The sequence below is a fragment of the Flavobacterium longum genome (assembly GCF_965137575.1).
Classification (GTDB): Bacteria; Bacteroidota; Bacteroidia; order Flavobacteriales; family Flavobacteriaceae; genus Flavobacterium; species Flavobacterium longum.
In genome coordinates, this window is the sequence record NZ_CBCRZJ010000001.1 from 363,109 (window position 1) to 478,451 (window position 115,343).

The following is a 115,343-nucleotide window of genomic DNA, read 5'->3' on the forward strand; positions in this document are numbered from 1 at the left end:
GCAAGGCAGCAATCACCGGCGCAACCGTATCCTGAACATTGATGGTCTGTGAAGCCGTAGAAGCATTTCCACAAGCGTCGGTAGCGGTCCAAGTCCTTGTTACAGAATAAGAACCGGCGCAAGCACCATTCGTCGTTACATCGTTGAAAGTCAAAGTGAATGCACTTCCACACGCATCGGTAGCCGTAGCCTGNGCGAACTGCGGCGTAGCAGGACAAGAAATCGTCGATGTGGCTGGCAAGGCAGCAATCACCGGCGCAACCGTATCCTGAACATTGATGGTCTGTGAAGCCGTAGAAGCATTTCCACAAGCGTCGGTAGCGGTCCAAGTCCTTGTTACAGAATAAGAACCGGCGCATGCACCATTCGTCGTTACATCGTTAAAAGTCAAAGTGAATGCACTTCCACACGCATCAGTAGCCGTAGCCTGGGCGAATTGCGGTGTGGCAGGACAAGAAATCGTCGATGTGGCTGGCAAGGCAGCAATCACCGGAGCCGTTGTGTCTTGAACCGTGATCGTCTGTGCAGCCGTTGCCGCATTGCCGCAGATGTCGGTAGCTGTCCATGTGCGTACGACTGTATAAGAACCGGCACATTGGCCTGGTGTTGTTACGTCGTTAGAAACCAAAGTTACGTTCCCGCCGCAAGCATCGTTAGCCGTTGGGGTAACCCATGGCAAAGCACCAGCCGCACAACTCACGGTTTGTGGTGCAGGCAAAGCTGAAATTACCGGTGGAACGTTATCGACTACATTGATGACTTGCGAAGCCGTAGATGAATTTCCACAACCGTCGGTAGCCGTCCAAGTCCTTGTAATAGTGTACGAGTTTGCACAAGCGCCCGGCGTAGTCACATCGTTAGATGACAATGTAAATTCGCTGCCGCAAGCGTCTGTAGCGGTAGCCTGAGCGAACACAGGTGTCGCAGGGCAAATTACAGTTGACGGCGCAGGCAATGCCGCGATTACCGGAGGTGTTGTGTCGTTCACGTTGATGGTCTGCGAAGCCGTTGAGGTGTTTCCACAAGCATCGGTAGCGGTCCATGTACGGGTGATTGAATATGAACCCAGACATTGCTTGGCCGTGTTTACGTCAACAAAAGTCAGGGTTACGGTGCCACCGCAGTTGTCGGTAGCGGTAGCCTGGGCGAACTGTGGCGTCGCAGGACAAGAAATCGCGGAAGTCGGAGGCAAAGCCGCAATGACCGGAGCCGTCGTATCCTGAATCGTAATGGTCTGGATAGCCGTCAGCGTACCGCAAGCAGATGCCAAAGAGAAAGTCCTGGTGACTACTTTAGGGCATGAACCCACTACGGCGCTATCTGTATAAGACAATGTGTATGTTCCGATACTGCCGCTGTTCGGGATAGAACCGCCGGCTGCCTGGAATTGACCCAATGTAATGGTTACCGGTGTAGTCGAGTAAGCCAATGTCGTGATGGCCGATGTGCTACAACCTTGTAGCGTAGCTGCACCCGGCGCGTTCAATACCGGCTGTGGATAAACCGTTACAACGATTGGCTTCTTAGGGCCGATACATTGTGCCGATTGTCCTTCGGCTACATAATAAGTAGTAGATCCGGCGACGGCAGTCGATGGTGTAATCGACAACTGCGGCGTTCCATTTATCGTCGCGAAATAGTATAATGTGAAGTTCGGGTTGCTAGGCGTTGCAGTCAATGGCGAAGCGGTAGCACCGACGCAGTACGATACGTCCGAAGCGGTTGGCTGAGACGAAATCGTCGTTACCGTAATGGTGAACGGGAAGAAACAATTCGCTACCGAGTTCGGCGGTACGGCATAATAAGTAGATGTACCGACCGTAGCAGGGAACGGATTGTTGATGGTATATTGTGTGGTTGAACCGGTTACCGGGAATTGGTTGTAAAACAAGGTGCCCGGAGGGAAACTTCCACTGATGGATGTGATCGGAATGTTTGCGCCTGGGCTGCAGAATACAAACGCACTTACCGGCGGTGTACCCTGACAGTTCTGGTTCACGTAATCGGTTGCATTGATGTTGATCAAGACAGGAGCCGAAATAGCTGTTCCTTGGCAAGAACCAGATTGCGTAAAGCCTTGGATCAGGTTTTTCTCACTGAAGTTGATTCCGGTGATGGCGCCCGAACCGCTCATGATACCGTCAACGGCCACGATGTTGCTGCAGCTCAGGTTTTTGAGGATGGTACAATCCGTGGTCGCCTTCAGCTTGAAAGTCAACTGGCCGATAATGGTTTCAGGATCGGCTGGCAACGGCAAAGTTCCATAGTTCCAGACGATAGAGCCGTTTGAACCCACTGAAGGTTCGAACGTAAGCGTGTTAGGAGTTGGCGGCGAAGGCAGGTTGTAGAACACTGTCCTTTGGGCGCTGCCGGCCACGTAGGTAGCATTGTAAGGAATCGGTACGGTAATCTTATAGTTATTTATGGCTTCCGTACCTTTATTCTTGATCAGGATTTTGTATTCCATTTCCTGGCCCGGCTGGATGGACTGCAACGGCGTTTGGGCCGGCTGTCCGTTCACGGTCACCGCTGAGAGCGTGGCCTCAACGTCAGGAATGTACGCATCCACAGACATCGCAACGGCAAAAATCACATAAGTGTCCTGCGTACTTCCGTATCTGAAACGTGTAGACGTCTGGTTGTTGGTAATGACTGAGTTGTTGTTATTGTTGATGGTAAAACTGCTGATGTCCAAGCCCGTGTTGTTGCTCAAGCTTGGGTTGCGCGAGCCGCCATCGGTAACAATGGAGGAATTGAAGAAGTTGTCCGTGGCGTTGCCCGAGTGCGAGAGCGTAACCCATGCCGTATTGGCGGCATTCCGGATTTGGAAGTAGTCACCCGAAATGCTTCGGTCACCTTCGCCGGCCATCAAGCCCAATTTCATGTTGACCTGACCCGCCTGTACGGTATTGAATCCGGAAACCGGAATTTCGTAGCTGGCAGTCGTGCTTCCCGCCACATAAGCGTGTCCATCGAAAATGGTCACGTCGCGGTACTTCATTTTTGAGTTTTCGTAAACCACGATCAAACTCCAGCCACCGTAGTAGCCCGTGCTGCCACCGTCGCCTTCACGAAGTGCAATATCAGCTACGGTATAGGCACCGATGCCATGTTGTTTTACGTAGTCGGTCACTTCGGCATAAGCGGAGTACATGTATCCGTCCGAATTCGTCGGATAGTAAATGTCCGTGTTGGTGGCCGTAATCGCATTGTAAGACGATGCGCCGGGACCTTTCAAGGACACGACGTGCTTATCGAAATTCTTGGTGACATTGTTCTTTGTCACGGTGAACGTGTTCGGGCTGGAACTGCCGTCGTGGGCACGTCCGGTCCAGTACAAACCAGCGAATACTACATTGGAACACGCCGGTTGCGCGCCGTTCTCACTCGAAAACTGCAAGGTTGCCGACGATGAGTTCAATGTGTTGTTGTCTCCATCGACATCAACGTAAATCATCTGGTTGTTACTGTTGGTGCCGTTGTTTGAATAATCCTGCAACGTCATGTTCGTGTTGCCGATCATTACAAAGTCACCTTTCACGTTGTAGATTTTCTTGGTTGGCGTGTATTGCGATGTACGCTGCGTAAAGTTTACGCGGACCTGCGCACTGGCAATCGAACTGCCCAACAGCATCACCGTCAGGAGCACGAGGAAACCAAGATGGCTTTTAGATTTGAAGTACAAATTTTTCATAATCGTGAATTTTTGTTTTGGGGCGCTATTATTCATATTTCAGGTTCTCGTAGAAAATCTGATAATTAGGATTGTCATTCACCAACGCATTGCTGATCATCGCCGGAGTGACTTCCACGTCTGACGCGATGTAGATGAAGCGAAGGTTCGGGAAGCCTGAAAATGCCGAAAGGTCAATGCCGCCATTCAACTGCGAGGCATTGGCCACCTTAAGCCTGACGATTTCTACAACGTCTGGCGCAAGTCCTGACACGCCATTCTGGATGGCAGGCAACGCCGCGATGTTGGTGTACAGTCGCACGGGTTGTCCTTCCTCTGGGAGTTTCAGGGTTCCGGATTGATAATAGGCTGTGGGTTGCGCATCCCGGACAAGGCTCGCAATTCTGGCCGCCTGGGAATTAGCGCTCCGCGCAGTGGTGTTCGCGCGCACTGAGGAGATGAAGTCATCTACCTGCAGGATAGGTCGTTGGGCCGCGGTTTGCGCCCAGCTATTTGTTGCGAAAGCGCAGACAAACAGTAGCATTAGAAGTAATTTTTTTGTCATCGGTTGAAAAGCTTTTTCAAACAATAAAAAATTGCCTGGTGGGTTAAATAATTGGTTTGGGATCATTTGTTTCGGGTTTAAAATTTTCATTTTAATCCAAAGAACGTGGTGAATTCTCGCTAAGTGCTTCACTTTCATTTGCACACTTCTTCCAAATTCGATGGCTAAAATAGATACATGCATTTGTTTTGGTTCTTTTTTTCTGTCAACAACCCAAATTCTCGATAAAACGACATTTTTTTGAAATCGGCGCTCGAAAATTTCCCGTCAGGACAGTTTCTTGTTGTTTTTTTTGTTGTTGAAAATGTGTAAAAAACATCGGCAAACGGCATTTTTTTTTAACATTTACGATTCGAAAGTAGAAGTATTCATTCAAACCACCAAAAAAAATATCGACAAAATGCACTTTTTTATAGATAAAGTGCACTATTTAAGATATTCTGTAATCTAAATATTACAAAATAATATTTTTGTCGGACGGTTGATAAGTTTCTTCAAAATGTTAAAAACGTAATAAAATAATCCTTAAATAGTGTCGGGCCAATTATTTATGGAGAAATTTGACAAACCCCTTTAAACGCCATTCACGATGAAGAAACTTATCCTGATGCGCCACGCGAAATCAGATTGGAACCAGCCCGCGGGAGATCATGAACGCCCACTGTTGCCTTCGGGCGTTTACGACGCCGGCATGATTGGCGTAGCGTTGTCCGGGCAATTGCCGGATCACTTTGTGGTTTGGAGCAGCACCGCACGCCGCGCCAAGGAAACCGCTGAAATCGTTGCCGGAAAGATTGGCTGTCCGCCCGAAAATATCATCCTCAAGCCAGACCTTTATACTTTTGACATGCGCGGATTGGAACGCGCCATCAGGACTTGCGACAACCTTTATGATTGCTTGCTCGTGTTCTGCCACAATGAAGCCATCACTGATTTTGTCAATAAATTTGGTGATATTTTTATAGACAATGTGCCTACCGCTGGCTGCGTAACCCTTAATTTTGGTACCAATGACTGGGATGCTTTTGGCATCGGCACTACCGGGAACGTCATTTTCCCACGAGATCTAAGACCATGACCGACAAGAATTACAGATATATAGACCGCGAGAAAAGCTGGCTCGCCTTCAATGCCCGTGTGTTGCAGGAAGCGGCAGACGAGGCTGTTCCGCTCCTGGACCGGCTGCGTTTCTTAGGGATTTTCTCCAATAACATGGACGAGTTTTTCCGAGTACGTTATGCTGCCATCAGGCGGCTGAGCTTGTCGGGCGAAACCGGCGAGAAAGTCCTTGGCGGTGTTTCGGCGCAACAACTCCTGAAGGAAATCACCGAAATCGTTATCCAACAGCAATCGGAGAGTTTGCGCATCCTTAATATTATAGAGAGCCAACTCAAGAAGGAAAACATCTTTATTATAGACGAAAGCGAAATCACGCCCGAGCAGGAAAACTTCATTAAGGACTTTTTTATCCAGAGAGTCAGCCCTGAACTGGTGACGATCATCTTGAACGGTCTGGCCGAATTCCCGCAATTGAAAGACACTTCGGGCTACCTGGCGGTGAAGCTCGTCATGAATCCGGTGCGCATTGCGGATGATTTTGGCGTGGCCGTCAACAACCGTGAAGTGCGCTATGCCGTGATCGAACTCCCGAAAAACCTAAACCGTTTTGTCGTGTTGCCAGCCGTTGGCGATCGGCAATACATCATGTTGATAGACGATGTCATCCGACGCAACTTGAGCCAGATTTTCAACATTTTCGACTACGAAAGCGTGTCTGCGCACATGATCAAGATTACCCGCGATGCGCAGCTTGATATCGATTCAGACATGAGCAAATCCATGCTCCAGAAGATTGCCACCAGTGTTAAGGAACGCCAGTTGGGCGAACCGGTGCGGTTTGTTTACGACCAGGAAATCGGTGCAGACACGTTGCAGTTTTTCCTCGAGAACATGAACATCCGAACCCAAGACAGCATCATTCCCGGCGGGCGTTACCACAACCGTCGCGATTACATGAACTTCCCGAACCTGGGCCGTTTTGATTTGTTGTACAAAGCCAAGCCGCCTTTGCCGGTGAATGGTTTGAGTCTGGAAGGCAGCATTTTGCAACGTATTGCGCAGAAGGATTATCTGGTCAATGCGCCGTACCAGTCGTTTTCATACCTGATTAAATTCCTGCGCGAAGCCGCGCTCGACCCGAGTGTCATTGCCATAAAAATTACCTTGTATAGGTTGGCGAAGAACTCGCAGATCATCAGCTCGCTTATCAATGCCGCCAAGAACGGCAAGCGCGTCGTGGTGCAAATTGAATTGCAGGCGCGGTTTGACGAAGCCAGCAATATTTCCTACGCCGAACAGATGCAGGCCGAAGGCATCGAGCTCATCTTCGGGATCAAAGGCCTGAAAGTGCACAGCAAGATCTGCATGATCGAGCGGTTGGAAGACGGCGGAAAACTCAAGCGTTACGGGTTTATATCGACAGGGAATTTCAACGAATCGACCGCGAAAGTCTATACGGATTTCACTTTGTTCACCAGCCATCAGGGTATTTTGAAAGACGTCAACAAGGTATTCGAGTTCTTTGACGTGAACTACCGTTTGCACCGCTACAAGCATTTGATCGTATCGCCGCATTACACCAGAAGCCGGATGTACAAGTTGATTGACCGTGAAATCATCAACGCCAAATTGGGCCGCAAGGCGTACATGAAGCTCAAGATGAACAGCTTGTCGGACTTTCCGATGATCGATAAATTATACGACGCGAGCAACGCCGGGGTAAAAATCCAGTTGATCGTGCGCGGGATTTGTTCCCTGATTCCGGGCGTGCCGGGCATGAGCGAAAACATACAGGCCATTAGTTGCGTGGACAATTTCCTGGAACACACGCGCGTCTATATTTTCTGCAACAACGAAGATCCGGAAGTCTTTATTTCGTCGGCCGATTTCATGACGCGGAACCTTGACGGCAGGGTAGAAGTGACCTGCCCGATTTATGCGCCCGATATCAAACAACAGTTGGTGGACACGTTCGCCATCAGTTGGCAAGGCAATGTAAAGTCGCGGTTCCATTCTGAAAACCTGGACAACCAGTACCGTTTGCGCGGTAAAGACCCGATTTTCAGGGCGCAGTTCGAAACGTATGATTATTACCGCGACCGTCTGGAAATAAGCGACTTTGAAGAAATACAGCCCAAGGGAAAAACCGCCGGCGCCGGATAGCAACACACCGCGTTAGGGATGGCAGTGTAAATCCTTTTGCGCCGTGGGATTAACTTGACTATTGGCAATTTCCCGCAAAAGATTGCAACGAACAGCCCGGCCCGTAAGGGAAACGCCCAGAAGAAAGTCAAAAGAAGAAAGAGGAAAGAGGAAAGAGGAAAGAAGAATTTCCAAAATTGAACACCAATTAATAAAATACCAGCCACCAGCCACCAATTACCAACCACCAGCGACCAAATGATCAACATCAAGAAATACGCAGCCATCGACATCGGATCCAACGCGATGCGATTGCTCGTGGCCAACATCATTGAAGAATCGGGAAAAGAAACGCAATTCACCAAGAGTTCGTTGGTGCGCGTCCCGATCCGGTTGGGGCAGGACGCGTTTACGGTGGGCGAGATTTCCCAGGAAAACATCGAACGTATGGTGGACGCGATGAAGGCGTACAAGTTGTTGATGAAAGTCCATAAAGTGGAGAAATACAAAGGCTGTGCGACCTCGGCCATGCGCGAAGCCTACAACGGAAAGGAAGTCGTCGAGATTATTGCACGAGAAGCCGAGATTGACATTGACATCATCGATGGCAAGACAGAGGCCGCCATCATTGCCTCGACCGATCTGCATTTCCTGCTCAAGACCGAACAGACCTATTTATATGTAGACGTAGGCGGCGGCAGCACGGAATTCTCGATGTTCTCCAACGGGAAGATGATTGCGTCGCGGTCGTTCAAGATCGGGACGGTGCGCATGATCAACGAAATGGTGAGCCAAGTGGTTTGGGCCGAAATCGAAAAATGGATCAAACAGATCACCGAAGATTACGAGCACATTTCGCTCATCGGGTCGGGCGGAAACATCAACCGACTCTTTAAGATGTCTGGGCAATTGCAGGACAAGCCGCTCTCCAACATGTATTTGAACAGCCAATACGCGCTGCTGAGTTCGATGTCTTACGAGCAACGCATCTCGGAACTCGGGCTCAACCCAGACCGCGCCGACGTGATCATCCCGGCCATGCAGGTGTATCTGAACGCGATGAAATGGAGCGGCGCGCGGGCCATCTATGTCCCGAAAATCGGATTGTCGGACGGCATCATCAAGGCATTATACTACGGCAAGATATGAACAAGACCAGACTTGAGGCGTTCTCGGACGGCGTGCTCGCCATTGTCATCACGATCATGGTGTTGGAAATCAAGGTGCCGCACCACGCCGCCGAATTCAGTGGCTTGCTGAAACTCCTGCCGGTGTTTGCGAGCTACGTCATGAGTTTCATCTACATCGGGATTTACTGGAACAACCACCACCACATGATGCACTCCATGACGCGCGTCAATGGAAAAATCCTCTGGGCGAACCTGCATTTACTGTTCTGGCTGTCGCTGGTGCCGTTTGCTACGGGCTGGATGGGCGAGAACAATTTCGCCAAACCGACGATGACGCTTTACGGCATGTTACTGCTCATGGCGGCCGTCGCCTATTTTATGTTACAGTCTTCCATTATCGCCAGCCAGGGCGAAGATTCGGTGCTTAAAAAAGCCGTGGGGAAAGACTGGAAAGGAAAGGTGTCGCCGGTCCTATATATTATAGGTATCGGTTTCTCATTTTTCAACGAGTGGTTATCGGGCGCCATGTATGTGTTGGTCGCGTTGATTTGGCTCGTTCCTGATAAACGCATCGAACGGACGATTGCCCATACAAAAGACTGATGACAAGGTTCGCGGCGTTTTTCCTGATGTATTTCTTGTTTCAATTATGCCCGGCAACGGCGCAAAAAAACCCGGATTGCTGCGGGCGTAGCGTACAAGTCTTTCCCAACAACGTCAACATACCGGCCAATGGCGCTTTCCTGATTGATTTTTGCGAAGAGAAGTACCAACTGCAGCATGAGTTTGAAGATTTGATTTTTAGGGCGGTCACTTCTTCCGGCAAACGCTACCGGCTGAAAGTGATCGAGGCCAATTTTTCGGGATCGATGGGGCAGTTGCTCCTGAAACCGCGTCGCAACATCAAGATTGACGACACGGTGTCGATACACATTTCAATGAAACGCCGCGACGGCCTTACACCGAAAATCAAGGAATTTGACCGATCCATCAACTATAGGAAATGGGTGTCGCGGTTCAGGCCAGACCATATTTTGCCGTACTGGACGCGCCAGCCGGAAACATTGCTTTCCAATTACACCAAAGAAATCGTGCGCGGCTACAACGTGGGCATCAACCATACGGTCACGGATAATTCACGATCTGAAGCCTACACGCTGGGCGATTACGACTGGTTGCCGGTGTATCTGTGCGTGGAATTCGAAGGCCAGCGGTTCATCTGTTCCGGGGATCATACCACGCCAACCATCGGTAGGAGCGATGTATGCGGCGGCAATTTTGAGTTTGCTTACAACCGGCCTTATGTGGCCAAAATCTGGGTCGTGGATGTGTGTGGCAATTTTTCTGAAGAGGCCAAATTCCTGCCGTTCGTGGCGAAAGTGACCGAATAATTAGTCGTCAAAAATCCAGGTCGAACGTCTTGCGCAACAATTCCAGACCCGGATTGATTTCATTCAAACGGTTGTAGCGGTCTTGTGGCGTAAAGGCTTTTCGGCTGTCAATGCTTTCGTTGACGACTACGCGGATGTCGATGTCGTGGTTGTGTAGCTTGCCACGCAAATAACCCACAAGTTCGTGTTTGCCAGATTCAAAGTCAATCTTGGCACTTTCGTTCGGGAGTTCGTGGACGATGGTCGTGCCCTGCAGTTTCGGGTCGCTGATGAGCAGGAGCGATTCCATGATTTTCTGCCCTTTGTCCGACAGTCGCTGGGCGTATTTCGTCCATTGCAACAACATATCGGTTTCGTTGAAGGCTTCGGTGGGCAAATGCGTTTCTTCCTTGGTGTTGGCCTTGGTGCGTTGCTCCAACTCTTTTTTCGCACGGATGCTTTTGAGGGACAGCGCCGACACTTTTGTTTCGCTTGCCAGTAAGGGTTGCGGTGACGAAGTAATCTCGTCTGTAGTCCGGGTGGCAGTTACCGAGAAGTTTTCCCCTGAAGTTTCATCAGCCAGATCAACATTCGTTTCTTCCTGTGACACAATGATTTCTATTGACTGGTCCTGACTGTCTGGCAAGGGGCGGTCATTCGACATTTGACGTTCGACATTCGACCCAACTTCAATTATTTCGGGAGATTTGACCGGCATATCGAACACGCGGCCGTAGAAGACGTTGGCTGGGATTATAAACCCGTCAACTTTTTTTTTTCTCCATCGAAGGTGATGGAGGCCAACTGCATGAGGCATAATTCAACGAGCAAGCGCTGATTGTGGCTGGCTTTGTAGCGCAAATCACATTCGTTGGCCAGGTCGATGCCTTGCAGCAGGAAATCCTGCGAAGCCTTTTGCGATTGGATGCCGTACATTTTCTGCGCGGCTTCGCCCGCTTCAAGCAAAGTCAATGTGGATGGTGTTTTCGCAACCAGCAAATCACGGAAGTGCGACGCCAGACCGGAGATGAAATGGTGGCCATCGAACCCACGCGACAAGATGTCGTTGTAGGCCATGAGCAGTTCCGGGATTTTGTTCTCCAGGATCAAATCCGTTATCTGGATGTACGTTTCGTAATCGAGGACATTTAGGTTCTCGGTCACGGCCTGCCGCGTCAGGTTATTGCCGCAGTAAGACACCACGCGGTCAAAGATCGACAACGCATCGCGCATGGCTCCGTCTGCCTTTTGGGCAATGATGTGCAGCGCGTCGTCCTCGAATTGTACGCCCTGGCTTTGCGCCACTTCAGCCAAATGTTCTTTCGCATCCTTTACGGTAATCCGTTTGAAGTCGAAAATCTGGCAACGCGAAAGGATTGTCGGGATGATTTTGTGCTTTTCGGTGGTCGCCAAAATAAAGATGGCGTGTTTGGGCGGTTCTTCCAGTGTTTTCAGGAATGCGTTGAACGCCGATGCCGAAAGCATGTGCACCTCATCGATGATGTACACTTTGTATTGCCCGGTCTGTGGCGGGATGCGGACTTGGTCGATCAGGTTTCGGATATCGTCCACGGAGTTGTTCGACGCCGCATCCAATTCAAAAACGTTGAAGGCGAAATCTTCGTTCGGATCATCGTAACCGGGCTGGTTGATCTTGCGCGCCAAAATCCTCGCACAAGTGGTTTTGCCCACGCCGCGCGGCCCGGTAAACAATAACGCCTGCGCCAAGTGATTGGTTTCGATGGCATTGAGCAACGTATTGGTAATGGCCTGTTGCCCGACGACATCCTTGAATGTCTGCGGACGATATTTACGCGCCGATACTACGAATTGCTCCATCAGCGCAAAGATAAATTTAAAATTGACAATGGAAAATGGACCATGGACAATTCAGGCGTTTTGTGGATAAATTCTGGATTCAAACCATTGTACTATCATCATCAATTGTCAATTGCTTCGTCAAGTAAGGCCACAAGCGCTTTCTCATTGCCGTTAAGCGATACGGAATCGTCGCAGGTTTGACAGGCATAACGCCCGATATTCCTGTTTTCGTAACTCGCGATGACCGCAGGATGGACGTAATATTTCTTGCAGACGCTGCGCGTGTTGCCCAATTTTTCCGCGACAAAATCCACGACCGCGACGATTTTCTTTTTACATTCTGTGTCACTTTTGAACGCGCCGATATCCTGAAAGGCACACAAGGCTTGAACACTTCCAGACCAACAACGGAAATCTTTCGCACTGAAGTCCTCGCCGGAAATCTCCTTTATATAGGCGTTCACATCGCCGGAACCGATACACCGGTGCGTTCCATCGTCGTCATAATACTGGAATAAATCCTGTCCGGGAATGTCTTTGCACCGTTGCACCAACTTGGCCAATCGCGCACTTTGCAGGGCAATTTTGTGTTTCACGCCCTTCTTTCCGGTGAATTCGAACCAAACCGTAGCACGGTCAAACTTGACATGCCGGTCGCGCAACGTCGTCAGACCAAATGAGCCATACAATTTTTTATAGGCATCATTCCCGATTCGGATGTTGGTCGTCTCGATCAGTTTCACCACGAGCGCCAATACTTTTTCATAGGGTAATCCGGGCAGCGCCAAGTCTTTTTCAACGCGGCTCCTGATTTTTGGAAGCGCATCCGCAAAACGACGCAACCTGAAGAATTTCGATTGGTTCCGTATGTCATTCCACTCCGGATGGTACCGGTATTGTTTGCGGCCTTTGGTATCGGTTCCCGTCACTTGCAGGTGGCCGTGTTCGACGGGTGAAATCCATACATTTTCCCACGCCGGCGGAATGACCAATTTTGCGAAACGTTGAAGTAGTTGCTTATCGCGGACGATTTTGCCTTCGGGGTCGCGGTACTTGAAACCGTCGCCAGCGCGATACCTCGTAAAGCCTTTGGCGCGGTCTGACAGGTACCGAAGCCCGACGGTCTTGGCCGTGGCTTTTGGATCGTTGCCGATTTTAAGGAGTTTTGCGTGGAGCCGATTCATCTATTAATTCCGGTTGTCTCGCCCTTTGATGCTGAGTTCGTACAAAGTCCGGGACGCACTTTTTTCATCGAACGACAAATCGCCGGCCACAAATACGCTTTTCTCACCTTTGTCTGACTTGATGCCGTAAACGGTCGCTTCGTCGCCTGGGTCGGTTTGCCCTTCGTAACGGTAGATGTGTACGATTTCAAAACAGTCGCCGCAATCCACGATGCGGTTTTCCTGTAGGTTGAAATCGACGGTAAATCCTTTTTCCTTGAGTTCCTGCAAGGCTTTGGATACTGTAGCGTAGTGATACATGTTAGTGTCCATGACAATTGGTTTTATGTTTTAAATAAAGTTACGCCAACCAGAAACCCTTTGCTGGTAAGGAAAAGTTAAACCTGCTTACATGATTTTCATGTTTGAGTCCGATGTCAAATGTCAAATGTCGAACGGATTGCAAGTCATTTGACGTTTGACGTTCGACTTAATGATGTAACTTTGCGCCGCAGGCCGCCTTATCGCTTCAGTAATGAAGAGGAAAGTCCGGACACCATAGGGCAGCATAGCGGGTAACGCCCGCCGTCCGCGAAAGCGGATAGGACAAGTGCAACAGAAAGGATGTACAGGTTAAGCTGTAGTGAAATCAGGTAAACTCTATGCGGTGAAATTCCAAGTATACCGGCATTCAAGGACGGCCCGTCCGTTGCCGGAGGGTAGGAAGATGGAGCCAGTGGGCAACTGCTGGCCTAGATAAATGATAAGGCTTCTGAATCTTTCGGAAGACAGAATCCGGCTTACAGGCCTGCTTTTTTTATAGTGGCTAGTGAATAGTGGCTAGTTGCTGGAGAAAATTAGATTAAAGATTTAAGGCCATGTTGAGTCTATGGCAGTCATCTAGCGACGAGTTACTAATCCCTAATCACTTTGAACACCAAGCTATCCATCAGGCCAATCCTCACCAACCTGACTTTTTGGGTTCTGGTCGCCATCGTTTCCGGGATTGCACTCGGACATTTCGCGCCGAACACCGCCGTGAAGATGGAAATCGCAGGCAAGGGTTTCATAGAAATCATCAAAATCTTCATCGCACCCATTATTTTCCTGACGATCGTGCTCGGGATTTCCGGCATGGGCAACCTAAAGAAAGTTGGGCGCATCGGGGCGAAAGCACTGCTTTATTTCGAAATCGTCTCGACCTTGGCGTTGGCTATTGGGGTTGTCGTGGCGTATATATTCCGACCAGGGAAAATAGACAAGTCCGGTTTGGCCATCGGCGATGCTGCGAAATACACCGGCGCTTCTGCTGATTTCAGTTGGTGGGCTTTTTTCCTATCGAACGTGACGTTGCAAGTGTTGACCGCGGCCATACTCGTTGGGATTTTGCTCAATTACATCCGGCATCGGGAAGCTGTTGTCCGCATCTTGGAACGCGCGTCCGTTTTTGTCTTTGGCGCGCTGAAGTACGTGATGTATCTCGCCCCAATCGGTGCGTTCGGCGGTATGGCGTTCACCATAGGTAAGTTCGGATTGGCTACGCTGATTCCGCTCGGAAAACTGATGCTTTGCGTGTATGCGACGATGGCCGTGTTCATTTTCTTCGTGCTTGGTGCCATACTTCGATACTACCGCATCAGCATCTGGCAACTACTCCTATATATTAAGGAAGAATTGCTCATTGTACTCGGTACGTCGTCGTCGGAAGCCGCGTTGCCGTCCATCATGCGGAAACTGGAGAAAATGGGTTGCAGCAAACCGGTGGTCGGGCTGGTTGTCCCGACAGGTTATTCGTTCAATCTTGACGGCACATCCATATACCTGTCTATGGCGGTCATTTTCCTGGCGCAGTTGTACAATGTTCATCTGAACTTTCTCGAAATCCTGTCCATCATCGGCATCCTGATGGTTACCTCAAAGGGTGCGGCGGGCGTCACCGGAAGTGGCTTCATCGTTTTGGCCTCTACGCTGACGGCCATCCACAAAATTCCGGTGGAAGGTTTGGCGTTCCTGCTTGGCGTGGACAAATTCATGAGCGAAGCACGCGCCATCACCAACCTGATCGGTAACAGCGTCGCTACCATCGTTGTGTCGCTCAGCGAGAAGGACTTCACGGAACCGGATTTTGGGCAAGAAAGCCGCGAATTCGCGAATTAAGATTTTTCATTCGTGAATTCGCGGTTGGTTTTAGCGCTGATTTTTTCAGCCCCGACCACAATGGCAATCCCTATGACATAAGTCAGCATGTCGATCCAGGAAAAAGATGTCCCGATGACCGTGCGTGCGAGTTTGGATTGTTGCAGGTTCAGCCGTTCTACTAGATTCAAATACTGCGCGAATTCTACGGCAAAGGCAAAAAGCAACACGCCCAAAGCGGCAGGCCACGGTCTAACGTTCAGGAACGACTTGAGGAAGCAATAGATCAGGATCACGACCAGCACATCGCCCAGATAAGGCCGCACGAAATCGTCGTGCACATACAAGGCGATGAGCACTTCGGTGCAGAACACCAATAGGAAAATGAGGAAATATTTTTTGTTGAAGAGCATCGCCATTATCTTACTTTGAATTCAAGCCCGATGTTGCGGATGCTCTCAATGGCGATGCGCGGGTCGGCCCCGAAGTATTTCCGCAACCGGCTGATGAATACGTCCATGCTGCGGCCTGAGAAAAAGTCGGTGTTGCCCCAAACTGCTTGCAGGATTTCGTCGCGTTTGAGCAGGCCATTCCGGTTTTCATAGAGAAATGCGAGCAATCGCGCTTCCTTTTCGGTGAGGCGTTGCACGGTGCCGCCGCGTGTGAGTTCCAGCCGTGCTGCATCGAAAACATAGTCCCCAATGGGCACCATTCCCATTTCCGTGGGCTGCTTTTTCTCGACACGCTTGAGGATGTTCTGGATGCGCAACACGAGTTCGTCGGCTTCGAACGGCTTGGTGATGTAATCGTCTGCGCCCAATTGCAAACCTTTGATTTTGTCTTCCTTCAGTTGCCGTGCGGTCAAAAATACAAATGGCACTTCGGGGTTGATGGCGATGATTTGCTCGGCCAATGAAAAACCGTCCAGATTGGGCATCATGACATCCAGCACACACAAATCAAAAGTAACGGTTTGAAACGACGCCAAAGCGGCTTGGCCGTCTGTTGCATGGAACACTTCGAAGCCGTGCAAACCCAGATACTGCTTGAGCACATTCGCAAAATCGGCATCGTCCTCGGCCAGCAAAATCTTTTTCATCAGCCCGGAATGTTGATCGTAAAGGTAGCGCCTTTGCCCAAATCGCTCGCTACGCCAATCGTTCCGCGGTGCGCCTTGACGATTTGCTCCACATAATACAGCCCGAGTCCGAGTCCTTTTGCATTGTGCAGGTTGCCTTGTCGTGCGCGGAAAAATTTATCGAACAATAACGGCTGGTTGGCTTTGGAAATCCCGATGCCGTCGTCCCGGATCGCGATGTTCAAACCCTCTGGCGCCGGCGACGTGGTCACGGAAATGTTCCGGCAACCGTATTTCACGGAATTTTCCAACACGTTGTTGAGGGCTGTGGTCACATGGAATTTGTCGATGGTGATTTGCGCATCGGCGTGAAAGACCGTTTGTATCGGGACGTTTGGATGCGCGAGCGAAAAATCGGCGACGATGGTTTCCAGGAATTCGCGCGCCGACACTTTTTCCTTGGTGAGTGCGATGGCCTCGAACCCGAGTGCGCCGGTCATGACCTGATCGATCAAATGGTGCAGCCGGGTGTGTTGCCGCCCAATGGTGTCCACGACGTCGTTGTACACCGCTTCATTCTCTCGGATGCCGTCGCGCTGCAGGATTTTGGTTGAAACCGACAAGGTTGTCAGCGGTGTCTTGAATTCATGTGTGATGTTGTTGATGAAATCTGTCTTGACATCTGCGATTTTCTTTTGTTTGATCAGTGCCCGGATCGCGACCACAAAAAGCGTAACCAATACGAGAATCGATACGATGGCGAAAACAAGGATGAGCATCATGCGCTTGAACACGATCATTTCCCAGTTGTGTACCGAAATGTACAACGTGTCTTCGGTCAGGATTTTATGCCCGGCCGCGGTATCGCTGATGGTTCCAACGTAATTCCTCACCAGGAAAGCATCGTCAAGCGACTGCAGATTGCCATACAACGTGTTGGCGATTTTTGGTTTTTCGGCGAAAATCGTGTCGGTTGCGCTGCGGTTGTCATACAGGACGAACTTGTCGAGCACGACCGCAAAATCAACGGTAAGATCGGGCATCTGGCGGGCGAATCGCGACTCGAGTTTCCGGGTGATTTCATCCCGGTAACGGCTTTGTAACAAGGCTTGCTTGACGGCATCGGCGCGTTTGCCTTGGCGGTAGTCCTGCGCCAATTCTCTATACAAGGCGTCTTTTTCGCCCACAAGCGCCGAATCGATGTCACCGAAATCATTCGTCGTGGATGCAATCGTGGCCTTGATTTCATTGCGGAATTCGGCGACCTTGTAATCGTAAGCCGTCTTCACCAGATAGTATTGCATCGCAGACAGCGCCACGAAAACCACGGCGGCAAATCCAATCAGGAGATTTATCTTTTGTTTCATCGCAAAGAATTGTCTCAAAAATAGTGGTTTTGCCCGAATCGTTTCCACATTAACCTTGCATTAACCGCCCATTAACCTACCGGACCAAAGTTCTCACGCAAATTTGTGGGATGAAAACCAAACTTTCCGATTATGCTATTGGTATCTAAAGTCTATGCGCGATCGCGGAAACAGCCAGAGGATTTCGGCTATTTGCACATCGCCATGAAGTTCCAGAACGACCCTGTCGATGTGATCATCATCTCCAAGGAAAACAAACGCCGCAGCCGCAAACCGCTGTTGTTTTTCTGTCAGGACAACCTGCCGCAGCCGCTCATTCGGTACGATGCGAACGGTTTGCATCCGGTTTTGCCGTTTGACGAACAGCCTTTCCTGGACGCGTTCCACATTGCCATTGCCGCGGCACCGTTCATTCCGGTCATTGCGGACGCCACAACTTTGGCTGAAAATGCTACTTATTATAAGGACGAAAAAACCAAGTTACCGCCGCGTCAATATTCAGAGCGGAATTTTCTGGATTACCATGTGGCGCGAAACAATTTCATTGTCAAGCAACTGGCGCGTGAACGCTGGGCCGACAGCAGGAACATTGTCGTGGCCGGGCATGCCGATGGGGCAACGGTGGCCGCGAAAATGGCCGTGAACAACCACAAGATTTCCCATTTGATCTATTCCGGCGGCAATCCGTACGGAAAAATCCTGAGCCAGCTGGCCGAGAACCCGGAAGAACGCCAAAACGTACTGGCGCAATGGCGCAACGCGGCCAACCGTGACCATGCGCATGCGACGCATCCGAAACCTGTTTATGATTTTTCACAGCCGCAGGGGCAACTGCTGCTTGGCCTGGGCATTCCGGTGCTGGTATGCTATGATTTGTGGACGCACGCCGCGCCATACCACGATTTACTTCAAGTGGAAGCCATCAGGTTACAGAAAGAAAATTTTAGGTTCATCACTTATACGTCAATGCACGATTTTGCCGGGGTTGTCGGGCATGGGAGCGATGATTACGACCAATATCGCTGGGAGAAACGCGCGTCGGACTGGCGCCATTGGCTGTCGCACGCATGAAGAAAATACTATTGATTTTACTGGTTCCGGCGATCGGGTTTGGCCAAAAAACCGAGAAAGATTCTACGGCGCAAAAGCTCGATGAAATCGTATTGTCGGCCTCGCCCAAAACGTTTACCAACAAGAATGGAAACCTCAAGGTTGACGTGGCCAATTCCATTTACAAATCGGTGCCGAGCGTACTGGATCTGCTGGCCAAACTCCCGAAAGTGCAAGTCAGCGCCAACCGCGAAGCCGTTTCCATCGTCGGGAAAGGAGAACCGCTTATTTACATCGACAACGCCGCTGCCAGCATAAAAACCTTAAATGCCATGTCTGTGGACGATATCAAAAGCGTCGAAATCATCAACAATCCGTCGGCGAAATACGAAGCAGACGGAAAGGCCGTCATCCTGATTACGCGCAAACGCAGCCGCCGCGAAGGTTTCCAGACGTTGGTCTCGCAAAATGCATCGTTCAAGAAAGGCAGCAATTGGTACCAAAATCTGGGCGCCAGCCTGAAACACGGCGCCACCGAATTCAGGGCAAACGGTAGTTTCAACAACCTGCATCCTTGGGAAAGCAACGGGAATCGGTATACAATCCCCGGCGCGGACATCATATCTGAATATTTGGTTGAAGGATTTTCCAAGCGGCGACAATGGCTGTACGGCGGCAGCATTTTTACGCAGTTCAAGGGTGACGATTACCTGTCGCTGAGTGTCAACGGACGGCGTCAGGCCGATGATTTCCGCTTCCATACCTTGACCGAAAATAAGGAAGGCATGGCGCAAAACCAGATTGAAACCGTGGGCAACAATGATTCGCGCAAGGATTTTATGGTTGCCGTGCTGAACTATTCGAACAGGACTTCGTCCGGAAACGCGGGGATTTTTATAGGTGCACAATATTCGCGGTTGGCCACGCCGTCTGTCGTCCGGTCGTTCAACAACTACAACGATACGCAGTTTGCCCCTTTTGTCAAGACCGTCCAGGATTTCGGTATTGGGGCATTTTCGGCACGGATCGACTACGATTTAAAATACACCGACGACATAAAACTTGAAGCGGGCGGTCTGCTTTCTACGGCAAAATCAACGACCGATGTGGCCAATGTGAACTTCGAGGAAAATACGGATGTGCTATCGGTTTACGGGTTGGACGAAAAGATCGCCGCGGCCTATATACAGCTTTCCGGGCGCGTAAAAAAAGTCAATTGGTCTGCGGGCATCCGCGCCGAGAACACAAACGTCTTGGGCCAGAACCGCGGCGAAAGCCATCCGGCCGTAGCGAAGAACTACACGACGATTTTCCCGAAAGCGCAACTGGATTTTGCCATCGACAGCACCAAAACCGTCACGCTGAACTACGCCAAAAGTATTTCGCGACCTGATTTTTCGGCCATTAACCAAGGCATAACCTACATCAATCCGTACTTCGTCTTTACCGGAAACGTCAACCTGAACCCGGCTATTTCGGACGAACTTTCCGTTAATTTCCAATACAAGGACAAATCGTTGAAAATCGGTTATTACAAAACCAAGGACAATGTCAATTACAGTTTCCTGTACGATGCGGCGGCGAACCTGCTTACGCACCGGCCCGAGAATTTCGACCATGAAACCACGTACAGCATCGAGTTGACGGCGCCGTTTGCGTATAAGTTCTGGACCACGACCAACGTATGCAGCATCAACATCAGCGAAGTCGAACAAAAAGGTGCGGTAAAACTGGCCGTGAAACCGTATGTTTACGGCTATTCGAATCACCAGTTCGCGCTCTCGAAAGAATGGACATTTTCAGTTACCGGATGGGGTTTTACCAAGCGTTACCAAGGTATTCTGGAGAACAATGCGTTTTTCATCGCCGATCTGGCGCTATCCAAAACCTACAAGAGTTGGACGTTCAGTCTGGCCGCGAACGACCTGTTCAGGAACATGAATTTTCAGGAAAAATTCCGGACTGCGGCGGTTTCAACTACCGCGAATTATTACGTGGATGCGCGGGAATTCTCGGCTGGGATAAAATATGCGTTCGGGAAAGTGAAATCAAACTTCACCGAAAAAAGTGTCGATGAAAATGCGCGCCGGATCAGGTGATTATTCTGTTAAAAGCTCAAAGAAACTGAACACCGAACCGCCGTAATGCTTCTGGAAAGACAAGTGTGGCTGGCTGTCGAACTTGGTGTATTTGGAATGTTCGATGATGAGCATGCCGTCGTCCTCGAGCAGTCCTTTTTCGAATACGGTTGCGGCAATACGGTCAAACTTGCCTTGTTCCAGGTCGTACGGCGGATCGGCAAAGATGATGTCGTATTTTGCGTTGCTCTTTTCCACGAATTGGAACACGTTGGCCTTGATGGGCGTGATGTCGAAATCAAACTCGGCGGCGGTTTGCCGGATGAATTTGATGCAACCGAAATCGGCATCTACGGCAGTAATGTGCGCGGCACCGCGTGAAGCGAACTCATAGCTGATGTTGCCCGTGCCGGCAAATAAATCGAGTACGGTCAGGCCTGTAAAATTGAAATGGTTGTTCAGGATGTTGAACAATGATTCCTTGCTCATGTCGGTCGTGGGGCGAACCGGCAGGTTTTTCGGCGGATGGATGCGGCGGCCTTTGTATTTCCCGGAAATGATCCTCACGATTGCAGCAGGATGAAGTGCTTGAGCCGATCGGATTTGGACAGGCTGCTGTGGCCGGGGAAATCGTCGAGGTCAATCAAAGACACGTTCCGGACGTATTTGTACGCCATTTGGAAATATTCGCTGTCTTCGGAAATGTCGCCCAGCAATTGAAGCCGAAACGTCTCAGGATTGAGGTTCAATTGCTCTGCGGTGAACAACAAGTAATAAAGGAAATCTTCTTTGGTACGGTATTCAAACGAATTGAACAGCAGCAGTTTCTGGTTTTGCACCACGACAATCTCGAAACAGTGTTTGGTGAAATGCACGAAAACCCTTTTGGAATCAATATTCTTGGACATTTCCAACAGCCGCGACACCAAAATACTGTTGGTATTCTTGTACGTGAACGGCCCGAACTGGTCGATCAGGAAGTTGTTGATGTTCACATACGGGATGTACACGTTGTTCATGTCGGTATTCGGGATGTCGTCGTAGTCGAAGAAATCATTCTCGAAAACCTTGGCGTTGTATTGCAGGTAACTGCCCAGGAAATCTTCGTCGAATAATGCTTTGGGTACGAACGTGTTTAGGCTGTTGTTGTGGATCACGAGCACTTCGTCATACTCGCGGGTCAGATGGTAATCGTCCACAAATGCTTTCCAGTAATGGTCTTCGACTTTGTTTGCCCTTGGGAATGTCGTGAAATCGATGTGTTTCACCGCGCCGACTTTCTGGTTGAGCGTGTCATGTACGACATAGGAAAAGCCTTTCGTCCCGACGAGCAGTACGAGCTTGCGGTATTTCTTTTCGGTGATGTCGGGCGTGTGGGACATATTTTTCGATAGAGACGCAAACATACGATTTTAGCGGAAAATATTTGTCAGGCAGGCCACGAATTCGCGAATTGTTTTTGGTAGGCGGAATTTGGAAGGTTCGGGTAATTCATGGTCAAAAAGATAAAACAAAAGACAACTGTGTTTATCTTTGGAAACCAGAAACCAGACCTAGTGACCGATCACGATTTTTACCGCATCCTTTCTTCGCGATTCCCGTTTTCGCCCACGTATAAACAGGACATTTTCTTCCGCGAGATTGCGGGTTTCCTGACCGAAAAAGGCGACGATGCGATTTATGTCCTGAAAGGTTACGCGGGTACCGGAAAGACGACCGTGATTTCTACGCTGGTGAACAACCTGCAGGAAATAGGGCAGAAGTACGTACTCTTGGCGCCGACGGGGCGTGCGGCGAAAGTCATCGCGAACTATTCGCACAAGGCGGCCTTCACGATCCACAAGAAGATTTATTTTCCGAAGAAAAACGCAGGCGGCGGGGTAGGGTTTACGCTCCAACAAAACAAACACAAGAATACGGTATTCATCGTGGACGAAGCCTCGATGATTTCGGATGCGCCTACGGAATCGGCAATGTATGCGAACGGTTCATTGCTGGACGATTTGGTGTCTTACGTTTACAACGGCAACGGCTGCAAGATGATTTTGCTGGGCGATACGGCGCAATTGCCGCCGGTTAACCTCGAACTTTCGCCGGCGCTTGAAACCGATGCATTGGCATTGCACTACCAAAAAGAAGTCCGCTCGATTGAATTTGACGAAGTGATGCGGCAGGAAGAAAAGTCCGGGATTCTCTACAATGCCACCGAATTGCGCGAACTGCTCAAGGACGATTTCATCACTGATTTCCAATTCACGTTGCGCGGATTCAAGGATATCGTGCGGCTGCAGGACGGTTATGACATACAGGACGCGATCAATACGGCATACAGCAACTACAGTATTGAGGACACGGCGTTCATCGTGCGGTCGAACAAACGCGCGAACGCCTACAACCAGCAGATCCGCACCCGTATTCTTGACAAGGAAAGCGAATTGTCGGCGGGTGATTTTTTGATGGTCGTCAAGAACAATTATTTCTGGCTGACCGAACAAGACCAAGCGACATTTATTGCCAACGGCGACATCATTGAAGTCCTGGAGATTTTCGGAATGATGGAACTCTATGGCTTCCGGTTCGCCAAAGTAAAGATACGGATGGTAGATTACCCCGAACAGCGCGCGCTGGAAACCGTATTGTTGTTGGACACGTTGACTTCTGAATCGCCATCGTTGACTTACGAGGAATCAAACCGATTGTATCAGGAAGTCCTGCAGGATTATGAGGATGAACGGGCGATGTGGCGCAAACTGCAGAAAGTCAAGGAAAACGAGTATTTCAATGCGTTACAGGTAAAATTCTCCTATGCCATTACGTGCCACAAATCGCAGGGCGGCCAATGGAATACGGTGTTCATCGAGCAACCGTATTTGCCCGATGGCATCAACCGCGATTATGTACGCTGGTTGTACACGGCCATGACGCGCGCCAAGGAACGGTTGTATCTGATCGGGTTTAAGGATTACGACTTTGATAATTAATAATTGGGTTGCGTTAGGGATGGAAGCGGCAGCCCGGAGCGCCAGCGAGGACTACAGCGTACAGCCCGGCCGAAGGCAACGCCCAAAAAAACCACTACATTTCATGGAATACATTATTTTTACTTATTTTTCCAGCCACTAACCACTAACAACTATCAACTAGCAACTAGCAACTAGCAACTAGCAACTAGCAACTAGCAACTAGCAACTAGCAACTAGCAACTAGCAACTATAAACTAGCCACCAAAACATGATCTCCATCGCCGTCATCCCAGCCCGTTACGCCTCGACCCGGTTCCACGCCAAGCTCATGCAGGATTTGGGCGGGAAGACCGTAATCCGGCGGACGTATGAAGCCGCGGTGGCCACGGGCTTGTTCAACGATGTTTTCGTGGTCACGGATGCTGATTTGATCTACGATGAGATTGTCGGGAATGGCGGAAAAGCGATCATGAGCATCAAGGAACACGAGTCAGGCAGCGACCGCATTGCCGAGGCTGTGGCCGATATCGAGACGGACATCGTGGTAAACGTGCAGGGCGACGAACCGTTCATGCAGCGCGAACCGTTGGCCGAATTGCTCGAGGTGTTCAAGGCCGATACAGAAAAGAAAGTTGATTTGGCTTCGCTGATGCGCCGTATAACCGATCCGGCCGAAATCGGCAACCCGAATAATGTGAAAGTCGTGACCGACAAGCAAGGTTTTGCGCTGTATTTCTCACGGTCGGTGATTCCGCATTTGCGCGATGCGAACGCTGCGGCAGATTATTTCCAGCACATCGGGGTGTATGCATTCCGTAAGGAAGCCATTCTGGATTTCGCCCAATGGCCGATGGGAAAATTGGAAGCCGCGGAGAAACTGGAGCAATTGCGTTACCTGGAATTTGGCCGCCGCATTAAAATGGTGGAAACCGCGCACGTGAGCATCGGGATTGATACCGCGGAGGATTTGGAAAAAGCGAGGAAGTTAATTAATAATTAATAGTTAATAATTAATAATTGTTAACGTCCAGATCTACTTTCGGTACAGTTCGTAGTAGGCTTCCGTGTTGTCGAGGTACGCGCCGTCAAAGCCCGCGTTGAGGATTTTTTTCATGTAGGAATCGTCGTTGCCGAAGATAATTTTCTGCCAGACCGGGTTCCAGTATTCCACATAGATTTCATCTTCGTAACCTTCGTATGGTTTTTTCAGGAAAGCAGGCGTGCCCAGTTTCCAGCTTGGGTTCCAGTAATAACGCCAGTTTTCGGCTGCACCGATGTTGATGTAGCAAATCACCAATCGCTTCCCGCCACTGGCTTTCACCTTCAGCTTTTGCACATCTTCGGGCGTGAGCGGGTTGTATTTATCGAAGAACAGATCGACGGTGACCAAGTCGAAATCGGTCTTGGAAATCGCTTCAATATATTGCGCTTTCGTTTCGAAACTCTCGGGATTAATCAGATAAAGATAATTTTTGATCTGCTCGATGCTGGTGACATCGTCTGTATTGCCATCGACGATGCGGTCTGGGATGCGGCGGTAATGATAATTGCTTTCTGAGCGCACGAACGGAATGAAACCTTCTTTCTTGTTGCGCGCTTTCGCATCGGGCACGTCGGCGTCGTTGGTTACGAAGTCTGACACCAGGATCTTTTTGCTGTTGAGTTTTCGCAGGTTTTCAAGCCGGAGCGAATCGATGTTGAGCGTTTCATAATAGAACAATTCCTCCACAGCCAAACCATCAATGGCCGCCATGTATTTCTGGTCAATGCCTTCGCGGTGATTGGCTTTCTTGAACGCGAGTTCGATGCCGTTCTGCGGAATGATGATGAATCCTGGGTTGGCTTTCTTGGCGTATTCCGAAATGCCGATGACGAAACGTTGCATTTTCTCCGCCGCGCCCACATTGACTTCCTTGCGGTGCTGGCGGCGTTCCTTGTCTTGCGGTTTGCACTCCCAACTCATCAGGCAAAGGCAACAAACAAACGGGATGGCAAGTGCGATTTTCATGCGTCGGGAGATTGTAGGTGTGGTCACGGGTTGATTTAGAATTGCGGCTTAAAAATAGGACTTTTTTATTTCTGATTCAAACTGGTTTCCAGGCGCAAACGCCCGATTTAAGAAAAATTTATGCTGAAACAGTCCGAGGCATGAAAACCCTAACATGCATTTCGGCGTAAATGGCGGAATAACTTTAAAATTTAACCAGTCATGAAAAAGTTCATTTTATCAGCGCTCATTTTTACGATGGGCATCGCGACAACCACAGCTCAGGAAAAAACCGTCATGGTAGGCGGCGCGGCCATGTATCCGTCAAAGAACATTGTTGAAAATGCCGTGAATTCAAAAGACCACACCACGCTCGTGGCCGCCGTGAAAGCGGCCGGACTTGTAGAAACTTTGCAAGGGAAAGGCCCGTTTACGGTATTCGCACCAACGAATTCGGCTTTTGATAGGCTGCCCAAAGGCACTGTGGAAACTTTGGTGAAGCCGGAAAACAAGAAGACGCTCACCAATATCTTGACGTACCACGTCGTCGCCGGTAAGTTCAATGCGGCCGACATCGCCAAAATGATCAAGGAAGGAAACGGCAAAGCCAAGATCAAGACCGTGAATGGCGGCACATTGACCGCTTGGATGAAAGGGAAGGATTTGTACTTGACTGATGAAAAAGGTGGCATGTCCAAAGTCACGATCGCCGATGTCAACCAATCCAATGGCGTGATCCATGTCGTGGATACGGTGTTGATGCCGAAGTAATTCACCTGAATGACCAAAAAAAAGCCGCTCTCGTAGCGGCTTTTTGTTTTTTATGCCCTCAGGCTGGCACCCAATTCACTCTCGAATTGGTGCGTGAGTTTGCGCATGATCTTGTCGATCTGTTCGTCGGTCAAGGTCTTGGAATTGTCCTGGATCGTGAAGCTCACGGCGTAAGATTTTTTGCCTTCCGGCAAGTTCTTGCCCGAATATACGTCGAACAGGTTTACGTCTTTCAGCAATGATTTTTCCGACTGGCGGGCAATCTTGTAGATGGCATCGAACGACACGCTTTCATCTACCAGCAACGCCAGGTCGCGACGCACTTCCGGATAACGCGGAATATCAGTAAACCTGATTTTGTTGGTCAGGAGTTTCAATACAGCGCTCCAGTTGAAATCGGCGAACAAGACTTCCTGCTTGATGTCGAATTCCTTGAGCAGCGATTTTTTTACCGTGCCCAATTCCACCAAGACTTCGTTGCCGCTTACCAACGCGATGCCCTCCGAAAAAATATCGTTGTTGGCGGGTTGGTTCTGGATTTTCTCGATGCCCAGACGCGACAATACGGTATTCACATAGCCTTTGAACAGGAAGAAATCCGATGCTTGTTGCGGCCTGCCCCAGTTTTCCTGCAGGCGTTGGCCGGTAACAATCATCGACAAATGTTTGTTTTCGGTATAGCCGTCGGGCAATTTGTGGTAGGTTTTTCCGAATTCGAACAATTTCAAATCCTGATTCTTGCGGTTGATGTTGTACGACACGGCTTCGAGCGCCGAGAACAGCATCGATTGGCGCATCACGGCCAGATCGCTGCTCAGCGGGTTCAGCATCGATACGTTGTGTTCCTCTTTGAGCATCGATGACAACTTCACATAATCTGCCGTCGTCAACGAGTTCGCCATCATTTCGTGGAATCCCAACGAAGTGAGTTGCGCCCCGATGATGTTCTGGACTTTATAGTCTTCTGTACGCGCCGAATAGGAAACGGTCGCGTTGAATTTCTTGGTGAAATTAATGTTGTTGTAGCCGTACACGCGCAGGATTTCCTCGATGACGTCGATCTCGCGGTTCACATCCACGCGGTATGCCGGCACGACCAAACCCAATCCGGCATCTGAAATGCTGTTGACCTTAATGTCGAGCGACGCCAGGATTTTCTTGATGGTTTCCTTCGGCAATTCCTGCCCGATGAGTTTCGCGGCTTTCCCGAAGTTGAGCAACACCGGAAAATCTTCGATCTTCTTCGGATAGACATCGATCAGATCAGACGTGATTTCACCGCCGGCGACTTCCTGGATCAAAAGTGCGGCGCGTTTCAGGGCATAGTCGGTAATGGTCGGGTCGATGCCACGCTCGAAACGGAATGAAGCGTCGGTACTCAGGCCGTGTCTTTTCGCGGTTTTCCGAATGGTAACCGGGTTGAAGTATGCGCTTTCCAAGAATATATCTTTCGTGGTTTCCGTCACCCCTGAAAGCTTTCCACCGAAAACGCCAGCCATACACAGCGGGCCTTTTTCGTCGCAAATCATCAGGTCTTCCTGGTGCAGCGTGCGTTCCACGTCGTCCAGCGTGAGGAATTTGGTTCCGGCTTCCACGGTTTTTACGATGACTTTCCCGTTGATCTTGGCCGCGTCGAAGGCGTGCAATGGCTGCCCGAGTTCGTGCAGGACGTAATTCGTGACATCCACGATGTTATTTTTTGGCGTCAGGCCGATGGCTTTCAAACGGTTCTGCAGCCATTCCGGCGACGGTTTCACTTTCACGCCGGAGATTGTCACCCCGCAATAGCGCGGTGCCAACTTCGCATCCTTGACATCGACGTCGATCTTGAGCGTGCGTTTGTCCACCTTGAATTTCGTGACCGACGGTGTAATGAGCTCGGCGTGTACATTCCGTTGTAGCAGGCCGGCACGCAGGTCACGTGCCACGCCCATATGGCTCATCGCATCGGCGCGGTTCGGGGTAAGCCCGACTTCGAATATTTCATCGTCTTCGATGTTGAACACCTTGGCCGCCGGCGTTCCCGGTTTGAGGTTCGCATCCAAAACCATGATGCCGTCGTGGCTTTTACCCAGCCCAAGTTCATCTTCTGCGCAAATCATCCCGAAACTTTCCACGTCCCGGATTTTGCCTTTCCCGATCTTAAACGGCTGTCCATCCTTGTCGAACAATGTCGTCCCGATCGTTGCGACCGGCACTTTTTGCCCAGCGGCTACATTCGGCGCGCCGCAAACGATCTGCACCGGATTGCCGTCGCCGAGGTTAACCGTTGTTACTTTCAAACGGTCGGCATTCGGGTGTTTTTCGCACGTCAGGACATGGCCAACCACAACGCCGTCAAGGCCGCCTTTTACCGATTGGTATTTTTCAACGACTTCCACTTCGAGTCCGAGGTCGGTGAGCAGCGCCGCAGTATCGGCAGCATTCCAGTCTATCTTGATGAATTGTTTAAGCCAGTTATAGGAAATCTTCATTTAATGGGTGTTATGACAAGGCTGCAAATATAGGCATTCGCCTGCGGAGTTAAAAGCGTTTTCGGTGAAAAACAAATTCGGAATTTAAGGATTAAAATTTTGTCGAAAATTAAATTTGAAGTGTCGTTTTTTGCCGAATTGATACATTTTTTGCGGAAGTGAAACATTCGTGCTATGGGTTGGAAAAATTGTGCTACATACCGAAAACCCATGCGGCTACATTTGGCTAAACCAAAAACCGAAAATTATGGGAAACATAGCGCAAAGGCCAACATTCAAGGCCAAGTATGACAATTTCATCGGCGGAAAATTCGTGCCGTCGGTATCGGGAGAATATTTCGACAACATCTGCCCGATAGACGGCAAAGTATTCACGAAGGCAGCGCGTTCCAGAAAGGAAGACATCGAATTGGCGCTGGATGCCGCGCACGAAGCCTTTCGGACCTGGGGAAAAACCTCGGCGGCGCATCGATCGGGAATCCTAAACAAGATTGCTGACCGGATCGAAGAGAACCTGGAATACTTGGCGGTCGTGGAAGCGATAGACAACGGGAAAGCCGTCCGGGAAACCCGTGCCGCGGACCTGGCGTTGGTCGTGGATCATTTCCGATATTTTGCCGGCGTCATCCGGGCTGAGGAAGGCAGCATCGCCGAGCACGACGAAAACACGGTAAGCATCGTATTGCACGAACCACTGGGTGTCGTGGGACAAATTATCCCGTGGAATTTCCCACTGCTGATGGCCACTTGGAAAATCGCGCCCGCATTGGCAGCCGGGAATTGTACGGTTGTCAAACCTGCCGAACAAACCCCGACATCAATCATCGTGTTGATGGAATTGTTGCAGGATATCTTGCCGCCGGGCGTGGTGAATATCGTGACGGGATTCGGCCCTGAAGCGGGAAAACCGCTTGCGCAATCAGACCGCATCGCCAAGGTGTCGTTCACCGGCGAAACCACGACCGGACGGTTGATCATGCAATACGCATCCGAAAACCTTTTGCCTGTAACCATGGAGTTGGGCGGCAAATCCCCGAACATCTTCTTCTCATCGGTGGCCGATCACGACGACGCGTTCTTCGACAAAGCCGTTGAAGGTGCCGTGTTGTTTGCCTTGAACCAAGGCGAGGTTTGTACTTGTCCGTCGCGTATTCTCGTCCAAGAAGATATTTATGACAAATTTATGTCGCGTGTAGTGGAACGCACCAAAGCCATCAGGACCGGGCATCCGCTCGACGGCGATACCATGATGGGCGCGCAGGCTTCGAACGACCAATACGAAAAGATCCAATCGTACCTCAAGATCGGCAAGGAAGAAGGCGCGGAAGTGCTCACCGGTGGCGATGTGAACAAGCTCGATGGTGAATTGGCGGGCGGCTACTACATTCAACCCACAATCTTCAAAGGCCACAATAAAATGCGGATTTTCCAGGAAGAGATTTTCGGCCCCGTGACTTGCGTGACCACGTTCAAGACAGAGGAAGAAGCCATCGAAATCGCGAACGACACGATGTACGGCCTAGGTGCCGGCGTCTGGACGCGAGATGCGCACCAGTTGTATAAAGTGCCGCGTGCCATTAAGGCCGGCCGTGTTTGGGTGAACAGCTATCACGCTTATCCGTCGCATGCGCCGTTTGGCGGCTATAAAAAGTCCGGTTTCGGGCGCGAAACGCACAAGATGATGCTGGACCATTACCGGCAGACCAAGAATATGCTGGTGTCTTACGACAAGAACAAACTGGGCTTTTTCTAAACAATTTCGAAAAGTATTTTTTAGGAGATTTTGTGGGTTTCCCGTAATCGGAATTTTCAGGATTTTGTAACTTCCGTTTAATTGGGAAGGGGATAATTGGGTATTCCCAACGGATAAAAACGGACATCGGGTTACGGGTTTCCCGTAAAAAATCCTAAAATTAATCCTGACTTGATTGTTGTTTGAATTTGATTTTAAATTTTGGTTTGCCTGGCGGTTTCTACTGCCGGGTTTTACTTTATTAATGCACCATTTCCTATGACCAACCGCGTACAGACGACGCCCGAAGCCGAATTACTCATTGCCCGATTGCAGGCCGATTTCGGTGCGTTGATGTTTCACCAGAGCGGCGGCTGTTGCGATGGTTCGCAGCCCATGTGCTTTGAAAAAGGCGACTTCAAACTTGGGATGAGCGATGTATGTCTGGGCGAGATCGCCGGTTGCGAATTCTGGATGAGTCGCGACCAGTTCGAATATTGGAAACACACGCAGCTTACCATTGACGCCGTTGACGGACGAGGATCGAGTTTCTCGCTCGAAATTCCGTACGGGAAAAGGTTTATCGTGCACTCGCGTTTGTTTACGGAAGCTGAGGCAGAAAACCTGACGCCGTTACGTTTCTTAGCGGATTGATACAACCTGGGCTGCTGTGTAGTGCGACCCGCGTTAGGGATGGCAATGGCATCCTTTTGCGAGGCCACGAGCAAAAGATAGAATGGACAGCCCGGCCGCAGGCAACGCCCTTAATTTGCCTGATGGAGCAATTGGTATTGTTTGGGCGTGATGCCTTCGTATTTCTTGAACAGCCTGATGAAATAGTTACAATCGTCGAAACCCGCTTCAAAACACACTTCGTTGATTTGCAGGTGTCGGTTTTTCAACAGTTTTTTCGCGTAACGGATTTTTTCGTTCAGCACGTACTCGATCGGGCTCACACCCAATTCCCGCTTGAACAAACGGTAGAACGACGTGGTGCTCATGCAGGCTCGGTCTGCCAGACGTTTGAGGTTGATGTCTTCGTGCAGGTGTTGCCGGATGTATTCCACGATGGGCGTGATGGCGAGGTTGCGGTTCAGATTTGACACTTCTTCGGTGGCCTTGAGCGTTTGCGTCTGGATGATCCTGACGAGCAATTCCTGCAGTGTCAAATCAGTGAGCGCGTCTTTGGTGACCGACGTGCTCATGCATTCCTTGATCAGTTTGTTGATGGTGGTCGCCAGATCTACATTATTGTAAAAGAAATAATGTTGGTGGTTGAGTTGCCAGTAGCGGTCGGTGCCTTCTTTCGGGTAGCGCTCGTTGAGGAAATTGAGCGTGTCGTTGATCTTGCCGTGGTCAATGGCCAGTGCCAGGCATTGCGTGGGGTTGTGTTTGGACGCTTCCGGAAAATCGATCTTCATTTCCACGTTGGACGGCACCACAACCGTTTCGCCGGGCAGGTATTCAAATTCCGGGTCGTCGAACAAATGCATTACTTTCTTGCCGCGCAACATGCTGGTCACGACCAAATCATTGAATTTGAGCGGCACGAGTTGCGATTCCTGGTAGGTTTCGAAAAGGTTGAGTTCGCAATGTTCCAGGTTATAGACGGTGCGGTTTTCCACCAACGTCTTGAGTGATTTTTCATGCGACAATAACGGTGCGTGGAGTAGGGATTTCCGCTCGTTCATGGCTTTTGGAATAAAGCCGTAAGATAAGGAAAACAATTAATTGAACGTTCGTTATTGCAGGATTTCTTCAATGTGTTTGCGGATGTTCGACGCGATCTTGGCAGTCGGCAGGTCATTCTCGTCGCCACCGAACGGATCTTCGATTTCCTCGGCGATCAATTCCAAGCTCGCCAGTACATAGAAGATGAAAATCACGACCGGAACCACGTAATATCCTAGTGAAAACGCGTATCCGAAGGGCAATGTCATTACGTAGAAGAAGATAAATTTCTTGAGGAACGCGCTGTAGGAATACGGGATCGGCGTGTTCTTGATGCGTTCACAAGCGCCGCAGATGTCCGTGAAGGATTGCAATTCGGCATTGAGCACGATGAGCTGGTCACCGGTGATTTTTCCGGACTGATACAACTGGTTGACTTTGTCGAACATCACCTTCGCGACCTGATTCGGCTTGTGTTTGTGGTGGTCGATCTCAAGGTCCAGCCCGTCGAAAAGTTGTTGTGCGGTTTCGGCGTTGCTCAGGTGTTCGTGCAGGATTTGGGCATAATTCGGGATCATTTTCCTGAAAAAAGCTTTGTCTTCCGGCAACATCGCGCCCACTTTTATGGCGAGGTTCCGGCTGTTGTTGACCAGTGCGCCCCACATTTTGCGGCCTTCCCACCAGCGGTCGTAAGCCGTATTGGTGCGGAAGACGAGCAACATCGAAATCACGAAGCCCAGCAAACCATGCATGACGGTAATGTTCTTTACATAGGCCGAATCGGTCAGTTGGAAATATTCCACTTCAAGCCAGCCCACAGCGCCCGAATAAGCGCCGATGGCCAACATCAACGGCCAGAGCTTTGACACAGTATCAGACCTGTGGAAACGCACGATGAATGTAAACCAGTCTTTGGTGTTGTAGGAAATCATGAAGCTAATTAATAATTAATAATGGATAATTAATAATTNATAATGCCTCGCGAATTTAAAGATTAAATCAATTCGAGAGCGAAAGATTTCCGGCGAGTTGCTTGAGGTTGATTTCCGACAATTTGGCTTGGAACTGCGCGTTTGAATGACGGATTTTTGCGTTGAGATAATTCAACTGTGCCGTGCGGTATTCGAGTGTCGTGATCGTGCCGATGCGGTATTTTTCCATCGTGATGTCGAGGTTCTGGCGGGCGATTTCCTCGTTTTTATCTTCGATATCAATTAGTTGTATATTAGTAAGATACGTTTGATAAGCGGAAGTGAGTTGTGAGTTAATGGATTGGCGTTGTTGTTCGATGGCAACCGATGAATTTTCCACTTGCAACTTTGCGATCTTTTCATTGCGTTTCTGCAGAAAACCATTGAACACATTGATCGATGCCGAAAAACCGTAGTTCAGGCCTTTAGCGTAGGATTCGCTCGTAAAACCAAGGCTCGATTTGGATTCGCTCCAGTTGTAGCCGGTGCTCACGCCAATGGTCGGGTAGCGGTTCGCCCGGACTTGCTTCAGATTGAGCTCGGCCACGCGATTGTTGATGATTTGCACCAGTAGTGCAGGATTTTGTTTTTCGGCGAGCGCCGTCAAATCGGGCAGGAGCAGGCTTTCATCGACCGTCACGGAATTGACAACACGGAAATCGGTCTTGACGTCTCGGCCCAGCAATTCGTTCAGGCGTGTTTTCACGTTGGCCAGCAATTCCTGTTGCCGCAGCAAATTGGTCTGGTCGGTATTCAGATCAACCTGCGCGTTGAGCACTTCCAGCTTTGCTGCTTTCCCGATGGTGTAGCGGTTGTCGGAAAGTGTCACCCGTTGGCGTGACAATACCATCGTAGAATCCAGCGCGGCCAATTGTTGCTGTTGTTGCACGATGTCAAAATAGGTCGTCATGACTTCGCCCACGCGTTCCAAAACGGTCAGTTTCAGTTCGGCGTCGCCCAATTTTTCAAGTTCTTTCAGTTGGTCGTATCGCGCAAACATCCTAAAACCGTCGAACACCGTCCAGCCGAGATTCGCGCCATAAGTCAGGTTCTGGTTCTTGCCGCCGTCCATCGACAATTTGTTGCCGTCGGCGCGCGTCTGGGAAATGTCCTGGATGCTGTGGTTGTCTGTTATTTGTGCGTCGATGCGTGGTAACATTCCGGCGTTGGCGGCGCTCGCATTCTGTTGGTCGATCTTCAACTCGTTCGCCGCGATCTTGATGTCGTAATTGTTTTCGAGTGCGATTTTCACGGCGTCTTCCACGGTCAGGATTTCCTGCGCAGACATGCTCGCGAAACCCGCAATCAGCAAAAGGGATAAAATGGCATTACGGTTCATGTGTGGCTGGTTTGTGGTCAAGTGCTTCTCTTTCGTATTGGTCGGCCCTGTCAAGTTCCGGACGGCGTTTCTTTTCGCGCGACCACATCATGTAAATCGCCGGGATAACGAACAGCGTCAGGATGAGCGAGAAAATCGTTCCGCCTACGATCACGACGCCCATGCCGATACGGCTCGTGGATGCCGCGCCCAACGATAGGGCAATTGGTAACGCGCCCAGTGCGATGGCCAATGACGTCATCAAGATCGGACGCAAACGCGATTCGGCGGCCTCGACGATCGCATCGTATTTGGATTTGCCTTGTTCGCGCAATTGGTTGGCGAATTCCACGATCAAGATGCCGTTTTTGGTCACGAGCCCGATGAGCATAATGGTTCCGATCTGGCTGAAGATGTTCCACGTCTGGTCGAAAAGCCAGAGCGAAAACAATGCGCCGGCAACGGCCATCGGCACGGTCAGGATGATGATTAATGGGTCGATGAAACTCTCGAACTGTGCCGCCAAGATTAAGAAAATGAGCAGCAACGCCAGTCCGAAGGCGAAGGAAGTGTTCGATGAACTTTCCACGAAATCGCGCGATTCGCCGCCGAGATCGGTCGTAAAACTTTCGTCCAGCACTTTTTCCTTGATGCGTTCCATCGCCTCGATGCCATCGCCGATGCTTTTCCCCGGCGCCAATCCGGCAGAAACGGTGGCCGACATGTAACGGTTGTTGTGATAGAGTTGCGGCGGGCTGCTTTGTTCCTCAATCGTGACCACGTTGTCCAGCTGGATGAGTTGGCCTTTGTCGCTCTTGACGAACATCGAGGTCAAATCAATGGGCGCGTCACGGTCTTTCTTGTCGAATTGCCCCATGACTTGGTATTGGCGGCCGTTCATCATGTAGTAGCCGAATCGCTGCCCGGAGAGCGACAATTGCAGCGTCTGTGCGACATCGATCACAGAAACGCCAAGGCTTTGCGCTTTCTCGCGGTCTATGGTGACGTTGATTTCGGGTTTGTTGAATTTCAGGTTGACGTCCGATGTGGAGAACGTGTCATCTTTTCCGACTTCTTCCATGAATTGCGGGAGTTTCTCACGCAACTTCTCGAAATTCGGCGCCTGGATGATGTATTGTATCGGCAAGCCACCGCGCCGGTTGACGGCAATCGTCGGTTGTTCGGAAACATTGGTCTTCGCTTCTTGGTATTGTTTGGTCCACTTGGTCAGGTTTTCGGCAATCTGTTGCTGAGATCGTTCGCGCTCATCCGGTTCCACCAAGGCCAAACGGACGCGGCCCGAGTTGACGGCTCCGGTACCGAAACCCGGCGCGGTAATGATGAGTGCGATTTTCTTTTCGGGAATCGAGTCGGTGATGAGTTGATCGAGTTCCTGCATGAACCGGTCGGTGTATTCGTACGATGCGCCTTCCGGTGCGGTGATGCCCATGGTGAGCATGCTGCGGTCGTCGTACGGCGCGGTTTCTTTCTTGAGCGTACTGAAAAACAAAACGATTAAGCCTAAACAAACCACGAGAATCGGGAAGCTGAGCCATTTCCGGCCCATGAATTTCTTGAGCGATGCGGCATAGCCTTCGTTCATCTTTACGAAATACGGCTCAGTCATCTCGTAGAACTTCGAATGTTTCTGTTGCCCGCCCTTGATCAGGTAGGCGTTGAGCATCGGCGTCAAGGTGAGCGACACAAAGGCCGATATGAGGACCGCGGCGCCAATCACGACGCCGAATTCCCGGAACAATCGGCCCACGAAACCTTCCAGGAAAATCACCGGCAGGAACACGGCGGCGAGTGTGATCGAAATCGAGATGACGGCAAAGAAAATCTCGTTCGAACCCTTGATGGCGGCCTCGATCGGCGACATGCCTTCCTCGATTTTCTTGAAGATGTTTTCGGTAACCACGATGCCGTCGTCCACGACCAGACCCGTAGCCAGTACGATGGCGAGCAATGTCAATACGTTGATGGAAAAGCCCATCGCCCACATGATAAAGAACGTCGCGATGAGCGATACCGGAATGTCGATGAGCGGCCGGAACGCGATGGCCCAATTCCGGAAGAATAAATAAATGATCAGGATGACCAGCAAAATCGAGATGCCGAGTGTTTCCACGACTTCCGTGATCGCTTTCTTGATGAACAGCGTATTGTCTATGGAAATGTTGAGTTTGATGTCTTTGGGCAAATCCTGTTGCATCTGGTCGTACTGCTTGTAGAACGCATCGGCGATATCGAGATAGTTCGTGCCCGGCTGCGGAATGATGCCCAAACCCACCATGGTCTGGCCAGATTCGGCGAGTTTGGTTTCCAGGTTTTCGGCTTCCAACGACGCTTTCCCGACATCGCTCAAAAGCACGGTTTTTTCGCCCTCGGCCTTCAGGATAATGTTGTTGAATTGTTCTTCCGTGGCCAGATTCCCTAACGTTTTGACGACAAGTTCCGTGTTCGCGCCGGTGAGTTTCCCCGATGGCAGTTCCACGTTTTGGGCTTCGAGCGCATTGCGGACGTCGGACACCGTAACGCCGTAGGACGCCATTTTGACCGGATCGATCCAGAGCCGCATCGCGTATTTGCGTTGCCCCCAGATCTGGACGCTGGATACGCCGGGAATGGTCTGCAAACGTTCGGCGATGACGTTTTCGGCATAATCAGACAATTCCAGTACGTTCTTGGTCTGGCTTTGTACGGTCATGGCAATGATCGCGTCAGAATCGGCGTCGGCTTTGGAAACCACCGGCGGCGCGTCAATATCCTGCGGCAAACTGCGCTGCGCCTGTGACACCTTGTCGCGCACATCGTTGGCGGCTTCCTCGAGGTTTTTGTCGAGGTTGAATTCAATGGTGATCTGGCTCGAACCCTGCGCGCTCGTGGACGAGATGTTCCGCACGCCGTCTATGGAGTTGATGGCTTTCTCGAGCGGTTCGGTAATCTGCGACTCGATGATATCGGCGTTCGCGCCCGCATAATTCGTCCGGACGGAAACCTGGGCAGGATCAATCGACGGAAATTCGCGTACGCCCAAAAACATGTACCCGATCACGCCGAACAAAATCAGCAACAGGTTCAAGACGATCGTCAGTACCGGACGTTTGATGCTTAGGGTTGGTAAACTCACTTAGTCAATGAATAATTGATAATTAATAATTAATAATGGGAATTGTAGCATTTATTTCTGGAGCTGTTTCCCGCTTTCCGCTATATCTTTTGCGTCACTGCGCTTTGCAAAAGGATGCCGCTGCAATCGGGGCTAGGGGATCCATCCATCAATCGACTTTCACTTTAACCGGAGTGCCGTCTTTCAAAGACATCACGCCAGTCGTCAACACCGTGTCGCCGGGTTTCAGCCCGGAAGTGATTAAAATATCCTTGTCGGTACGGGCGCCGGTTTCCACGATGATTTCCTTGGCTTTGCCATTGCTGGCCACGAATATCTTCTTGCCGTTCTGGATCGGGATCAGCGCCTGTGTCGGGACAAACAACGCATCGTTGATTTTATCCAGCGGCAACATCACGTTCGCGAATGTTCCCGGCAATAACTTCCCGTCGCGGTTGTCGGCGAGCGCGCGTACACGCAAGGTTCGGGTATCTACGTCCACCTCCGGTTCGAGCGCATAAATTTTTGCCGAGAATTTCTCCTTCGCGCCGGCCACGGTAAACGACACCGTGCTGCCGCTCTTCAGCTGTGACGAATACTTCTCGGGCACCGAAAAAGTGATCTTCACCTGCGTGTTATTCACCAATTTGGCCACCACGGTTTCCGGCGTTACATACGTTCCTTTCGAAATAGATCGCAATCCGATTCTGCCCGAAAACGGTGCGCGTACGGTGGTTTTGGCGAGTTGCGCCCCGATGAGTTGCGTCTCTGATTGTGCAGAACGGAAATCGGCGGTAGCGATGTCAAACTCTTCGCGGCTGATGGCTTCCTTATCGAGCAATAGTTTGGCGCGTCGGGCGTTCTCTGACGCCAGCCCTTGCGCGGTCTTCGCTTTGGCCAGCTGGGCGCGGAGTTCCAGATCGTTCACCTTAAACAGGACTTGGCCTTTCGACACATTCGTGCCTTCGGTAAAATTGATGTTTTCCACAATACCCGAAACTTCGCTACGTACATCAATTTGTTCATTGGCTTCTATGGAGCCGGAGAGTGAGAGCTGGTCTGAAAATTCCCGCGGTTGCAATACAATCCCGGCGACTTTCGCGGCCATTTTGTTCTTGCCTTTTTCTTTTTCGTTTTTCTTTTCGCTGCTGTTTTCCAGGATCCGGTAGCCGATGAGTGCCACCAAGGCCACGGCCAATATGTAGAAAATGTACTTGAATTTCATAGGTTTTGCTGATAAACGCAACGCAAAGCTAAGGTTTTAACAGCGGTATATTTGGCGCGTTAGTGATAATTTAACAGCCGTTTTACGCCAAATTTTTCATGGTGCGGATGCTCGTTTAGGCATCAACTGATGTAGTTCCAGATGTTTTTCTTCCTTGACAATTCAATGAAAGTGTGGCGCATTGCAGCATGGTCTGCCCGTTCCATCGTCGGGTCTTCCTTGAGGATTTTGGTGGCGATGTTCCGGGCCACTTGCAGGATTTCCCGGTCTTGGACCAAGTCCGCAATTTGAAGATTCAACACACCGCTTTGTTGGGTGCCCATCAAGTCGCCGGGACCGCGCAGCTTTAAGTCAACTTCGGCAATCTCGAAGCCATCGTTGGTGCGTACCATCGTGTCGAGGCGCGTCCGGGTATCGTTGGAAAGTTTATGCCCAGTCATCAGGATGCAATAGCTTTGTTCGGCGCCACGGCCCACGCGCCCGCGCAGCTGGTGCAATTGCGAGAGGCCAAACCTTTCGGCGCTTTCAATCACCATGACACTCGCATTCGGGACGTTGACGCCAACCTCAATAACCGTCGTGGCCACCATGATATTGGTTTTCCCTTCGGCGAAGCGCTTCATCTCGGCTTCTTTTTCTGCGGGTTTCATCTTCCCGTGGACAATCGATACCGAATATTGCGGCAGCGGAAAATCGCGTGAGATGCTTTCGTAACCGTCAATCAAGTCTTTGTAGTCCATTTTCTCCGATTCCTGGATCAGCGGATAAACGATATAGACTTGCCGGCCTTTTGCGATTTCGTCCTTCAAGAATTTCCAGACTTTCAATCGGCTGCCGTCGGTGCGGTGCACGGTCTGGATCGGTTTTCGGCCTGGCGGCAATTCGTCAATCACCGAAATGTCCAGATCGCCGTATAAACTCATCGCCAACGTACGCGGGATCGGCGTGGCGGTCATCACCAATACGTGCGGCGGAATGTCGTTCTTCTTCCATAGTTTTGAGCGTTGTTCCACCCCGAACCTATGTTGTTCATCGATTACGGCCAGCCCCAGATTCTTGAATTGCACTTTGTCTTCCAAGAGTGCGTGCGTCCCGATCAAGATGTCGAGCGAGCCGTCTTCCAAGGCTTCATGGATGATTTTCCGATCGGGCGTTTTCGTGGAACCGGTGAGCAATTTAATATTGATGCCGAGCGGTTTGGCGAGTTCGGTAAGCCCGTTGAAATGTTGCGTGGCGAGGATTTCGGTAGGCGCCATCAGACACGACTGGAAACCGTTGTCCAGCGCAATCAGCATGCTCATCAGCGCGACGATGGTTTTTCCTGACCCAACATCGCCTTGCAGCAAACGGTTCATTTGCGCGGCCTGGCCGATGTCATGCCGGATTTCCTTAACGACACGCTTCTGGGCATCGGTCAAACCAAACGGCAAATGGTGCTGGAAAAAATCGTTGAAATGTTTCCCGACGGTGGTGAACGCATTGCCTTTGATCTTGTGTTTGCGAATGAGGTTTTTCGTGATGAGTTGCAATTGGATGAAAAACAGCTCCTCGAATTTGAGCCTGAATCGCGCCTTGGCCAGCAATTCCTGACTTTTCGGAAAATGGACGTTGAACAGCGCGGCGTTTTTGGGAATGAGTTTCAGCTCGTCGATGAGATAGGGCGGAAGGGTTTCAGCGAAATTGGCCTGTGTTTCGACAAACAATTGCTGCATCATCTTGCTGACCACGCGGTTGCTCACGCCCCGATTGCCAAGTGTTTCCGTGGACGGATAAACCGGCTGCATGGCCGTGCGGAGATTTTGCTTGTGTTCTTCAAGCGCTTCCATTTCCGGATGCGGCATGCTGAATACGCCGTTGAACCAATTGACCTTGCCGAAGATGACCATCGGCATATTGGGTTTCAGGCTTTCCTTGATCCATTTGTGGCCTTGAAACCAAACCAGTTCCATTTGGCCGGTATCGTCGATAAACGTGGCCACGAGCCTTTTTCCGCGCTGCTGCTCGACGGTTTTGATGTTCACTACTTTCCCTACAATCTGGACTTCGGCGGAATGGTTCGGGCGCAGTTCGTTGACCTTGTAGTATTTCGTACGGTCAATGTAGCGGTTCGGAAAAAAATGCAGCAAATCGCGGTATGTGCCGATGCCCAACTCGCGACGCAGCAAATCACCGCGGGCAGGGCCGACGCCTTTGAGGAATTCGATGGATGTGTCGAGCAGGTTGGACATTCGAGTACTTTGGATGTGGAAAAGCGAGGCTTTTGAAAACCAATTTTCCGACGCACACGAAGATAAAGTTAAATTTACAAATGTGAAATGCGGGAAAACCGTAATTTGTATATTTGGCTGGATTGTAAATTTGGGTGTAAACCCCAAAGGTTTTCAAAACCTTTGGGGTTTGGCCCGCAACCCGCAAACATGCAGCAAGATTCCAACAACCGCCGCCCCATCGCTTCCCGAGAAGCCAATTGGGCAAAGAGAACAGCCGCTTGGCTCGCGGCGCGCAATGTCAGCCCAAACGCCATTTCTTTGTTGAGTATCGTGTTCGCCGGGTTGTCCTTGCTGGCATTCAGGGCATATACCATGACATGGTATTCTTGCTTTGTGCCGCAGGAAGATTGGAAAAATGTCATTTGTATGGTGTTGGCGATTGTTTTCATCCAGTTGCGGTTGCTGATGAACATGCTCGATGGCATGGTGGCCGTGGAATTCAATCGGAAATCCATCTACGGCGGGTTGTACAACGAAATCCCTGATCGCGTCTCGGACACGCTTACTTTGATTGGTGTTGGTTTTACGGTTAGCTCATTCGAGTACGGCTGGACGCTCACATGGCTGGCCGTTTTCCTTTCTGTAATGACGGCTTACATCCGTACCTTGGGTGCCTCGCTGGGCACCGGGCATTTTTTCTCGGGCCCAATGGCCAAGCCGCACCGCATGGCCTTGTTGTGCGCGGGCTGCATCGTCGCCATTTTCTGGCCGCCGGTGTTTTACTATTTGTTGGCGGCCATGAACATCGGTTTGCTGATTACGTGTTACCGCCGCACGGCCAAAGTGGTCGCCACACTTAAAAACATGAACCGATGATGGACAAGATTTTTCGTTTTGATTTTATACAGAACAATGACCTTCTAATGGTTGTCGCGCTCATTTTCGGGATATTGGTTTTTGCGACGGTATTATTTTTCATCCTCGGAAAGTTAAAACCCCAGGCCAACTTGTCCGAACTGAAAGCGCGCACCAAATCCTGGTGGTTCATGGCGACACTTTTCATCGGCGCCACACTTATAAATGCGACCATTTCCTACATCGCCATCGGGTTGTTGTCGTTTTTTGCGTTCCGTGAAATGTACTCGGTGTTGGATTTCCGCGGCTCGGACAGACGTGCCATCTTTTGGGCTTTCCTGTCGATCCCGATCCAATACTATCTGGCGTACATTGGCTGGTACGGCGCGTACATCATTTTCATTCCGGTCGTGATGTTCTTGTTTCTGCCGATGCGGCTCGTCCTCAAAGGCGACACCGACAACATCATCCAATCGATGTCGAAACTGCATTGGGTGTTAATGCTTACCGTGTTCGGCATCAGCCACATGGCGTACCTTTTGTCGCTCAAGGAAATTCCCGGCTTTGATGCGGGCGGACGTGGATTGTTGCTGTTCCTAGTTTTCCTGACCGAGATCAACGACGTGATGCAGTTCACCTGGGGCAAGTTGCTCGGACGGCATAAAATCGTCCCGAAAGTCAGCCCGAACAAGACTTGGGAAGGATTCATCGGCGGGATTATTTCTACTACGATCATCGGCTATTTCCTGGCATTTCTCACACCGCTAACCCCGATGCAAGCCACTTTCGTGAGTTTTATGCTGGCCATTTCCGGATTCATTGGCGATATTGTGATGTCATCGGTTAAACGCGATATCGGCATAAAAGACATGGGCAATACCATTCCCGGACACGGCGGCGTGCTGGACCGGATCGATTCGTTGGCGTACACCGCGCCGGTATTTTTCCACTTGGTTTACTACATGGCGTACTGATGCAAAAAATCTGTCTTCAATTCACGTTCGGTTTCCTGCTGCGCCCGTTTTTGCGCTGGTTCGTAGGCGTGAGGTTTTGCGATACCGATTTCCTTTCGGCGGAAAAGCAGTTTATCATCGTGGCGAACCACAACAGCCATCTGGACACCATGACGATTATGGCTTCTTTGCCCCGAAACATCATCCACAAAGTAAAGCCCGTGGCCGCCGCAGACCATTTCGGCAAAACCAAACGCAAGGAAAAACTGAGCAACTTCTTCATCAATACGCTGCTTATCCAACGCCGGCGCGACAAGGAAAACCCGGAGAACGACCCGATCCACAAAATGATCAAGGCGCTCGACGACGGTTTTTCGCTCATCATTTTCCCCGAAGGTACGCGCGGCGAACCCGAAGTGCAACAGCCGCTCAAACCGGGCGTGGCGCTCGTGCTCTCGCAACGGCCTCACATCAAATACATTCCGGCCTACATGAAAGGCATGGGCAAGGCGATGCCCAAAGACGATGGCCTGATCGTGCCGCACAATGCATCGCTGGTGTTCGGCGACCCGACAACCGTTGCCACGACCGACGTGGACGGCATCCTGCAACAAATCGCGGCCGATTTCGACAGACTCAAAAACTTTTAACTGATGCGTTACCTCTTGATTTTATTGTTTCTGCTCCCAAAAGTTGGCTCCGGGCAGGCCGCGCGCAATGTCGATTTCAAGACCTGTGAGGCGACGATAGGCATTGACTTCGACTCCCGGACAGTATCTGGGCACGTGAGCTACACTTTTGAAGTACTTTCCAAGACGGACACCATCAAAATAGATGCGGTGAACATGCAGTTCCGGCAGGTTGAGATCAATGGCAAGCCGGTAAAGTACAAGGCCACAGCAAAAACACTTGATTTATTTACAGGCTTCAGGAAAGGCAAAAACATCGTGTATCTCAACTACACGGCTACCCCAAAGCAAACATTGTATTTCTTTGGAGAACGGCCTGATGAACAAATCTGGACACAAGGCCAGGGCAAATACACCAGCCATTGGTTGCCGAGTTTCGACGACGTCAACGAGAAAGTGGTTTTCAATCTTTCCGTAACCTACGACAAGGATTTTACGGTAATTTCAAATGGCGTGCTCAAAGGCAAAACGGAAACTGCCGCACAAACCCAATGGCAATATGAAATGCGGCAACCGATGTCGTCCTATCTGGTCATGCTCGCTATCGGGAAATTCGCCAAGCGCACGGAAACTGCGGCTTCGGGTATTGCACTTGAACAATATTATGGCGTCGGCGATGACGCTAGGGTAGAACCGACCTATCGGTATTCCAAACAGATTTTTGATTTCCTGGAAGGTGAAATCGGCGTGGCTTATCCGTGGCAGATATACAAACAAGTGCCGGTGCGCGACTTTCTATATGCCGGCATGGAAAATACTTCGGCCACGACTTTCTCACAGGATTTCGTCGTGGACAGCATCGGTTTTAACGACAAGAATTACGTCAATGTCAATGCACACGAATTGGCGCACCAATGGTTCGGCGATTTGGTAACGGCCAAGTCGGGCAAGCACCATTGGCTCCAGGAAGGTTTTGCGACCTACTACGCCTTGCTGGCCGAACGCGCGGTTTTCGGCGATGATTACTTCTACGAAGCTTTGTACGACATGGCGGAAGAACTCCAGCAGGCGAGCAAGTCAGACACGATTCCGGTGTTGAACGAAAAGGCGAGTGCGCTGACATTCTATAAGAAAGGCGCTTGGGCATTGCATGTTTTGCGGGAAAGTATCGGTGCCGACAATTTCCGTTTGGCGGTCAAAAATTACTTGGAGAAATACAGGTTCAGGAATGTGGACACCGATGAATTCCTGGCCGAAATTGCGAAGGTGTCCAACTACGATTTGTTGGATTTCCGCAAGCGTTGGCTAGAAAACCCAAAATTCGAAATTGGAGAAGCCGTGGCGTTGCTCCGAAAAAATGCGGCTATCGGAGAATTGCTCAACATGGGCCAGCCGCCGTATGAGCCAGCGCAATGGCCCGATGTCGTCGCTATGTACACAGACCGGATGATACGCCCCGGACATTCCCGGATCAAACAGGAATCGTTGTATGATTTCGCCGCCCAGCATGGCAACAAGCCGTTCGAAGACAAAATTTTGGTGTATCGTGCGGCGTTGGCCACCGGCGATCTGAAAGTTCGTCAGGTCGTGGCGCAGACCATCGGGAAATTCCCGGAATCGTTCTATCCCGAGTATGTGACATTGCTCGACGACAAGTCCTATATCACGCAGGAAATCGCTGCAGGCACGCTTTGGAAATTGTTTCCAGACAAACGAAAGGAACTCCTCGACAAAACCAAAGGCCGCGTCGGGTTCAACGACAAAAACCTGCGTATTCAATGGTTGACGATGGCGCTCGCCTTAAAAGAGTACGAGCCGTCGGAAAAAGTAACTTATTACGACGAGTTGTTCGGTTACACGACGCCACGGTTTGAAAGTTCCGTTCGGCAAAACGCGTTGCAAAACCTGATTTACCTATCGGCTGGCGATACGAACATGCTCAAGGCGTTGGTTAATCCGTTGGTACATCATAAGTGGCAGTTTCAGAAGTTCGCCCGTGAAAAAATCCGGGAATTCCTCAAACACGACCAGCCGCGGAAATTCTACGAAAAATTGCTTCCGGAGTTGCCGGAGAATGAAGGTGTCCAACTCCGGCGTTTACTCGATGAAAAGTAACTTTTAGTCAACAGCGCGTTGTTTTTGGCGGGAAAAATATATTTTTATGTAAAAATATTGCTGCTATGAAAAACAAGCTTTTATTCTGCTCTTTTTTGGCCTTAGTGCTTTTCTCCTGTAACCCAAGTGACGACAATGGTTCGTCCATTACAGATGAACAATTTGCTGAGAACTTCGGGCCTTCCGTATCACGCGATTTCATCGGACAGATCGTCGATAACGACAACCACGCCATCAGCGGCGCAACGGTATCCATTGGCAGTCAATCGGTGCAGACAGACGCCAACGGAATCTTCATCCTTAATGACGCCAGCGTTCACGAAAAATTCGCCTTCGTCAAGGTCACAAAAACGGGCTTCATCGACGGTTCGCGTGCAATGGTGCCAACTTCTGGAAAGAACAATGTCAAAATCATGCTGATTCCAATCACTCCGGTTGCTACGGTGAGTTCGGGTGAAACTACCGACGTCGATTTGCCCAATGGTACCAAAGTGACTTTTGACGGCGCGTTCCAGACCGAAGACGGCGCAAGCTACACAGGCGATGTCAACGTATCGATGTACCATCTGGAAACTTCGAATGAAAATCTGCAGTACTTGATGCCGGGCATGCTTTACGCAAAAGGCGAAGACAACCAGCCCAAGGTGCTCGAGACTTTCGGGATGCTCAACGTCGAGTTGCGCGGCAGTGCAGGGCAGAAGCTACAGATTAAATCCGGGCACAATGCCGGAATCTCGATGAAGATTGACGATTCGCAGATGGCGACCGCGCCGCAATCCATTCCGATTTGGCATTTTGATGAAACGGTAGGCTACTGGAAACAGGAAGGAACAGCGACCAAGCAAGGCAACGCTTATGTGGGCGAAGTGTCGCATTTTTCTTGGTGGAATTGCGATCAATTTGATACACCGGCATTTGTGAACATTACTTTGACAAACTCTGACGGTGTTGCATTGGCCAATGTTGGCGTCGGATTGGATGCGACGGGTTTGCAATCGGCGATGCAGATTACCGATCAAAACGGACAGGTCAATGGCGCCGTTCCTGCCGGACAGACTTTAATGATGAAAATATACGACACTTGCGGAAATATTACTTTTTCTCAGCAAATAGGTCCATTCTCCGGAAATGCCTCGCAAAATGTCGTAATTGATTCGTCGGAAGCATTATCGACTGTCGTCAGTGGAAAATTAGTGACGTGTGACGGAGGCGTGGTTGAAAATGGATACGTGTGTATGGAAAATGGCATGCGCACATCATTCGCTATCCTTTCGGAAGGAAACTTCACGTTTACGACTTTAGTATGCGGTCCAGACGAAAATTTTGACCTGATAGGATATGATGCCGACAATGTGCAAACGACTGGTCGCCTGAGTTATGCATTCAATGAAGGCAATACCAACGTAGGAAGTTTACCGGTTTGTTCCGCAATCGACGAATTTTTGGTTTATACGGTCGACAATATGCCGGCTAATTTTATCTACGGTAATATTCAAACGCAATTCGACAATAGTTTCGCCCTGAGTATTTTTGGCGATGTTGGAGAAGGCAAGCGGCTTATCATTGACGGCTATACAACGCAACCAGGCGTTTATACCGGGTCGGAGTTTAGGTTTAATTGCGATCAATATTATCCGGCGCTTGACTATGTTCACACAAGGAGTTTTTGGAACGAAAACAACTTGCCTGGGGTGGCCACGGTGCACTTGAATAAATTTGGCGCAGTTGGCGATTATATCGACGTCACATTTTCGATTACTGCAAATTCGTCGAGTGGTCCGATAACGCTAGAAGGTTATGCACATGTAAAACGAGATAACTGACACGAATGCTATAAGAAACTTTTCACTTCATTCTTGATGAATGCCAGTGCCGTAATGCTCGGCGCAGGGTTTTCGAAAGCATCGCGCAATACGGTTTCGCGGAGTTTGTTGGCGTCTGTTACTTCAGGGTTCAACGCGGTTTTGCGAAGGAGTTGGATGGTGGCATTTTTGGACGTCGTGATGATGCCCCAGCAATCGTCGCTCAGGTAAATCTGTTGGGTAAGGTTGTGCTCGTATTCCTGTTCAATCTGCGCCACGACGAAATTCACATAATCGTTCTTATCTTCTGAAATCGGGGCAATCCGGATCAGTAATTTCGCCGGGTCGATGCGTTCCATGAAGAGCGCCATCCGTTCGTACGCCTGCAGCCTGATGGGCAAGGCTTCTTTCTGGTTGCGACGTGCGAGTGCAAAATGTCTGCGTCTTTCTTCGTTTTTGGTGAACATGTGGAAGAAGTAGTAGGCCACCGCGCCGGTAATCAGCGCTGGAAGGCAGAAAAATAGAAGTTCAATGATTTTGTCGGTGCTCATGGTGTTTGATATTGTAGGTCGTTGTGTCGGTTTCTGTAAAATCAGCCACAAAAATAAACGTCTGGCGTAAAAAACAACACAAAATTCTGATAAGATTTCAGGATAGTAATGTCCCGATGGAATACACAGCGATAAACCATCGAATTACGGGAAAACCGTAACCCGTTTTCGGTAAGAAATCCTTACTTTTGGGGTTTTCAAAAAACGTATGCAACAACATATCGGCAAGCTCAACGAAGCCCAGCAACAGCCTGTCCTGCAGAAGGAAGGCCCGATGATCATCATTGCCGGCGCCGGATCGGGCAAGACGCGCGTACTGACCATCAGGATTGCGTGGCTCATGCACCAGGGCGTCGATCCGTTCAACATCTTGGCGCTCACGTTCACCAACAAGGCGGCGCGCGAAATGAAGAACCGCATCGCCGAGATCGTGGGTTCCAACGAAGCCAAGAATTTATGGATGGGCACATTCCACTCGGTTTTTGCGCGCATCCTCAGGGCCGAAGCCGACAAACTCGGATATCCGTCCAACTTCACCATATACGACACGCAGGATTCCGTCCGGCTCATTACGGCCATCATCAAGGAAATGCAACTCGACAAAGACGTGTACAAACCCAAGCAGGTGTATGGCCGGATTTCGTCTTACAAGAACAACCTCATCACGGTCAAGGCCTATTTCAACAACCCAGAATTGCTGGAAGCCGATGCCATGTCCAAAAAGCCGCGGCTGGGTGAAATCTATGCGAACTATGTGGAACGCTGCTTCAAGTCGGGAGCAATGGATTTCGATGATTTGCTCTTGAAGACCAACGAACTCCTCAATACGCATCCGGAGGTTTTGCAGAAATACCAGAACCGCTTCAAGTATATTTTGGTGGACGAGTATCAGGACACGAACCATTCGCAGTATTTGATTGTGCGCGCGTTGTCCGACCGTTTCCAGAACATCTGTGTCGTGGGCGACGATGCGCAATCGATTTACGCGTTCCGCGGCGCAAACATCAACAACATCCTGAATTTCCAGAAAGATTACCCGGACGCGAAACTCTATCGGTTGGAACAGAATTACCGTTCCACCAAGAATATCGTCGAGGCCGCCAATTCCATCATCGACAAGAACAAAGTCAAGCTCGACAAAGTGGTTTGGACGGCCAATGATTTCGGGCCGAAGATCAAAGTACACCGTTCGGTCACCGACGCCGAGGAAGGCCGTTTCGTGGCCGCGACCATCTGGGAAACCAAGATGAACCAGCAATTGAACAACGGCCATTTCGCGATTTTGTACCGTACCAACGCACAATCGCGTGCCATGGAAGACGCGCTGCGCAAACGCGATATCCCGTACCGGATTTACGGCGGATTGTCGTTTTACCAACGCAAGGAAATCAAGGACGTATTGTGTTATTTGCGACTGGTCATCAACCCGAAAGACGAGGAAGCACTCGTGCGCGTGATCAATTTCCCGGCGCGCGGCATCGGCGACACGACCGTCGAAAAACTGACGATCGCGGCCAACCATTACAAGCGCTCGATTTTCGAAGTCATGGAAAACATCGACAAGATCGATCTCAAACTGAATTCGGGCACGAAAAATAAATTGAAGGATTTCGTGACCATGATACGGAGTTTCCAGGTCATCGAGGAAAAACACGACGCCTTCTACATCGCCGATCATGTCACCAAGAAGACCGGTCTTGTACAAGAACTGAAGAAAGACGCGACGCCCGAAGGCATTGCCCGCATCGAGAACATCGAGGAATTGCTCAACGGTATCAAGGATTTTACAGAAGGACAAAAAGAAGTCGCCGATGCGCGTGGTTCGTTGTCTGAATTCCTGGAAGATGTGGCGCTCGCGACCGATCTGGACAAAGACACCGGCGATGACGACCGGGTGGCGCTAATGACGATCCACCTCGCGAAAGGACTTGAATTCCCGCACGTGTTCGTTGTGGGCATGGAAGAAGATTTGTTTCCGAGTGCCATGAGCATGAATACCCGCGCCGAACTGGAGGAAGAACGCAGGTTGTTTTATGTGGCTTTGACGCGCGCGGAACAGCAGGCTTATCTAACTTATGCGCAATCGCGTTACCGCTGGGGCAAACTCACCGACAGCGAACCGTCGCGCTTCATCGAGGAAATAGACGACCAATACCTGGAATATCTCACGCCGGAGGAAAGCAACTACCGTTTCCGGCCGATGCTCAACACGGATATTTTCGGCGATGTAGACAAATCCAAACTGCGGTTGTCGAAGCCCGTGAGTTCCGCGCCGCCGAAATGGGTAACGGAAAACCAACCGAAACCGCCGGCCGACATCAGGCGTTTGAAACCCGTAGGGACGAAAGCGCCGGGCGGTGGCAACCTATTCGACGACAAACTCACCGTGGGCAACATCGTCATGCACGAGCGCTTCGGCAAGGGCGAAATCACAGGGCTAGAAGGTGTGGGCGCAGACCGCAAGGCCGAAATCAAATTCGAGGTCGGCGGCATCAAGAAATTGCTGCTTCGTTTTGCGAGGCTTGAAATCATTCAATAAATTGATAACTGGTGATAATGTCGTATATTCAATACCAATTATTAATTACCAACTATCGACATGGCGCGATTCATTAAAATATACGAAGACAAGCCCTCAGAAAAGGAACTCCAGCGCGTGGTGGACGTGCTGCGGGACGGTGGCTTGGTGATTTACCCGACCGATACCGTCTATGGTTTGGGTTGCGACATCACCAATTCTCGGGCATTGGAAAAAATCGCGAAAATAAAAGGTGTAAAGCTGGAGAAGGCGAATTTTTCGTTTGTCTGTTACGATTTGAGCAACCTGTCCGATTATGTGAAGCAGATTGACACTTCAACGTTTAAACTGTTGAAACGTGCGCTGCCCGGCGCTTATACCTTCATCCTGCCGGGAAACAACAGCCTGCCTAAGGAATTCAAGAAAAAAACCACGGTCGGTATCCGCGTGCCAGACAACAACATCGCGCGATGCCTTGTGCAAATGCTCGGCAACCCCATCGTATCGACTTCTATCCACGACGAAGACGAAGTATTGGAATATTCCACCGATCCGGAACTGATCTTCGAAAAATGGCAAAACATTGTCGATGTAGTCATCGATGGCGGTTACGGAGACAACACACCGTCAACCATTGTAGATTTGTCTGGCCATGAACCCGTTGTGGTCCGCGAAGGAAAAGGCAGCCTGGATATTCTATAACGCCGCTTTGGCTTTCATTTCGTCATAGACGGCTTGTGAAGTTTCGGCCATGAAACGCTGTAACGATGGAAAATCCTTGCCGCGTGTCATGACCGTGAGCAGATAAGGCGCGCCTTGCAAGTAAACGATGGCGGACTCGTGGAGTTGTTTTTCGGAGTCGTTTCCGGTCTCGCCGAATTTGTGCGCCGCCTTGGTTCCGGTTGGAAGTCCTTTCAGCAGGCCATCCTTGAATTCGCATTGGCTGAGCAATTCTGCGGCATACTCGGAATTCTCCCTGTTCAAATAACCCGCATTGTAGATGGCACGCATGAACAACGAATAATCGTGCGCCGTAAAGTACAAGTGTTCGGCATCCATGTTTGGTGCTGCCAGCCCGATGTCGGTGAACATCCGGAGCAGGACTTTCCGGTCCATATTCATCTCCAGTAGGCACGTGGCTTCGTTGCTGGAGTATTTGATCATGTATTCGAGCAATTGCCGTACAGTGTAGCTTTTCCCGAATTCGATGTTCTTGGCCGCAAAATTCACCTGCCGCCCGATGATGAGTTTTTGGTTGTATGTGATTACCCGATCCAACATGCCGGGGCGTTGTTCGTTCATCTTGAGGATGGCCATCAGGATTGGCACTTTAAAGAGCGAACCCGGTTCATACTGTTCATTGTTGTTGATGGAAAGCCAATCGGTCTGACTGCGCAGGTAGATTGAAGCAGCGGTCAGGTTGCCGGATGCTTTCTCGCGATCGATCAACGCATTGATCTTGTATTTTACCGATGCAAGGTCTTCTGACTCGCACTCCGGATCCACAAACAACAACGGCTTGATGTATTGGTAACCATCCATGCGCTTGACCTTGAGGTTGCAAGTGTAATGTTCGGGTTGTTTGTCTTCTTGTTTTTTACTGTTGAAAAACAGCGTCGCCGACGAGGTGAGCACCGACGCAAGCAATGTAATGGCAGCGATGTGCCCTAAGGAAAATCTTCTCGTAGAAATGGACATAAGCAATTTTTATAACACGAAACGAAAGACTAATAGTATTATTGCACAACTTGTCTTACGTGAACGTAAGAGTGGCGACCACTCGTTTGGTTGCGTGGAAACGCAAATTTTTAACAAAAAAAAAGCACCCCAAAATTCGGAGTGCTTATATTCATTGGGAATGACGATTATCACTTCCCGGATAACGTTTTCATTTCTTTTTCGATCATGTCGTAGAACTGGTCGATTTTCGGCAAAATCACGATACGCGTCCTGCGGTTGGTCTGGCGGTTCTCTGCGGTGTTGTTTTCCACGAGCGGAATGTATTCGCCGCGACCGGCAGCAATCATCTGCTTAGACGGAATGCCCAATTCCTGCAATACGCGGATGATTGAGGTGGAGCGCTTCACGGACAAATCCCAGTTGTCGAGCAAAACGCCGTTCGATTTATATGGAACATTGTCAGTGTGGCCTTCCACCATGCATTCGAAATCAGGCTTGCTCTTGATGACCATTGCCACTTTGCCCAACACGGTCTTCGCGTTTTCGCTGACGATGTAGCTGCCGCTCTTGAAAAGCAATTTGTCTGAGATCGAGATGAACACGACGCCTTTCTCTACATTGACCTGAATGTCGGGATCGTTGATGCCGACTGCAGACTTCATGCTGGAAACCAACGCCAAAGTTACGCTGTCTTTGCGGGTGATGGCATCTTGCAACCTGGAGATCTTGAGGTCTTTCTCCTTCATGCTTTCGAGCGCTTTTTCCACATTCTCGGCACCTTTGGCGGTAAGCGTGGTCATGTTGCCCATGTTATTGATTAGGTCGGAATTATTTTTCTTCAGGAAGTCGATTTGGCTGTTCAACTGGTCTTTCTCGGCCAGGCAGGTGTTGAGTTTCACCGTTGCAGTATTGAGTAAATCCTGGATTTCCTTGTTCTTGGCTTCACATTCGGCCAACTTCTTCTTGGTGCCGCAGGACGCGGTGACCAGAGCGAGTGCGGAGAGTGCTAAAATGGCTTTTCTCATAAGTATTAGGATTAGTTTAGTTTACAAATTTAACAGTTTTACGCCGATGGCATCTGCGCCCTGAACATAAACTATTGTTAAAATAGTTCCTGAAATGTCTTCTTCTTTTGGACGAAATATGCCCAGACTACGCTCGATACTTTGTAATAGCGCGGTTGCTGAAACATGGCCCGCTTGTCATAATCGCGACCGAAATTGGCGTAGAAAGAAAAATGTGCCTTGATGACAGCCACGGTATGTTCGGGCTTACCTTTGAATAAGAATTGCACGCCCGCCAGACCGTCGAGGACGAGCCGCAACAAGACGATTGTAAGTAATTTACGCTGTGGTAGGTTTTTGGCCAGCATCCGCAGCGAATTGCGGAAATTCAGGAAAGTTTTCTGCGGGTTTTGGCCGTCGAGCGTGGCGCCGCCCACATGGTAAATGGCGGACGTGCCGCAGTATTTCACTTTATGTGAAAGGTTGATTGCGCGCCAGCACAAATCGATTTCTTCCTGGTGGGCAAAGAAATCGCCGTCAAAACCTTTCAATTCGCGGAACACTTCCTTACGAATAAAAAAACACGCGCCGGATGCCCAAAAAATGTCGGCCTCATCACTGTATTGGCCGTTGTCGGGTTCGAGCGTGTCGAACAGACGTCCGCGGCAGAACGGATAACCGAACCTGTCAATGAAACCGCCGCCTGCGCCCGCATATTCAAACAAGTGTTTGTTGCGGTAATCCAGGATTTTTGGCTGGACGATGGCTGTTTTTTCGTAGCGCTGGAAAAGCTCGATGACAGGAGCGAGCCAGTTCTCGGTGACTTCAACGTCTGAATTCACCAGCGCATAAATGTCTTCTTCCACAAAACGCAGCGCTTCGTTGTAGCCTTTCGCGAACCCGAAGTTGCCCGTATTTCGGATGACTTTTACCATAGGGAAATGAACCCGCAGGAATTCCACCGAATCGTCGCCAGAAAAATTGTCGGCCACGTAAATATTGGCCTCAGGAGAAAACCGCACGACCGACGGCAGGAATTGTTCGAGCAATTTCCGTCCGTTCCAGTTCAATATGACAACGGCTACTTTCTTCACGGTTCGCGGTTAAAGTATTGATCGCGTTCCTTTTCCATGGCATGCCAGATGTTCCCGTTTTCCCCGTTACTGTTTTTATGAACGAAAGCGGTGACCAACTTGGCAGATACCGATTTCGGATATTTTTTCACGAGCGCGTCGAACCCTTTCTTGAATTCCGGACGGATTTCGCCTTCGGCATCGGTCGAGCCTTCGTATTCCGTCCCGAACAGGAATTCCATCACGGTGATGCGGTAGAACTTCTTCGCGTCTTCATAGACAAATCCGCCGTCGCGGTAACGCACCAGGAAATCTTCCCAACCCATGAGTTGTTTGCCCATTTCAGCATGCATCTGTGACACGCTCATTTTGTTGAAATTTTCGTCTTCGCGAATGGCTTCCAACTTAAGGAAAGCTTTGTATTCTTCGGGCAGTTCGGCATCCTTGAACAAATCATAAAAGAAATATGGCGTAGGTGAGATGAAGGTGAATTCTTCGGCATCATAGACTTTCAGTCCTGCGTCTTCGATGGTCTTAATCGCTGCCGCCAGGGAATCCGATAAGTTGTAACGGTCTCTTTTTTCGTCGTAGGTGAGGGAACGTTTGTCAAAAAGATCCACGCTTTCTTGATTAAGTTGTTCGAGCAATTTGCCGTGTTCCTTCCGAAAAAACTCATACAAAACCACGCCATCGCCGGGATATCCATTTTCTATGCGCTCCTTTAAAAGTTGGGTCAATTCGTTGATCTTGCCCAATGTCGAGGCACTCTTATAATTTGTCACCAGCGTGTCGGGCAAGGTTTCGATGTCGCTGTCAACCACAACGGCTTCGTCGATCAAGACCGCGTCGTTGGTTTCCTTGTCGCGCGGACAGGACTCGGCAACGGCCAGCAAAAGAAGCAGTCCAAAAATGAGTTTGGTCATCGGTAATCGGGTAGACTTTTAAGGAAAATGTATTGTTTGGCCTCGAAATCCATTCTGCAAAAGTAATGATTCAAACCGTTGGTGACCATTAAAAATTCGGCGTTCATCGTTAGGTTATACCGTGCAATCTGGTCAAAAGTGGCCTGCGAAATGGCCACGTCGGGCGCTTTGCATTCCACGAGGATTTTAATGGAACCGTCCGGATTGAACACCACGACGTCGTACCGTTTGGACAAGCCGTTGACTTTCAGAACTTTTTCTACGTTGACCAATGATTTTGGATACCGCAGATCGTTGAGTAAATACTGGACAACGTGTTGACGCACCCATTCTTCGGGCGTCAGGACGATGAATTTCCTGCGGATGTTGTCGAACACGGACACCACGTCGGCGTCTTTCCTGAAGCGGAGTTCACAAGGCGGGAAATTCAGTCGTTGCATGCGCAAAGAAACGAAATTATCTTTTTTGGTCGGGCCGAAAACGCTACTTTTGGGAGGTCAACGCAAAACCATGGACGAAGCACTCAAAATAGTCAACGATATCAAAGCCGGCCAAATCAAGCCCGTGTATTTCCTGATGGGCGAAGAGCCGTATTACATCGATAAATTATCGGACTATATTGAGGAGAACGTACTGACGGACGATGAAAAAGGTTTCAACCAGACCGTTTTGTACGGCCGTGACGTGACCATGGAAGACGTGATTTCCACTTGCAAACGCTACCCGATGATGGCCGAACGGCAGGTCGTCATCGTCAAGGAAGCCCAGGATTTGTCGCGCAACATAGACAAGATGGAAAGCTACGCCGAGAATCCGACGCCAACAACCGTACTGGTGATGTGCTACAAATACAAAACCCTCGACAAACGCAAGAAGTGGACAAAAGCGCTAGACAAGGTCGGCGTGGTCTATGAAAGCAAAAAGTTATATGACAACCAGGTTGGCGACTGGATCAAGCGTGTGTTGCAGGGCAAGCAGTACGCCATCGAAACCAAAGCGGCCGCGATGCTCGTGGAATTCCTCGGGACCGATTTGAGCAAGATTAACAACGAACTCGAGAAGTTGCAGATCATCCTTCCGAAAGGCAGCACGATCACACCCAAGATCATCGAGGAAAACATCGGTTTCAGCAAAGATTACAATGTATTTGAATTGCGGAAAGCGCTGGGCGAACGCAACGAGAAAAAGGCGTACCAGATTGCGCATTATTTTGCCGAGAATCCGAAAGACAATCCGATCGTGCTCACGACAGGACAGGTGTTTGCCTTCTTCTCGAATGTGTTGCAATACCACGGCCTGAAAGACAAAAGCCAAAAGAATGTGGCCTCTGCGCTCAAGGTCAATCCTTATTTCGTGTCCGATTATGTTTCGGCCGCCAAGAATTATCCGATGAAAAAAGTAAGCGCCATCGTGGGTGCACTTCGCGACATCGATGTCAAGAGTAAAGGCGTGGGCGCGAACAACCTGCCGCATGCCGATTTGTTGAAGGAAATGTTGGTGAAAATTTTCAACTGACCTTTAAATCGTGTAAACATCCGGCGCTTTCGTGTAAGCAGATTTTTACTGTTTTGGACTAATTTTACTTCACTAAATCAAAGTTCCCAAAAAAGAAGAATAACATGCATGCATGATTTTTCATGATTGATTGGTTACTTAGTTAGTTAGAAAAGGTTGTCCGAAAGGATGGCCTTTTTTATTTGCTTTTCTCTCCCACGAATTGGTCAGATTGCAATTTAAACAATACATTAAACGTCGTCAAACTGCCGTAGATGCGCGTAATGTATTGCTGCAATTCCACTTTTTCGGAATTGTCGAGATTGCTGGCATTGATTTTCTGTTCCATGACACGCAAGCGGTCGCGCACCATGACAATCTTGTTGAAGAACGTATCAATCGGGACTTCCTTGCCTTGCACACCGGCTTGGCCCGGGTCGAGGATGAGTTTGCCGCCTTTCCACTTGTCGGCGATCGGTGCCGATGGCGTGATGTCTGACCAACGCTGGAGTAAATTCTTGAGGGTTTTCTCTACATCGTACAAGCTGATGGTATCCACTTCATTCTCAGATGCTTCAATAGTTTCGAAACTGTCGTCAAGCGGAATGGTTTCCAGTCCGCCCTCGATGAACGTAACCCAGTAATCTGTTGACGATACGTTGGTGATGACGCCTTTTCCGTGCTCCGGATGGTTGATGCGCGAGCCGATGCCGAGGATTTTCATGAGTTTTTGTTTGGTGCTGCAATATATCCAGAAAAAAATTAGCTACAAAACGCACCCCTTTCGTTGCAGCAAGAAAATCGATCCCAAGACAACAAAATGGGCATTTAAAAAAATCGAACTCAATTAATGTTAATTATTTAAAGAAGTTAAATTTTAACAAAAAAATAAATATATTTGGTACATTAACTAACAATTGTTAGAAAATTTAAACAAATTCAGTATGAAACATCTTAACAAATTATCGGCAATGAATTATCGGCTGAACGATAATTCTAGACGTGCCAAAGGAAAATTGGCCGGACAATTATCACAAAAGATGTTTGCAGAGGCGTCTTTTGCGAATGCTTCGTCAAAAGTAACCCTAAACTTACTGGATTATGAACACAAATTTTACTCGTCGGAATGGGCTGAAACTACTTAGGAAATCAGACGGTGTCCGCAGCATTGAAATTTCGATCTCAGCTGCGACCATTTCAGGTGAAGCACTCCATGACCTGAAAGAAATGTTGGCCAAGGACAGCGTAATGTCGAAATACCACATTACGGTGAAACCTTCGGCTCCTGTTCCTTATGCGATGGGCGATACGGGCGTTGTCCTCTACGCGAGTTGCGTAGCGGCGATAGAGGTACTGGCCCATCACTCACTGGAATTTGTCGGAAAAGTGGTGGCCGAAGCGCTCAAGGATGTCAGCATCAACATTCGTAAAAAGCATCCTGAAATCAAGAAACTTGAAATGCTTGGCTCAATCCACTCAGAGGAAAAGACGACGTCATTTGCCCTCGACGACAGTGAGATCAAGTATTACTCTGAGCGTTCCTATACGATAGACCCCAAAAAGACATTCGTGCTTTTGATAGGTTGCGCCGACTATGTAGACCCGACCATACCCTCAATTCCTCCGGTGCTCAACAACATCAACGAGTTGGTGGTATTGTTTGCCGATCCAGCCTATTTCGGCATTCCAAAGAACAACATCTTCGATTTTACGAATCTGTCAACGGCGGAAATCCGGACGCATATACTGAAGATTTCCAGGCGAAATGACTTGGAAACCTTTATTTTCTACTATGCCGGACATGGCCTTTGTACCAACTTTGACAGTTATTCGCTTGCCGGCACAGACAGCCTCCTTATCGATGGGACACTAAATACAGGGGTTGACAAACCGTTCTTGGTGGAGGCCGTTAACCGGTCTAAGGCCAAACACAATATCTTTTTTGTGGACGCCTGCTTCAGTGGTATGCTTACGCAAGGTCGCGGCCCGTCGAACCTCGCATCGGATGCCATTCGGGGCGGCTATATCCTGACGTCTTCCCATGCGAAACAACCGTCATTTTATGAGTCTGCACAGTCCCTGACCTATTTCACTGGCGCCTTGATTGATACGGTCAGACGCAATACCGGTAACCAATCGGCGTCCATCACGTTGGGAAATCTCTACCGCGGCGTCTCAAAAAGCCTCGAAGCGAAAGGTGTCCAGGCACCAACTTACCGCAACGGATTGAACATTGACCATTCAAACTTTATCATCGCCAAAAACCCTGCATTTTCCATCAAGAATGCCATCAGGACTATTGAAGCCATGAAAGGCGACGTGTTGCGGGCGCTGGAGGAATGCGAGGCGTTGCAGGCCCAGTTCCCCGCCAATAAAGACTTGAAAAAGCTCCGCGAGGATTTGGAAAAAACCTATCGCGTCAGGAAAATTGTATCGGAAGGCGATAACCATCTTGTCCGTCAGCAATACGCCAAGGCCAGCGAACTTTACGCCATGGCACTGGAACAACACGAAGACATGAATGTGCGCGAACGGATGCAGTTGTGCGAAACCTCTTCTCGCGCACAATCGCGGAAGAAAATCAAACATGTTATCATTGCGTTGGTGTCGATTTTTATAGCTGTGTTGGCTGCCAAGCTGTTGGTTTCCGGCAGGCCGCAGTCGGGTTACATCCCGAATGACGCCGATGCAGTCAAAAACGAATCGCCCCGAGGGCCAACATCCAGCTGAAATTCTGGGCCACGTGAATCGACAAGTTATAGCCCTGCGGTCTAACTGCTAGGAGTCAAAAAAAAACACTTACACTAACGCTAAACAAGCCGCTGCAGCGGCTTTTTCATTACCAGCCCGATCAATGGAACGGCGTTAATTAACAAATTAATGGCGGGCGAGTATTTTTCAATGGCTATCTTTAAGGAAACAATGAGCCATGAAAAACATCCTCGTTTTCATTTTTCTAGCGCTGTCGGTTTGTTCATGCGGACAAAAGACACCTAAGACCGTCGTGCAAAATTCCAGCACCATCGGCCAACCGGTAGAAACCGAAAATCCCAATACCGATTACAAACCGGCATTCTCAGGCCAAACCCGGGTTGCCGGTGTCAAGACAATTACGGCTATCGAAGCCAAAATCATCACCGACAAACTCAGTCGCCCTTGGGATATCGTCACCATGCCCGACGGGAGGTTCTTGATTACTGAGAAAGCAGCCGGAACGTTGCGTATCGTCAACAATGACGGCCAAATGAGCGATGCCATTACCGGAGTGCCGGAAGTGGATGCGCAAGGCCAAGGCGGATTGTTGGGCTTGGTGCTCGACCCCGATTTTAAGGATAACCGCATGGTATATTGGTCATTTTCGGAACCCAACAAAGGCGGCAACCTGACCGCGGTGGCCAAAGGAAAGTTGTCTGGAGATGAAAAGAAAATTGAAAATGCGAGGGTGATTTACCGCGCCGTTCCGGTGTACGACGGCGATAAGCATTACGGTTCCAGATTGGTGTTCGGGCGCGACGGGTATTTGTACGTCAGCACCGGTGAACGGTCAGACCGTGAAACCCGCCCGAAGGCCCAACATCTGGATGCGGCACTCGGTAAGATTTTGCGCATCGATAAGAATGGGAAAGCCGCGCCCGGCAACCCTTTCATAGGCCAATCCAACGCGCTGCCGGAAATCTATTCTCTCGGCCACCGCAATCCGCAAGGGCTTGCCATCCATCCGGTTACGGGCGACATCTGGAACAGCGAAATGGGGCCGATGGGCGGCGATGAAATCAACATCATCAAACCCGGAAAAAACTACGGCTGGCCCACGATTACTTATGGGCTTGAGTACAGCGGCAGCAAAATAGGTGAGGGCATCACCCAAAAAGAAGGCATGGAACAACCTGTTTATTATTGGGATCCGGTATTGTCGCCGAGCGGCACGACGTTCTATTCCGGAGACGCCATTCCGGAGTGGGAAAACAATTTTTTCATCGGCGGGTTGAGCAGTACGCACATTTGCCGGTTGGTCATCGAAGGCAACAAAGTCGTGGGCGAAGAGCGGCTACTGAAAGACGAGCGCCAGCGTTTCCGTGACATTGCGCAAGGGAACGACGGCGCGCTGTATGCGATTACCGACGATGGCCGGTTGTACCGGATCGGTAAGAAGCAATAGGCGATTTCCGTCTGGGGTTTGTCCTGAATTATCATCAGCAAAGCGCTATCTTTGCGCGGTATGGGCAACAACACCAAGGCGTATATCGCGCTATTCAACGTATGTTTTTTCTGGGGAACGACCTACCTGGCGCTTCGCATCGGGGTGGAGCATTTCCCCGCATTCTTATTTTCGGGTATCCGGCAATTCAGTGCGGGTGTTTTGCTTTTTGCGGGCATGGCGTTGTTCGGGAAACTCGAAAAGCTCACTTGGAAAGACTTCGCCCGTCAGGCGTTACCAGGCATTTTTCTCATTACGATAAGCAACAGCACCATCGGTTGGGCCGAGAAATACATCCCGAGCGGACTGGCGGCGCTCATCGTCTGCATCATGCCGTTGTATATCGTCATCATCAACCTGATACTCGGCAAGGAAAGGAACTTACTTAATAAAAAGGTTATTGCCGGCTTTGCATTGGGTTGTATCGGCATCGTTCTGATTTTCCGCGACAACCTGTCAGACTTGGGTAATCCCGATTATTTCTGGGGCATCATCGCAAGCTTCATCGCCTGCATGTTCTGGGCCATCGGAAGCGTTTACCTTAAGAACAGCAAGTTCGATACAAGTCCATTTTCAAACGCTGCGATGCAATTCACCATTGGTGGATTGGGTTGCTTTTTAGTCTCGCTCTTTGTCGATGATTATAGCGAACTGGCGTATGCCGATGCAAACAGCATTTGGGCCTTGGTATATCTGACGCTCATCGGCTCTTTGCTGGCCTATGGAAGTTACGTTTACGCCATCAAGCATTTGCCGATGCTGGTGGTCTCTACCTATGCTTATGTCAACCCGGTCATTGCGATTTTGCTGGGTGTGTTGATCCTCGACGAGAAAATTACCTGGATCACCGTCGGCGCGTTGCTCGTTACGTTGCTGGGCGTTTATCTCATCAACGCCGGAGTCGCGAAGTCATCGGCGAAAACCTAAAATCTGTATCGGATTGCGCCAATATTTTTGCGATATTTGCCGGCGCAAAAAGACTTAACCTATGGGAACAATGAATAAAAACACCGTGCTCGGCTGGGCCACACTCATCATGATTATTATGGGCTTTATCCTCATCGGGCTGGGCATTTTCCGCTACGACGATGTGGCGGGCTGGGGGTTCGGCGCCGTGGGCGTGGGCTTTTTGGCCAATGCCTGGGTGTTCAGTTCGCTGAAAGGCCGCGTGTAGCGGAACAGCATCCCGGATACCGATATCACTTAAACGACTTTAAATTTTGGGCCGATATTCCCTGTTTTTTGATGTTTTCTTTTGACGGAAAAAAGTAAATTTACGGCTCACAAAAAATCCAACCATGTCAGACGATAAGAAAGTTATTTTCTCGATGCAGAAGGTGAGCAAGACTTACCAAAGCAGCGACAAACAAGTACTCAAAAACATTTACCTCAGTTTCTTCTACGGCGCCAAGATCGGCATCCTCGGTTTGAACGGTTCCGGAAAGTCATCGCTTTTGCGCATCATCGCGGGCGTCGACAAGAATTACCAGGGCGACGTTGTATTCGCGCCGGGCTATACCGTGGGTTATCTCGAGCAGGAACCGCAACTGGATGAAAGCAAAACCGTCATCGAAATCGTCCGCGAAGGCGTGGCCGAAACGATGGCCGTACTCGACGAGTTCAACAAGATCAACGACCAATTCGGGCTGCCGGAAGTCTATGAAGATGCAGACAAGATGCAGAAATTGATGGACCGCCAGGCCGAATTGCAGGACAAGATCGATTCGCTCGGTGCCTGGGAAATCGACACCAAATTGGAAATCGCGATGGATGCTTTGCGTACGCCGGATCCGGACACGCCGATAAAAGTATTGTCAGGTGGTGAGAAACGACGTGTTGCCCTGTGCCGCTTGCTCTTGCAGCAACCAGACGTCTTGCTTTTAGACGAACCGACCAACCACTTGGACGCCGAATCTGTGCTGTGGCTTGAACAGCATTTGGCGCAATACGCCGGAACGGTAATCGCCGTGACACACGACCGTTACTTCCTGGACAATGTGGCCGGATGGATACTCGAACTCGACCGTGGCGAAGGCATTCCGTGGAAAGGCAACTATTCTTCATGGCTCGAGCAGAAGTCGAAACGCTTGGAGCAGGAGGAAAAGGTCGCCTCCAAAAGACGCAAGACACTCGAGCGCGAGTTGGAGTGGGTGCGTCAGGGCGCAAAAGGCCGCCAGACCAAGCAAAAAGCGCGTTTGCAGAACTATGACAAACTCTTGAATGAGGATCAAAAACAGCTCGACGAGAAACTCGAATTGTATATCCCGAATGGGCCGCGTCTGGGTACGAATGTCATCGAAGCCGTCAACGTGGCCAAAGGTTACGGGGATAAATTGTTGTATGACAACCTGAATTTTAAGCTGCCACAGGCCGGAATCGTGGGCATCATCGGGCCGAACGGCGCCGGAAAAACCACGATTTTCCGTATGATCATGGGCGAGGAAACACCGGACGCCGGTGAATTCCAAGTGGGCGATACCGTTAAGATTGCCTACGTCGATCAGTCGCATTCGAATATCGACCCGAACAAAACCATTTGGGAAAATTTCTGCGATGGGCAGGAACTCATCATGATGGGCGGCCGACAAGTGAATTCCCGCGCCTACCTGAGCCGATTCAACTTCGGCGGTAGCGACCAGAATAAAAAAGTGTCCATGCTGTCAGGTGGCGAAAGAAACCGCCTGCATCTGGCCATGACGCTCAAGGAAGAAGGCAACGTCTTGCTGCTTGACGAACCTACGAACGATTTGGACATCAACACGCTGCGTGCGCTTGAGGAAGGTTTGGAGAATTTTGCGGGCTGTGCGGTGGTCATTTCCCACGACCGTTGGTTCCTGGACCGGATCTGTACGCACATCCTGGCGTTCGAGGGCAACTCTGAAGTATATTTCTTCGAAGGCAGTTTCTCGGATTACGAAGAAAACAAACGCAAACGCCTCGGTGCCGACCTCACGCCGAAAAGGATCAAATACCGGAAACTCATCCGTGGCTAGCCGGTTTTCCTTACTGTTGCTGTGTTGCGTGTTCGTAATGGCGGCAACGGCGCAGGAAAAACAGTATTTCGATAAAGACTGGAAGCCGACGACCCGCGAACAGGCCGTCTATTACCGCGTCGTCAGAAAAGAGGGCACGCTTTTTTTGGTCAATGACTACTACGCCAACGGACAATTGCAGTTTTCCGGAACGTCATCTGTTGCAGCCGAACCTTTACAGTTGGAAGGCAAGGCAATCTGGTATTCCCCAAACGGTAAGGCGGAGCGCGAGGCCGAATTCAGTGCAAATCAGCCCAATGGCTTGATGACTGAATACTATGTCAACGGCGCAAAGAAGTCCGTGGTTATCTACAAAAACGGCAAACTGGAAGGCCTTCAGCAACAGTTTTTCCCCTCAGGCGCCATTCGTCGAGAACAGACGATCGTAGATGGGATTTATCAAGGCAGGTTCGTCGAGTACCGTACCGAAACAGCCAAGGCGGTCGACGCCACGTTTAAGGACGGCAAACCCCACGGTCGTTACGCTTTTTACAAGGGCGAGGACCAGCGTCCGGAAGCAATCGGTAATGCCGTCAACGGCGTACAAGACGGCGAATGTACGAACTATGATTATGAAGGCAGGCTCACCCGAAAATACACGGTGCGCGGCGGTTTGCTCGACGGCGATTATTTCGAATACGACGGCTACGGCAAGCCTTCGGTGATCGGGAAATTCAAGGCCGGAAAAGTAGTCGCATTCAAAGTGATCAGCAAAAAGTGGAACGACAGCGACTTTTCCTCGGAACTTGTGGTCGAGGGCGGCATCGAGAAATGGAAAATCTTCCGCGACGGAAAGTTGGTGGGCGATCTGTTCTATACGGATGGCCGGCGAACCGGCAATTGGAAGTTCTACACCTTCGACGGTAAGAAATTGTTCCTGACCAAGGATTATTCGAATGCGGAGTGTAAAACGACGGAAGCGGTCATCCAAGCGGCCGATAAGGATTTCCGTCCGTTGTTCAGATTGTCGGATCGCTTCAGGCTGGACGCCGACATCATGCGCGACGATTGCGAAAACGTCGTTAAGAAGTATCATCTGGAAAATGGTGAAGACCAAGATCAACATCCTTTTTATTACATAAAGCCGGCCGGCAAGGTGACCGACGGCAATATCGATTACCATAATGTTCAAGACGTTAAAAGTGAAGGCGATGGGCTTTCCCTGAAACTGTCCGGTACGATACGCAAGGATTTTGAATACATCGAGCCCGCCGATGCAAAGGAATTCATCGCAAAAAACAAATGCGCATTCGGAAAAGTACCGGGTTATCCGGAAATGATGACCTGCGAGCGCAGCTTCGGGCCGACGGTCTATAAACTCTATTTTTCGAAAAGTGCCGAAGACCTCGAAAAGCTGCGCACCGGCATCAAGCCGCAGGACAATGAAATACACTTCTTTTACCAGAAATACGAAAGTCGTTTGGTGAAGGCCGGTGAAAAGACGCGTGACCGTTATATGGCGTGGAAACTCCCCGAGGTGACGATTGAGGCGTTGCGCGAGAAAATCCTGGATTACATCATCGTTGGCGGACGCATTGAAAGTGATTTCTTTACCGCTGAGACGTTCTACGGCAGCACCGCTTTCGATGCGCTCGAGAAAGAATTCAAATCTAAGAATTAATAAGTGGTTTGTCCAAAAAAAACAGGACCGCTATGTGGCGTAAGCAAGAATAATTATATTTGGCCTACCCAAGAAAATGCTAATGCCCCAGTTTAGAACCTTTGTTGCTGTCTTGGTGTGGCTTACCGTTTCGGCAACTTTCGCACAAGGCGAACAACCCACGCGGAAGAGCATCACCAAACTGACAGATAAAGCCGACAAATATTTGGTGGACCTTAAATTCAAGGAATCGCTTTATTATTCCCGCGAAGCCCTGAAGCAGGCCATCCAGATTAAAGACGATTACCTCATTGCAACGGCCTACAACACCATCGCCGGCAATTACAACGAGCTTTCCGAGAACGACAAAGCCATCGACATCTACAAAAAGGCGCTTCGGTACGCCAATCGCAGCGGCAATGATTCCATCATCGGCTGGGTGAACAACAATCTGGGCAACGTTTATTTCTTCGACAAAAAAAATTATCCCGAAGGCATCAGGCATTATGACAATGCCATTTTGTATGCCCAAAAAACGGCAGACACCGCAAAACTCGTCCTGACGCATTTGAATCTGGCGCTGGCCTATTCGGAAACCGGCGAATTCAACAAAGGATTGCCGCACCTTCAATTCATGAATGCGCACCACCAGAAATTCGGCGACACCAATACCGCCGCTTTCCGGCTGTTGCTCAACGCCGTTTATAATGGCCACGCCCGGCAATACGCCAAGGCCGAAGATTATTTCCGGCAGGCGATCATCCAGGCGAAAAAAGACGACAACAGTCTGGATTTGTCTTACACCTATCAGGAATATGCGAAATTCCTAAAAAGCCGCGGGCAATTTAAGGAAGCGTATGAGTATTTCGCGTTGTATGATCGTATCAAGGACAGTTTGTACGATACCGAAAAACTCCACAAGGCCGATGCGGAGAGTGTGAACCTTGAAATCGACGAGTACAAACGCGCCATGGCGAAGATCGAAGCCGAACGAGAAATCCAGGAATATCGTTTCAAGAAGTCGCAAATCATCCAGGCGTTGTTCATCATCGCATCCTTGGTCATGCTGATTTTGCTCTACACCCTGTATCGCAACTACAATTTCAAGAAAAAGATCAACCAGGAACTCACTGCTACCAACGCCGCGCTCGAAGTGGCCAAGGAGAAAGCGGAAGAAGCATCGCGGCTCAAATCGCAATTCGTCTCGACCATAAGTCACGAATTGCGCACGCCATTGTACGGTGTCATCGGGATTACCAACATGATTTTGGATGAACACAAGGAACTGGCCGGCAGCACGCACCTGAACTCCCTGAAATTTTCAGCGAAATACCTGCTGTCTTTGGTAAACGACATCCTGCAGATCAACAAAATAGAGGAAAACCGGCTGGTGCTCGAGCGGTTGACGTTCAACATTTCGGATGAAATCAACACCATCATGAATTCGCTGCAATTCATTACGGCCAAGCACAACAATGTGGTCATGGCCGAAATCGATACCGACATCCCGGAATTTGTCATCGGCGACAAAATCAGGTTCTCGCAAATCATGATGAACCTTGTGAGCAACGCCCTGAAATTCACCACCGACGGCGAAGTCATCGTTTCGGCGCATCTGGACAGGGTAGAAGGCAAGACGCATTTCATCGCGTTTAGCGTCAAGGACAACGGCATCGGGATCGCGCAACAAGACCAAGACAAAATTTTCGAAAAGTTCGTCCAGATTGAGCGTAAGAAAGATGATTATCAGGGCACTGGCCTGGGGCTTTCCATCGTGAAGCGGCTGATCGAGGCTTTTGGCAGCGAAATCAACATCAGAAGTAAGGAAGGCGAAGGTTCTGAGTTTTCTTTTACAATCGGGTTCGAGGTCGATGCGGCCAAGTCCATGGAAATCATCAACAACATCGAAGTCGATTTGACCTCGGGACAAATCTTCAACATCCTGGTCGTGGAGGACAACAAGATCAACCAGGTCGTCACCAAGAAGATCATAGAAAGCAACAACTATCGCTGCCACGTCGCCGACGATGGTTTCGCCGCACTGGAAATGCTCGCCCAAAATGAGTTCGACCTGATCCTGATGGACATCAATATGCCCGGTATCAACGGGTTCGAGACCACGCGACGCATCCGCGCACTCGGCATCGATACACCGGTGGTGGCCTTAACCGCTTTTGAAAAGGCAGAGATTGCCGAAGAAGCGCTATCGGCCGGTATCAACGATATCATCATCAAGCCGTTTGAACCTGTAAAACTGTTTAGAATCATCGCGAATCTTATCGGGACGAAAGGCAAGTAGCCCTGCGTCATGGCCGAACGGTGGGCAACATTGGGCTGAAACCTGCGTCTGAAGAATTTAAAATAAATTCAATAAAAATAAAATTATCTTGAAAAATTTTAAATTATTTTTCTATTTCGTAGAAAAATCAATATTAAAGACTATCTTTGCGGCTTAATATTTTATTTTTATGAACGAAGGAACAATTAAATTTTTCAACGAAGCGAAAGGCTTTGGATTCATCACTCCTGCGGGCGGTGGACAAGATGTGTTCGTACACGCCAGTGGCCTGAACGGCCCGGTACGTGAAAACGACCAAGTAACCTATTCCGTTGAAAACGGACAAAAAGGTCCGAGTGCAATCAATGTAAACGTTATCTAAAGATATATTTACCTGTACTGAAAAAGCCAACCGCTAGGTTGGCTTTTTTTAGGTTTAATCCTAAAGTTATAGGCCAATCGACGCGATTAATACCAGCGTTTCTTATTTTTCTTTGACGCGTCAGACTTGCGTGATTTGTTCTTGTTGTGGCCATGCCCGCCGCCTTTATTGGTGTTGGCCTTGGGTTGCTGCGCCGCTTGGAGTTCTTCCGTTTTTCCCGTCCATGGGTACGGATGGTCCAGGATTTCCTTGGCGTCCACGCGGGTCAGTTTCTTGATGTCTTTCCAATATACTTCTTCATCTTTCGCGCAGAATGAAATCGCGACGCCGCCTTCGCCCGCGCGTCCGGTACGGCCAATCCGGTGTACATAGGTTTCCGGGATGTTCGGCAGGTCGAAGTTGATTACGTAAGGTAGTTTGTCGATGTCGATGCCGCGCGCTGCAATATCCGTGGCCACGAGCACGCCGACTTCTTTCTTCTTGAACGCTTCCAGCACGCGTTGTCTGGCGCCCTGCGATTTGTCGCCGTGAATGGCTTCGGCAGCCACGCCTTGTTTGCGCAACGCCCGGACCACATTGTCTGCGCCGTGTTTGGTCCGTGAGAATACCAGTACGTCGTGCAGGTTTTCATTGCGGATCAAGTGGTACAACAATTTGCGTTTGTCTGCTTTTTCAACAAAATAGATCCGCTGCTTGACGGTTTCCGCGGTCGAGGAAACGGGTGTAACCTGCACATGGGCCGGATCGTTGAGGAACATCTCGGCGAGTTCGCGGATGGCCATCGGCATCGTCGCCGAAAAGAGCAAGGTCTGGCGGTTGGTAGGCGTAAGCTTCACGATTTTTTTTACGTCGTGGATGAAACCCATGTCCAGCATTTGGTCTGATTCGTCCAATACCAAAACGTGCAAATGGTCCAGGTCGATGAAGCCTTGCTTGTGCAGGTCCAGCAAACGGCCGGGCGTGGCAATCAGGACGTCAACACCTTTTTTGAGTTGGTCCACCTGCGGGATTTGCGACACGCCGCCGAAAATGGTCAGTTGCCTCAGATTGGTGTATTTGCCGTAGGTATCGAAACTTTCCCCAATCTGGATGGCCAGTTCGCGGGTTGGCGTAATGACCAAGGCATGGATTTGTTTGTGGCGTTTGGACGATCCGACATTGCGGTGCAAGTGGTGGATGATCGGTATGGCGAATGCGGCTGTTTTTCCGGTTCCGGTTTGCGCAGTGCCCACCAGGTCGCGGCCTTCCATGATGACTGGGATGGCTTGCTGCTGAATTGGTGTAGGGTTGGTATAACCTTGTTCGGCCACAGCCGTCAAGATGCTTTTGGATAATGATAAGTCTTCGAATTGCATAAAATAAAAGTAAGCCTTCCATTAATGAAGGCCGGCAAAGGTAATTGATTAATTCGGGATTACGCCGATTCTTCCGGCTCGATTTCCGGCGGCATGTTGGCCTTCAGGAAGTCGGTCACGAGATAACCGATGAGTTTTCCGATGAGATGCGCGGTTTTTTCTTCGGCCAGATCCGGTGCGCCTTCGCAGATGTGAAGGTAAGTTGCGTGTTCGCTTTTGCCGAAGAAATACAGGAAACGACGCAGTTCTTCCACGGAAAACCCGCTGATGGTCATGGCACTGCTGGCCACGCCGGGAATGGCATCGAGGTCGATTTCAATCCCGAACGGTTTGTTGGATACATAGTCGAACGCTTGTTGTATTTCGGCAGCCATGTCTTTCTCGCCGCGTATCTTGATTTCTTCGTAAGTATTGAACCGGACGCGGTCATCTTCGCGTTTCTTCAGCGTTTTCAAGACTTTCTTGGACGTGTAATTCTCGTGTAGCCCGAAGATGAAATAATGGTCGAGGAAACCTTCTTCGAACGCATACGAAAACCCATTGCCGCTGTGGCGTCCTTCCAAAATCCTGAAGTCTGAATGCGCGTCGAAATTCACCGCGTTCAACGGTTGCCCTTTCGCGAGCGCCGCACCCTTGATGTTGCCATAGGCGTTGTTGTGGCCGCCGCCGATCACAATGGGGATTTTGCCTGCTTTTACGATGGTAGAGATGATGTGGCAAACATCTTTGTCAATCCGTGCCACGGATTCGTTGAGTTGCTGACGGTCTGAGGTGTTGTGGAAATCCAGTGTTTTTACGGCTTCCATTTCCTCAGAAACATCCAGCGTGCCGAGCACCAAAATATTGTAGCCCTTGCAATATTTGTTTTGCTGGATGTTGGCGATGGCTTTGATGGCACTTCGCCAAGAAGATGCGGCGCCCGGACGCCCAAAATTGGCGCGTACCCCGATGTCTTCGGGAATGCCGAACAACACATAGCGCGCGGGGCATGAAGCGAGGAAATGGGCCGGATCGGCGTCTTTCGGAACGGTGAGCATGGTTTCACCGAACTTGCTTTCGCCGCTGCGGTGGTTGGTTACCTTGGCCAAGTCGGTCACGGTGAACGGAACCAGTTTTTCCATCATTAAGTTTTTCCAAAAATAATATAATTCGCTTAACCGCGTTATGTTAAATTATTTATTACATTTACTTATCACTTTACTTACTTAAAAAATATGGAAAATCAACAAAGCAGCAACACGAACCTTAAAGTCATCATCGGGATTTTGGCCTTCCTATTGGTCGCCAGCCTCGCGTACATGTACAAGATGAGTAGCGATGCCAAGGAAACCCAAACTACGTTAGTCGATGAGAAATCGAAGGTGATGAGCGAACTCGAAGCGCTCAAAGTCAGTTACGACAAGGCCATCGCCGAAAACACTTCAATGTCGGACGAACTCATCGCAGAGCGTGACAAAGTCGTCAAATTGATGGAAGAACTCGAGAGATCGAAAGGCGACGTAAAAGCGTTACAGAAATACAAGCAGCAAGCAGTCGCTTTGCAGAGCAAGAATACGGAGTTGCTCGCGCAGGTGGACAACCTGAAAAAGGAGAACACCAAATTAACGACCGAACGGGACAGTACGGCAACGGTGCTGGTTGAATCCAAGAAATACAACGAAGTATTGATCGGGCAGAATGAAGAACTTTCCAAAACGGTTGAAAAAGGTTCTAAGTTGTCTGTCCTCAACCTCCAAACCAGAGGCTACAAGGAAAGAAGCTCAGGCAAACAAATCGAAACAGACAAAGCCAGCCGCGCCGATTTGTTGAAAGTCAATTTTACCATTGCTGAGAATGCCATCGCCAAGCAAGGAGACCGTACCTATTATGTGCAAATCATCGACAGTAAAAACAACGTGTTGGGCGACAAGCAAACCATTGCATTCGGCGATCAGTCCTTGACGTACAGCTTCCAAAAAGTTGTGCCTTACGAAAACAAGAGTGTCAACGTGAGCGAAGACCTCAAAGGCGGCAAATTTGAAAAAGGAACGTACTTCGTGAACATCTTCGACGACAAGGGCGAAGGCGTATCGAAATCAAGTTTCATCTTAAGATAACTCCGATCTCGTAATGAGGAAAAGAGTCCCGGATAATCCACCGGGACTTTTTTTATGCGATGATTTTTCCGTCGATGATTACCGATTCGATCAGATTGCTGCCGAATGCGTAGGGCAACTGGTAAAATGAAGCAATGGGTTTGGTGATGATTAGATTGGCTTTCTTTCCGGTCGTAATGCTCCCGTGCGACCCGGACAATCCCATGGCATATGCGCCGTTGATGGTGGCAGCGTTGATGGCTTCCTCGGGTGTCATCTTCATTTTGATGCAAGCCGTGGCGACTACGAAATTCATGTTGCCCGACGGCGTAGAACCCGGATTGAAGTCGGTGGCCAACGCCAAAGGCAAACCGGCGTTCAACATTTGGCGCGCCGGCGTATACGGAATACTCAGGAAGTAAGAACACGATGGCAAGGCTACCGGCATCGTTTCTGAATTTTTCAACGCGTTGATGTCTTCCGGGTTCAAGACTTCCAGATGGTCTACCGAAAGCGCGTCTTGTTTTACGCACGCTGCAATCCCGCCGATGGCGTTGAATTGGTTGACATGGATTTTTGCCCGCAAGCCATATTTCTTTCCGGCCTCGATGATGCGCCCGGTTTCTTCCACCGAGAAATAGCCGGTTTCACAAAATGCGTCGATGTAATCGGCCAGGTTTTCTCGGGCAATGACCGGAAGCATGTCGTTGATGATCAAATCGATATAGCCAGTGTGGTTGTCCTTGAATGCCGTCGGAAAAGCATGTGCGCCGAGGAACGTGGCCTTGATTGCAACCGGATAGGTCTCGCGCAACCGTTTGATCACACGCAACATCTTGATTTCGCCTTCAACGGTCAAACCATATCCGGACTTGATTTCAACCGCACCGGTGCCGAGTTTCATCACTTCTTCCAGACGACCGCGCGATTGTTCGTAGATTTCGTCTTCTGAGGTTTCGTTGAGTTTGCGCGCTGAATTCAGGATGCCGCCGCCACGGTTAGCGATTTCCTCATAGGTCAGGCCATTGATTCGGTCTACGAATTCTGCGGCGCGGTTTCCGGCATAGACGATGTGCGTATGGCTGTCACACCAAGCCGGAAGCACCGTTCGTCCTGTCGCGTCGATCACTTCGGCGGGCACGTCAGGGCAGGTGTCCATCGCCCCGAAATCCTTAATCAAATCGCCTTCCACCAAAAGCCAGGCATTTTTCAACGACGGCAACACCGCCATCTCGGCACCGCACACTTTGGCCACTTCCGGCCCGCGGATTTGCAGCAATTCCTGAATATTTGTGATGAGTAACGCCATACCTGAAATTTTCGTAAAAGTAAAAAAGGGAATTTCAAAAACGCCTATCTTTAGACACAAATTATCTCCGATGAGACGCATCAAATACAAGGAAGTCCGGCGCGTTGTCCCGAATTTGTTCGAATATACAGGCCATTACACCGCCGATCCGGTCAAAATGCAACTCTTCGTCTACAATAGCGAAGGCTACGAAGAATACAAAGATGTTTCCTTGCCCAAATGCAGCCATGAATTGTTCGATCCGGCGCAGCGGGAAGATGTGAAATGGCTCAATATCCATGGGTTGCACGAGGTAGAACTTGTAAAAGAAGTGTGTCAACTGGTAGGCGTGGAGCCGCACATCATCGGCGATGTGCTCAATACACACCGGCGTTCGCGGCTGGAAGAACTCGACGACATCTTGTTTTTCAGCATCAAATCCGTGTTGCAGCGCGAAGACAGCGACGCGCTGGAAGTCGAGCAGATCAGTTTCCTGCTCAAAGACGATTTGCTGGTGTCGTTCCAGGAAAAACGAAGCGATTTCTTTACCCACATCCGGGAGCGCATCCGAACCGGCGGCGGCATTGTCCGGAAGAAAGGCAGCGATTATCTGTTGTATTTGATGCTCGATGCGGTGATGCAGAATTTCTTTGTCACGATCGAGACTTACGAGGACAAAATCGAGGCGTTGCTCGTATCGGCCAAGACCGACCATTTAAAAGATACGCCCGAACGCATCGAGAAGAACCGCGAAATGCTGAATTTCCTCAAACGTTCCATCTTACCGTTGCGCGACGCACTTTACACCTTGAAAAGCATCAAGAACGACGATGATTTCAACGGGATCCAAAAAGAGAATTATACTTTCTTCGCCCGGTTACACCAAAAAAGCCTGGAATTGCTCGAGCAGATCGAGTCAGACATGAATTCACTCGACAGCGCGGCGAACATTTTTTTCTCGACGCAGAACCAGCGAATGAACCAAATCATGAAAACGCTTACGATTTTCTCGGGGATTTTCATGCCGCTGACCTTCATCGTTGGCGTGTATGGGATGAATTTCGATCACATGCCCGAACTGCGCGAGCCGAACGGATACTACATTACGCTCGGTGTCATGGCTTTATTGGCGCTGGCACTGGCCGTTTATTTTAAGGTGAAACGCTGGTTTTAGCCATTTTTGCGGATGACGATCAGTTCGTTGTGTTCTTCTAGTCTTGGAAGCAGGCAGATGTTGAACTTCTCGCGGTCAAAACCGTCCACATAAGTCTGATTGCGCGTGTCGTGCTTGCCGTTGAGCGTCATCGTATTGAACAAGATGTAACCGCCGGTTTGTAGCAGGAACCCGATCCGGTCGGCGAAGAATCGTTCGAAGAGGAAATCCGGCATGGTAGCGTCGCGGAACACATCGACGATGATTAAATCATACCGTTGCTTGGTTTTCAGTACGAATTCAAAGGCGTCGTCCACGACAATCTGCAGGTTCCGGATTTTGTCCAGCCCAAACCATTCGTTCGCAATAGCTACGATCTCAGGATCGATTTCCACGCCGATGATGTTTCCTTTGCAGCCAATTTCGTCCACTAAAGTCTTGATGACGCTACCGCCGGCCACACCGAGCACGAGGATGTTTTCCATTTTCGCCACGGTATCGAACCCGATGTGTTTCAATCCGATGCGCAACACCCGCTGCAGGCTGCCATAGGAGTAATTCGTGTTCTGGGAATCGAGCACGAGTTCGCCGTTGGCCCAAGTGACTTCCAATGACTTGCTGACCGCAGATTTCTTGCGATAAACGTTGATGGGCATCAAATAGCTAAGGAATTTCTTGAGCACCGGCATTCCCCAAAAATAAACGAATAATGTTACATTTACCGACAAATTCCGGCGAATGAAAAAAATCATATACAAGTTCATTTTCTGTACGCTGATGGGTTGGCGGATTACCGGCCACATGGACGCAAGCATCAAAAAGAGCGTGCTGATGGTTTTGCCGCATACGAGCTGGCATGATTTCTACCTTGGGCTTTTTGCACGCGGCATCATCGGGTTGGAAATGCACTATGTAGCCAAGAAGGAATTGTTCCGATTCCCGTTCAAATGGTACTTCGAATGGATGGGCGGCGCACCGCTGGACCGCACAGGCAATCTCAATAAAGTAGATGCGATTGCCGAGGTATTTGCAAAACGCGACACTTTCCGGATGGCCATCGCCCCTGAAGGAACGCGGAAAAAGGTAACTGAATTGAAGACAGGGTTTTACTACATCGCACTAAAAGCAAAAGTACCGATCATTCCCATCGCTTTCGATTGGGGTAAAAAAGAAATAAAGCTCGGCGACGCTTTTTATCCGACCGGAAATATTACTGAAGATTTACGCGTTCTGGCCGGGCATTTCGTTGGCGTCAAGGGCAAAATCCCCGAAAATGGATTCGATACATCTGTACTGCTTTGAACAAACAAAACCAATTTCAAAGTTCTTACGTAAATGCACAAAACTTTCAATAGATCGTTTTGTGTTTGTTTTATTGGTTTGGGAAACCTTCGTCATCGGCGGAGGTTTTCTTATTTAACGCGGTTTGTAGCTTGAAAACGTGCCGTCAGGGTAGAAGACCACAATTTTCTCTTCTTGCGACGCCTGCGGTTTTGCGACCGGAATTTCACTGCGGAACATTTGGCCTTGTCCGGTCAGGAGCCAATACAAATCGGTATCCGGGAAAGCTTCCAGGATTTTCAGGATGAAGTCCAGGCTGGGTTTGTTTCGGCCAGACATCAAGTGCGACACGCCCGAACGCTGGACGCCAATCTTGTCGGCGAAACCGGCTGCAGACAGCGTGTGATGCGCCATGAGTTTGCGCAAACGTTCCATGAATTCCTCGGTGTTCAAAATAATGGTATTATCAATACAAATGTAACGAATGTTTGTACATTTTTGTTTCGTACACAATCGCTAAATCAACTATAATATTTCAATTTATAGTTTATTTGATTTGTTTAAAGTATTGATATTAAGTTATATATGCTGTAATTTTTTATATATGTATATTTTTGATTTTTCAACGCTCGATTTTGGTCAATTTCTGTTTACAAATGTAAATTTAAAGATGGTTATTTTTGTCGAAACAAAACACCGCCGATGGATTTCGAGTCAGCCTTTAACCGTTTCCGTGAGCCAAGCATTGGCGGCCGGTACTTACATTTAGGACATGTCCAGCCGCTGATCGAACGTTTCCGGGCATTCGGTCAAGTCACTGTCATCGGTCAATCCGTCAATGGTGCGCCGCTCCAAGTTTGTATCGCGGGCGAAGGGAACACCAAAATCCTGATGTGGTCGCAAATGCACGGCAATGAAAGCACGACCACGAAAGCGTTGTTCGACTTGTTCAACTGGCTTCAAAGTGGCGACGCTGTTGCCCAAAGCTGGCTCGCGTCCTTTACGCTTTATATGGTTCCGATGCTCAACCCGGACGGCGCGAAAGCCTATACCCGGGAAAACGCGAACGGGATTGACCTGAACCGCGATTTTCTCAACCTATCGCAACCCGAAAGCCGCGCGTTGCTGGATTATTTCCACACCCTAAATCCCGACTTTTGCTTCAATCTGCACGACCAGCGTACGATTTACGGCGCGGGCGAATCGGGAAAACCTGCCACGGTGTCTTTTCTCTCGCCGTCGTTCAATGAGGCGCGTGACGTAAGCCCGGCCAGGATTCGGGCGATGAACGTCATCGCGGCGATGAACGATACTTTGCAAAGCATGATTCCTGGGCAGATTGGCCGTTTCGACGATTCGTTCAATCGGAACTGCGTGGGCGATACGTTCCAATGGCACAACGTCCCTACAATATTATTCGAAGCGGGTCATTTCCCTGAAGATTACCAGCGGGAAACCACGAGGAAGTTCATTTTCACGGCGTTGGCTTCGGGATTGACGGCAATCTGCGAAAACGTTATAGTTAATAACAGAATCGACGATTATTTGAATATTCCTCAAAATAAAATCAATTTTCTCGATTTTGTGTATAAAAATATCAGTATAAATTGTGATGGTATCAAAAAAATAACGAATTTTGGGGCTCAGTTCAGCGAGGTGTTGCGCAACGGTGACATCGCTTTTGAAGCCGTCATCGCCGAAACGGAAATCCCCGATCAAGTGTTTGGCCACGTGGTTTTTGACGGATTGGGTGAACGTTACCGGGATGGTGTTTCAGATCAGCCCATTGCAGGACGAAAAGCAGATTTTTTTATCGGAAATAGGAAATTTACCAACGGCACGGAGGTAGATTCCGTTTCCGGAAAACCATAAACAAACAAGAACATGAGTAAGTTTCGCCTAGACGAGGTCGATCACCAGATTTTGGATATGCTGATTGACAATACCAGGATTCCCTTTACGGACATCGCAAAAAAATTACTGATTTCAGCAGGCACCGTGCACGTGCGTGTCAAAAAAATGGAAGACGCGGGCATTATCACGGGCTCATCCCTGACGCTCGATTACGAGAAACTGGGTTATTCCTTCATTGCCTACGTAGGCGTATTTTTGAACAACACCTCGCAAACCAAATTCGTTTTGGAGCGCATCAATGAAATCCCGTTTGTTACGGTGGCACACGTCACCACTGGGAAATTCAACATTTTCTGCAAGATCAGGGCGAAAGACACCAAGCACGCCAAAGATGTTATCTTCATGATAGACGACATCGAAGGCGTTTACCGCACCGAGACGATGATTTCCTTGGAAGAAAGCATCAACGACAAGAAAAGGCTGATGCACACGATTTTCAAGAATCTGTAATCACGACAACAAACCCGGAGGCGACTTCGGGTTTTTTTATTACCTTAACGAAAATATCAAAAATGTACACCTTGTCTAAAGCCGAGCGGTTTGCGCGTGAAGTCCAGTCAAAATTTCATGTGTACAATAGCGTATTCCTGACCTTGCCCTTTCATGAGATCGACAACACCGGAACGCTGCTGCCGCTTTTCGCCGATGCCTGCCAAAAAGGGTTCGCGGCTGGCCAATCGCCGGTGGGAATCTTCGAGCAATTCGCTGATAAATACTTGGAAGACAAGGATGAAGCCTCAAAAATAAGCCTGATGTTCCGGTTTGTGCAATACATCGAGCGGCAAGTAGTGTTGTTCGATGCCATTGAAGACGCCGCGTTCCCGATCGTGAACAACCTGGAAGGCAAGGGTTCGTTGCGCGAAGTGAAAGACAATATCGATTCCGGCGGCACCAAGGAAAAACTGCAGGATTTTCTCGAGCGCTTCAACGTCCGTGCGGTACTGACGGCGCACCCGACACAATTCTATCCCGGTTCGGTACTCGGCATCATTACCGATTTAACCGAAGCCGTCCGCCGCGACAATCTCAATGACATCAAACAACTGCTTTCCCAGCTCGGCAAAACGCCGTTCATCAAAAAGGAAAAGCCGACACCGTTCGACGAAGCCGTCAGTCTGGGTTGGTACTTGGAAAACGTCTTTTACGATACGGCTGGCGATATCGCCGACCACATCCGCAACAACATTGTAGGCCACGAAACCGGTCATCCGGTCATCAGCATGGGTTTCTGGCCCGGTGGCGACCGCGACGGCAATCCGTTCGTAAAGGCCGACACGACGTTGGCCGTTGCCGAGCGGTTGCGCAACATCGTCCTGAAGAAGTATTATGCTGATTTGCGCAAACTTCGGCGGAAACTCACCTTCACGAAAGTTGATGAAATCGTGGCCGATCTTGAAAATCGTCTGTATCGGTCGGCCTACTATGCCGATGGAGGCGTTTTCATCGGCGTAGACGAATTGCTGTTACGCTTGCAGGAAATACGTCAACTGCTGATCAACGAGCACCAATCACTCTATCTCGAAAATGTCGATGCATTGATTGGTAAAATCCATTTGTTCGGGTTTCATTTCGCGACATTGGACGTGCGACAGAATAGTAAAGTACATTTAGAAGTAATATCTGAAATAGTATTAAAAAACAGCGGTTTAGATTATTCATCAATAGCTGACAAACTGGAATTTCTTTCGCGCCGTTTTGATCCGATCGATACCGATGGCTTCAGTGGGAATGTACAGGAAACCGTCGCGTCCATCCGCGCCATGAAAACCATTCAGGGGCAAAACGGCCCACGCGGCAGCCATCGGTACGTCATCAGTAACGCGGAAAGCGCCGCACACGTACTGGAAGTCTTGGCTTTGTGCGAAATGTCCGGCTGGCCTGATCCGGAAATAGATGTCGTCCCGCTGTTGGAAATCATCGAGGATTTGCGGAATGCTGCCCAAATCATGCGCGATTTGTACACCAACAGGAAATATGCGCACCATCTGAGTTCGCGGGGCAACAAACAAACGGTCATGCTGGGTTTCTCAGATGGCACCAAAGATGGCGGCTATCTCATGGCCAATTGGAGCATTTACAAGGCGAAGGAAGACATCACGGCCGTGTCCCGCGAATTCGGGATCGACGTCGTATTTTTCGACGGACGCGGCGGCCCGCCGGCACGCGGCGGCGGTAAGACACACCAATTCTATGCGTCGCTTGGGCCGGATATCGCGAATCAAGAGATACAATTGACCGTGCAAGGACAAACCATCAGTTCGAATTTCGGGACGCCCGATTCTTGCCGTCACAATTTGGAAAACCTCATTTCGGCGGGCATCCACAACCATTTGTGGACGAAGGAAAAAGAGTTATTGTCGGCCGACGATAAAAAGTTGATGGACGAGCTGGCACAAATCGGGCACGATGCCTACCTGGATTTCCGGGGAGATCCGCAATTCGTGCCATATCTCGAGCAACGGAGCGCGCTGAAATACTATGCGGCCACCAACATCGGCAGCCGTCCCGCCAAGCGAAACGCCGGCGAGAAACTCAACCTCGCGGATTTGCGCGCCATACCGTTCGTGGGTTCGTGGAGTCAACTCAAGCAGAATGTTCCGGGATTCTTCGGTGTCGGGGCGGCGTTGTTGCATTTCGAGCAAACCGGCCGATGGGCGCAGCTTCAGGAATTGTACAGCCGTTCGCTGTTCTTCCGGACATTGCTGGAAAACAGCATGATGTCTTTGGCCAAGTCGTTCCTGCCGTTGACGGCGTACATGAAAGACGATCCGCAGTTCGGGCGTTTCTGGCAACGGATTGCCGATGAATTCAATGATGCCAAGCGTTTGCTACTGAAAATCGCCAACCACAAAGAATTGATGGAAAATTACCCGGACGGAAAAGCGTCGATTGCGATGCGCGAACAAATCGTTTTGCCGCTCCTCACGATACAGCAATACGCGCTGATGAAAATCGATGCGCTCTCGGGGCAAGGCTTGCACGAATCGCCCGCATTCGCCACGTATGAAAAACTGGTCGTGCGGTCGTTGTTCGGGAATATCAATGCGAGCAGGAACTCCGCGTAGCAATTAATATTTAAAAATGAATCATTAATAATTTTGAGGACAAGTGAACTGCAGACAGGCGAATATGCGCCGTACTTCCAGCCATACATCGATGCATTCGGAAATGGGGATTTGATGGAAGAATTGGAGATTTCCCTGCACGAATTCATCCGGTTCGTGCAAGAAGTGCCGCTGGGCAAACACGATTTCAGGTATGCGGACGGTAAGTGGACGCTGAAGGACATTATCCAGCATTTGATAGATGCCGAGCGCATTTTTGCTTATCGGGCGCTTCGCATCGGACGCGGGGACCAGACGGCTTTGCCGGGGTTCGAGGAAGACGATTATGTACTGGCGGCGCACGCCAACGAGCGGCATCTTAAGCATTTGCTGGAGGAATTCGCCGCTGTACGGCATGCCACATTGTTGTTGTACAAAGGTTTTTCAGAAGCAGAATTAAGACGCGTCGGGACGGCATCCGGCAGGAATATTTCTGTGCGGGCGCTTGGTTTTATTACCGTTGGGCATCTGCGGCACCACACCCGGGTTTTCGCGGAGCGCTATCTGTCGATTTGATCTCAAATCAATATTCACATCATAAAAAAAGGAGCTGAAAGGCTCCTTTTTTGTTATTCTTCATCTTCGTCGTCTTCGTCGTCGGAAGTATCGTCGTCCTGGAAATCATCGTCGTCGTCTTCCTCGTCATCGTCCGATCCGCCCGGATCTTTCGTGACATCGACTTCCTCCTCGTCGGCATCAGGATCAACGGCATCTTCATCATCGTCGATGTCCTTGATTGGATCGATCGGTTCTACGATTGCGTCGAGATCTTCGTCTTCATCCTCAAATTTTTCCAGCCTGCTGGCGAGTTTCGTGCCCACTTTCACCAGATAGATAGTGTCTTCGGTACGTACTTCAACGGCTTCGATCAATTCATTCTGGGCATTCCTGAAACGGATGATGTTGGAGTCATCATAGCCGTCGGGGAACTTTTCCACCAAAAGGTTGAGGATTTCATTCGTGAGTTTGGAATAATCAACAATGATTCTTTTCATAAAGGTCTATTATAAGTCGAGTAGGTAAGCAAAAATAAGCGGGGCCACGATTGTGGCGTCGGATTCGATGACAAATTTCGGGGTGTGGATGTCGAGCTTGCCCCACGTAATTTTTTCGTTCGGAACCGCGCCCGAATACGAACCGTAACTGGTGGTCGAGTCTGAAATCTGACAGAAATAGCTCCAGAACGGGATGTCGTGCATTTCCATGTCCTGATACAGCATTGGCACGACACAGATCGGGAAATCGCCGGCAATACCACCGCCAATCTGGAAAAATCCGATGCCTTTGTGTGAATTCTTGATGTAATAATCTGCGAGATACGTCATGTACTCAATGCCGGACTTCATGGTGGAAGCCTTCAATTCGCCTTTGATCACGTATGATGCGAAAATGTTGCCCATCGTGGAATCTTCCCAACCCGGCACGACGATCGGCAGGTTTTTCTCAGCTGCCGCATACATCCAGGAATCCTTCAGGTCGATTTCGTAATATTCTTCCAAAACGCCTGAAAGCAGCATTTTATACATGAATTCGTGCGGGAAATAACGCTCGCCTTTGTCGTCGGCGTCTTTCCAGATTTTGTAGATGTGTTTCTGCAAACGACGAAAAGCTTCGTGCTCCGGAATGCACGTATCAGTGACACGGTTCAGGCCGCGCTCCAATAAAGCCCATTCGTCCTGCGGGGTCAAATCACGGTAATGCGGCACGCGCTCGTAATGGGAATGCGCCACCAGGTTCATGATGTCTTCTTCAAGGTTGGCACCCGTACAGGAAATAATCTGGACTTTATCCTTGCGGATCATCTCGGCGAAAATCTTCCCGATTTCAGCGGTACTCATCGCACCGGCCAGCGTCACCATCATTTGTGCGCCATTGTTCAATTGTTCCTCGTACGCTTTTGCGGCGTCAACGACGGTAGCCGAATTGAAGTGGAGGTAGTGTTTCTGGATAAACTGGCTGATTGGTCCTTTCATTATGTCTTAGATTTTGAGGTATTTTAGTTTAGTCGGGGATGCCGTATGGCCGCAAAATAATAAATTTTTCAAATGTTCGGCTTACCTAATTCCCACATTATTTATTGTATCCGAGGATTTTTAAGATGTCCTCGGACGTTTGCGCTTCCGAGAAGACTTCCGTGCCCAGGATGCCGTTTTCATCGCGGTCGATCAAAATGTGCTTGGGCTGCGGGATCAGGCAGTGATGCAAGCCGCCGAAGCCGCCAATGGTTTCCTGGTAGGCACCCGTATTGAAAAACCCAATGTATAAAGGTTTTTCCTTGTTGTACTTGGGCAGGTAAATCGCGTTGATGTTCTGCTCAGAATTGTAATAATCGTCCGAATCGCAGGTCAGTCCGCCCAAAAGCACGCGCTCGTAATTGTCGTTCCATCGGTTCACGGCCAGCATCACGAAACGTTTGTTGATGGCCCAACTGTCGGGCAAGGTCGTGATGAAAGAGGAATCGATCATGTTCCATTGCTCGCGGTCGTTCTGCTGTTTCTGATACAAAACCTGATAAATCGCGCCGCCGGATTCGCCAACGGTAAACGACCCAAATTCGGTGAAAATGTTCGGCACTTCCACTTCTTCCTCGTCGCAGGCGATCTTGATCTGGTTGATGATTTCGTCGATCATGTACTGGTAATCGTATTCGAAAGCCAGTGAATTCTTGATCGGGAAACCGCCGCCGATGTTCAGCCCGTCGAGCGTAGGACATTCGCGTTTGAGGGCAATGTACACCTTGATACACTTCACCAATTCATTCCAATAATAGGCTGTATCGTTGATGCCGGTGTTGATGAAAAAGTGCAGCATCTTGAGTTCCAGATTCGGGTTTTCCTGGATCTGTTTGCGGTAAAATGCCACGATATTCTTATAGCCGATGCCGAGCCTCGAGGTATAAAATTCGAATTTCGGTTCTTCCTCTGCAGCGATCCGGATGCCGATCTTGAACTTGCCCTTGATTTCGGCCTGAAGCAAATCCAGCTCTTCATAATTGTCGATGATCGGGATGCAATTCTTGTGGCCGTTGTTGATCAATCGGGCAATGTTGGTCACATAGAGATCGCGCTTGAAGCCATTGCAGATGACGTAGGTGCTCTTGTTGATCTTGCCGTTCTCGAGCAATTTCTCGACGATATTGATGTCAAAAGCCGACGACGTCTCGATGTGGATGTTGTTCTTGAAGGCTTCGTTCATCACATATTCAAAGTGCGAACTTTTCGTACAGTAACAATAATAGTACTTGCCTTCGTACTTGTTTTTTTCCATCGACGCCCGGAACCAATTCTTGGCGCGCTTGATGTTGTTGGAAATCTGTGGCAGGTACGTGAATTTCAGTGGCGTGCCGTATTGCTCCACGAGTTTCATCAAGTCGATGTTGTGGAACAGCAGTGTGTCTTTATTCAGCGTAAATTCTTCCTGCGGAAAATAGTAGGTCTGGTTGATCAGGTCGATATACTTGGTGTTCATTTCGCGTACATATTAAATTAAAAGGAGATAAACCGGCGTCAAGTGCGGTTCAAACCCTGATGTTCGCGTAAATGATTTCCAGTTCGTGCTGGGTTTCAAGCAATTCTGAAGTCCGGAAAAAACAACGTTCGCCCAAAACCGGCACCGATGGCTGGTGACACAAGGAACGGCTTGCGTTTTCAATGCCTGTGGCGAAATATGTAGCGTTGTTTCTCGATTTTTTCACATGGCAAATGTAAAAAAATAGACAAACGAACCACAATATTTTTTCATTAAAAAAATGCTAGTTTTTGTAGTCGTCAAAGGCTGCTATAATCAACTCGTTATCAACGGTTTGGTTGACGATTACCCGGCCAATTCCATCCAGTAGCGCGAAGAGGACGCTGCCGTACTCGTTTTTCTTGTCATGGATGAGCAGTTCGAGGATTTCGGCGACATCGTTTTCGGAAAATTCCAGGTCGTCGAAAACATGTTTGATGGTCGATTTTATACCTGCATATTCACTGGCCGATAGCAATCCTTTTTTCAGCGAGAGGAAACTTTCCAAGATCATTCCCGCAGCCACGGCTTCTCCATGGAGGATTGGGCGTCCGGTTTCCAGGAACAGGCTTTCAATGGCGTGGCCGAGCGTGTGGCCGAAATTCAGCGCTTTGCGGATGCCGTTCTCGGTCATGTCTTGGGTGACGATGTGGTTCTTGATTTCCACCGATCGGTAAACAAGCTGGTCGAAATCGGCAAAATCGACCTGGCTCAGATCGAGAAATTTTTCCCAATACGATTTGTCTGCAATCAGGCCGTGTTTGAGCATCTCGGCCAGCCCGGAGCGCATTTCGTGTTGCGGCAACGTTTCCAGGAATCGGGAATCGATCAAGACCATTTCCGGATTATTGATCGTCCCGACCTGGTTTTTGAGGTTGCCCAAATCCACGCCGTTCTTTCCGCCGACCGAGGCGTCGACCATACCCAAAAGTGTTGTGGGCACGTTGATGAAGTCGATGCCGCGCTTGAAGGTCGAGGCCACGAATCCGCCCAGATCGGTGATGACGCCGCCGCCCAGATTGATGACCAGGCTTTTACGATCGGCGCCGAGTTCGGTCAGAATACTCCAGATTTCCAAACAACTTTCGATGGATTTGAAACCTTCTCCGCTTTCGATCTCGATGATTTCAATCCGCGATTCCGTGGCCAAAAGCGTCAGGAAACTGGACAGGCAATATTCATTGGTATTGGTGTCCACGATGACGAAAATCGAAGAATAGTGCCGCTCTTCGAGAAGTTCGTTCAGCGCGTCATAACCGTTTTCATTGAAGTAGACCGCGTAACCGCTGGATGGAATGGAGTTCATAAGTTTGTGTTTCGGCCGCAAAATACGGCAATTTTCGCCAATGCAAGCCGTCTTTGGCTGTAAATTAATATGGTTAATATTTCACCGAACCGTGCCGCCAAACATGGTTTTTTTTCTAATTTTGGGCTGCAAACAAACAAGCTTCCCGCAACACCCGATAATGGAGAAAATCTTCGACAATACGCAAGTGGCGTTCTCGTCCATGAGCAACAAGGAACTGGAAAGGGCATTTTTCCTTTTTAATATGATCAAGAATCCGGCGCTGGTTAAAATCGGTACGTCATTGACCAATGTCGCGCTGAAACTGCATCTGCCGGTGGAAGGTTTGATCCGAAAAACGGTTTTCGATCATTTCTGTGGCGGCGTGACGGCCGAGGATTGCTTGCCAGTCGTGGGAAAGATGTATAGCAAAGGCGTTTCTTCGATCTTGGACTATTCGGTGGAAGGGAAAGAGGAAGAATCGAGTTTCGATGATGCGTTGAAAGTGACGTTGAAAACGTTGGATATGGCAGCTTCTAACAAAGCCATTCCGTTTGTTGTCTTTAAACCCACGGGCTTTGGCCGATTTGCATTGTACGAAAAAAAGGGCGAAGGCAAGGAATTGACGCCAGATGAAGCGTTGGAATGGGGCAGGATCGTAGGTCGTTTTGACCAAGTCTGCAAATTGGCGCATCAATACGATGTGGAAGTCTTGATTGATGCTGAAGAAAGCTGGATGCAAGACGCCGCCGATGATTTGGTGGCCGAGATGATGCGCAAATACAACAAGGAGAAAGCGATTGTCTTCAATACACTTCAGATGTACCGCCACGACCGGATGGATTATCTGCAACGGCTGCACGCCAACGCGATTGCGGAAGGTTTCCATATCGGCATGAAGATCGTGCGCGGCGCTTATATGGAGAAGGAGCACAAACGTGCCGAGGAAAACGGTTACCCAACGCCGATTTGTTCCTCCAAGGAAGCAACCGATGTCAATTATGACCGCGCCGTGGACTATATGATGAAACACATCGACACGATGGCGATTTTTGCGGGCACGCACAATGAGGAAAGCAGTTACAAATTAATGGCCTTGATGTCGGAAAAAGGGCTTGCCCACAACGACCGCCGCCTCTGGTTCGGGCAGTTGTTCGGGATGAGTGACAACATTAGCTTTAATCTCGGGGCAAATGGCTATAACGTGGCGAAATACTTGCCGTTCGGACCGGTGCGTGAAGTGATGCCATATTTGATCCGCCGTGCTGAGGAAAACACATCGGTAGCGGGCCAAACCGGTCGGGAACTTACTTTATTGACGGCAGAACGCAATCGCAGGAAGGCTGCGAAATAACTAAAATCTCTTTTTGGAGAATCCGGGAAGCATCTGGTAGTTAGCGGCAATCAAGGCTTCTTTCTTGGCCTGTGACCATTTCTTAATTTGGTCTTTTCTCGTGACCGCTTTCTGCGGGTCGGTGAATACGCAGCAATACACGAGTTCAATCGGGCGGCGCTTGAAGGTGTAGCATTTTCTGAAGGTTCCGATTTGGTGTTGGCGTAGGCGGGTTTCGAGGGAAATCGTGATTCCGGTATAATAGGTTTGGTCGGCGCATTTTAGGAGGTAGACGTAGGTGAGTGGCATTGGACCGAGTGTTTTGTGGCATGCAATGACGCAAAATGTATCGAGGTCCGGTTACGGTTTTTCCGCACTTCTCGATACGATTCCTCCGCAAGCTCCGGAATCACTCGAAGCGACTAAAAATCACTAAACTGCAAACTACTCAAATTCCTGTACAACCCATTTTCAATCTCCACCAACTCCTGATGCGTTCCCTGCTCCACGATTTCCCCTTTGTCCAACACCAAGATTTGGTCTGCATTCCGGATCGTTGACAACCGGTGTGCGATGATGATGCTCGTGCGGCCTTCCATCAAAACCTCCAACGCCTGTTGCACCAATTTTTCACTTTCGCTGTCCAGTGACGATGTGGCTTCGTCCAGAATCAAAATACTCGGGTTCTTCAACAGCGCCCGAGCAATGGCGATGCGTTGGCGTTGCCCGCCCGAGAGTTTGATGCCGCGTTCACCGACGACCGTCTCAAATTGCTCCGGAAAACCATCAATAAACTGCAAGGCATTCGCCTGCTTTGCGGCCTGCCTGATTTCCGCTTCCGTGGCATCCGGTTTTCCATAGGCGATATTCTCCCGGATCGTACCGCCGAATAAGATCACATCCTGAGGCACGATGCTCATGTTTCCGCGCAATTGTTCCAGATCGTAATCATAGATGTTTTTACCGTCAATCAAAATCTTGCCGTCATTGATGTCGTAGAAACGAAGCAGGAGCGAGGCGATGGTCGACTTCCCGACGCCACTTGGCCCGACGATAGCCACTTTCTGACCGCTGCCCGCATAGAAGTTTACGTTCTTCAGCACTTGGACTTCTGCCCGCGACGGATAACTGAACGCCACATTCTTGAACGTCACATCACCGCTGATCTTAGAAATCTGACCCGATGATTTCGTGCTGATCGCTTCCGGCGTTTCTTCCATCAGTTCAAAGACACGTTCGGTCGCGCCAATCGCTTTCTGGATTTGGGCGTACAATTCTGCAATCCCGCCAAATGACGCGCCCACGAAAATCGAATACAGCACGAAGGAAATCAGGCTGCCCACGGTAATGTTTCCGGCAATGGCCAAGGTCACGCCATACCACACCACCGCAACGATTGATCCGAACAAACACAAAATGATGAACGATGCAAAATAGCCACGGTATTGCCCGCCTTTGATGGCAATCTTCACGATCTCCCTGATTTTTCCGGAGTACCGACCGATTTCGTACCATTCGTTGGCGAATGCTTTCACATTCGTGATGCCCTGCAGCGTTTCCTCGGCGATAACCTGGCTTTCGGCAATCATGTCCTGCGTTTTTCTCGAATACTTACGGATGAACCTACCGAAGATGACAGCCGCAACGGCCACGACCGGCACAATCGACAACATCACCAAGGTCAGCTTCGCGGAAATAACCGCAAGGAAGATGATGCCGCCCACAATGAGCACGAATTGCCGAAGGAATTCCGCTATTGTTGTGGTTAGCGTATCTCCAATTTGGGAAATGTCGGCACTTAAACGTGAATTGAGTTCGCCCACGCGTTTCTGCGAAAAGAATGTCATCGGCAACCGGATCAGGTTTTCATACAGCGCCAGCCGGATGTTGGCCAGCGTATTCTCCGTGAAATTCACGAACAATGACAACCTGAAAAAGGAAAAAACAGCTTGCAACAACAGGATTCCCGCCAGATACAACGCCAGGGTATTGGCTTCATCCAGATTCTTTTCCTTGGCGCAATCCACTAAAGTCCCGATGAGTTTCGGGAATGCCAACGCTGTAGCGCTAGTGAGCAGCAAGAACAGCAAACCTACGTAGAATTTCCACTGGTGTCCGCGGCTGTATTGAAACAGGTGTAAAGCGCGGTGTAGGGAATGGGCAGTAATTTTGGCTTTGGGAAGGTCGTTGTCCGGGCGTCTGGCCATGATAGAGATTTTGCCGGTAAAAATACTGCAAATTAGCATCCGACATGTCAAGTTTTTGTTAATGGAATTTAGTCGGATTGCACCGGAAATCCGTAAATTGCGGGTATGCTACAAACCAAGCCATTTACTGTAGACCAATATATAATGGCCCAACCGCCGGAAGCGAAGACCTACCTGGACGCGATGCGGGCCATTGTGCGGAAGTCGGCGCCCCAAGCCGAAGAAGTCATCAGCTACGGCATGCCCGCATTCAAATACTATGGCATGTTGGTATATTACGCGGTATGGAAGTCGCACGTCGGTTTTTACCCGTCAGGTTCCGGAATTTCCCAGTTTGCAGACGAACTTGCCGGTTTCAAGACATCCAAAGGCGCCATCCAATTCCCATTGGGCCAACCGCTGCCGGAAGCGTTAATTGAGCGCATCGTCCGATGGCGTGTCGAGGAAAACAAGCAAAAGGCGGCATTGAAGCAGCAGGCTAAAACCAAGACCAAATGAACGAAACGCACTACCGCAAACTGGAACGGATGTATCTGTCCGCGCCGGTGAACACCGAAATCTACAAAGGGATAACGCTTTGTGTGTCAGACGAAAAAGCCGAAATTACTTTACCGATAGACCATCGGTATTTCCACGCGGCCCAGGCGGCGCATGGTTCAGTATATTTCAAACTGCTGGACGATGCGGCTTTCTTCGCCGTGAATTCAGTCGTTACACACGTTTTCGTCTACACGGTATCGTTCAACACCCAGTTGTTGCGGCCCATCAAGCACGGGATTGTAAAAGCCGTGGGTGAAGTCAAATTCAAATCTTCGGAATTGTTTGTTGCCGATGCCATATTGTACGATGAAAAAGGCCGCATCGTGGGGCGTGGCTCCGGAAATTTCATGAAGAGCAAAATCGCTTTGTCCGCGGAAATCGGTTATGTATAGCCTGTTAGGTTTGCGCCGTGATACCGGAAACAAAATTTAGGAAACATTCCGCCGCCAACCCTTGCAAATTACAAATGACATCGTATATTTGCATCCGCTCGGTCGATTAGCTCAGCTGGTTCAGAGCACCACGTCGACAACGTGGGGGTCACTGGTTCGAACCCAGTATCGACCACAAAAAAACGCTGCTCTCGGGCAGCGTTTTTATTTTATGGTTTGGTCACTTTTTGAAGAATGGACTTGTCGTCGAGGTTTATGACTTCCAGTTCAATGGCAATCCCTTTTGCTGTTTTTCCTTCCACCACATATTTTTTTCCGCGGCCCACAGGTTTATTGCTTCGGTCAAAATCCACGTCTCCGGTCTTGAGCGTGTTGACGATGTCCATACTGTCGATTGTCCTGGATTTCAATTGTTGTTTTACTTCGGGCGAAAATTCCATCGGTTTTGAACGGAAATTTGCCAGTACACGCGCATTAGGGAAGTAGTTGCAACGCGTGTCCTTGCCGCTCCAGATGGCCGCCACTATGAACAAGCCTATCGTCAATCCGATCATGTAATAACCTAAGCGCGCCGTGAATTTCATGGGGTAAAACTTTTGCGCAAAGATAGGATTAAATTGATGATGGACAATCGAAAACCGAAACTAGAAAACGATCAAATTGATGTCGTTGTCCGGCATGTTGAACCATTCGCCGATGACTTTATTGGTGAGGATGCCGTGGTACAGATATACGCCGTGCTTCAGGCCTTGGTTGCGGCGGATGGCGCTTTCGATGCCGCCGTCTTCTGCAATACTGAGGAGCGACGGCGTGATGATGTTGCTGATGGAAAGCGTTGCGGTCTTGGAGTAACGTGACGGGATGTTCGGCACACAATAATGGATGACATTGTGTTTGATGAAGGTCGGTTTTTCGTGCGTCGTGATTTCCGAAGTCTCGAAACAACCGCCGGTATCGATGCTCACATCGACGATCACCGCGCCGCGTTTCATGTGTTCTACCATGGTTTCCGACACTACGACCGGGCAACGTTCCTTGCCGCGCATGGCACCAATGGCCACATCGCAACGGCGCAGCGCCTTCAATAAGGCTTTTGGTGTGATGGTCGAGGTGAAGACGCGCTCGGTCAAAGAGTTTTGCAACCTGCGCAATTTGGTTATGGAATTGTCGAAAATCTTGATTTTTGCGCCCAAGCCGAGTGCGGTCCGGGCAGCATATTCGCCTACGGTTCCGGCGCCTAAAATTACGACATCTGTTGGCGGTACGCCGGTGATGTTCCCAAAGAGCAAACCTTTCCCGAAGTCATTGTGTGTCATCAGTTCGGAAGCGATGAGCACCGACGCCGTACCTGCAATTTCACTGAGTGACTTGACGGCAGGGTACGAACCGTCTTCGTCCTTGATGTATTCAAAGGCAAGCGCCGTCACTTTCTTCTTCGACAACGCTTCAAAATATTCTTTCTTTCGTGTTTTGATCTGGATGGCCGAAATCAGGATGGTTTCCGGTTTCAACATGTCGATTTCGTCCTGTGTGGGCGGCTCGACCTTGAGGATAATCGGGCAACCGAAGACTTTCTTGGTATCGGCGGTCATTTCTGCGCCGGCTTCGGAATATTCCTTGTCGCAATAGCCGGCTTCCAGTCCGGCGCCTGCTTCCATCAGCACCCGATGGCCGTGCGACGTGAGCGAGTACACGGCGTCTGGCGTCAAACAAATCCGGCGCTCCTGGTAACTGGTTTCCTTGGGTACGCCGATGAATAGTTCGCTCTTATGCCGGGCAACTTCGAGTTTTTCTTCTTGCGGAAGCAGTTGCTGTTTGGTGAATGGTGTTAAGGACATGGCCGGTTTGAAAATTTCCGGTCTAATTTAGATAAAAAAATCAATCCATTAACGGTTGTTTAATTTTTCCTGAAACGCAATTTGCGCGCGCCGTCCGAAAGTACCGTCACATCAATGACGCTGTGCGCTTCGGGAATCAGGTTAGGGATTTTTTCTGCCCACTCGATGAAACAATAATTCCCAGAGTATAGGTATTCCTCAATGCCCATGTCCAGCGCTTCGGTTTCGCGTTTGAGCCGGTACACATCAAAATGGTAAACCGTGTCACCCGAACCGGATACATATTCATTCACGAGTGAAAAGGTTGGGCTTGACGTGACGCCATCGATTCCAAGTGCGCGGCACAACGCCTTGATAAACGTGGTTTTCCCGGCGCCCATGGCACCATTAAACAGGATGACTTTTTCAGGATTCGCTGCCAGGACTTGTTGCGCGACGTGATCGATCTGGTCGAGTGAGAAGGTGATTTCCATAATGCAAAGTTGCCACGAATTCGCGAATAAAAAAATAGTTCCCGACTTCGCGGCCGTAAAAATTGTTTCGTGTGTAGCACACAATCGGGTCTGCGTTAGCGATAGAGCCAAGCACCGCGTGCAGGCGATAGCGCGGGCCGCAGGCAACGCCCAAACCATCGGCCACAGCCACCAATTACCAACCACCAACAACTAACCACTAGCAACTATCAACTAGCAACTATCAACTAGCAACTATCAACTAGCAACTATCAACTAGCAACTATCAACTAGCCACTAACAACTACTTCGGATTAAACACCAAAAACGGCACGATCATCTCTTCCAACGAGATGCCGCCGTGCTGATAAGTATTTCGGTAATAGCTTACGTAGTGGTTGTAATTGTTGACGTACGCCAAAAAATGGTCGTTCTTGGCAAAGATGTACGAACTGCTCATATTGATGGTGGGCAACCCGATGCGCTTCGGATCTTTCACGGCATACACGTCGCGGTCTTCATAGGTCAGGCTGCGTCCGGTTTTATAGCGCAGGTTCAAACTGGTATTTTTGTCGCCGATGACTTTGGATGGGTTTTTCACATTGATTGTACCGTGGTCAGTGGTGATGATGAGCCTGAAACCCAGTTGTTGCGCCTGTCGGATCATCTCCAAAAGCGGCGAATTCTGGAACCAGCTGAGTGTGAGTGAACGGTAAGCCTTGTCATCCGACGCCAGTTCTTTCACGACGTCCATCTCGGTCTTGGCGTGCGAGAGCATGTCGATGAAATTGTAAACGATTGTCACCAGATTATTGTCTTTCAATGCCTTGAAACCTTCCGCGAGCTTTCGGCCTTGGGAAAGGCTGGTGATCTTGAAATAGTCGCTTTTCAGGTTTTGCAGCCCGAGGCGTTTGAGTTGCGCCGCAAGGAAATCGGCCTCGTGCATGTTCTTGCCGCCTTCGTCAACGTCGTTCTTCCAGAATTGCGGGAATTGTTTTTCCATATCTGACGGCAGCAAACCGGAAAAAATGGCGTTTCGTGCATATTGCGTTGCCGTCGGCAAAATAGCGTAATACGGCACTTCCTTTTCGAGCTTGTAATGGTTGGCGACGATGCCTTCGAAGACTTTCCATTGGTCGTAGCGCAGGTTATCGATCACGACGAACAGCACCGGCCGGTCTTTTTTCTGCAATTCCGGCACGACCAATTCGCGGAACAGCGTGTGCGATTGCACCGGACGGTCGGCCTTCGGCAAGAACCAATCCTCGTAATTGCGTTCGACGAATTTCCCGAATTGCGCATTGGCCTCGACCTTTTGGGATTCGAGGATTTCCACCATGTTTTGGTCTTCGATGTTTTCGAGTTCCAGTTCCCAATACATGAGTTTCTTATACAGGCTGGCCCAATCTTCCCATGAGTTCACCATAGACATTTCCACGGCGATTTTCCGAAATTCTTTTTGGTAATCCAGCGTGGTTTTTTCGGACACCAGTCGTGACAAGTCAAGATTTTTCTTGAGCGCGAGTAGAATTTGGTTGGGGTTTACGGGCTTGATGAGATAGTCGGCGATCTTGGCACCGATGGCTTCTTCCATGATGTATTCTTCTTCGCTCTTGGTGATCATGATGACCGGCGTTGAAGATTTCTTTTCCTTGATTTCGGCCAGCGTTTCCAAGCCACTCATGCCGGGCATGTTTTCGTCCAGGAAGACGATGTCGAAATTGCCATCGGCGAATACGTCTACGGCATCGCGGCCGTTGTTGCAAGTGGTTACATCATAATTCTTCTTTTCCAGAAAGAGAATGTGTGGCTTGAGCAGGTCAACTTCATCGTCAACCCAAAGTATCTTGATTTTATCCATAAATATTTAAAACGGGCAATTTAGCATATCAAAAACGAATGTGCTCTTAAAGATATTGTAAATGTTAAAATGAATTTCTGAATCGTATAACATGACATGAAAATCTTATAAGGCAACCGCGGCGCTTACCTCATAATTTAGCGACATCAACCCTAATTACTAACGTTATGGATGCAACAGATAATAAAGCCAACCCGGACCAGCACCAAGTTTTTGCGCCCAAAGACCCGATATTGCTGTTGCCGGAGCACAATGACCAAATCTTGGAATCCATCGATTTCAATGCATATGGCACATCTGATGAAGACCTGCAATTTTAAATTTAACAAAGCGTTAAACCTTGAAAACCGGCCCGCGTCTTACGCCCGTTTTTCACCTAAAAAATCCACATCACATGAAAAAGCTTAAGTATTTCGGAGTATTGGCCATGGCCGCGCTCGCACTCAAATCTTGTAACAGAGATGATGAAAATGCCCTCGACGATGCCGCACTCCTCAAGACCAGCGCCGTCATAGACCGCATCAATGAAGAAGATTTTCAGATGGGCATGGAAACCGCCAACGAAGAATCTGCCCTGGATTCGCGTCCGTCAGACCTTACCGAAACCAGTTTGACTTCTTGCGCTACCGTAACGCAAACATCTGTCGGAACAAGTTTTCCGATGACTTTTGAAGTAGATTTTGGCAGCGGTTGTACGCATAACGGCATTACCCGCTCTGGATCGCTGACCATTACATTCACGGATTATTTGATGGCTACCGGAAGTGTGATGACGATACAACGCAACGATTACGTGGTGAATGGGTACGGCGTAGCGGGCACGGTAACCTATACCAACCAAACCAGCGGCAGCGTACCGCAATGGACGCGCACGGTCACCAACGGACAAATCACCACGCCGGACGGAGCGATTTACACGCACACCGGAACGCGCACCATCCGTCAGACAGAAGGCGCGGCTACACCGTTTGTATTGATTGACAACACCTTTGAAATTTCGGCTGGTACGGCCACAGTCACACGCCCGAACGGCTCATCGCTCACGGCAACCATACAGACGCCACTGGTGAAACACGCCACTTGCGGCTACATCTCGGAAGGCATTTTAAATCTTCAGGGCACATTCCTGGACGGCGATCTGGACTATGGCAACGACACTTGCGACAACACAGCGGTTTACACACATTCTGACGGCGCAACTTATACGGTCGTTTTGAATTGAATACCCCAATAATCGTGTAGGGAAGAGGCGTTAAGCCTCTTTTCTTTTTTATATTTGCACACCAAAACCTTCCGCGTGAGCCAAATCAACAAACTCAAGATTTTCAACGACCCGATCTACGGCTTCATCACTTTGCCGAACGAATTGATCTATGATTTGGTGCAACATCGGTATTTCCAACGGTTGCGCAGGATTTCGCAGATGGGATTGTCGTATCTCGTTTATCCTGGCGCACACCATACGCGTTTCCACCATGCATTGGGTTGCATGCACCTGATGCAAAAAGCCGTGGAAGTGTTGCGGTTCAAGAATGTCGCGATTTCGAAAGATGAGGAACAAGCGTTGTACATCGCAATCTTGCTGCATGACATCGGGCACGGGCCGTTTTCGCACGCCATGGAAAACAGCATCGTGGAAGGCGTGCACCACGAACAATTGTCCTTGCTGTTCATGAACAAACTCAATGAGGAGTTCGATGGCAAATTGTCGTTGGCGATACAGATCTTCAAGGGCGAATACCACCGCCGTTTCATGCTGCAACTCATTTCCAGCCAGCTCGACATGGACCGCATGGACTATCTCAAGCGGGACAGTTTCTTTACCGGTGTGGCCGAGGGCAACATCAATTCTGACCGTTTGATCCAGATGATGGCCGTGGTCGACGACGTCTTGGTGATCGAGGAAAAAGGCATTTATTCGGTCGAGAAATTCCTGATGGCGCGACGGCTCATGTATTGGCAGGCCTATTTGCACAAAACCAGCCTGGTTGCCGAACTGATGCTCATGAAAATCCTGCAACGCGCCAAGCAACTCACCAGCCACGGCATACAATTGCTGTGTGCGGAACCACTGTTGTATTTTATCTGCAACAAAGTCCAACGAGAAACTTTCGATGGGAATATGCTCGAGAAATTTGCGAGGCTCGATGATTTCGACATCATGTCTGCGCTGAAGAACTGGCAATACCACGACGATGAAATCCTAGCATCACTTTGCCGGCGCATCATCAACCGCGATTTGCTGAAAATCAAAGTCAGCAGCGATAAGTTCCCGAAGGAAGACATGCAACGGCTAGTCAGTGAATTTTCGGCCTTGCACAACATCCCGGAAGTTGACGCCAAATACTTCATTTTCAAGGGAAAAATAAAGAATCAGGCGTACAGCGCGGCCGTCGAACCGATCCACATCCTCAAAAAGGACAAGACCATAGAAGACGTCATTGAAGCCTCGGACCAACTTAACCTCAAGGCGCTGTCTAAACCGGTCACGAAGTATTACATATGCTTTCCGAAACAACTTGCCGAAAAATAGGTTTCGGAAGCGGTTTTTTTATATTTTTGTCCGATTATAAAATTCGAGGATGCAGTTTACGGCAGAACAAATAGCAGGCATTTTGGGTGGCGAAATCGTCGGAAATCCCAATGCTGCGGTATCAAGACTTTCCAAGATCGAAGAAGGCACCGAAGGTTCACTGACATTCCTTTCGAACCCCAAATACAACAACTACATTTACACGACCCAGGCGAGCATCACGATCGTGAACAGCACATTCGTCCCGGAGTCTGACATTACCACAACGTTGATCAAGGTGGAAGATGCGTACGGCGCGTTCACGAAAATCCTCGAATATTACGACCAGGTCAAACACAACAAGTGCGGCATCGAGCAACCGTCGTTCATCGCAGATTCAGCCAAATATGGCGACCATTTTTACCTCGGTTGTTTCAGCTATGTGGGCAACAATGTAAAAATTGGCCACAACGTCAAGATTTATCCGAATTCCTATATTGGCGATAATTCCGTGATTGGCGACAACGTGATTATTTTCGCTGGAACGCGGGTCTATTCCGAGTCGGTGATTGGCAACAACTGCAACATCCATTCGGGAACGATCATCGGCGCCGATGGTTTCGGGTATGCGCCTCAACAAGACGGCACGTACAAGAAAATACCGCAAATCGGGAATGTCATCATCGAAGACCACGTCGATATCGGATCCTGCACCACGATTGACCGCGCCACGATGGGCTCGACGGTCATCCGCAAAGGCGTTAAACTCGACAACCAGATCCAGATTGCGCACAACGTAGAGATAGGCGAGAACACCGTCATCGCGGCGCAGACAGGCGTGGCCGGTTCCACCAAGATCGGGAAGAACTGCATGATTGGCGGTCAGGTTGGCATCGCGGGGCATTTGACCATCGGGAACAACGTCCGCATCCAGGCGCAATCGGGCATTGGAAGGAATGTTGCCGATGGCGAAACCATTCAAGGCTCGCCGGCACTGGGGTATGCAGACTATAACAAGTCTTATGTGCATTTCCGCAACCTGCCGAAAATTGTGGCCGAACTCGAAGAACTCAAGAAACAAATAAACAATAAATGATGGTTAAGCAAAAAACCATAAAGAATGAAGTTTCCCTGACCGGCGTAGGATTGCATACCGGAAAGGAAGTGAAAATGACTTTTAAGCCGGCACCTGTAAACAATGGTTTTACATTCGTTCGCGTGGATTTGGAAGGGCAGCCGGTCATTGAGGCCGATGCATCTTATGTCGTGAACACGCAACGCGGTACCAATCTGGAGAAACTGGGCGTCAAGATCCAGACTTCAGAGCACGTCCTGGCGGCCTGTATGGGTTGCGACCTGGACAATGTCATTATCGAACTCAACGAATCGGAACCGCCGATCATGGACGGTTCATCCAAGTTCTTTGTGGAAGCCTTGGAAAAAGCGGGTATCGAAGAACAAGACGCGCCGCGTGAATACTATACCGTCAAGGAAGTGATTTCTTATACCGATGAAGCCACCGGAAGCGAAATCCTGGTGATGCCGGCCGATGATTACCAAGTCACTACAATGGTGGATTTCGGGACAAAAGTGCTCGGCACGCAGAATGCCACGATGAAAAGCCTGGTGGAATTCAAGGACGAAATTGCCGATGCGCGGACGTTCAGCTTCTTGCACGAGTTGGAAACGTTGCTCGACCACGGCCTGATCAAAGGCGGCGACTTGAATAACGCCATCGTGTATGTCGATAAGGAAATCTCTCCGAAGACGATGGAAAACCTCAAGGTCGCTTTTGGGAAAGACAATATTTCGGTGAAGCCCAACGGCATCCTCGATAACCTGACCCTGCATTACCCGAACGAAGCCGCGCGCCACAAATTGCTAGACGTGGTGGGTGACCTGGCGCTGATCGGGACGCGGATCAAAGGAAAGGTCATCGCGAACAAACCGGGGCATTTCGTCAACACGCAATTCGCGAAGAAACTCCAGAAAATTATCAAGATAGAGCAGAAAAACCAAGTGCCGTGCTTTGACCTGTGCAAGGAACCGCTCATGGATGTGAACAAAATCATGTCTATGCTGCCGCACCGCCCGCCGTTCTTGCTGGTCGATAAAATCTTGGAAATGTCTGAGTCGCACGTGGTCGGGCTGAAGAATGTCACGATGAACGAATCGTTTTTCGTGGGACATTTCCCGGGCGCACCGGTCATGCCGGGCGTTCTGATCATCGAGGCGATGGCGCAAACCGGCGGCATTCTCATCTTGAGTTCTGTGCCGGATCCTGAAAATTACCTGACTTATTTCATGAAAATAGACAATGTGAAGTTCAAGCACAAAGTTTTGCCGGGCGACACCTTGATCTTTAAATGCGATTTAATTTCGCCGATCCGCCGCGGTATCTGCCACATGCAGGCCAGCGCGTACGCCAACGGGAAACTCGTGACCGAGGCTGAACTGATGGCCCAAATCGTCAAAACACAATAACTATGAACCAACCGTTAGCTTACGTCCATCCGGGCGCCAAGATAGCCAAGAACGTCGTCATCGAACCGTTCACGACCATCCACAACAACGTTGTTATCGGCGACGGCACCTGGATTGGGTCGAACGTCACCATTATGGAAGGCGCACGCATCGGCAAGAACTGTAATATTTTTCCGGGTGCGGTCATTGCAGCCGTGCCACAGGATTTGAAATTCGGCGGCGAAGATTCGCTGGCCATCATCGGCGACAACTGCACCATCCGCGAATGTGTCACGATTAACCGCGGTACAATTGCTTCGGGCCAGACCACCATCGGGAACAACTGCCTGATCATGGCTACGGCGCACGTGGCGCACGATTGCCACATTGGCGACAATGCGATCATCGTGAACGGCGTGGCATTGGCCGGGCACGTGACCGTTGGGAATTTCGCCATCATAGGCGGGCTGGCGGCCGTGCACCAGTTCATCCACATCGGTGACCATGCGATGATTTCGGGCGGATCGCTCGTCAGGAAGGACGTACCGCCGTTCACCAAGGCGGCGAAAGAACCGTTGTCATACGTGGGCATCAACTCGGTCGGGTTGCGCCGAAGGAATTTCACATCGGATAAGATCAGGGAAATCCAGGATATTTATCGGATTCTCTATCAGAAAAATTACAATACGTCGCAGGCTGTTTCGATCATTGAAGCCGAAATGGCGGCCACACCGGAGCGCGACGAAATCCTGGACTTCATCAGGAATTCGAGCCGCGGCATCATGAAAGGATATTCTGGCGCGTATTAATTGACAACTGGTTTTGAAACCGGGAGTCGCGTTAGGGATGGAAATGTAAATCCTTTTCTTGCAAAGAAAAGATTGAAATGGACAGCCCGGCCCGCAAGGGAAACGCCCAAACAATTAAAAATTTAGAATTTAAAATTTATAATAACACGAAATGGCAAGTACTTCAGACATCCGCAACGGATTGTGCATCAAATTCAACCACGACATTTATAAAATCATCGAGTTCCTTCACGTGAAACCGGGCAAAGGACCGGCTTTCGTCAGGACAAAACTAAAAAGCCTGACCAACGGAAAAGTGTTGGAAAATACGTTTTCAGCAGGTCACAAGATCGATGAAGTGCGTGTGGAAACACATGAATTCCAGTTTTTGTACGCCGAGGGCGACAACTACAACTTCATGCACAACGAAACCTATGAGCAGATTGTTCTGGACAAGGCCATCTTGGACGCACCGGAATTGCTCAAGGAAGGCACTAGTGTGAAAGTCATCATCAACGCCGAAACCGAAGCGCCTTTGTCTGTAGATATGCCGGCATCTGTCGTGCTTGAGGTCACTTATTCAGAGCCCGGCGTGAAAGGCAACACGTCTACGAACGCCACCAAACCGGCCACTGTTGAAACCGGCGCCACCGTAAACGTGCCGTTGTTCATCAACGAAGGCGACAAGATCAAGATTGAGACCGCGACCGGAAAATACATGGAGCGGGTATAAACAGTCGATAGTTTTTAGTTGCTAGTAGTTAGATGATTGCACTAACTTCGAGCATCTAATCCCTGACAACTAACCACTAGCCACTAAATGAAATTCCCTAGAATACATACGCTCAAAGAGATTTCCGAAATCATTGGTTGCCGTTTTATCGGGGCCGATGATTTTGCCGTACATGGCATGAACGAAATCCATGTGGTGGAACCGGGCGACATCGTGTTTGTGGACCATCCGAAATATTATGACAAGGCGTTGCAGTCTGCGGCCACGATTGTTCTGATCAACAAAGACGTGGAATGCCCTGACGGAAAAGCGTTGCTGGTTTCAGACGACCCGTTCCGGGATTTCAATAAACTGACGAATCATTTCCGGCCGTTCCGCGCGTCGCGTGCGTCGGTTTCTGAATCGGCTATCATTGGTGAGGGAACAATAATCCAGCCTAATGTTTTTGTGGGCAACCACGTCACCATCGGCAAAAATTGCGTGATCCATGCCAATGTGGCGATTTACGACCACGCGGTGATTGGCGATAACGTGACGATCCATTCGGGTGCCGTGCTCGGTGCCGATGCGTTTTACTATAAAAAGCGTCCGGAAGGTTTTGACCAACTCAAATCCGGTGGGCGCGTCGTGATTGAAGACAACGTCCATATCGGGGCGCTTTGCACCATAGATCGCGGCGTTACCGGCGACACGACCATCGGCGCAGGATCTAAAATAGACAACCAAGTGCATGTCGCGCACGATACGGTTATTGGGAAAAAATGCCTCATTGCGGCCCAAACCGGCATTGCAGGTTGTGTCGTGATTGAAGACGAAGTCACGATTTGGGGTCAAGTGGGCACCACCAGTGGTATTACAATAGGAGAGAAGGCTGTTATCTTGGCGCAATCTGGTGTGGGCAAATCATTGGAAGGCGGAAAATCCTATTTTGGGTCGCCGGCCGAAGATGCGCGCGAGAAGATGAAGCAACTGACCAATCTGAAAAGGATTCCCGATATCCTTGAAAAGTTGAGTGATCTAAAAAACGATAAATCCCTATGACACCGAAGAAAACCGTCGAGAATTTTTACAAGTCGGACGTGTTGCTCGACCCGGAACTCACCGGTTCATTCCTCCACGAGGAAGCTTTGCTGGACTGGAACAGCAGCAAGGGTTTCCTGCAAATGAAAAAGGTCGACATTGTGTCTTTATGCGCCGAAATGGGCAAGGCCTATGTGCGTTCTAAGATGCGCATCAGCCATATCCTCGCCGAAGGCAATCTGGTGTCTGTGCGGTATTCGCATTTCGTCAAGACAATCGAAAACCCGCGGGAAGAAATCCTGATGGCGCATTTCATCGTGATCTGGGAAGTCCGTGACGGGAAATTGTTCCGCGGTTACCAGATGAGCCAGCCATCGTAAACGATAGTGGATTTTTCGGGTTTTCAGCTTCGGCAATCAAAAAACAATGCTACTTTTGCATAACATTTCAAACCATATAAAAAATAAAACATGAGCGTTTTAGTCAATAAGGATTCAAGGATTATCGTACAGGGTTTTACCGGTAGCGAAGGCACATTCCACGCGTCGCAAATGATTGAGTACGGCACCAATGTCGTAGGCGGAGTAACGCCGGGCAAAGGCGGCACGGAACATTTGAACCGTCCGGTATTCAACACCGTGAAAGATGCCGTCGATAAAGCAGGTGCCGACACGACCATCATTTTCGTGCCGCCGGCTTTTGCCGCAGACGCGATTATGGAAGCGGCCGATGCAGGCATCAAAGTCATCATCACGATCACCGAAGGTATTCCGGTAGCTGACATGATTAAAGCGTACGACTATATTAAAGGCAAGAACTGTCGCCTGATCGGGCCAAACTGCCCGGGTGTCATCACGCCTGAAGAAGCCAAAGTAGGCATTATGCCGGGCTTTGTGTTCAAGAAGGGCAGCGTGGGCATCGTATCCAAATCAGGAACGTTGACTTATGAAGCCGCCGACCAGGTGGTGAAGCAGGGCATGGGCATCACAACGGCCATCGGTATCGGTGGCGACCCGATCATCGGGACAACGACGAAAGAAGCCGTTGAATTGTTGATGAACGACCCGGAGACCAAATGCATCATCATGATTGGCGAAATCGGTGGCCAGCTTGAAGCCGACGCCGCCAAATGGGTAAAGGCTGATGGCAACCGCAAGCCTGTCATTGGGTTCATCGCCGGAGAAACCGCACCGAAAGGCCGTACGATGGGCCACGCCGGAGCCATTGTGGGCGGTGCCGACGATACCGCAGAAGCCAAGAAACGCATCATGCGCGAGTGCGGCATCCACGTGGTAGATTCGCCTGCCGAGATTGGCAAGAAAGTAAAAGAAGTAATGGGATAATCCTGTTTCAGTATAAAGAAACCCCGCGTCATGCGGGGTTTTTTATTCCCGTTCGTTTTGATATATTTACCATGTAAATCCCTTATATGAAACAACTTTACGTCTTGTTCGCCTTTTTCGCCGCTGTGTGCGTGCAATCGCAAATCGTCAACATCCCAGACCAGAATTTCAAGAACAAATTGCTCTACGCGAATTACGTAGCGCAGAACGCATCGGGCGTAAACGTTATCGTAGACAGCAACCACGATGGTGAGATACAAGTCAGCGAGGCGCTTGTCGTGAGGAAGTTGAGTATCACCAATTCGGGGGTTTCCAGTTTCGAGGGCATCCAGTCGTTCACCAACTTACAGGAATTTACGTGCGACAACAACTGGATTGTCACGTTGGATGTAAGTATGTTGCCTGCACTGAAGAAGTTGTCATGCCAGTCTTGCGGATTGACCGCACTTAACATCAATAGCTTGTCTGTGTTGGAAGAACTCTATGCCAACAGCAATTCACTTTCTTCGCTTGCATTGACTAACCTGCCGGCCCTAAAGACTTTAGAGGTCAACTTCAACGGTTTGTCAACCGTCAACTTGAGCACTCTTTTGGCCATCCAAATCCTAAAATTGGCCTATAACAATTTCACGGGCATCGATATTTCAAACCTGCCCGTTCTTTCGGAAGTGTCGCTGTCCGGTAATGAATTGGTTACCATCGACGCTGCAAATTTGCCGCTTTTAAAGTCGCTCGATCTTTCACAGAACCAATTTGCAGGTTTCGACATTTCAATCTTTCCCGCTTTGGAAACCTTTAACGGAACCGGAAACACGGCATTGTCTTCGTTGACGGTCGGGAATTTGGCCAATCTGAAGTCGATCAGTGTAAACGGCGGACAGTTGGCCTCATTGGATCTAAACGGCGCCCCGAACCTCAATGAACTGTATTGTGACGGCAATGTCATGGCGAGCCTCGACGTGTCTGCCCTGCAGCAACTTACAGCCTTGTCTTGCGAAGGCGGACAGTTGGCCTCGATCAATTTCGGGACAATCGAAAACCTAACGTACCTAAATTGTGATTTCAACCAATTGACGGCGCTGGATTTAAGCCATCTTCACGCCATGGTCAACCTGCAATGCCGATACAACGGGCTGACAATTATCGATGTTTCGGGGATGCCCGACCTGTATTTCTTTGCGTGCACCGGCAACCAACTGCAGGCGCTGGATTTGAGCCAGAATTCGCACATCAATTTCTTGGAATGTCAGGCCAACCAACTGCAATATTTGTTGGCGAAGAACGGCAACGACGAATCCGGCTTCAATTTCTCCGGCAACCCGACCTTGCAATACATTTGCGTGGACGAATCCCAAATCCAGGGCGTGACGCAGTTGATGTACAATTTTTCTTTTCAGGACAATTACTCTTATGTAGACAACTGTGCGCTCAATTCCTACTGTTCGTTTGTTCCGGGCGGCGATTACTATGAAATTCAAGGAACCGCCACAGTCGATGCCGACAACGATGGCTGCGAGGCTTCCGATCCGGTGTTCCCGACGATGAACCTACAGGTCACCGACGGTGTCAACAGTTCCAACTTTATCGGCAACGCGTCGGGACATTACATCATTCCGGTTCAGGCCGGAACGCATACGGTGTCGCCTCAATTGGAAAATCCTACTTATTTCACGGTTTCGCCAGCAACGATCGCGGTCGAATTCCCATCGCAAGCCAGCCCGCTAAACCAGGATTTCTGCATCGCGTTCAATGGCGAGCACCAAGATTTAGAAGTTGTGGTCATGCCAACCGATGTGGCGCGCCCGGGATTTGATTCGCATTACCGCATCATCTACAAAAACAAAGGTACAACGACCGAATCGGGAACGGTGACGTTCTTGTTCGAAGACGATAAAATGGATTTCGTATCGGCCAATCCCGCCGCAACGCAATCAGGAAGTATGCTGTCTTGGGATTACGCTGGGCTGCAACCCTTTGAAATGCGGGCCATCGAGATCACGCTCAATGCAAATTCCCCAGTCGAAACACCAGCGGTGAACATCGGCGACCAATTGAACTTTCAGGCGACAATCCATGAGGTGCTGTCTGATGAAACGCCCACCGACAATGTTTCCGGATTCAAGCAAGTGGTTCGTGGCTCACTGGACCCGAACGATAAGACTTGCCTTGAAGGTCCAACGGTGTCACCGGAAATTGCAGGCAATTACGCGCATTACGTCATCCGGTTTGAGAATACCGGAAACTTTCCGGCCGAGAATGTCGTGGTAAAAGACCACATCGACTACACAAAATTCGACGTAAGCTCAATTGTACCGTTAGCAGGAAGCCATCCTTTCGTCACAAGAATTACCGGACAAAACTTGCTGGAGTTTATCTTTGAAGGTATTAACTTGCCTTTTGAAGATGCCGACAACGATGGTTTCGTCGCTTTTAAAATCAAAACGAAACCCACGCTCGTGGTAGGCGACAATTTTTCAAACACCGCCAATATCTATTTCGATTACAATTTGCCGGTGACCACCAATACCGCGACGACAAACATCCAGCTTTTAGTCGCGCCTGATTTTGAGTTTTCGACGGCTTTTGCACTTTACCCGAATCCAGTTAAAAATACACTTCATATTCAGGCGACAAGTGATGTTGAAATGAAATCATTCCAGATTTACAACATGTTTGGCCAATTGATCCTGACGAGGATCGGCAACATTGAATCGGTTGACGTATCCCAACTTTCCGCAGGTAATTATTTTTTTAAGGTTATTACCGACAAAGGAAATGCGGCAGCGAAATTCATTAAGCAATAAATGGTATTCATCCAAAAATTAAAAGCCTGCCGGATTGCAGGCTTTTTTAACTGTTGTAGAACTTGCTGTTCCACATCTGCGCGCTGAATTTGCGGCCACCCATGAAGAACCCGTACATGAACACGGCGAAAATGGACTTGAACGCAAACAAGAAAACAATGATTGTCGCCATCCTGATATTTTCGCCCAGCCGATTGACCGGAAAGATCAAGGTCACGAAAATACTGACCGCCAGACATAGCAACGTAAATGTCCCAATGTTCCGCAGCGGCCACACCAGCCACTTGCGCGACGCCTTCAAATCGTCGCCCCATTGGTGGATTAAGTAATAGTAGTCATTTCCGATGGGCACGAAAAGCATCGGATCATTGTAATTCAAAAGGTGAAAAGCCTTGGTAGGCGCAATGATCCTAAAACCGTTGAGTGTGGTTTGGTGCTGTTTTTCCAGATTGCGGATTTCGGAAATCGCTTCAGCAGGAAAATCGTGCTTGAACATGTTGCTTTCCAGGAACCTGAGCCGGTAATCGATACAGACTTTTTTGATGTGGCCAATGTGATACATCCGGTCCGATTCGAGTTGTTCGAGGTTGAGATTGTTCAACGATGTGCCGCTGCCACTTTCAAGCCGGCGCAAAATATCAAGTCGTTCGGCTTTATTTTTCGCAAGGATTTCAGTGACCGACGCCAGCAAATCTTGTTCTGAAGCCTGCCGTTTGGCGCGGTCCAACTCGTGTCGCAAGTTTATGGTTTTCGAGAACATAGCCAATGAGTTAACGTACTAATTTAAGCGATTTGCCCGAATTCCAAACATGAGCATTTGTTAAAAGTTGTGGCGGCGGTATTTCGTCAAATGGTCGAATTGGCTATATTTGGGACGTTAAACAAACCATCATGAAACTACTCCAAGGAAAAACCGTCATCATCACCGGCGCGAGCCGCGGCATCGGAAAAGGCATCGCCGAAGTTTTTGCCGCGCACGGCGCCAATGTGGCTTTTACATACAGCGCATCGGCCGAATCTGCCCTGGCGCTCGAAAACGAATTGAACCAATTGGGCATAAAGGCGAAAGGCTACCAGTCCGACGCGGCTGACTTCGCGCAGGCGGAAAACTTCGTAAACGCGGTCGTGGAAGATTTTGGCAGCGTCGATGTCTTGATCAACAACGCCGGCATCACCAAAGACAACCTGTTGATGCGCATGAGCGAGGAAGATTTCGATAAAGTCATCGCCGTGAATTTGAAATCGGTGTTCAACATGACCAAAGCCATCCAGAAAACGTTCCTCAAACAGCGTTCAGGTTCCATCATCAACATGAGTTCCGTGGTTGGTGTGAAAGGAAATGCCGGACAGGCCAACTACGCGGCTTCAAAAGCGGGTGTCATTGGTTTTACAAAATCGGTCGCATTGGAACTCGGGTCGCGGAACATCCGCTGCAACGCCATAGCGCCGGGCTTCATCGAAACCGAAATGACCGCCAAACTCAACGCAGAAGTCGTGCAAGGTTGGCGCGATTCGATTCCGCTCAAGCGCGGCGGCACGACCCAGGATGTGGCAAACGCCTGTTTGTTCCTGGCTTCGGACATGAGCGCGTACGTCACCGGACAAGTGCTTAACGTGGACGGCGGCATGCTGACATAAGTAACAAAACAAAAACGATATGATCAAGAAAATTACATTTTTGAGGTTGTGCACCCTGACGGCAACCTTAATCGGAGCAACTGCGGCTCATGCTCAAAACGCAGGCTCATTAGACACTACTTTCGGTGTCGGAGGAAAATTTGTCGCGGCATACTATTACGATCAACAAACCGAGGACATTGCCATGCAGGCTGATGGAAAAATTATTGCTGTGGGCTGGACAAAAGCAAGTTCCGGGTCAGATTACAATTTCTTCATTTGCCGTTTCACTGCGAATGGAACTATGGATACGACATTCGGCCCGAATGGGAACGGAACGATTTCAGTAGATATCAAAGGAACCAATAAGTTCGACGTCGGCCGATGTGTTGCAGTTCAGCCTGACGGGAAAATCATCGTAGCCGGAACGGCAGGATTGCAGACGGACAATAGCGCATCGCACGCGGGCTTTATAAGGCTGAACTCAGACGGTACGCTTGACAACAGTTTCGGAACCGCAGGAAAATTTAGTTTTCCGGTTGGAAACGACACATCCAACCCATACGTTTTCATTAACGAAGTCCAGATTCAACCGGACGGAAAAATCGTAGGAATCGGAAGGGCTCGCAACAGTTCAACTGCTTATGATTATGCCATTGTCCGTTTAAATGCCGACGGAACTTTGGATTCAGATTTCAGCAACGACGGAAAACATACCGTTGATTTCGGGGGTCCTGCCGACGAAGCGACGCACCTCAAAATACTACCTGACGGAAAGATGCTCGTTGCCGGAAATACCAGCGAAGATTTAGGCATCGTTCGGTTGTTTGACGACGGTTCGGTGGACAACTCTTATGGAACGCTCGGTAAATTGGAAATTGCTCCGGGCGAAGGAAGCTATTACCTGCGGGGAATCGCGTGGCAGGCCGACGGCAAGATCGTGACATCGGGCCATACCATCGGAACAAGCGATATCCAACTGAATCGTTGGAATGCAGATGGTACGGCCGATACGAGTTTCGGTACAGATGGAGTGACCGAAACCGACGTCGATTCCGGAAGCGACGACCAGGCATCGAAAGCGCTTTTAATCCAAGACGATGGGAAAATCATCGTATTGGGGCGGATAACTACAGGATCGACCAGTTATTTTGGCGTGCTTCGTTATACTGACGCCGGGATTCTCGATTCGACCTTCAGCAACGATGGACAGGTTTTGACCACTTTTGGCACTGCATTCAGCTTTGCAACCAGTGGAATGCTGCAGCCTGACGGGAAATTGCTGGTCGCTGGATTGTATGGGTACAGCTTCAATTGGGGTGCGGCGATTGCGCGTTATCATACGACAGCGCTACTTGGGATTGAAGAATCACAGCGAAATGATATGGTTGTTTATCCGAATCCGGCATCCGAGGTTTTGATGATAACCGGAAATGGGCTTGAATCGCAGAAATTCGAAATCGTAGACATCGCCGGAAAATCAGTTATGCAAGGAGTTTTTTCGGCAGATGTGACGCAACAGATCCAAATTTCCGGGCTTCCGCAAGGTATGTATTACCTTACCGTAAAAAGCAGCGGAAACACGATGCCATTTGTAAAGAAATGAGATCATAAAAAATTTAAATCCGGAAACCGATGTCGATGGCATCGGTTTTCTTATTAAATTTTTACCACCGTTCAAAAGGCAGAAACCGCCTAATAATTACTATATTTATTTTTTGAATAGAAATATCAATTCATGACAACCGGCACAGTCCTTTTACTTTTATTATCGCTAGTCGTTGCCGCCGGACTGTCGTTTTTCCAATACTTTTTCAAAGCAGGCAGGCGAAACAGGACGAACCTGATTCTCGCCGTGTTGCGTTTCGTCTCTATTTTTGGCTTGTTGCTTTTGTTGATCAATCCGGTCATTTCAAGTACGAATTTCGAAACCGAAAAAACGCCGCTGCCGATCGTGCTGGACAATTCCAGTTCGATCAAGGTCTTGAAAGCCGACGGCACCGCGCAATCCGTCTGGAAACAATTGACCGAAGACAAACGATTGTCAGACAAGTTCGACGTACAACCATACCAGTTCGATACCGAATTTTCTTTGCTTGAATCGCCCGATTTCAAAGGCCGTCAATCCGATATGGAAACCATCTCGCGAAGCCTGGCTTCGATTTACAAGAACAAGATGTTCCCGACGGTTTTGATAACGGACGGCAACCAAACGAAAGGCAATGATTATGTCTATACGTTTAGCCCGGCCAATAAGGTTTTCCCGGTGGTGCTCGGCGACACGACCACATTCCTGGATTTGCGGGTGGCGCGCGTCAATGCCAACAAATATGCTTTCCACAAGAACAAATTCCCGGTAGAGGTGTTCCTGCAATATTCCGGGACGAAAAACATTTCGGCGGACTTCACGATTTCCAGCGGAAATACGGTGCTCGAAAAGCAATCCGTCGCGTTTTCACCCGATTCTAAATCGGCGGTCGTGAATGTGTTGCTTCCCGCGAACAATACCGGTCTGCAGGTTTTTACGGCGGCCTTGACGTCAAAGGAAACCGAGAAGAACACCTACAACAACCGCCAGCGTTTCGCGGTGGAAGTGATCGACCAGCGCACGGAAGTGGCCATTGTCGCGTCCTTGAACCATCCGGACATCGGCGCGCTCAAACGAAGTATCGAAACCAATGCGCAACGGAAAGTTTCCATAGTTAAACCTTTGGAAATAAAATCATTGCAGGATTTCAATATTTTGATCCTTTACCAGCCCGACGCTTCGTTCCGCCAAGTGTACGAGCTGAACAAATTGGCACGGCTCAACACTTTTACGATTACCGGCATGAACACCGATTTCGGGTTTCTGGGCCAGCAACAAAGCCATTTCCAATTCCGGATGAGCGGCCAGCCAGAAGATTATCTGGCCACGTTCAGCCCTGAGTTCAACCTTTTTGCCGTAGAAGACATCGGGTTTGCGAATTTCCCACCGCTGCAACATCCGTTCGGTACGGCCAAGCCCAACGGCAATACCAATGTTTTGCTTGGTTCACGCATCCGGGACGTCGCGCTTGACCAGCCTTTGCTGGCGTTCAGCGAAGAAAAAGGAAGCCGATCGGCGATGCTTTTCGGGGAAAACATCTGGAAATGGCGCATGCAAAGCCATCTGGACAACCGCTCGTTCGAGAAATTCGATTTGTTTATCGACAAGATCGTACAATTCCTGGCCACCAACGACAAGAAGCGTTCACTGGTGGTCAACCATGAATCGTTCTATAATGCGGGCGATGCCATTGAAATCACCGCGCAGTATTTCAACAAGAACTATGAGTTTGACGACAAGGCGCGCCTGACGCTTTCGGTGACCAACAAGGAAACAAAGCAGTCCAAGAGTTATGACCTGCTCAAACGGGCCAACAATTTCAAGGCGAATCTGGACGGACTGCCCGCCGGGAAGTATAACTTTTCGGTCAAGGAACTGAACTCAAATACCGTTTACAATGGCTATTTTGAGATACTGGATTTCGACATCGAGCAGCAATTCGTCAATCCGGACCTTGTAAAACTGAACCAACTCGCAGCCCAGACGCAGGGCAAAACCGTAATGCCGGACCAATTGGAATCACTCATAAAAGCCTTGCTGGAAGACCAGCAATACCGCGCCGTCCAGAAAAGTGTGCCCCGGAAAATACCGCTTATCGACTGGGTTTGGCTGTTGGCCATTATCGCCGCGTCGTTGGCCGCTGAATGGTTCATCCGGAAATACAATGGCCTGCTCTGATTTTTAAGGAATCGTTAAGGTGGTTTTAAGCCAGGCTTAAGGTTGCGCCAGGAACATATCGGGAACTTTGTAAAAAATACCCGGATGTACCGTTTCCGCTTTCTACCCAATCGTTTTGCACTGATTTCCCTGTTTTTCTGCTGGTTTCTGCTGTGTTCGTTTTTGCTGCGCATCGCGTTCCTCGCGTGGCAATTCCAAGAAGTTTCTTTGCAGCCCGGGCATGTCCTCCGAACGCTTTTTACGGGATTTATCTTCGACGCCGTAGCCGCATCTCTGGTGTTGCTGCCTGCCATCATTTACTTCGCATTGTATCCGAACCGTTGGGTTGGCAAGCGGGCCGATCGGGTCATCACGTACTTCTTCTTCGGATTGACGGTTTTTATTTTCGTATTCAGCTTCTTCGCCGAAGTGACGTTCTGGGAAGAATTCCGCTCGAGATTCAATTTCATCGCCGTCGATTATCTGATCTATACGCATGAAGTCGTCGCCAATATCCAGGAATCGTATCCGCTTCCGTTATTGATAGGTGGCGTGTTGTTGGTCACGCTATTTGTTGTATTCATAGGGTTGAGGCGCGGTGCGTTCTCGCAGGCATTTCATTCAAAAGCAACCGGCACGCAGCGCATCGCCGTATTTGCAGGTTTCGTCCTGGTGGCATTGATTGGCGTTTTTGGTTTGGATAATTCGGACGCCGAATGGTCGCCGAACCGCTACCATTCAGAGATATCGAAGAATGGCGTGTATTCGTTCTTTGCCGCCTTCCGGAACAACCGTATGGATTTCAACGAATTCTACACGACCGTTTCAGACGAACGTGCCTTTTCGCTTGTCCGTGGAAAATTGTCGGCCGGAAATGTATCCTATGAACTATCGGGCAAAAGCATCAAACGGCATATCAAAGATTCCATCGCATCCGTCGCGAAACCAAATATCGTAGTAATCATGGTGGAAAGCCTGAGCGCAAAATTCCTGACCACTTTCGGGAATGATACATCCATTACGCCATTTTTGGACAGTCTCGCCGGCCAAAGCGTGTTTTTCGAAAACATGTATGCCACGGGAACGCGCACCGTACGTGGCATGGAAGCCGTAACGCTGAGCATTCCGCCAACGCCTGGGCAAAGCATTGTGAAACGCCCCGGGAACAGCAACCTCTTTACGATCGGGCAGGTGTTTTCAGCCAGAGGATATGACAACAATTTCTTTTATGGCGGCGATGGCTATTTCGACAATATGAACGCCTTTTTCGGCGGCAATGGCTTTGCGATTTACGACCGTGGCCGCGGCAGTGTGCTCAGCGACGACATCAAGACCACGCGCCATAACATCGAAGACCAAGAGGTCACGTTCGAGAACGCCTGGGGCATCTGCGACGAAGACATCTACCGTAAAATGTTGAAAGTTTCCGACGAAAAATACGCGGCCGGAAAGCCGTTTTTCCACTTCATCATGACGACGTCCAATCACCGGCCGTATACATATCCGGAGGGCAAGGTCAAGATTCCTTCAGGCAAGAACCGGCAAGGCGCCGTACAATATACCGACTATGCGTTGCGGCAATTGTTCAAGGATGCAGCCCAAAAGCCGTGGTTTAAAAATACCCTGTTTGTAATCGTCGCCGACCATTGCGCCAGCAGCGCGGGCAAAAATGAAATCGACGTCGCCAATTACCATATTCCTGCGTTGGTGGTTAATTTGCCGGGCCATCTGAACCGAAGCATCCCGACGCAGTGTTCGCAAATTGACCTGTTTCCGACGTTATTCGGTTTGTTGCACTGGGATTATCAGTCCAATTTTTTCGGACAGGACGTGCTCGGCAGTCGATACGAACCGCACGCCTTCGTGGCGACCTACCGTAAATTGGGCTACATGAAAGGAAATCGCATCGCCATATTGTCTGACCAGAAAAAACAATCGTTCTACCGTTGGGATAAGAAAAACGACGCGCTACGGCCGCTTCCGATGGATAAAGGTTTTCTCGAAGAAACCATTGCTTGGTACCAGACGGCCGATTTCCTGTTTTTGAACGGCGGCCTAAAATGAGTGATGGCTGTTATAGTTGAGCCGTGATTTATTGGTAACTTTGACGCAAATTTTATTGCGATGATAAAAGCGATGATGGGCTTATTGATGCTTGTTTCGGTGACAGGCAATGCACAACAATGGCAAAGTGATCTGGAATTGGCCAAAACGTTGGCCCGTTCCGAGGGGAAATTGGTTTTCCTATTGTTTTCTGTGCCCGATGCCTGCGACATGTGTGATCGGCTGGAAAAGAACGTCATCAAATCCGAAACGTTCCGGCAATTTGCTGCGGCGAATTATGTGTTGGCGCGCCCGGATTTCAGGGAATCGGCACCGTTTGAAACCAAGGCCGACAACCTGCTCATCGTGGAAAAATACAACAAGGACGGCTTTTTCCCTTGGGTGGTAATTCTCGATGCCAACGCCAAAGTGTTAGGAAAAATGGGGCTTTACAACGACGAATCCCCGGAAATGTATATCGAAAAGTTACAATCAATCGTGAAAAAATGACAAAAATCCTGATTGTTGAAGACGAAGCCGGAATCGCGAAATTCCTGAGGCAGGGATTGGAAGAAGAAGGCTATGTAACAGACTGGGCCGCCGACGGTTCCGAAGGTTTGCGTCTGGCTAAAAGCGGTTCGTTCAATTTAATCCTGCTGGACTGGATGTTGCCCAAACTCAACGGAATGGCGCTTTGTTCAAAAGTCAGGGAAACCGATAAAAGCACACCGATTATTTTCCTTACGGCAAAAGACACCTTACAGGAAACCATCGCGGGGTTGAAGGCCGGTGGCAATGATTACATCAAAAAACCGTTCAGTTTCGAGGAGTTGCTCGAGCGCATCAAGGTGCAGTTACGCAATCCGGTGCAAACGCCCAACGATTTGCAGTTGGGGCATATCCTCATGAAGATCGCTACACACCAGGTCTTCAACGGTGATAATGAAGTGTTTCTCACCCAAAAGGAATTTGCGCTACTGGAATACCTGATTAAAAACAAAGGCACGGTATGCAACCGCAATAGCATCATCGAAGACGTCTGGAACATCCATTTCGAGTATGATACAGGTGTGATTGACGTTTTCATCAATTCGCTCCGCAAGAAACTCAACCTCAAAAAAGAGCAGGATTACATTCGCACCATCCGCGGAATTGGCTACATTGCAGACGATATCCCGCAATAAATGGCCGGTTTTTCCTTAAAGAACAGGATCGCACTGCATTATCTGCTCGGAACGGCGTTGGTCGTGTTCGTCGTTTTTGTTGTTATTTATCTCGTGGTTTCCGCATCGGTCAACGTCGAAATCAACCGTACATTGGCCTTGGAAGTTACCAATCACCAACACGAAGCCGCCGTTCGTACCGATACCACAAGGCTCGTTGATCCGGATGAGTGGGAAGAAAGCGAGCACAATGATTTGAACGTTTACCCGATTTTCGTCGAGATTTACGATAGAAACGGGCACCTGCGGGAGAAGTCGCCGAACCTAAAAAGCAGCCGTCTGTCTTTGCAACAAAATCCAAAGGAAAAATACCACAATCTCACACTTGGAGGCATAAGCATCCGCCAGACGCAGACCGAATTGCACAACAAAGGCCACTTCGTAGGGTATGCCGTCATTGCAATGTCCACCGAACAACAAAAGCGCGTGCTGGACAGTTTGCTGGTCATCCTCGGCATCACGTTTCCGTTGGTTTTATTGATACTTTATGTCATAAGCTCTTATTTGGCAGGGAAAAGCATCCGTCCGGTAAACGACATTATTGATACTACCGGGCGCATCAGCGAGGGAAGTTTTGACCAGCGGATTGCGCTGCCGCCGAACCGGGATGAACTTTACACATTGTCTTCGGCCATCAACAAACTGCTGGACCGCATCGAAAAGGCGATTGAGCGTGAGAAACAATTCACATCGGATGCGTCGCACGAACTCCGTACGCCATTGGCTGTGGTGAAAGGCACGTTAGAAGTGTTGGTACGCAAGCCGCGCGATACGGCCGAATATGAGGAAAAAATCAAATATTGCATCGGGGAAGTAGACCGGCTGAACAGGCTCGTGGACCAACTGCTGATGTTGGCCCGTTTTGAAAACCATCGCACTGAAATCACGAAAACCGAACTGGCGCTCACTGAAATCATCATGGAATCGCTGGAGCGGTATTCGTCGAAAATCGCGGCGCAAAAACTCAGTATAGACTTTACCTTCGACCGCCATTTTTATATCCATTCCGATGGCTATCTCGTGTCGGTCATCGTGACGAACCTGCTGTCTAACGCCTTGAAATATTCGAACCCTGGCGGCTTGGTGAAGATTATTCTTTCGGAAGATGACGAAGGTGTCACGTGTTCGTTCATCGACATCGGGATTGGCATCGCAGAAGCAGATCTGGATAAGATTTTCGACCAATTTTTCCGGTCGCAGCCCACCGAGCGCCAAGACATCAAAGGCACCGGACTCGGCTTGTCGCTGGTTAAAAGGCTGTGCGATTTGCTGGGCGTTGGCCTCAACGTCACAAGCAAGCAAGGAAAAGGCACG

The 115,343-nt window shown here is 49.5% G+C and carries 100 protein-coding genes, 1 tRNA gene, 1 other RNA gene and 1 pseudogene (1 of these 103 running past the window's edge); 59 read left to right on the forward strand and 44 right to left on the reverse strand.

Annotated elements, in window-relative coordinates; translation table 11 throughout:
- From ACM9J1_RS01675 to ACM9J1_RS01680, 3 genes and pseudogenes are all read right to left on the reverse strand, one after another.
- Positions 1–193 (reverse strand): HYR-like domain-containing protein (locus ACM9J1_RS01675; RefSeq protein ID WP_415580132.1); only part of this gene is annotated, 193 nt, incomplete at both ends.
- A gap of 1 nt (position 194) precedes the next feature.
- A pseudogene (locus ACM9J1_RS14380) lies at positions 195–3,730 on the reverse strand (HYR-like domain-containing protein); the annotation flags it as partial.
- On the reverse strand, positions 3,723–4,217 hold the full coding sequence (locus ACM9J1_RS01680) for a hypothetical protein (RefSeq protein ID WP_415580133.1): 495 nt from the start codon (positions 4,215–4,217) through the stop codon (positions 3,723–3,725). The gene ACM9J1_RS01680 and the pseudogene ACM9J1_RS14380, both read right to left, overlap by 8 nt.
- A gap of 610 nt (positions 4,218–4,827) precedes the next feature.
- Here ACM9J1_RS01680 and ACM9J1_RS01685 point away from each other — a divergent pair.
- The 5 genes from ACM9J1_RS01685 (at position 4,828) to ACM9J1_RS01705 (ending at position 9,960) form a co-directional block, all read left to right on the forward strand.
- Complete coding sequence (locus ACM9J1_RS01685) at positions 4,828–5,316, forward strand: SixA phosphatase family protein (RefSeq protein WP_415580135.1); 489 nt, start codon at positions 4,828–4,830, stop codon at positions 5,314–5,316.
- Positions 5,313–7,460, forward strand: coding sequence for a polyphosphate kinase 1 (ppk1, locus tag ACM9J1_RS01690; protein ID WP_415580136.1), 2,148 nt, complete (start codon positions 5,313–5,315; stop codon positions 7,458–7,460). The genes ACM9J1_RS01685 and ppk1 overlap by 4 nt, the downstream gene beginning before the upstream one ends.
- Before the next feature lie 237 nt (positions 7,461–7,697).
- The gene (locus ACM9J1_RS01695) at positions 7,698–8,588 is read left to right on the forward strand and encodes a Ppx/GppA phosphatase family protein (protein WP_415580137.1); all 891 of its coding nucleotides are present in this window, start codon (positions 7,698–7,700) and stop codon (positions 8,586–8,588) included.
- Positions 8,585–9,172 carry a TMEM175 family protein gene (locus ACM9J1_RS01700; RefSeq protein ID WP_415580138.1) on the forward strand — a complete coding sequence of 196 codons (588 nt, stop codon included), beginning with the start codon at positions 8,585–8,587 and terminating at the stop codon, positions 9,170–9,172. The genes ACM9J1_RS01695 and ACM9J1_RS01700 overlap by 4 nt, the downstream gene beginning before the upstream one ends.
- Entirely contained in the window at positions 9,172–9,960 is a 789-nt protein-coding gene (locus ACM9J1_RS01705) for a hypothetical protein (RefSeq protein WP_415580139.1), read from the forward strand. The genes ACM9J1_RS01700 and ACM9J1_RS01705 overlap by 1 nt, the downstream gene beginning before the upstream one ends.
- Positions 9,961–9,967: 7 nt before the next feature.
- Here ACM9J1_RS01705 and ACM9J1_RS01710 read toward each other — a convergent pair whose 3' ends face one another.
- From ACM9J1_RS01710 to ACM9J1_RS01725, 4 genes are all read right to left on the reverse strand, one after another.
- Positions 9,968–10,549, reverse strand: coding sequence for a DNA polymerase III subunit gamma/tau (locus ACM9J1_RS01710; RefSeq protein ID WP_415580140.1), 582 nt, complete (start codon positions 10,547–10,549; stop codon positions 9,968–9,970).
- Positions 10,550–10,692: 143 nt separating this feature from the next.
- The gene (gene dnaX / locus ACM9J1_RS01715; protein WP_415580141.1) at positions 10,693–11,778 is read right to left on the reverse strand and encodes a DNA polymerase III subunit gamma/tau; all 1,086 of its coding nucleotides are present in this window, start codon (positions 11,776–11,778) and stop codon (positions 10,693–10,695) included.
- 101 nt (positions 11,779–11,879) lie between these two features.
- Positions 11,880–12,944 (reverse strand): DNA topoisomerase IB, encoded by a 1,065-nt coding sequence (locus tag ACM9J1_RS01720; protein ID WP_415580142.1) that lies wholly within the window; start codon positions 12,942–12,944, stop codon positions 11,880–11,882.
- 3 nt (positions 12,945–12,947) lie between these two features.
- Entirely contained in the window at positions 12,948–13,256 is a 309-nt protein-coding gene (locus ACM9J1_RS01725; protein ID WP_415580144.1) for a hypothetical protein, read from the reverse strand.
- 175 nt (positions 13,257–13,431) lie between these two features.
- Here ACM9J1_RS01725 and rnpB point away from each other — a divergent pair.
- Both rnpB and ACM9J1_RS01735 read left to right on the forward strand, forming a co-directional pair.
- Positions 13,432–13,742, forward strand: an RNA gene (gene rnpB, locus ACM9J1_RS01730) — RNase P RNA component class A.
- A 111-nt stretch (positions 13,743–13,853) separates the two neighbouring features.
- Complete coding sequence (locus ACM9J1_RS01735) at positions 13,854–15,080, forward strand: cation:dicarboxylate symporter family transporter (RefSeq protein WP_415580145.1); 1,227 nt, start codon at positions 13,854–13,856, stop codon at positions 15,078–15,080.
- Here the strand turns inward: ACM9J1_RS01735 and ACM9J1_RS01740 are convergent.
- From ACM9J1_RS01740 to ACM9J1_RS01750, 3 genes are read right to left on the reverse strand one after another with little or no spacing between them, the layout of a single operon-like run.
- Positions 15,077–15,472, reverse strand: a complete 396-nt coding sequence (locus ACM9J1_RS01740; RefSeq protein WP_415580146.1) for a ribosomal maturation YjgA family protein — start codon at positions 15,470–15,472, stop codon at positions 15,077–15,079. The genes ACM9J1_RS01735 and ACM9J1_RS01740 overlap by 4 nt on opposite strands.
- A 5-nt stretch (positions 15,473–15,477) precedes the next feature.
- Positions 15,478–16,158: a response regulator transcription factor gene (locus tag ACM9J1_RS01745; RefSeq protein WP_415580147.1), complete on the reverse strand. Its 681-nt coding sequence runs from the start codon at positions 16,156–16,158 to the stop codon at positions 15,478–15,480.
- The gene (locus tag ACM9J1_RS01750) at positions 16,158–17,504 is read right to left on the reverse strand and encodes a sensor histidine kinase (RefSeq protein WP_415580148.1); all 1,347 of its coding nucleotides are present in this window, start codon (positions 17,502–17,504) and stop codon (positions 16,158–16,160) included. Before ACM9J1_RS01750 ends, ACM9J1_RS01745 begins: the two co-directional genes overlap by 1 nt.
- Before the next feature lie 132 nt (positions 17,505–17,636).
- On the opposite strand from ACM9J1_RS01750, the gene ACM9J1_RS01755 reads away from it, so the two are divergent.
- Both ACM9J1_RS01755 and ACM9J1_RS01760 read left to right on the forward strand, forming a co-directional pair.
- Positions 17,637–18,575 (forward strand): hypothetical protein, encoded by a 939-nt coding sequence (locus ACM9J1_RS01755; protein WP_415580150.1) that lies wholly within the window; start codon positions 17,637–17,639, stop codon positions 18,573–18,575.
- Complete coding sequence (locus ACM9J1_RS01760; RefSeq protein ID WP_415580151.1) at positions 18,572–20,653, forward strand: TonB-dependent receptor domain-containing protein; 2,082 nt, start codon at positions 18,572–18,574, stop codon at positions 20,651–20,653. Before ACM9J1_RS01755 ends, ACM9J1_RS01760 begins: the two co-directional genes overlap by 4 nt.
- Here ACM9J1_RS01760 and ACM9J1_RS01765 read toward each other — a convergent pair whose 3' ends face one another.
- Both ACM9J1_RS01765 and ACM9J1_RS01770 read right to left on the reverse strand, forming a co-directional pair.
- The gene (locus ACM9J1_RS01765) at positions 20,654–21,199 is read right to left on the reverse strand and encodes an RsmD family RNA methyltransferase (RefSeq protein ID WP_415580152.1); all 546 of its coding nucleotides are present in this window, start codon (positions 21,197–21,199) and stop codon (positions 20,654–20,656) included.
- Complete coding sequence (locus ACM9J1_RS01770; protein WP_415580154.1) at positions 21,196–22,014, reverse strand: DUF3822 family protein; 819 nt, start codon at positions 22,012–22,014, stop codon at positions 21,196–21,198. The genes ACM9J1_RS01765 and ACM9J1_RS01770 overlap by 4 nt, the downstream gene beginning before the upstream one ends.
- A 174-nt stretch (positions 22,015–22,188) precedes the next feature.
- Between ACM9J1_RS01770 and ACM9J1_RS01775 the strand changes: the two genes are divergently transcribed.
- Together ACM9J1_RS01775 and kdsB are read left to right on the forward strand one after the other, a co-directional pair.
- Positions 22,189–23,613 carry an ATP-dependent DNA helicase gene (locus ACM9J1_RS01775; protein ID WP_415580155.1) on the forward strand — a complete coding sequence of 475 codons (1,425 nt, stop codon included), beginning with the start codon at positions 22,189–22,191 and terminating at the stop codon, positions 23,611–23,613.
- A gap of 250 nt (positions 23,614–23,863) precedes the next feature.
- Complete coding sequence (kdsB, locus tag ACM9J1_RS01780; protein ID WP_415580156.1) at positions 23,864–24,595, forward strand: 3-deoxy-manno-octulosonate cytidylyltransferase; 732 nt, start codon at positions 23,864–23,866, stop codon at positions 24,593–24,595.
- A 33-nt stretch (positions 24,596–24,628) separates the two neighbouring features.
- Here kdsB and ACM9J1_RS01785 read toward each other — a convergent pair whose 3' ends face one another.
- Entirely contained in the window at positions 24,629–25,603 is a 975-nt protein-coding gene (locus ACM9J1_RS01785) for an endo alpha-1,4 polygalactosaminidase (RefSeq protein ID WP_415580157.1), read from the reverse strand.
- Between the two features lie 237 nt (positions 25,604–25,840).
- On the opposite strand from ACM9J1_RS01785, the gene ACM9J1_RS01790 reads away from it, so the two are divergent.
- Entirely contained in the window at positions 25,841–26,353 is a 513-nt protein-coding gene (locus ACM9J1_RS01790) for a fasciclin domain-containing protein (RefSeq protein ID WP_415580445.1), read from the forward strand.
- A gap of 50 nt (positions 26,354–26,403) precedes the next feature.
- Here the strand turns inward: ACM9J1_RS01790 and pheT are convergent, their stop codons facing one another.
- A complete protein-coding gene (pheT, locus tag ACM9J1_RS01795) occupies positions 26,404–28,827 on the reverse strand; it encodes a phenylalanine--tRNA ligase subunit beta (RefSeq protein WP_415580158.1) in 2,424 nt (807 codons plus the stop codon).
- A gap of 247 nt (positions 28,828–29,074) precedes the next feature.
- Between pheT and ACM9J1_RS01800 the strand changes: the two genes are divergently transcribed.
- Positions 29,075–30,580 carry an aldehyde dehydrogenase family protein gene (locus ACM9J1_RS01800; RefSeq protein WP_415580159.1) on the forward strand — a complete coding sequence of 502 codons (1,506 nt, stop codon included), beginning with the start codon at positions 29,075–29,077 and terminating at the stop codon, positions 30,578–30,580.
- Positions 30,581–30,838: 258 nt separating this feature from the next.
- Positions 30,839–31,213 carry a DUF779 domain-containing protein gene (locus tag ACM9J1_RS01805; RefSeq protein WP_415580161.1) on the forward strand — a complete coding sequence of 125 codons (375 nt, stop codon included), beginning with the start codon at positions 30,839–30,841 and terminating at the stop codon, positions 31,211–31,213.
- A 110-nt stretch (positions 31,214–31,323) separates the two neighbouring features.
- Here ACM9J1_RS01805 and ACM9J1_RS01810 read toward each other — a convergent pair whose 3' ends face one another.
- From ACM9J1_RS01810 to recG, 6 genes are all read right to left on the reverse strand, one after another.
- A complete protein-coding gene (locus tag ACM9J1_RS01810) occupies positions 31,324–32,250 on the reverse strand; it encodes an AraC family transcriptional regulator (RefSeq protein ID WP_415580162.1) in 927 nt (308 codons plus the stop codon).
- Positions 32,251–32,301: 51 nt separating this feature from the next.
- Positions 32,302–33,162 (reverse strand): bestrophin family protein, encoded by an 861-nt coding sequence (locus ACM9J1_RS01815; protein WP_415580163.1) that lies wholly within the window; start codon positions 33,160–33,162, stop codon positions 32,302–32,304.
- Positions 33,163–33,229: 67 nt separating this feature from the next.
- On the reverse strand, positions 33,230–34,540 hold the full coding sequence (locus ACM9J1_RS01820) for a TolC family protein (protein ID WP_415580164.1): 1,311 nt from the start codon (positions 34,538–34,540) through the stop codon (positions 33,230–33,232).
- Positions 34,530–37,652 (reverse strand): efflux RND transporter permease subunit, encoded by a 3,123-nt coding sequence (locus ACM9J1_RS01825; protein ID WP_415580165.1) that lies wholly within the window; start codon positions 37,650–37,652, stop codon positions 34,530–34,532. The genes ACM9J1_RS01820 and ACM9J1_RS01825 overlap by 11 nt, the downstream gene beginning before the upstream one ends.
- A gap of 148 nt (positions 37,653–37,800) precedes the next feature.
- A complete protein-coding gene (locus ACM9J1_RS01830; protein ID WP_415580167.1) occupies positions 37,801–38,856 on the reverse strand; it encodes an efflux RND transporter periplasmic adaptor subunit in 1,056 nt (351 codons plus the stop codon).
- Positions 38,857–38,978: 122 nt separating this feature from the next.
- Complete coding sequence (gene recG, locus ACM9J1_RS01835; protein WP_415580168.1) at positions 38,979–41,084, reverse strand: ATP-dependent DNA helicase RecG; 2,106 nt, start codon at positions 41,082–41,084, stop codon at positions 38,979–38,981.
- A 189-nt stretch (positions 41,085–41,273) separates the two neighbouring features.
- Between recG and ACM9J1_RS01840 the strand changes: the two genes are divergently transcribed.
- The 5 genes from ACM9J1_RS01840 (at position 41,274) to ACM9J1_RS01860 (ending at position 47,441) form a co-directional block, all read left to right on the forward strand.
- Positions 41,274–41,942, forward strand: coding sequence for a CDP-alcohol phosphatidyltransferase family protein (locus ACM9J1_RS01840; protein ID WP_415580170.1), 669 nt, complete (start codon positions 41,274–41,276; stop codon positions 41,940–41,942).
- Entirely contained in the window at positions 41,939–42,895 is a 957-nt protein-coding gene (locus ACM9J1_RS01845; RefSeq protein ID WP_415580171.1) for a phosphatidate cytidylyltransferase, read from the forward strand. The genes ACM9J1_RS01840 and ACM9J1_RS01845 overlap by 4 nt, the downstream gene beginning before the upstream one ends.
- Positions 42,895–43,524 (forward strand): lysophospholipid acyltransferase family protein, encoded by a 630-nt coding sequence (locus ACM9J1_RS01850; protein WP_415580172.1) that lies wholly within the window; start codon positions 42,895–42,897, stop codon positions 43,522–43,524. Before ACM9J1_RS01845 ends, ACM9J1_RS01850 begins: the two co-directional genes overlap by 1 nt.
- Before the next feature lie 3 nt (positions 43,525–43,527).
- Positions 43,528–45,618, forward strand: coding sequence for a M1 family metallopeptidase (locus tag ACM9J1_RS01855; RefSeq protein ID WP_415580173.1), 2,091 nt, complete (start codon positions 43,528–43,530; stop codon positions 45,616–45,618).
- Positions 45,619–45,683: 65 nt separating this feature from the next.
- Positions 45,684–47,441: a hypothetical protein gene (locus ACM9J1_RS01860; protein WP_415580174.1), complete on the forward strand. Its 1,758-nt coding sequence runs from the start codon at positions 45,684–45,686 to the stop codon at positions 47,439–47,441.
- A gap of 8 nt (positions 47,442–47,449) precedes the next feature.
- Here the strand turns inward: ACM9J1_RS01860 and ACM9J1_RS01865 are convergent, their stop codons facing one another.
- Positions 47,450–47,971 carry a DUF7935 family protein gene (locus tag ACM9J1_RS01865; protein WP_415580175.1) on the reverse strand — a complete coding sequence of 174 codons (522 nt, stop codon included), beginning with the start codon at positions 47,969–47,971 and terminating at the stop codon, positions 47,450–47,452.
- Positions 47,972–48,179: 208 nt separating this feature from the next.
- Here ACM9J1_RS01865 and ACM9J1_RS01870 point away from each other — a divergent pair, with 208 nt between their 5' ends.
- Together ACM9J1_RS01870 and ACM9J1_RS01875 are read left to right on the forward strand one after the other, a co-directional pair.
- Positions 48,180–50,510: an ATP-dependent helicase gene (locus tag ACM9J1_RS01870; protein WP_415580176.1), complete on the forward strand. Its 2,331-nt coding sequence runs from the start codon at positions 48,180–48,182 to the stop codon at positions 50,508–50,510.
- 60 nt (positions 50,511–50,570) lie between these two features.
- On the forward strand, positions 50,571–51,191 hold the full coding sequence (locus ACM9J1_RS01875) for an L-threonylcarbamoyladenylate synthase (RefSeq protein ID WP_415580177.1): 621 nt from the start codon (positions 50,571–50,573) through the stop codon (positions 51,189–51,191).
- Here ACM9J1_RS01875 and ACM9J1_RS01880 read toward each other — a convergent pair.
- The 5 genes from ACM9J1_RS01880 to ACM9J1_RS01900 form a co-directional block, all read right to left on the reverse strand.
- Positions 51,186–52,187, reverse strand: coding sequence for a serine hydrolase (locus ACM9J1_RS01880; protein WP_415580179.1), 1,002 nt, complete (start codon positions 52,185–52,187; stop codon positions 51,186–51,188). The two genes, ACM9J1_RS01875 and ACM9J1_RS01880, sit on opposite strands and share 6 nt — an antisense overlap.
- A 170-nt stretch (positions 52,188–52,357) precedes the next feature.
- Complete coding sequence (locus ACM9J1_RS01885) at positions 52,358–53,194, reverse strand: OmpA/MotB family protein (RefSeq protein ID WP_415580180.1); 837 nt, start codon at positions 53,192–53,194, stop codon at positions 52,358–52,360.
- 77 nt (positions 53,195–53,271) lie between these two features.
- Positions 53,272–54,267 (reverse strand): glycosyltransferase family 2 protein, encoded by a 996-nt coding sequence (locus ACM9J1_RS01890; protein ID WP_415580181.1) that lies wholly within the window; start codon positions 54,265–54,267, stop codon positions 53,272–53,274.
- The gene (locus ACM9J1_RS01895; protein ID WP_415580183.1) at positions 54,264–55,169 is read right to left on the reverse strand and encodes a hypothetical protein; all 906 of its coding nucleotides are present in this window, start codon (positions 55,167–55,169) and stop codon (positions 54,264–54,266) included. The genes ACM9J1_RS01890 and ACM9J1_RS01895 overlap by 4 nt, the downstream gene beginning before the upstream one ends.
- The gene (locus tag ACM9J1_RS01900) at positions 55,166–55,609 is read right to left on the reverse strand and encodes a type I restriction enzyme HsdR N-terminal domain-containing protein (protein ID WP_415580185.1); all 444 of its coding nucleotides are present in this window, start codon (positions 55,607–55,609) and stop codon (positions 55,166–55,168) included. Before ACM9J1_RS01900 ends, ACM9J1_RS01895 begins: the two co-directional genes overlap by 4 nt.
- 70 nt (positions 55,610–55,679) lie before the next feature.
- On the opposite strand from ACM9J1_RS01900, the gene holA reads away from it, so the two are divergent.
- Complete coding sequence (gene holA / locus ACM9J1_RS01905; RefSeq protein ID WP_415580186.1) at positions 55,680–56,684, forward strand: DNA polymerase III subunit delta; 1,005 nt, start codon at positions 55,680–55,682, stop codon at positions 56,682–56,684.
- Between the two features lie 178 nt (positions 56,685–56,862).
- Here holA and ACM9J1_RS01910 read toward each other — a convergent pair whose 3' ends face one another.
- The gene (locus ACM9J1_RS01910; RefSeq protein ID WP_415580187.1) at positions 56,863–57,387 is read right to left on the reverse strand and encodes a hypothetical protein; all 525 of its coding nucleotides are present in this window, start codon (positions 57,385–57,387) and stop codon (positions 56,863–56,865) included.
- A 377-nt stretch (positions 57,388–57,764) separates the two neighbouring features.
- Between ACM9J1_RS01910 and ACM9J1_RS01915 the strand changes: the two genes are divergently transcribed.
- From ACM9J1_RS01915 to ACM9J1_RS01950, 8 genes are all read left to right on the forward strand, one after another.
- Complete coding sequence (locus ACM9J1_RS01915) at positions 57,765–59,393, forward strand: caspase family protein (protein WP_415580188.1); 1,629 nt, start codon at positions 57,765–57,767, stop codon at positions 59,391–59,393.
- A 199-nt stretch (positions 59,394–59,592) separates the two neighbouring features.
- Entirely contained in the window at positions 59,593–60,822 is a 1,230-nt protein-coding gene (locus ACM9J1_RS01920) for a PQQ-dependent sugar dehydrogenase (protein WP_415580189.1), read from the forward strand.
- 60 nt (positions 60,823–60,882) lie between these two features.
- Positions 60,883–61,788: an EamA family transporter gene (locus tag ACM9J1_RS01925; protein WP_415580190.1), complete on the forward strand. Its 906-nt coding sequence runs from the start codon at positions 60,883–60,885 to the stop codon at positions 61,786–61,788.
- A gap of 70 nt (positions 61,789–61,858) precedes the next feature.
- On the forward strand, positions 61,859–62,035 hold the full coding sequence (locus ACM9J1_RS01930; protein ID WP_415580446.1) for a CAL67264 family membrane protein: 177 nt from the start codon (positions 61,859–61,861) through the stop codon (positions 62,033–62,035).
- Positions 62,036–62,159: 124 nt separating this feature from the next.
- Positions 62,160–63,854 carry an energy-dependent translational throttle protein EttA gene (ettA, locus tag ACM9J1_RS01935; RefSeq protein ID WP_415580191.1) on the forward strand — a complete coding sequence of 565 codons (1,695 nt, stop codon included), beginning with the start codon at positions 62,160–62,162 and terminating at the stop codon, positions 63,852–63,854.
- Entirely contained in the window at positions 63,847–65,514 is a 1,668-nt protein-coding gene (locus ACM9J1_RS01940; protein WP_415580192.1) for a toxin-antitoxin system YwqK family antitoxin, read from the forward strand. Before ettA ends, ACM9J1_RS01940 begins: the two co-directional genes overlap by 8 nt.
- An 82-nt stretch (positions 65,515–65,596) precedes the next feature.
- On the forward strand, positions 65,597–67,792 hold the full coding sequence (locus ACM9J1_RS01945) for a tetratricopeptide repeat-containing hybrid sensor histidine kinase/response regulator (RefSeq protein ID WP_415580193.1): 2,196 nt from the start codon (positions 65,597–65,599) through the stop codon (positions 67,790–67,792).
- Positions 67,793–67,961: 169 nt separating this feature from the next.
- Positions 67,962–68,153: a cold-shock protein gene (locus tag ACM9J1_RS01950; protein WP_415580194.1), complete on the forward strand. Its 192-nt coding sequence runs from the start codon at positions 67,962–67,964 to the stop codon at positions 68,151–68,153.
- A gap of 86 nt (positions 68,154–68,239) precedes the next feature.
- On the opposite strand, the gene ACM9J1_RS01955 is transcribed toward ACM9J1_RS01950, so the two are convergent.
- Positions 68,240–69,508: a DEAD/DEAH box helicase gene (locus ACM9J1_RS01955; protein WP_415580195.1), complete on the reverse strand. Its 1,269-nt coding sequence runs from the start codon at positions 69,506–69,508 to the stop codon at positions 68,240–68,242.
- A 59-nt stretch (positions 69,509–69,567) separates the two neighbouring features.
- Positions 69,568–70,629: a formimidoylglutamase gene (locus ACM9J1_RS01960; protein ID WP_415580447.1), complete on the reverse strand. Its 1,062-nt coding sequence runs from the start codon at positions 70,627–70,629 to the stop codon at positions 69,568–69,570.
- A 93-nt stretch (positions 70,630–70,722) separates the two neighbouring features.
- Between ACM9J1_RS01960 and ACM9J1_RS01965 the strand changes: the two genes are divergently transcribed.
- The gene (locus tag ACM9J1_RS01965; protein ID WP_415580196.1) at positions 70,723–71,604 is read left to right on the forward strand and encodes a hypothetical protein; all 882 of its coding nucleotides are present in this window, start codon (positions 70,723–70,725) and stop codon (positions 71,602–71,604) included.
- A gap of 52 nt (positions 71,605–71,656) precedes the next feature.
- On the opposite strand, the gene hutI is transcribed toward ACM9J1_RS01965, so the two are convergent.
- Positions 71,657–72,892: an imidazolonepropionase gene (gene hutI, locus ACM9J1_RS01970; protein ID WP_415580197.1), complete on the reverse strand. Its 1,236-nt coding sequence runs from the start codon at positions 72,890–72,892 to the stop codon at positions 71,657–71,659.
- Positions 72,893–72,962: 70 nt separating this feature from the next.
- Between hutI and corA the strand changes: the two genes are divergently transcribed.
- Positions 72,963–74,045: a magnesium/cobalt transporter CorA gene (gene corA, locus ACM9J1_RS01975; protein ID WP_415580199.1), complete on the forward strand. Its 1,083-nt coding sequence runs from the start codon at positions 72,963–72,965 to the stop codon at positions 74,043–74,045.
- Here the strand turns inward: corA and ACM9J1_RS01980 are convergent.
- Entirely contained in the window at positions 74,042–74,776 is a 735-nt protein-coding gene (locus ACM9J1_RS01980) for a spermidine synthase (protein WP_415580200.1), read from the reverse strand. The two genes, corA and ACM9J1_RS01980, sit on opposite strands and share 4 nt — an antisense overlap.
- On the opposite strand from ACM9J1_RS01980, the gene ACM9J1_RS01985 reads away from it, so the two are divergent.
- Entirely contained in the window at positions 74,763–75,326 is a 564-nt protein-coding gene (locus ACM9J1_RS01985; RefSeq protein ID WP_415580201.1) for a 1-acyl-sn-glycerol-3-phosphate acyltransferase, read from the forward strand. The genes ACM9J1_RS01980 and ACM9J1_RS01985 overlap by 14 nt on opposite strands.
- A 114-nt stretch (positions 75,327–75,440) precedes the next feature.
- Here ACM9J1_RS01985 and ACM9J1_RS01990 read toward each other — a convergent pair whose 3' ends face one another.
- The gene (locus ACM9J1_RS01990) at positions 75,441–75,758 is read right to left on the reverse strand and encodes a helix-turn-helix domain-containing protein (RefSeq protein ID WP_415580203.1); all 318 of its coding nucleotides are present in this window, start codon (positions 75,756–75,758) and stop codon (positions 75,441–75,443) included.
- 249 nt (positions 75,759–76,007) lie between these two features.
- Between ACM9J1_RS01990 and ACM9J1_RS01995 the strand changes: the two genes are divergently transcribed.
- The 4 genes from ACM9J1_RS01995 (at position 76,008) to ACM9J1_RS02010 (ending at position 80,839) form a co-directional block, all read left to right on the forward strand.
- On the forward strand, positions 76,008–77,177 hold the full coding sequence (locus tag ACM9J1_RS01995) for a M14 family metallopeptidase (RefSeq protein ID WP_415580205.1): 1,170 nt from the start codon (positions 76,008–76,010) through the stop codon (positions 77,175–77,177).
- A 12-nt stretch (positions 77,178–77,189) separates the two neighbouring features.
- Entirely contained in the window at positions 77,190–77,669 is a 480-nt protein-coding gene (locus ACM9J1_RS02000; protein WP_415580206.1) for an Lrp/AsnC family transcriptional regulator, read from the forward strand.
- Between the two features lie 62 nt (positions 77,670–77,731).
- Positions 77,732–80,284 (forward strand): phosphoenolpyruvate carboxylase, encoded by a 2,553-nt coding sequence (locus ACM9J1_RS02005; protein WP_415580208.1) that lies wholly within the window; start codon positions 77,732–77,734, stop codon positions 80,282–80,284.
- A 33-nt stretch (positions 80,285–80,317) separates the two neighbouring features.
- Positions 80,318–80,839, forward strand: a complete 522-nt coding sequence (locus ACM9J1_RS02010; protein WP_415580210.1) for a DinB family protein — start codon at positions 80,318–80,320, stop codon at positions 80,837–80,839.
- Between the two features lie 53 nt (positions 80,840–80,892).
- On the opposite strand, the gene ACM9J1_RS02015 is transcribed toward ACM9J1_RS02010, so the two are convergent.
- The 5 genes from ACM9J1_RS02015 to aroB form a co-directional block, all read right to left on the reverse strand.
- Positions 80,893–81,318: a DNA primase gene (locus ACM9J1_RS02015; RefSeq protein WP_415580211.1), complete on the reverse strand. Its 426-nt coding sequence runs from the start codon at positions 81,316–81,318 to the stop codon at positions 80,893–80,895.
- Between the two features lie 9 nt (positions 81,319–81,327).
- The gene (locus tag ACM9J1_RS02020; protein WP_415580212.1) at positions 81,328–82,296 is read right to left on the reverse strand and encodes a deoxyhypusine synthase family protein; all 969 of its coding nucleotides are present in this window, start codon (positions 82,294–82,296) and stop codon (positions 81,328–81,330) included.
- Positions 82,297–82,393: 97 nt separating this feature from the next.
- A complete protein-coding gene (locus tag ACM9J1_RS02025) occupies positions 82,394–83,791 on the reverse strand; it encodes a type III PLP-dependent enzyme domain-containing protein (RefSeq protein ID WP_415580213.1) in 1,398 nt (465 codons plus the stop codon).
- Between the two features lie 49 nt (positions 83,792–83,840).
- Positions 83,841–84,017 (reverse strand): hypothetical protein, encoded by a 177-nt coding sequence (locus ACM9J1_RS02030; protein WP_415580214.1) that lies wholly within the window; start codon positions 84,015–84,017, stop codon positions 83,841–83,843.
- Positions 84,018–84,074: 57 nt separating this feature from the next.
- Entirely contained in the window at positions 84,075–85,136 is a 1,062-nt protein-coding gene (gene aroB, locus ACM9J1_RS02035) for a 3-dehydroquinate synthase (protein ID WP_415580215.1), read from the reverse strand.
- Between the two features lie 160 nt (positions 85,137–85,296).
- Between aroB and ACM9J1_RS02040 the strand changes: the two genes are divergently transcribed.
- Positions 85,297–86,469, forward strand: a complete 1,173-nt coding sequence (locus ACM9J1_RS02040; protein WP_415580216.1) for a proline dehydrogenase family protein — start codon at positions 85,297–85,299, stop codon at positions 86,467–86,469.
- On the opposite strand, the gene ACM9J1_RS02045 is transcribed toward ACM9J1_RS02040, so the two are convergent.
- The gene (locus ACM9J1_RS02045) at positions 86,470–86,757 is read right to left on the reverse strand and encodes a GIY-YIG nuclease family protein (protein WP_415580217.1); all 288 of its coding nucleotides are present in this window, start codon (positions 86,755–86,757) and stop codon (positions 86,470–86,472) included. It lies immediately after the preceding gene.
- A gap of 113 nt (positions 86,758–86,870) precedes the next feature.
- Entirely contained in the window at positions 86,871–88,655 is a 1,785-nt protein-coding gene (locus tag ACM9J1_RS02050; RefSeq protein WP_415580218.1) for an ABC transporter ATP-binding protein, read from the reverse strand.
- A 105-nt stretch (positions 88,656–88,760) separates the two neighbouring features.
- Between ACM9J1_RS02050 and ACM9J1_RS02055 the strand changes: the two genes are divergently transcribed.
- The 3 genes from ACM9J1_RS02055 (at position 88,761) to ACM9J1_RS02065 (ending at position 89,762) form a co-directional block, all read left to right on the forward strand.
- Positions 88,761–89,153 carry an iron chaperone gene (locus ACM9J1_RS02055; protein ID WP_415580219.1) on the forward strand — a complete coding sequence of 131 codons (393 nt, stop codon included), beginning with the start codon at positions 88,761–88,763 and terminating at the stop codon, positions 89,151–89,153.
- The gene (locus tag ACM9J1_RS02060) at positions 89,150–89,587 is read left to right on the forward strand and encodes a PaaI family thioesterase (protein WP_415580220.1); all 438 of its coding nucleotides are present in this window, start codon (positions 89,150–89,152) and stop codon (positions 89,585–89,587) included. Before ACM9J1_RS02055 ends, ACM9J1_RS02060 begins: the two co-directional genes overlap by 4 nt.
- A gap of 100 nt (positions 89,588–89,687) precedes the next feature.
- Positions 89,688–89,762, forward strand: a tRNA-Val gene (locus ACM9J1_RS02065).
- A 34-nt stretch (positions 89,763–89,796) separates the two neighbouring features.
- Here ACM9J1_RS02065 and ACM9J1_RS02070 read toward each other — a convergent pair.
- From ACM9J1_RS02070 to porX, 4 genes are all read right to left on the reverse strand, one after another.
- Positions 89,797–90,171, reverse strand: a complete 375-nt coding sequence (locus ACM9J1_RS02070) for a DUF4258 domain-containing protein (RefSeq protein WP_415580221.1) — start codon at positions 90,169–90,171, stop codon at positions 89,797–89,799.
- A 60-nt stretch (positions 90,172–90,231) separates the two neighbouring features.
- Entirely contained in the window at positions 90,232–91,425 is a 1,194-nt protein-coding gene (locus tag ACM9J1_RS02075) for an alanine dehydrogenase (RefSeq protein WP_415580222.1), read from the reverse strand.
- A 59-nt stretch (positions 91,426–91,484) separates the two neighbouring features.
- Positions 91,485–91,898: a tRNA (adenosine(37)-N6)-threonylcarbamoyltransferase complex ATPase subunit type 1 TsaE gene (tsaE, locus tag ACM9J1_RS02080; protein ID WP_415580224.1), complete on the reverse strand. Its 414-nt coding sequence runs from the start codon at positions 91,896–91,898 to the stop codon at positions 91,485–91,487.
- Between the two features lie 283 nt (positions 91,899–92,181).
- Positions 92,182–93,738 (reverse strand): T9SS response regulator signal transducer PorX, encoded by a 1,557-nt coding sequence (gene porX / locus ACM9J1_RS02085; RefSeq protein ID WP_415580225.1) that lies wholly within the window; start codon positions 93,736–93,738, stop codon positions 92,182–92,184.
- A gap of 167 nt (positions 93,739–93,905) precedes the next feature.
- On the opposite strand from porX, the gene ACM9J1_RS02090 reads away from it, so the two are divergent.
- From ACM9J1_RS02090 to ACM9J1_RS02140, 11 genes are all read left to right on the forward strand, one after another.
- Positions 93,906–94,058 carry a hypothetical protein gene (locus ACM9J1_RS02090; protein WP_415580226.1) on the forward strand — a complete coding sequence of 51 codons (153 nt, stop codon included), beginning with the start codon at positions 93,906–93,908 and terminating at the stop codon, positions 94,056–94,058.
- A 74-nt stretch (positions 94,059–94,132) separates the two neighbouring features.
- Positions 94,133–94,960: a hypothetical protein gene (locus ACM9J1_RS02095; protein WP_415580227.1), complete on the forward strand. Its 828-nt coding sequence runs from the start codon at positions 94,133–94,135 to the stop codon at positions 94,958–94,960.
- Between the two features lie 75 nt (positions 94,961–95,035).
- Positions 95,036–96,271, forward strand: coding sequence for an HD domain-containing protein (locus ACM9J1_RS02100; protein ID WP_415580229.1), 1,236 nt, complete (start codon positions 95,036–95,038; stop codon positions 96,269–96,271).
- Positions 96,272–96,320: 49 nt separating this feature from the next.
- Positions 96,321–97,346, forward strand: a complete 1,026-nt coding sequence (lpxD, locus tag ACM9J1_RS02105; RefSeq protein WP_415580230.1) for a UDP-3-O-(3-hydroxymyristoyl)glucosamine N-acyltransferase — start codon at positions 96,321–96,323, stop codon at positions 97,344–97,346.
- Positions 97,346–98,734: a bifunctional UDP-3-O-[3-hydroxymyristoyl] N-acetylglucosamine deacetylase/3-hydroxyacyl-ACP dehydratase gene (locus ACM9J1_RS02110; protein ID WP_415580448.1), complete on the forward strand. Its 1,389-nt coding sequence runs from the start codon at positions 97,346–97,348 to the stop codon at positions 98,732–98,734. The genes lpxD and ACM9J1_RS02110 overlap by 1 nt, the downstream gene beginning before the upstream one ends.
- 2 nt (positions 98,735–98,736) lie before the next feature.
- Entirely contained in the window at positions 98,737–99,522 is a 786-nt protein-coding gene (gene lpxA, locus ACM9J1_RS02115; RefSeq protein ID WP_415580232.1) for an acyl-ACP--UDP-N-acetylglucosamine O-acyltransferase, read from the forward strand.
- A 151-nt stretch (positions 99,523–99,673) separates the two neighbouring features.
- Positions 99,674–100,234: an elongation factor P gene (efp, locus tag ACM9J1_RS02120; protein WP_415580233.1), complete on the forward strand. Its 561-nt coding sequence runs from the start codon at positions 99,674–99,676 to the stop codon at positions 100,232–100,234.
- Positions 100,235–100,321: 87 nt separating this feature from the next.
- Positions 100,322–101,275: a UDP-3-O-(3-hydroxymyristoyl)glucosamine N-acyltransferase gene (locus ACM9J1_RS02125; protein ID WP_415580234.1), complete on the forward strand. Its 954-nt coding sequence runs from the start codon at positions 100,322–100,324 to the stop codon at positions 101,273–101,275.
- Positions 101,272–101,634, forward strand: a complete 363-nt coding sequence (locus ACM9J1_RS02130; RefSeq protein WP_415580235.1) for a nuclear transport factor 2 family protein — start codon at positions 101,272–101,274, stop codon at positions 101,632–101,634. Before ACM9J1_RS02125 ends, ACM9J1_RS02130 begins: the two co-directional genes overlap by 4 nt.
- Before the next feature lie 90 nt (positions 101,635–101,724).
- The gene (gene sucD, locus ACM9J1_RS02135; protein WP_415580236.1) at positions 101,725–102,597 is read left to right on the forward strand and encodes a succinate--CoA ligase subunit alpha; all 873 of its coding nucleotides are present in this window, start codon (positions 101,725–101,727) and stop codon (positions 102,595–102,597) included.
- An 86-nt stretch (positions 102,598–102,683) separates the two neighbouring features.
- A complete protein-coding gene (locus ACM9J1_RS02140) occupies positions 102,684–105,401 on the forward strand; it encodes a DUF7619 domain-containing protein (protein ID WP_415580237.1) in 2,718 nt (905 codons plus the stop codon).
- 46 nt (positions 105,402–105,447) lie between these two features.
- Here ACM9J1_RS02140 and ACM9J1_RS02145 read toward each other — a convergent pair whose 3' ends face one another.
- Complete coding sequence (locus ACM9J1_RS02145; RefSeq protein WP_415580238.1) at positions 105,448–106,140, reverse strand: hypothetical protein; 693 nt, start codon at positions 106,138–106,140, stop codon at positions 105,448–105,450.
- Positions 106,141–106,292: 152 nt separating this feature from the next.
- Between ACM9J1_RS02145 and fabG the strand changes: the two genes are divergently transcribed.
- The 7 genes from fabG to ACM9J1_RS02180 form a co-directional block, all read left to right on the forward strand.
- Positions 106,293–107,039, forward strand: a complete 747-nt coding sequence (fabG, locus tag ACM9J1_RS02150) for a 3-oxoacyl-[acyl-carrier-protein] reductase (protein ID WP_415580240.1) — start codon at positions 106,293–106,295, stop codon at positions 107,037–107,039.
- A gap of 19 nt (positions 107,040–107,058) precedes the next feature.
- The gene (locus tag ACM9J1_RS02155; protein ID WP_415580241.1) at positions 107,059–108,624 is read left to right on the forward strand and encodes a T9SS type A sorting domain-containing protein; all 1,566 of its coding nucleotides are present in this window, start codon (positions 107,059–107,061) and stop codon (positions 108,622–108,624) included.
- Positions 108,625–108,756: 132 nt separating this feature from the next.
- Positions 108,757–110,784, forward strand: a complete 2,028-nt coding sequence (locus ACM9J1_RS02160) for a hypothetical protein (protein WP_415580242.1) — start codon at positions 108,757–108,759, stop codon at positions 110,782–110,784.
- Positions 110,785–110,868: 84 nt separating this feature from the next.
- On the forward strand, positions 110,869–112,827 hold the full coding sequence (locus ACM9J1_RS02165) for an LTA synthase family protein (RefSeq protein WP_415580243.1): 1,959 nt from the start codon (positions 110,869–110,871) through the stop codon (positions 112,825–112,827).
- A gap of 60 nt (positions 112,828–112,887) precedes the next feature.
- Positions 112,888–113,316, forward strand: a complete 429-nt coding sequence (locus tag ACM9J1_RS02170; protein WP_415580244.1) for a thioredoxin family protein — start codon at positions 112,888–112,890, stop codon at positions 113,314–113,316.
- A complete protein-coding gene (locus ACM9J1_RS02175; RefSeq protein ID WP_415580245.1) occupies positions 113,313–113,990 on the forward strand; it encodes a response regulator transcription factor in 678 nt (225 codons plus the stop codon). The genes ACM9J1_RS02170 and ACM9J1_RS02175 overlap by 4 nt, the downstream gene beginning before the upstream one ends.
- Positions 113,991–115,343: the 5' portion of a sensor histidine kinase gene (locus ACM9J1_RS02180; RefSeq protein ID WP_415580246.1), read on the forward strand. The gene runs 30 nt beyond the window's last position; 1,353 of the gene's 1,383 nt are visible here — the first part of the coding sequence; the start codon lies at positions 113,991–113,993; its stop codon lies off the right edge, out of view. It abuts the gene before it with no gap.

Coding starts and splice junctions, on each gene's coding strand:
- ACM9J1_RS01680 (WP_415580133.1), bottom strand. CDS start 4,217: ATGCTACTGTTTGTCTGCGCTTTCGCAACAAATAGCTGGGCGCAAACC.
- ACM9J1_RS01685 (WP_415580135.1), top strand. CDS start 4,828: ATGAAGAAACTTATCCTGATGCGCCACGCGAAATCAGATTGGAACCAG.
- ppk1 (WP_415580136.1), top strand. CDS start 5,313: ATGACCGACAAGAATTACAGATATATAGACCGCGAGAAAAGCTGGCTC.
- ACM9J1_RS01695 (WP_415580137.1), top strand. CDS start 7,698: ATGATCAACATCAAGAAATACGCAGCCATCGACATCGGATCCAACGCG.
- ACM9J1_RS01700 (WP_415580138.1), top strand. CDS start 8,585: ATGAACAAGACCAGACTTGAGGCGTTCTCGGACGGCGTGCTCGCCATT.
- ACM9J1_RS01705 (WP_415580139.1), top strand. CDS start 9,172: ATGACAAGGTTCGCGGCGTTTTTCCTGATGTATTTCTTGTTTCAATTA.
- dnaX (WP_415580141.1), bottom strand. CDS start 11,778: ATGGAGCAATTCGTAGTATCGGCGCGTAAATATCGTCCGCAGACATTC.
- ACM9J1_RS01720 (WP_415580142.1), bottom strand. CDS start 12,944: ATGAATCGGCTCCACGCAAAACTCCTTAAAATCGGCAACGATCCAAAA.
- ACM9J1_RS01725 (WP_415580144.1), bottom strand. CDS start 13,256: ATGGACACTAACATGTATCACTACGCTACAGTATCCAAAGCCTTGCAG.
- ACM9J1_RS01740 (WP_415580146.1), bottom strand. CDS start 15,472: ATGCTCTTCAACAAAAAATATTTCCTCATTTTCCTATTGGTGTTCTGC.
- ACM9J1_RS01745 (WP_415580147.1), bottom strand. CDS start 16,158: ATGAAAAAGATTTTGCTGGCCGAGGACGATGCCGATTTTGCGAATGTG.
- ACM9J1_RS01750 (WP_415580148.1), bottom strand. CDS start 17,504: ATGAAACAAAAGATAAATCTCCTGATTGGATTTGCCGCCGTGGTTTTC.
- ACM9J1_RS01755 (WP_415580150.1), top strand. CDS start 17,637: ATGCTATTGGTATCTAAAGTCTATGCGCGATCGCGGAAACAGCCAGAG.
- ACM9J1_RS01760 (WP_415580151.1), top strand. CDS start 18,572: ATGAAGAAAATACTATTGATTTTACTGGTTCCGGCGATCGGGTTTGGC.
- ACM9J1_RS01770 (WP_415580154.1), bottom strand. CDS start 22,014: ATGTCCCACACGCCCGACATCACCGAAAAGAAATACCGCAAGCTCGTA.
- kdsB (WP_415580156.1), top strand. CDS start 23,864: ATGATCTCCATCGCCGTCATCCCAGCCCGTTACGCCTCGACCCGGTTC.
- ACM9J1_RS01785 (WP_415580157.1), bottom strand. CDS start 25,603: ATGAAAATCGCACTTGCCATCCCGTTTGTTTGTTGCCTTTGCCTGATG.
- ACM9J1_RS01790 (WP_415580445.1), top strand. CDS start 25,841: ATGGGCATCGCGACAACCACAGCTCAGGAAAAAACCGTCATGGTAGGC.
- pheT (WP_415580158.1), bottom strand. CDS start 28,827: ATGAAGATTTCCTATAACTGGCTTAAACAATTCATCAAGATAGACTGG.
- ACM9J1_RS01800 (WP_415580159.1), top strand. CDS start 29,075: ATGGGAAACATAGCGCAAAGGCCAACATTCAAGGCCAAGTATGACAAT.
- ACM9J1_RS01805 (WP_415580161.1), top strand. CDS start 30,839: ATGACCAACCGCGTACAGACGACGCCCGAAGCCGAATTACTCATTGCC.
- ACM9J1_RS01810 (WP_415580162.1), bottom strand. CDS start 32,250: ATGAACGAGCGGAAATCCCTACTCCACGCACCGTTATTGTCGCATGAA.
- ACM9J1_RS01815 (WP_415580163.1), bottom strand. CDS start 33,162: ATGATTTCCTACAACACCAAAGACTGGTTTACATTCATCGTGCGTTTC.
- ACM9J1_RS01820 (WP_415580164.1), bottom strand. CDS start 34,540: ATGAACCGTAATGCCATTTTATCCCTTTTGCTGATTGCGGGTTTCGCG.
- ACM9J1_RS01830 (WP_415580167.1), bottom strand. CDS start 38,856: ATGAAATTCAAGTACATTTTCTACATATTGGCCGTGGCCTTGGTGGCA.
- recG (WP_415580168.1), bottom strand. CDS start 41,084: ATGTCCAACCTGCTCGACACATCCATCGAATTCCTCAAAGGCGTCGGC.
- ACM9J1_RS01840 (WP_415580170.1), top strand. CDS start 41,274: ATGCAGCAAGATTCCAACAACCGCCGCCCCATCGCTTCCCGAGAAGCC.
- ACM9J1_RS01845 (WP_415580171.1), top strand. CDS start 41,939: ATGATGGACAAGATTTTTCGTTTTGATTTTATACAGAACAATGACCTT.
- ACM9J1_RS01850 (WP_415580172.1), top strand. CDS start 42,895: ATGCAAAAAATCTGTCTTCAATTCACGTTCGGTTTCCTGCTGCGCCCG.
- ACM9J1_RS01855 (WP_415580173.1), top strand. CDS start 43,528: ATGCGTTACCTCTTGATTTTATTGTTTCTGCTCCCAAAAGTTGGCTCC.
- ACM9J1_RS01860 (WP_415580174.1), top strand. CDS start 45,684: ATGAAAAACAAGCTTTTATTCTGCTCTTTTTTGGCCTTAGTGCTTTTC.
- ACM9J1_RS01865 (WP_415580175.1), bottom strand. CDS start 47,971: ATGAGCACCGACAAAATCATTGAACTTCTATTTTTCTGCCTTCCAGCG.
- ACM9J1_RS01870 (WP_415580176.1), top strand. CDS start 48,180: ATGCAACAACATATCGGCAAGCTCAACGAAGCCCAGCAACAGCCTGTC.
- ACM9J1_RS01875 (WP_415580177.1), top strand. CDS start 50,571: ATGGCGCGATTCATTAAAATATACGAAGACAAGCCCTCAGAAAAGGAA.
- ACM9J1_RS01880 (WP_415580179.1), bottom strand. CDS start 52,187: ATGTCCATTTCTACGAGAAGATTTTCCTTAGGGCACATCGCTGCCATT.
- ACM9J1_RS01885 (WP_415580180.1), bottom strand. CDS start 53,194: ATGAGAAAAGCCATTTTAGCACTCTCCGCACTCGCTCTGGTCACCGCG.
- ACM9J1_RS01895 (WP_415580183.1), bottom strand. CDS start 55,169: ATGACCAAACTCATTTTTGGACTGCTTCTTTTGCTGGCCGTTGCCGAG.
- ACM9J1_RS01900 (WP_415580185.1), bottom strand. CDS start 55,609: ATGCAACGACTGAATTTCCCGCCTTGTGAACTCCGCTTCAGGAAAGAC.
- holA (WP_415580186.1), top strand. CDS start 55,680: ATGGACGAAGCACTCAAAATAGTCAACGATATCAAAGCCGGCCAAATC.
- ACM9J1_RS01910 (WP_415580187.1), bottom strand. CDS start 57,387: ATGAAAATCCTCGGCATCGGCTCGCGCATCAACCATCCGGAGCACGGA.
- ACM9J1_RS01915 (WP_415580188.1), top strand. CDS start 57,765: ATGAACACAAATTTTACTCGTCGGAATGGGCTGAAACTACTTAGGAAA.
- ACM9J1_RS01920 (WP_415580189.1), top strand. CDS start 59,593: ATGAAAAACATCCTCGTTTTCATTTTTCTAGCGCTGTCGGTTTGTTCA.
- ACM9J1_RS01925 (WP_415580190.1), top strand. CDS start 60,883: ATGGGCAACAACACCAAGGCGTATATCGCGCTATTCAACGTATGTTTT.
- ACM9J1_RS01930 (WP_415580446.1), top strand. CDS start 61,859: ATGAATAAAAACACCGTGCTCGGCTGGGCCACACTCATCATGATTATT.
- ettA (WP_415580191.1), top strand. CDS start 62,160: ATGTCAGACGATAAGAAAGTTATTTTCTCGATGCAGAAGGTGAGCAAG.
- ACM9J1_RS01945 (WP_415580193.1), top strand. CDS start 65,597: ATGCCCCAGTTTAGAACCTTTGTTGCTGTCTTGGTGTGGCTTACCGTT.
- ACM9J1_RS01950 (WP_415580194.1), top strand. CDS start 67,962: ATGAACGAAGGAACAATTAAATTTTTCAACGAAGCGAAAGGCTTTGGA.
- ACM9J1_RS01955 (WP_415580195.1), bottom strand. CDS start 69,508: ATGCAATTCGAAGACTTATCATTATCCAAAAGCATCTTGACGGCTGTG.
- ACM9J1_RS01960 (WP_415580447.1), bottom strand. CDS start 70,629: ATGGAAAAACTGGTTCCGTTCACCGTGACCGACTTGGCCAAGGTAACC.
- ACM9J1_RS01965 (WP_415580196.1), top strand. CDS start 70,723: ATGGAAAATCAACAAAGCAGCAACACGAACCTTAAAGTCATCATCGGG.
- hutI (WP_415580197.1), bottom strand. CDS start 72,892: ATGGCGTTACTCATCACAAATATTCAGGAATTGCTGCAAATCCGCGGG.
- corA (WP_415580199.1), top strand. CDS start 72,963: ATGAGACGCATCAAATACAAGGAAGTCCGGCGCGTTGTCCCGAATTTG.
- ACM9J1_RS01985 (WP_415580201.1), top strand. CDS start 74,763: ATGAAAAAAATCATATACAAGTTCATTTTCTGTACGCTGATGGGTTGG.
- ACM9J1_RS01980 (WP_415580200.1), bottom strand. CDS start 74,776: ATGATTTTTTTCATTCGCCGGAATTTGTCGGTAAATGTAACATTATTC.
- ACM9J1_RS01995 (WP_415580205.1), top strand. CDS start 76,008: ATGGATTTCGAGTCAGCCTTTAACCGTTTCCGTGAGCCAAGCATTGGC.
- ACM9J1_RS02000 (WP_415580206.1), top strand. CDS start 77,190: ATGAGTAAGTTTCGCCTAGACGAGGTCGATCACCAGATTTTGGATATG.
- ACM9J1_RS02005 (WP_415580208.1), top strand. CDS start 77,732: ATGTACACCTTGTCTAAAGCCGAGCGGTTTGCGCGTGAAGTCCAGTCA.
- ACM9J1_RS02015 (WP_415580211.1), bottom strand. CDS start 81,318: ATGAAAAGAATCATTGTTGATTATTCCAAACTCACGAATGAAATCCTC.
- ACM9J1_RS02020 (WP_415580212.1), bottom strand. CDS start 82,296: ATGAAAGGACCAATCAGCCAGTTTATCCAGAAACACTACCTCCACTTC.
- ACM9J1_RS02025 (WP_415580213.1), bottom strand. CDS start 83,791: ATGAACACCAAGTATATCGACCTGATCAACCAGACCTACTATTTTCCG.
- aroB (WP_415580215.1), bottom strand. CDS start 85,136: ATGAACTCCATTCCATCCAGCGGTTACGCGGTCTACTTCAATGAAAAC.
- ACM9J1_RS02040 (WP_415580216.1), top strand. CDS start 85,297: ATGGAGAAAATCTTCGACAATACGCAAGTGGCGTTCTCGTCCATGAGC.
- ACM9J1_RS02045 (WP_415580217.1), bottom strand. CDS start 86,757: ATGCCACTCACCTACGTCTACCTCCTAAAATGCGCCGACCAAACCTAT.
- ACM9J1_RS02050 (WP_415580218.1), bottom strand. CDS start 88,655: ATGGCCAGACGCCCGGACAACGACCTTCCCAAAGCCAAAATTACTGCC.
- ACM9J1_RS02055 (WP_415580219.1), top strand. CDS start 88,761: ATGCTACAAACCAAGCCATTTACTGTAGACCAATATATAATGGCCCAA.
- ACM9J1_RS02060 (WP_415580220.1), top strand. CDS start 89,150: ATGAACGAAACGCACTACCGCAAACTGGAACGGATGTATCTGTCCGCG.
- ACM9J1_RS02070 (WP_415580221.1), bottom strand. CDS start 90,171: ATGAAATTCACGGCGCGCTTAGGTTATTACATGATCGGATTGACGATA.
- ACM9J1_RS02075 (WP_415580222.1), bottom strand. CDS start 91,425: ATGTCCTTAACACCATTCACCAAACAGCAACTGCTTCCGCAAGAAGAA.
- tsaE (WP_415580224.1), bottom strand. CDS start 91,898: ATGGAAATCACCTTCTCACTCGACCAGATCGATCACGTCGCGCAACAA.
- porX (WP_415580225.1), bottom strand. CDS start 93,738: ATGGATAAAATCAAGATACTTTGGGTTGACGATGAAGTTGACCTGCTC.
- ACM9J1_RS02090 (WP_415580226.1), top strand. CDS start 93,906: ATGGATGCAACAGATAATAAAGCCAACCCGGACCAGCACCAAGTTTTT.
- ACM9J1_RS02095 (WP_415580227.1), top strand. CDS start 94,133: ATGAAAAAGCTTAAGTATTTCGGAGTATTGGCCATGGCCGCGCTCGCA.
- lpxD (WP_415580230.1), top strand. CDS start 96,321: ATGCAGTTTACGGCAGAACAAATAGCAGGCATTTTGGGTGGCGAAATC.
- ACM9J1_RS02110 (WP_415580448.1), top strand. CDS start 97,346: ATGGTTAAGCAAAAAACCATAAAGAATGAAGTTTCCCTGACCGGCGTA.
- lpxA (WP_415580232.1), top strand. CDS start 98,737: ATGAACCAACCGTTAGCTTACGTCCATCCGGGCGCCAAGATAGCCAAG.
- efp (WP_415580233.1), top strand. CDS start 99,674: ATGGCAAGTACTTCAGACATCCGCAACGGATTGTGCATCAAATTCAAC.
- ACM9J1_RS02125 (WP_415580234.1), top strand. CDS start 100,322: ATGAAATTCCCTAGAATACATACGCTCAAAGAGATTTCCGAAATCATT.
- ACM9J1_RS02130 (WP_415580235.1), top strand. CDS start 101,272: ATGACACCGAAGAAAACCGTCGAGAATTTTTACAAGTCGGACGTGTTG.
- sucD (WP_415580236.1), top strand. CDS start 101,725: ATGAGCGTTTTAGTCAATAAGGATTCAAGGATTATCGTACAGGGTTTT.
- ACM9J1_RS02140 (WP_415580237.1), top strand. CDS start 102,684: ATGAAACAACTTTACGTCTTGTTCGCCTTTTTCGCCGCTGTGTGCGTG.
- fabG (WP_415580240.1), top strand. CDS start 106,293: ATGAAACTACTCCAAGGAAAAACCGTCATCATCACCGGCGCGAGCCGC.
- ACM9J1_RS02155 (WP_415580241.1), top strand. CDS start 107,059: ATGATCAAGAAAATTACATTTTTGAGGTTGTGCACCCTGACGGCAACC.
- ACM9J1_RS02160 (WP_415580242.1), top strand. CDS start 108,757: ATGACAACCGGCACAGTCCTTTTACTTTTATTATCGCTAGTCGTTGCC.
- ACM9J1_RS02165 (WP_415580243.1), top strand. CDS start 110,869: ATGTACCGTTTCCGCTTTCTACCCAATCGTTTTGCACTGATTTCCCTG.
- ACM9J1_RS02170 (WP_415580244.1), top strand. CDS start 112,888: ATGATAAAAGCGATGATGGGCTTATTGATGCTTGTTTCGGTGACAGGC.
- ACM9J1_RS02175 (WP_415580245.1), top strand. CDS start 113,313: ATGACAAAAATCCTGATTGTTGAAGACGAAGCCGGAATCGCGAAATTC.